Genomic DNA, 112,850 nt, shown 5'->3' with positions numbered 1-112,850 from the left:
CGGCGGGAGCGCCCATGGACACGATCTGGCTCACCGGTGCGCAGTGGCTGGCCGTGCTGCGGATCGGGCTCGGGCTGTGGTGGCTGGAGAGCTGGCGGCACAAGGACAAGAAGGCGTGGTTCGCCGGCTCGGGCATCGCGTGGGCCGCCGACGTGGCCGCCAAGCACCGCTGGAGCGCCGTGCGTTCGGGCTTCCGTACGGTGGTCGCGCCGCGCCCCCGCGCGATGGCGTACGTCGTCGCGTACGCCGAACTCGCCCTGGGTCTGGGCCTGATCGCCGGATTCCTGACCCCGGTCGCCCTGGTCGGCGGGCTGCTCCTGAACGCCCTCTACTTCGTCCTGATGGTCCACGACTGGGCCGAGCAGGGGCAGAACCTGATGATGGCGCTGATCTCGGTGGTCGCGCTCCTCGGCATGTCCTGGCAGACCTGGTCCCTGGACGGCGCGCTGGGGTGGTTCGGGTGAGCGCGCGCCACGACGTGCCGGAGCAGGACGCCTTCACGCGGACGTACTGGGAGGCGGCCGCGCGCGGCCGGCTGCTGGTGCGGCGGTGCGGGGCGTGCGGTCTGGCGCACCACTACCCCCGGGAGTTCTGCCCGCACTGCTGGAGCGAGGACGTGAGCTGGGAGCGGGCCAGCGGCCGCGCCACCCTCTACACCTGGTCCGTGGTCCACCGCAACGACCTCCCGCCCTTCGACGCCCGCGTCCCCTACGTGGCCGCGGTCGTCGACCTCGCCGAGGGCCCGCGGATGATGACCGAGATCGTCGGCCTCGGCGACCCCGGCGTGCTGCGCGCCGGAGCCGAGCTGCGGGCCGACTTCCGAGGCGGCGTCCCGGTGTTCCGGATGAGGCCGGAACAGGGGTGAAACCCGGCGCCCGACGGGATTGAATGGGGCGATGGCCCTCATGAACTCCCGGTCCTTCGCCCACCCCCACCCCGAGCTGCACGGCCACGGCCTGCGCCTGTGCCGCTGGGACCCGGTCTCCGACGCGGACGTCGAGGCCTGGCTGCGCGGCATGTCCGACCCCGAGTTCCGGCGCTGGAACACTCCGCTCAGCCCGATCACCGACCTCGACGCCGCCCGCGCGTCCCTGCGCGCGAAGGCCGACACCGCCGCGACCGGCGCCGCCGCGTCCTTCCGCGTCACCGACGCGGAGACGGGCACGACCCTCGGTCACATCGGCGTCAACGACATCGACCACACCTTCCGCGTCGCCCGCGTCGGCTACTGGATCCTCCCCGAGGCCCGTGGCCGCCGCGTCGCCACCCGCGCCCTGGCCGTCGCCGCCCACTGGGCCTTCACGGACCTCGGCCTGCACCGGCTGGAGCTCGGGCACGCCGTGGGCCACGAGGCCTCCTGCCGCATAGCCGAGCACTGCGGCTTCCGCCAGGAGGGCACCCTGCGCGGCGCGATGTGGGAGGCCGACCGCCAGGACGCCTTCCGCGACGTCCACCTCCACGGCCGCCTGGCGACCGACCCGGAGCCCGACGCCCGGGCCACCGCGCGGAAGACCGACTCGTGAGCCGCCGCGCGGGGGTCGGCCGGGCGGTGCCGTCGTAGCGCTTGGGGCCAATGACCTCAGGGCCAGAGGAGCTGCCGGGCCCACTCCTCGCCACCGCGCACGTAGCGGAGCCGGACATGGCGGCGTCGCTCGTCGCCCTGGAAGAACTCGATCTCGTCGGGCCGCAGGCGGTACAGCGTCCACGTCGGGGACGGGGCGCCGGGATCGCGCCGGGCCTCGGCCCAGGCCGCCTCGGACGCCTCGGCGAGGTCGTCCAGGGACGTCAGCGGCTCGCTCTGGCGGCCGGTCAGCGCGGCTGCCAGCGCGCCGGTCGAGCGGGCGTGCAGGTCGGCCAGGCTCTCGGCCGGGGCGGCGGTGGTGACGGGGCCGCGGACGCGGACCTGGCGGCCCTGGAGGTGCCAGTAGAAGCTCAGGGCGGCGTACGGCCGGGAGGCGAGCTGCCGGCCCTTGCGGCTGGTCGCATGGGTCGCGAACGTCCAGGCCTCGGTGTCCGCGCCGTGCAGCATCACGATCCGCACGTCCGGCCGGCCCTGCTCGTCGGCGGTGGCCAGGGACATGGTGTGCGGCTCCGGCTGCCCGGCCGCCACCGCCTGCGCGAACCAGGTGGTGAACAGGGGGAGCGGGGCGGCGGGCGCGGAGGCGGGGTCGAACGGCGGCAGGGACGTGACCTCGGGGTCCCACACCCGCAGGGACCTCAGAAGCGCGTGCAGATCGGGTTCCATGCCGTCGAGTATCGCGGGCGGGCCAGGTCCTAGACGGCCCCGAGGTCGGACGACACCCAGCGTTCCGGGCGCATGGTGAGGACCACCATCTCGCCGTGGTTCTTCCAGGAGAAGTCGACGTACCCCTCGACCTTCTCGGCCGGCAGATAGCGCGCCGAGATCTCGCGCAGCTTCTCGACGGTGGCCGGGACGGTCTCGACGACCGGCCCCTCGACGGACACGTACCGGATGGTCGGCTCGACCCGGTCGACCATCAGCGTGAAGCGCCCGGCCGCGCCGATCAGCTGGTTCTTACGGGAGTCCAGCCCCGTCAGGATCCACACGTCTCCGCCGGGCTCGTACTGGTACCAGATCGGCACGGTCAGCGGCGCCCGGCCCTCCTCCCCGGTCACCGCCAGCGCGGCGATGTGCGGCTCGGCCAGGAACTGCTCGCGCTCTTCGCGGGTCAGTGCCATAACGGATCTCCTCCAGCGGCGTCGTCGTCGAACGGCCTCTTCGCACCACAACACCACGCCCGGAGCCGATGTTCCGTCAGCGACCCAGCACCATCGTCCCCGAGGAGCAGAACCACCCGCCCGTCCCCGAGGCCACGCCCAGCCGCGGCGGCGCCCCGTCCGCCGCGCGCACCTGCCGTGCGCCCGCCTCCCCGCGCAACTGCCGCACCGCCTCGACCAGCAGGAACAGCCCTCGCATCCCGGGGTGCTGGGCCGACAGCCCGCCCCCGTCGGTGTTCACCGGCAGCGCGCCGCCCACGACTTCGAGCCGCCCCTTGCCGACGAAGTCCCCGCCCTCGCCCTTCGCGCAGAAGCCCAGGTCCTCCAGCGTCACCAGGGTCATGTAGGTGAAGGCGTCGTAGATCTGCGCGAAGTCGATCTCCGAGGGCCGCACCCCGGCCCGCTCGAACGCCAGCCGTCCGCTCACCGCAGCCGGGGACCGGGTGAAGTCGGGCCACTCGGACATCGTCGCGTGCGAGACGTGCTCGCCGGTGCCGAGGATCCACACCGGAGCGGTACGGCAGTCCCGTACGACGTCCTCGGCGGCCAGCAGGACCGCCGCGCCGCCGTCGGAGCGGACGCAGCAGTGCAGCTTGGTGAAGGGGTCAGCGATCACCGGGCCGTCCAGCACGTCGTCGACCGTGATCGGGGTGCGGAACATGGCGTCGGGGTTGAGGGCCGCGTTCGCCCGTGCCTGCACCGCGACCTCGGCCAACTGCTCCAGGGTCGTGCCGTGTTCGATCATGTGGCGCCGGGCCGCCATCGCGTACTTGGCGACCAGGGTGTGGCCGTAGGGCACCTCGAACTGGAGCGGCCCGTCCGCGCCGAAGGAGAGGTTCCCCGTGCGCCGCCCGGCCTTCAGGTCCGCGCGGGCGGTCGAGCCGTACACCAGCAGGACGGCCCGCGAGTGCCCCGCCGCGATCGCGTCCGCCGCGTGCGCCGCCATCACCTCCCAGGTCGCCCCGCCGACCGACGTGGAGTCGACCCAGGTGGGGCGCAGCCCCAGGTACTCGGCCACTTCCACCGGGGCCAGCACGCCGGTGCCGGCCGAGGCGAAACCGTCGACGACCGACCGGTCCAGACCGGCGTCCGCGAGGGCCCGGCGGGCCGCCTGGGCGTGCAGCGTGAAGCGGGTCGCCCCGTCCACACGGCCGCAGTCGGAGAGGGACACGCCCACCACGGCGACTTTCCGGGTAGCTGCCATATTTCTGACGGTACATCAGAACTCGCTCTGGGCGACCGGGCGTCGACCGCCTAATATGACTGACCGTCAGATTCAGGGAGGCCGTCATGGACGCCAGCTTCACCCCCGAGCAGGACGAGATCCGCCGCACCCTCCGTGATCTGCTCCACCGCCGCTGCGCCCCCGAGCAGCTCCGCGCCGCCCTCGACACCCCCGCCGGCCACGACCCCGCGCTCTGGTCGGCCCTCTCGCAGCGGCTCGGCCTGCCCGGACTCGCGCTCCCCGAGGCGTACGGCGGGGTCGGCTGCGCGGTGACCGAACTCGCCCTCGCCGCCGAGGAGACCGGCCGGGCGCTGGCCCCCTCGCCGCTGCTCGCCACCACCGTCCTCGCCGCCCCCCTCGTGCTCGCCCTCGGGACCGACGCCCAGCGCACCGGACTGCTCCCGCGCCTGGCCACCGGCCGGCTCACCGCGACCCTCGCCGTCGCCGCACCGCACCTCACCACCGCCCTCGCGCTGACCCGCGCCAACACGGGCGACTGGGCGGGCGGAGGCCGCGCGGGCGGTGTCCAGGCCCGCCCGGCGGCCGACGGCTGGCGGCTGTACGGGGAGGTCGAGCAGGTGCTGGACGGCCACAGCGCGGGACTGCTCGTCGTCGCCGCGCACACCGGGGGGTTCGCCCGGTCCCGGACGCTGTTGTTCCTCGTGCGGGGGGACGCGCCGGGGGTGACCCGGGTGCGCCAGACCTCCCTGGACGCGACCCGGCCGAGGGCGCGGCTCGAACTGAGGGAGGTGGACGCCGAGTTGCTCGGCGAGGACCGGGCCGCTCCCCTCGGCGCCGGCCCCGCACCCCTGACCGCCCTCGCTGCCCTCGGGGACACCGCCGCCGCCGTCCTCGCCGCCGAGGCCGTCGGCGCGGCCGACCGCGTGCTGGAGCTGACCGTCGAACACGTGGGGCGGCGCGAGCAGTTCGGGCGGCCCATCGGCTCCTTCCAGGCGGTCAAGCACCGGCTGGCCGATGTGTACGTACAGGTGCAGGCGGCTCGCTCGGCGGCCTACTACGCCGCCTGGGCCACCGCCCACGACGAGCGGGCCGGCGGGCTCGCGCTCGCCCAGGCCCTGGAGGCGCTGCGCACCGCGGCGGCGGAAGGCATCCAGCTGCACGGCGGCCTGGGTTTCACCTGGGAGCACGAGGCGCACCTCTTCTTCAAGCGCGCGGCGGGCGACGAGCTGCTGTTCGGACCGGCGCACCGGCTGCGCGCCCGTGCCGCCGAGACGGCCCGGCTGTTCGCGCACGCGGAGGTGAGTGTCTGATGGGCATCGCCCAGATCGTCCAGAAGGTCTCCTCGACGGCGGGCTTCGCGAGGACCGCCCCGTACGTGGTGCCCGCCCTCGACCGCGCCGTCCACCGGCTCACCCGGGGCAAGGTGCTGCTCAGCGCGCTGCTGCTGCCCGGCGTGATCCTGACCTCCACCGGCGCGCGCAGCGGTCTGGCCCGTCGTACGCCGCTCGCCTGCATGCCGGAGGAGGGCGGGCGGAGCTGGCTGCTGGTCGGCTCCAACTTCGGCCGCACCGGTCACCCGGCCTGGACCCACAACCTGCTCGCCCGCCCCGACGCCGAGATCAACTTCAGAGGCCGGGACATCCCCGTGACGGCGGTGCCGCTGGCGGGGGAGGAGCGGGCGGCGGCCTGGCGTGCGCTACTGATGTTCTGGCCCCCGTACGCGACGTACCAGGCCCGGGTGACCCGCGAGATCCGCGTCTTCCGCCTCATACGCCGATGACGACGTCCCACCGACGCCGACGCCGACTCCGCCCCGACTGCCGCTCCGCGCCAGCACCGGCCTGGTCCCGCCGCGACCCGCGGGGGTGATCGTGACGCCTACAGCGTCACCAGCCGCCGCCGACCCTGCACCGGCGTCGCCCGTGCACCGGCGTGCCCTGCACCGGTGTCGGGCCTGCACCGCCGCCGATTCTGCACCCGGTGTCGGGCCCGCACCGCCGCCATGCCCGCGCCGCCTCCGGCTGCGCGCCAGCACCGGCCCGTACGGCTGTGACCTGCGGGGGTGATCGTGACGCTTACAGCGTCACCAGTCGCCGCCGACCCTGCACCGGCGTAGGCCGTGACCGATGTCGGCCGTGCACCGGCGTGCCCCGCACCGGTGTCGGGCCTGCACCGCCGCCGACTCTGCACCCGGTGTCGGGCCCGCACCGCCGCCAGGCCCGCGCCGCCTCCGGCTGCGCGCCAACACCGGCCCGTACGGCTGTGACCTGCGGGGGTGATCGTGAGGCCTACAGCGTCGCCCGGGGCCGTCGATCCTGACCGGTGTCGGCCCCGCACCGCGGCCGGTCCCGCATCGGCGCCTGCCCGGCACCGACACCGGACCCGCACCGACTGCTGTCCCCCGCACCGACACCGCTTCCGCCCCGCGGCTGCCTGCGGTGGTGATCGTGATCTCTGCGGCGTCGCCGGCCGCCGTTAGACCTGCGCCCGCGCCGGCCTCGCTCCGCCGCCGGCCCTGCACCCGACGTCGGCCCGGCCCCGTACCGACGTCGGCCCTGCCGCAACACCGGCACCGCACCAACGCCGGCACTTGCACCGACACCGCACCGAAACACCGGCACCGCACCAACGCCGACACCGGCACCGGCACCGGCACCGCACCGAAACACCGGCACCGCACCAACGCCGACACCGGCACCGGCACCGCACCGAAACACCGGCCCCGCACCGACGCCTGCCCCGTCCCGTGGCGGCCTGCGGTGGGGAGTGGGGGGCTACAGCGTTGCCAGGCGCTGTACCAGCAGGAACGCTCCGATTCCCAGCATCGCCGCTCCCGAGGTCCGGGCCACCGCTCGTGCCGCGGCCGGGCGGGCGCCCAGGACCGCGCGGGACGTGAGTCCGACGGCGAGGTAGACCACCGCGCAGCACGCCATGTGCAGGAACCCCAGGACGGCGGTCTGCGCCGGGACCGGCAGGTGCCCGCCGCCGATGGCGAGGAACTGCGGCAGCACGGAGAGGTACAGCAGCAGCCCCTTGGGGTTCAGCCCGCTGATCATCGCGCCGCGCAGGAAGACCCGCCCGCCGGCCTCCGGGGCGCTCTCCCCGGCCCGCGGTGTCCCGGGGCGGCGCAGCACGCTCCACCCCAGCCACACCAGGTACGCCGCCCCCACCACGGTCAGCGCCGTGAGCAGGACCGGTGATCCGGCCACCAGCACCGCCAGGCCCGCCGCCGCGAGCACGGTGTGCAGGGCGTAGCCGCTGACCAGGCCGGCGACCGCCGGCAACGGCGAGCGGTCACGCAGACCCGCGGAGATCACGTACGCCCAGTCCGCGCCGGGGACGCACACCAGCAGCAGGTCGAGGGCGACGAAGGAGAGAAGGGTCGCGGAGTCCATGTCGGGCAGATTAGGCCGGATGTGCCCGAAGGTGTTCCCGAACTTTCCCCGCGTACGAGGAATCCGGGGGAGAATCTTTCCCATGGACGACATGGACCGGAAGATTCTTGCCGAGCTCCAGCAGGACGGGCGACTGACCGTGACCGAACTGGCCGCGCGGGTGCGGCTGAGCGTCTCGCCGTGTCACCGGCGGCTGCGGGAGCTGGAGCGGTCGGGGGCGATCAGCGGATACCGGGCCGTGGTCGAGCCGGGGGCCGTGGGGCTGACCTTCGAGGCGCTGGTCTTCGTGTCCATGCGGCAGGAGGACCGCGACACGGTCGCCGAGTTCGAGAAGGCGGTCAGCGAGGTGGAGCACGTACTGGACGCGCAGCGGCTGTTCGGGGAGCCGGACTACCTGCTGCGGGTCGCCACCGCGGACCTCGCCGCGTTCCAGCGGCTGTACGACGAGCGGCTCGCGACGCTGCCGGGGGTGCAGCGCCTGACGTCCACGCTGGTGATGAAGCACGTCGTCAAGGACCGTCCGCTCCCGGCGTGACGGATGACAGGCGGCGGCCCACCCGGGTGAACCACCGGCCGTCTGACAGGACTTGGGAACCGAGGGCGAAGGTGAGCTCGGAAAAAGGCGGCGGGAAGGGGTGGCCGCGGCTACTTGGTCGGCTTCTTGCCCGTGATGCCGAGGTGCACCAACAACGCCAGGTTCGGCTTCAGTTCGGCCTGCTTGACGCCCCAGGTCTGGAAGCCCTTCTGATGCGAGGCGACCGCAGCGAGCATCGCGACCAGGGAACCGGCGATGGCCGCCGGGTTCACGTCCTTGTCGACGCGCCCCTTGGACTGGAGTTCGGTGACGGCGTCCACCAGGGAGTTGTTCACCGAGTTCAGGATCTTCATCCGGAGTTTGTAGAACCGCTTGTCCCCCTCGGCGGCGCCGAGGTCGACCACGCGCAGGATGGCGTCGTTCCTGCGCCAGAACTCCAGGAATCCGTCGACCAGTTCCTGGGCGGTCTGCCAGCCGGCCTTGCCGACCCAGGTTCGGCCTTCGAGCAGCTCCGTCAAACCGGCGCCCTCGGCGGCCATTTGCTCGGCGATCTCCAGGACGGCGCCCTCGACGTCCGGGAAGTACTGGTAGAAGGTCGCGGGCGAAGTGCCTGCCTTCCGGGCGACATCGATGACCTTGACGTCCCGGTAGGGAGAGGAGCTGAGCATCTCGCTGAGGCAGTCCAGCAGCTTCTGCCGCGTCGCCTGCCCACGCCGACCGGCCACGCGGCCGTCGACGGTACGCACTTGTCCTGTCATGCCGTCAGCTTACCGAGGGGTGATGGGAGCGCGATTCGGCCGACTGCAAATGGGGTGCACCCGTGATCGGGGTGTGGTGTGGCCGGTGAGCGGGGTGCCGACGACGCCGTTACTTTGGCGGCATGGCCGAAAACAGCACATCTGCGAGCGAACCGGTGTACCCGGAGGGCGTCCCGTGCTGGGTGGACGCACAGCTCGCCGACGTCGCGGCGGGCAAGCGGTTCTACGGTGAACTTTTCGGGTGGTCCTTCCAGCCCTCCCACGGCGGCTCCGTGTGGGCCTACCGCGAGGGCGAGCCGGTGGCCGCGCTCGCGCAGAAGACGGACGGCCGGCTGCCCACCGTCTGGACGGTCTACTTCGCGACGCCGGACGCCGAGGTCCTCACGCGGCGGATCCGGACGTCCGGCGGCCAGGTGGTCACCGCGCCGCTGCCGGTCGGGGACCTGGGCGTGGCCGCGCTGGCCACCGATCCGGAGGGCGCGGTGTTCGGCCTGTGGCAGCCGGTGAACCACCCGGGCTTCGGGCGGCGGCACGCGCCCGGCGCCTTCGTCTGGGCCGAGCTGTACGCCCGCGACACCGCCGCCGCCAACGACTTCTACGGCGGTCTCTTCCACGACGCCCTGTTCGGGCCGGACGCGGTGCCCGACTTCGGCCGTGCCCCGCTCGCCGGGGCCTTCCCGGCCGAGATGCCGCCGCACTTCGTCGTCCACTTCGGGGTGGAGGACTGCGAGGCGGCGCTGGCCGAGGTGCGGCGGCTGGGCGGCCGGGTCCAGGCGGGCCCCTTCGACACCTCGTACGGGACTGTGGGGGTGGTCACGGACGACCAGGGGGCGTCGTTCGCGGTGCTTCAGCGCTGAACCGGCGCCGATCCCCGGCCGTTCGTTCGCCGATCCGCGGCGGTTGCGCCGCCGTGCGGCGGGCTTGCGCCACCGCTTGTCCGGGAATGCACCCCCAGTTGTCCCGGTACGAGGGACACACCCGATATGTCACCGGGTTCGCAACCTGTGGCCGGGACAGGAAGAATCGGGGTGCGTGCCGCCACGGCGGTGCGGTGGTGAGACGCTGCACGGGGTCGCGTACATATGTGGGTGGCGTGGCTCGTACGGGGAGGTGGCAGGCAAGTGGTGGATCAGCTGACGCAGCACGATCCGCGGCGTATCGGGCCGTTCGAGGTGCTGGGACGGCTGGGAGCCGGCGGCATGGGACTGGTCTATCTCGCGCGCTCGGCGTCCGGGCGGCGCGTGGCGATCAAGACCGTGCGGACGGAACTGGCCGAGGACCAGCTCTTCCGCGTCCGCTTCACGCGGGAGGTGGAGGCGGCCCGCGCGGTCTCCGGCTTCTACACGGCGGCCGTGGTCGACGCCGACCCGCGCGCCGCCGTGCCGTGGCTGGCGACCGCGTACGTCCCCGCGCCCTCCCTGGAGGAGATAGTGAACGACTGCGGGCCGCTCCCGGCCCAGGCCGTGCGCTGGCTGGCCGCGGGCATCGCGGAGGCCCTCCAGTCGATCCACGGGGCCGGCCTGGTCCACCGTGACCTCAAGCCGTCGAACGTCCTCGTCGTCGAGGACGGCCCCCGGGTGATCGACTTCGGTATCGCCTCCGGCGTCTCGAACACCCGTCTGACCATGACGAACGTCGCGGTCGGCACCCCCGCCTACATGTCGCCCGAGCAGGCGAAGGACTCGCGCTCGGTCACCGGCGCCAGCGACGTCTTCTCGCTCGGCTCCACGCTGGTCTTCGCCGCGACCGGACACCCGCCCTTCCACGGCGCCAACCCCGTCGAGACCGTCTTCATGCTGCTCCGCGAGGGCCCCGACCTCGACGGCCTGCCCGACGAGCTGCGCCCGCTGATCGAGTCCTGCATGCAGATGGACCCCACGGCCCGCCCCAGCCCCGCCGACCTCCAGGCCCAGCTGGCCCCGCACCTGTTCGGATCGGGCTCCGACGACAGCGGTACGGCGTCGGCGTGGCTGCCGGAGAAGGCCGTCGGGCTGATCGAGTCCCGTCGCGGCGGCCGCCCGGCCGTCAGACCCGCCTCCGGCGCCGGCCGCAGCTCGGGCCGCCCGCACGCGGTCCCGCCGCCGCCCTCGCACGACCCCGTCGTCCCCGCCCCGCCCGTGTCCGCCCCGCCCGTGCCCGCCGCGGTCGGCGCCCCCGAGGGCGGCCCGGTCCTGCTGGCCGGCGCCGCCGTGCCCATCGGCCCCGGCCCGCGCGTCGCCGACGCCCGCGCCGCCGCCGTCAAGGCGCCCCCGCACGACGCGGGCCTGGCCGCCTCCTGGGCCAAGGCGCGCCCCGGCGTCAACGGCGCCGAACCCGCCGTACCGGCGCCCCCGCCCCCGGAGAACCCCGCGGGGTGGCGGCCCTGGCGGTTCCGGATGTCCAACGACGTCTGGGGCACCCCGGCCGTCGCCGACGACCTGGTCTACGTCACCTCCTTCGAGGTGCACGCCCTGGACGTGGCCACCGGGCGGCGCCGCTTCAAGACCAGGGACGTGGCCTGGTCGATGGCGGTCGCGGACGGCCGGATCCACGCCTCCGACGGCCCCACCCTGTTCGCCCTGGACGCCCGCGCGGGCACCGACCTGTGGCGGCTGTCCACGGACGCCTGGGTGTACTCCCTGAAGGCCGAGCGCGGCACCGTCGTCACCGGGACGCGCGGCGGCGGCGTCCAGGCCTGGGAGGCCGTGAACGGCCGCAAGCTCTGGGAGATCACCGGCTGCCAGAGCGACTTCGAGTCGCCGGAGGCCGGCCCCGCGCTGCACGACGGCACCGTCTACGTCTGGCAGGACGCCCGGCTGCGCGCCCTGGACGCCCGCACCGGCGAGGAGCGCTGGTCGTACCCGATCGGCGACGCGGCCTCCTGCGGGGGCGTGCCGGTCCGGGTCGCGCCCGCCCCGGACGGCTACGTGTACCTCACCGCCGGCACCCGTGTCCTCGCGGTCGACATCGCGGCCGGGCACGTGCGCTGGCACTTCGAGGCGCCGGCCGTCTTCCTCTCCCCGCCGGCCTTCGCGCCCGGCCCCGCGGTCACCGGCGGCGGCATCTACCTCAGCGACTACCTCGGCACCGTGTACGCCCTGGACGCCACCGACGGGCGCGACCGCTGGCGCATCGCCACCGAGGCCCGTACGTCCGTGGAGCCGGTCCTGGTCGCCGCCGGCCACGTCCACGTCGGCAGCGGCACCGGCCTCTACACGCTGGACGCGGTCACCGGCACCCCCAAGTGGCGCTTCCAGGCGGGCGGCGACATCGTGGGCTCGCCCTCGGTCGCCGAGGGCCGTATCCACTTCGGCGCCACCGACCACCTCCTGTACACGCTCAAGGCGGACGACGGCCGGCTGCGCTGGAAGCTCGCCACCGGCGGCGAGATCACCGGCTCCCCGGTGGTCAAGGACGGGATCGTGTACGCGTGCAGCAAGGACCGGTGCGTGTACGCCCTCGACGCGGAGAAGGGCACGGGCACGGCCCGCACCACCTGACCGGTCGGCCGAGGGGCACCGCACCCCTCAGCGGAGGCGATGCCCTCCGCGCCGCCGGGCGGCGAACAGCTCGGCCTGCCGCCCGGCCGGCGCGTTGCCCAGCGCGATGAGCGCGGGTGCCTGCGCGAAGGCCGCCGCCAGGGCCGCCTCCCGGCCCGCCCACAGCGCCCGTACGGTCCCCTGCACGGCCTCGGGCGGGTGGCCGGCCAGCACGGTGGCGCAGGCGGTGGCGGCCGCCAGTGCCCCGCCGGGCGGCGTCAGTTCGGACACCAGGCCCACCTCGTAGGCCCGGCGCCCGGAGAGCCGCTCCGCCGTACCCATCAGAGCCGTCCGCGCGGCCTCCCCGTACGGCATCCGCTGGGCCATCAGCATCGCCTCGTAGGCGCTGACCATCCCGTAGGTGGTGTGCGGGTCGAAGAAGGTGGCCGTCTCGTCCGCGACCACGAACTCGGCCTCCCCGAGCAGGTAGAACGCCCCACCGCAGGCCATCCCGCGCACGGCCGCGACGACCGGCTTCCACAGGTCGTTCGCCTTCGGCCCGACCCCGAGCAGCGGATCGTCCTGCATGTACGGCGACCCCGGCTGCGGCACCGAGGCGTCCCGGTCGATGCCGGTGCAGAAGGCGCGATCCCCGGCGCCGGTCAGGACGACGGCCCGCACCGTGTCGTCGTGGCGGAACTCCCGCCAGGTGGAGGAGAGCCGGCTCGCCATGGCGAGGTCGATGGCGTTCAGGCGCGCGGGCCGGTCCAGGGTGACGACGGCGACGCCGGTGTCCTTGTCGACGGTGACCGTCACGCCGCTCATGCGTGCACCCACTGCGGGATCCCGGCGTCGGTGAAGACGACCCGCACCTTGGCGCCGATCCGCACCCGATCCGGCGGCACGGAGTCCAGGGCGGCACCGGCACGGCTGACGAGGTTGCCGACGAGCCGTATCCGAGGCGCCTCCGCCAGCTCGACCACGATCACGTTGTACGGGGCCTGCGCGGCGTAGTCGGGCAGCAGGGGCGGATGCGGGACGACGTAGGACCAGACGCGCCCGAGCCCCGACATCCGGCGCCACTCGGACGCGAAGGACCGGCAGTGCGGGCAGCAGGGGCGGGGCGGGAAGCGGGGCTCGCCGCAGTCGGCGCACGCCTGGACGCGCAGCTCACCCCGGGCGGCGTAGCGCCAGAAGGGCGCGCCCTCGGGGTCGACGACGGGATCCAGCATGTCTCTCAACTCCTCAGCAGAAGGGCGGACGTGGGGACTCCCTCACCGGCGGTCACCAGGCAGGTCGCGGCGCCCGGGACCTGGGCGGTGCTGGTGCCGCGCAACTGGCGCACGCCCTCGGTGAGGAGGTTGAACCCGTGGACGTAGGCCTCGCTGAGACCGCCTCCCGAGGTGTTGAGCGGCAGCCGCCCGCCGATCTCCAGGGCGCCGCCCTCGGTGAACGCCCCGCCCTCACCACGCCCGCAGAAGCCGTAGCCCTCCAGGGACAGCGGCACGAGGGCCGTGAACGCGTCGTAGATCTGCGCGACGTCCACGTCCTGGGGAGTGAGGTCGGCGTGCTTCCACAGGTGCCGGGCGGCACTCCAGGCGGGCCCGGTGAGCGGGTCGTCGTTCCAGTAGTTGACCATGCCGTGGTGCTGGGCGGGCAGGCCCTGCGCGGCGGAGTGGACGTAGACGGGCCGGTGCCGGCAGTCCCGGGCCCGCTCCCGTGAGACGACGACGCAGGCCAGCGCGCCGTCCGTCTCCAGGCAGTTGTCGAAGAGGCAGAGCGGTTCGCTGATCCAGCGGGACGTCATGTACATCTCGCGGGTCAGGGGGCGGTCGTACATGATCGCGGCGGGGTTCTGGTTGGCGCGGTTGCGGCAGGCGAGGGCGACGTTGAAGAGGTGGTCGCGGGTGGCGCCGTACTCGTGCATGTACCGCCGGGTGAGCATCGCGATCTCGTCCGCCGGGCGCAGCAGCCCGAAGGGCCGCGTCCACTGGCCGGGGGTGGGCAGCTGCGCGGTGGTGTTCGTCCAGGGCCGGGGCCCGCTGCCCCGCTTCCGCGACCGCCAGGCCACGCCGACGGTCGCCTGGCCGGTGGCTATCGCGGCGGCGAGATGCGCCACGGTCGCGCACGAACCGCCGCCGCCGTAGCCGACCTTGCCGAAGAAGGTGAGGTCGCCGAACCCGGCCGCCTTCGCGAGCTCGACCTCGTCGGTCTCCTCCATGGTGTACGAGGCCAGCGCGTCCACCTCGCCCGGCGCGATCCCGGCGTCGTCGAGGGCGGCGAGGACGGCCCGGCAGGCGAGGGTCCGTTCGTCCTCCGGGAGGTGCTTGGCGAAGGCGGTCCGGCCGATGCCGACGATCGCGGTCGCGTCCTTGAGACCTGCCATGTTCCGCGCACCTCCCGGTACCCACAGCGCTGCTGACAGTCCGTCAGGTTAGCGCTAATCTGACGGACAGTCAGCTCATGCCCGGGAGGCTGTGGTGCGTGGAGATCGGGAGACGGACGGGGAGTGGGGGAGCGTCGCGGGTCTGGTCCGGTGGGCGGCCGAGCGGTACGCGGACGCCGAGGCCGTGGTCGAGGGCCGCACCCGGATCCCGTACGCCGAACTGGGCGCCCGCGTCGAACGGGCGGCGGCCGCCTGCATGGCCCACGGCCTGCGCCCCGGCGACCGCGTGGCCGTCTGGGCCCCCAACTCCCTCGACTGGATCGTCTCGGCGCTGGGCGCGGTGTCGGCAGGGGCGGTGCTGGTGCCGCTGAACACCCGCTTCAAGGGCGCGGAGGCGCTCGACGTGCTGCGCAGGAGCGGCACACGGCTGCTGTTCGTGACGGGCACGTTCCTCGGGACGTCGTACGTGGCCTCGCTGCGCCGGGCGGCAGGGCCGGGCGAACTGCCGGAGCAGGTGGTAGTCCTGGCGGAGGACGCGCCCTCGGACTTCCGCACCTGGAAGGACTTCCTGGCGAAAGGGGAGGGCATCGGGCCGGCCGAGGTGCGCGAGCGGGCGTCGCGGGTGGCCGGCGCGGACCCTTCCGACATCGTCTTCACCTCCGGTACGACGGGCCGCCCCAAGGGCGTGGTGATCACGCACGCGCAGTCCCTGCGGGCGTACGACATCTGGGGCGACCTGGCCGGTCTGCGCCCGGGCGACCGCTATCTGATCGTCAACCCGTTCTTCCACACCTTCGGCTACAAGGCCGGTGTCCTGGCCTGTCTGATGCGGGGCGCGACGATGATCCCGCAGCCGGTGTTCGACGTCGGTACGGCGCTGGCGAACATCGCCGCGGAGCGCGTCTCCGTCCTCCCCGGCCCCCCGACCCTCCTCCAGTCCCTCCTCGACCACCCCGCCCGGGACGCGCACGACCTCTCCGCGCTCAGGCTGGTCGTCACCGGCGCCGCGGTCGTGCCGCTGCGCCTGGTGGAACGGCTGCGCGGGGAACTCGGCGTCGAGACGGTCCTCACGGCGTACGGCCTGTCCGAGGCCGGCGGCATCGTGACCATGTGCCGCCGGGGCGACGACCCGGCGGTGATCGCCGCGACGTCGGGCAGGGCGATACCCGGCACGGAGGTACGCGTCGACGCCCCCCTCGGCAGCCCCGGCGAGGTACTGGTCCGCGGCTTCAACGTCATGCGGGGCTACCACGAGGACCGGGCGGCCACGGAGGAGGTGATCAGCCCCGACGGCTGGCTGCGCACGGGTGACGTCGGCGTCCTGGACGAGGCGGGCAACCTGCGCATCACGGACCGCGTCAAGGACATGTTCATCGTCGGGGGCTTCAACGCGTACCCGGCGGAGATCGAGCAACTCCTCGGCCTGCACCCGGAGGTGGCCGACGTGGCGGTGATCGGCGTACCGGACGGCCGGCTGGGCGAGGTCGGGAAGGCGTACGTCGTCCGGCGGGCCGGGGCCGTGCTGACGGCGGACGACCTGATCGCCTGGGCCCGGCGGGAGATGGCGAACTACAAGGTGCCGCGCGCGGTGGAGTTCGTGGGCGCGCTGCCGCGCAACGCGAGCGGCAAGGTGGTCAAGGGCAGGCTGCGGGCGGGGGGCACGGCGTAGGGCAGGTCCGCCAGGTCATCCGGGCCGTGCCGTCCGTGTCGTCGGGGAAGGGCTCCTACGCGAACGGGCGGCGTACTCCGACGGCCGTGTCGGTGTACGCCGCCCTGGGGCGGGACGAGGTGCGGGAGGATGACCCGCGCTGCCACGGCGCCTACTTGGGGTCGGCGTCGAACTTGGCGGTCGACCAGAAGTAGCCCAGCACCGCGAGGCCCAGGCACCAGGCCACGGCCAGCCATCCGTCGTGACCGATCTCGGTGCCCAGCAGCAGGCCGCGCAGGGTCTCGATGGCCGGAGTGAAGGGCTGGTACTCGGCTATCGGCCGGAACCAGCCCGGCATCGCGTCCAGCGGGACGAACGTGCTGGACAGGAGCGGCAGCAGGATCAGGGGCATCGCGTTGTTCCCGGCGGCCTCGGCGTTCGGGCTGACCAGCCCCATGCCGACGGCGATCCAGGTGAGCGCCGTGGCGAAGAGCACCAGCAGCCCGAACGCCGCGAGCCACTCCAGGACGGTCGCGTCGGCCGAGCGGAAGCCGATGGCGACGGCGACCGCGCCGACGAGGACCACGCTGGCGACCGACTGGAGCACGCTGCCGACGACATGTCCGACGAGCACCGACGCGCGGTGGATCGCCATGGTGCGGAAGCGGGCGATGATGCCCTCGGTCATGTCGTTGGAGACGGAGACGGCGGTGCCGATCGTGGTGCTGCCGATGGTCATCAGCAGCAGGCCCGGGACCACGAAGGCGATGTATTCGGCGCGGTCCGGACCGCCTCCGCCGATGCCCGCGCTCATGGTGTCGCCGAAGATGTAGACGAAGAGCAGCAGCAGCATGATCGGTGTGAGCAGCAGGTTCAGGGTCATCGAGGGGTAGCGCCGGGCGTGCAGGAGGTTGCGGCGCAGCATGGTGGAGGAGTCGCGCAGGGCGAGGGCGAGGGAGCTCATCGGGCTTCTTCCTTGGGCTGGTCGGTCCGGCTCGGCGCGTTGCCGCCGCCGGTGAGGGCGAAGAAGACGTCGTCGAGGTCGGGGGTGTGCACGGTCAGTTCGTCGGCCTCGACGCCGGCGGCGTCGAGCCGGTCGAGGAGGGAGCGCAGTTCACGCTGGCTGCCGTCGCTGGGGATCTGCAGGGTCAGTGCCTCCTCGTCGCGGGTGGTCTCGCGCAGCGAGGCGGCGGCGGACCGGTAGGCGGCGGGGTCGGTGAAGCGGAGCCGGACGTGTCCGCCGGGGACGATGCGCTTGAGTTCCTCGGCGGTGCCCTCGGCCGCGATCCTCCCGTCGTGCAGGACGGCGATGCGGTCGGCGAGTTCGTCGGCCTCCTGGAGGTACTGGGTGGTGAGGAAGACGGTGACGCCGCCGGTGACCAGTTCGCGGATGATCTGCCACATGGTGTGGCGGGAGCGGGGGTCCAGTCCGGTGGTCGGCTCGTCGAGGAAGATGATCCGCGGGCTGCCGACCAGGGTCATGGCGATGTCCAGGCGGCGCTTCATGCCGCCGGAGTAGGTGGCGGCGGGCTTGCCCGCGGCCTCGGTGAGGTCGAACCGCTCCAGCAGCTCGGCGGCCACCCGGCGGCCCTCGCGGCGGGGCAGGTGGTGCAGGTCCGCCATGAGGAGCATGTTCTCCTCGCCGGTGATCAGACCGTCGACGGCGGAGAACTGGCCCGTGACGCCTATCGCCGCCCGCACCGCCTGCGGATCGGCGGCCAGGTCGTGGCCGCCGACCTGTGCCTGGCCGCCGTCGGCGGCGACGAGGGTCGAGAGGATCTTCACGGCGGTCGTCTTGCCGGCGCCGTTCGGTCCGAGCAGGGAGAAGATCGTGCCGTACGGGACCGCCAGGTCGATGCCGTCGAGGACGGTCCTGTCGCCGTAGGACTTGCGCAATCCACTTGCGGAGATGGCCGGTTCGGTCATGGGAGGGGCTCCTTCTCGGGCTCTACAGGCCTCGGGCTCTACAGGGCTGCGGGCTCTACAGGCTGCGGGCGGTGATGTCGCCGTAGGCGGTGGTCGCGTGGACGGTCAGGCCGGCGGCCGCGCCGTCGGCGTTCTTGAGCGCGTTGCTGATCCGGCCGTGGCTGGTGCCGGCGTCCAGGGAGGCGGAGACGCCCGGGGCGGCTCCGACCGTGATGTCGCCGTGCTCGGTGCGCAGCGTGACGGTGCCGCGCACGGCCTCGGTGACGCCGATGTCGCCCTGCTGGGTGCGGATCTCGCCGGGGCCGTTCAGGCGGCCGACCGTGATGTCACCGGCCTGGAGGGTGAGGCGGGCGCTCGCGGCCTCGTCGAGCTTGACCGCGCCCTGCGCGCCCTCGAAGGCGACCTCGCCGAGCCGTCCGACGCCCCGGAACTCGCCGGCGGCCGCCTTGGCCTCGACGCGGGAGCCGGCGGGCAGTTGCACGGTCACCTCGACGGAGCCGGAGGAGCCGAGGATCCGGTTCTTCGCCTCCGGCGCCTCGATCCGCAGGACGCCGTCGCCGTAGGTGACCTCGGTCTGCTCGGCCGCCTTCACGTCGCGGCTCCTGGCGGCGTCCGCGGGCAGGACCTCGACCCTGGTGTCGGTCCGGTCGGCGGCGATGAACCGGATGTGCCCGGCGGGGATGTCGAGGACGACGGAGACCGGGGCGGGGGTGGCGAACTGCTGCATGGTGCACTCCTTGGTTCGCGGGGCGGGCCTTGTGCGGCCCGCCGTTTCCGATGTCGTGAACGCTACGTTGCATTCACGATGCTGACAACAAGGTTGTTGCACTGAACTCAAGTAATCGCAGGCCAGTTGACCCATTTCATTGCAATGGCGCTGCGCGTAACGCAACGACGCCCGACCCTGCTCGTTGCAATGACATGGAAGTGAAAGCTATGCTGGAGCCTCACGCGCCACGAAGGAGAACGGGATGCCGGGAGGCAGACTCACCCAGCAGGAACGTCAGCAGATCGCGCTGGGACTGGCCGACGGCCTCGCCTACGCGGAGATCGCCAGACGCCTCGACCGCCCCACCTCGACGATCACGCGCGAGGTGATGCGCAACGGCGGCCCCACCGGCTACCGCGCGGACGTCGCCCACCGTGCCACCGAACGCCGCGTCCAGCGCCGCAGGCAGGCCGCGCCCCGGGGTTCGCGGACGCTCCCGCAGGCCCATGGGCGCGACGCCGAAGCCGTGCGTGCGTACGAGGAGCTGCTCGTCTCGGTGTTCACGCAGTCGGGCATGCCCGCGATGATGTCCCGGGTGATGGCCTGCCTCACGATCACCGACGAGGGCAGCCTCACCGCGTCCGAACTCGTCCAGCACCTCCAGGTCAGCCCTGCGTCCGTCTCGAAGGCGGTCGCCTTCCTGGACGGCCAGGGCTTCGTCCGCCGGGAGCGCGACGAGCGCCGCCGCGAGCGCTACGTCGTCGACGACGACGTCTGGTACGAGTCGATGATGGCCAGCGCCCGCGCCATGGCCCAGGTCGTCGAGACCACCCGGCAGGGCGTCGGCGTCCTCGGCCCCGGCACCCCGGCGGCCGTCCGCCTGGAGAACGTCGCCCGCTTCCTGGACTACGTCTCGGAAAGCACCGCCCGCGCCGCCCAACAGGCCCGCGACGTCCTCCATGCGGCGCCGGCGAAATCATCGACGGGCAGTACGGAGCCGGGATCGGAGTCCTGAGCCCGCGCCGGCGGGTCCGCGGCGCAGTTCGTTCCAGTGCTCGCCCAGTCGCCGGCCCCGGACGCAGCGGCTGTCGTCGGTCCTGCAGACGCGGCACCTCGTGCCGTGAATCGCCCAGCGGCGGAAGGCCAGTTGGTCGGGACGCCGGCGCTGACGCGTGACCGGCCCGCTGTGCAGGGCGGCGTGATGACGACGGAGTTCCTCGACCGACCGGGCCGGCCGGCGGACGTACGCGACCCTGTCCTGCGGGCCGAGGCGGGAGATCCTCACCGCCATGAGGCGTCGTGCCTCACGGACGCCCGCGTGCGCCGCGATCCGCACCGGGGCGTCCTCGGGCGCGGCCGGCGCGGCGGCCTCCACCTCCTGGAGGACGAGGACCAGGCCCCGGCGCAGCCGGATCGCGAGAGCTTCCCACTCCTCCGGTCCGGTCATGGCACCTCGCCCCCGGAGCGGGCGCCCGCGGCCGCGACGGCGGCGCCGAGGCCGTCACCGGTACTCACCGGCGTGAGGTTCTCGGGCCTCGCGTCCCACTCCACGCCACCGCCGACGGGGCGCAGTTGGACGTACGGCCCCTCGAAGCCCATCACCTTGCCGATCCGCCGACTGCCGCCGTCCTCGACGATCTCGTGCAGCCTCGGCCGGTACGCCGTCACGTGACCGCACCTCCCTGTGCTGCACCGGGTGTCATGGTGCTTGCCGCCAAGGCGAGGACGGGCGCGGCCCGGAACTGCCGCCGGCGCATCACCCTGCGCCGACGCGCCCCGATGAGGATCGCCGCCCACATCTCCGGTGAAGGGCGGTCCGGCGTGCCCGCCGCGGCTGGTGCGGGCGCCGGCGTGTGGTGAGTGGCTTCTTTGGTGGGTCGCCGCCGGAACCTGCGGCCGCTCAGTCTCGCGAGAATCCGTAGAACACGGGACATCGTCGACGCTCCTCGTCGGTGCGGGCCACGCCCGAGGGCTGTGGGGCGCGGTCGCCAGGCTTTCCTTACGTTCTTCCTCGGCAGAGGGTGGCGCCCGGCAGGAGCAGGAAGTACCCCGGTGAGGGGTAGCCGGGCGGTCGGATCAGATGGCGGCGCACCACTCGGCGAAGTTGGTGAGGGCCTCCGAGCCGGCCCGCTTCAAACGGCGCAGGACGGCGGCGTCTTCACGTACCCAGGGATGTTCCCGAGTGTGCTGCGGGGCGATGTGCCGCGCCTGCTTCAGGGACGCGAATGCGTCGTCCGAGAGGCCTGACCACAGTTGGGCGCGGGCCAGCTCGATGTAGAACCCGGAGCGCCGTTCGGCAGGCATGTCACCCGGCGGCCGCCATACGGCGGCGATGTCCAGCGCCCGGGCGACGTGCGCGCCTCCCAGGCTGACGGCAACGGATACCTCGTGGACGTTCACGGAGTCGGGGCCGAAGGCCGTCCCGCAGTAGATCCCCTCGGACAGTCGGGCGGCCAGCGCCCTCGCCTCACGCAGGTGCGTGACGGCCGATGACCCGTCACCTGCCCTGCCCGCCATCACCGCGGCCCGCATGTGCAGCGCGCCCTTCGCGGCGATTGCCGCTGAAGTGGAGGGGGCCGGTGCGGCATCCAGGGAGCGTTCGAGAGCACGGAGCCCGGCCGAGTGCGCGCGGGCGGCGAAGAAGGTCTCGGCGCGCACGTAGGCCACCGACGCGGCCAGCAGCGGGTCGTCGGCCTCGGCCGCGGCCCAGCGCATGAGTTCCACCAGGCGAGCGGAAAGGTCGTGGGCACCGAACTTGAAGGCGACCGCGTCGGCGGATCGACAGGCTCGCACCAGGAGGGCGGCCGACTCGGATCGCTCAGCAACCGGAACCGCGTGATGCGCGCGGGTCAGTTCGACGAGCAGGTCCGGTAACGCCGCGGCGATGGGCGTGTACTGGGCGGCCAGACGCCAGCGAGATGCTTCGGCGACGGCCGTGCGCAACTCTGCAAGGGGACGGACGGGTCCTTCCTCCGGGAGGTCGTACGTGGCGAGCGCGGCGGAGAGCGAGGGCAGCGCTTCGTGCACGCGGGTGCGGGTGGGGCCACGGTCGCCCAGCAGGAGCGAGGGGTCGACTCCCAGCGCTCGGCCGAGGGCATCGAGAGTGGCATCGCTTGGGACGCGCTCCCCGCGCTCGATCTTGCGGATGGTGCCGAGGGACACGTGGGCCGCGTCGGCGAGTTGCCGCTGCGTGAGCTTGGGGCGGGTCGCACTGCGGTAGTAGGCGATCCGCGCGCCTGCTCCGTCCTTTCCGTGCGCGGGCATGACGGCTCCGTTCGGTGGCGTCCACCGCGGACCGTACCTGTTCTCGCCCGCCGGGTCGGCCCGACGGCCACACCCCACCCGGATCGGTGAGTGCGGCTCGTTCGGTCAGCGTCCTGCGATGTCCACGAGTTCGAGGAGGCTGCTGATCCGCCAGTCCGCCGTGGCCACCACCTCGGGATCGTCGGCCCACAGATGTCCCCAGGGCCCGCGCCGGATGTGCGCGGTGCGCAGTCCGGCCGTCTTCGCCGGGAAGACGTCGTTGGCGGGGTGGTCCCCGACGTAGACGGTCGTGCTCGCGGGCGCCTGTGCGACATCCAGCACTCGCTGGAAGAACTCCGGGTGCGGCTTGGCGGCGCCCCACTCCTGTGAGGTCGCGACAAGGTCGGCCGGCAGGTCCAGGGCGCGTAGCAACTCGCCCGCGCGGGCGGTCTGGTTGCCCGCGACCACGACGCGCACTCCGGCCTCGCGGAGCGCCGCCAGGGCGGGCCGCACGTCGTCGTACAGGTCGCCCTCGTCGAGCCGCTCCCCGCTGCCGGCGGCCTCCCTGGCCCGGTACTCGGCGGCCACGTCGATCCCGGGGCGGAGGAGCCGGAGAGCGTCGGCGTTGTCGCGGCCCTGGGCGACCACGGCGCCCACGAGCGTGGACAGCGTGTGACGCGATACGTCCAGCCAGTCGGCCCACGAGGCCCAGTACCGGTCGTCCCGGATGATCGTCTCGCCCACGTCGAACACGATGGTCTCCATCACCGTGGCAGGGTACGGCGCCGCACACGGCGTCGTGCGGCGACTGCTACCCGCGAGCACCCTCCGGAGAGGGGGCCCCGTCTTCGACGTTCCTTCCGACCGGCGACGAAGCCACCGGCTGTGCCGGGATCGTGGTCCCGGGTGGGTGTGGGCCGTGTCTCGGGTGGTGCGGCGGTGAGGTGTACGTGGGGGAGACCTGGTCCTTGCCGCTGCGCCACCCCGACGGGGTCTCCGCCATGACGGTTGCCAGGATCAGCCAGAAGAGCATCTCGATCCGGTCCAGGTTGGCCGGGTGGTCCATCATGCCGATCAGGAAGAAGCCGGTCAGGGACGCGAGGCCGACCGTTCCGACGGCCGACTTCGCGCGGGCGGCGCGGGCCGCGGAGGACCAGGCGACGACGGTGACGGCGACGAGGGCGAGCAGGCCCAGGGGGCCGGTCTCCACCAGCCAGTTCAGCCACATGTTGTGGGCGTGCACGAAGGTGCGTCCACCGGGGGCCGTCGCCGATATGACGGCACCGGAGCGGCCGAGCCCGACGCCGAGCGGATTGCGCACCGCGATGTCCAGTGCCGCGTGCCAGGCCTGACCGCGCACGCCGAGCGAGTTCCCGGCCCGGGACACGGCCCAGATCGCGGCGGCCGCGCCCCCGAGGGCGAGGAGCCCGACGGCCGCGGTGAGCCGGCGCCGGGTCCGGTCGGCGAGACGGGGCGCGAGCCGGTAGGCGCCGGCCAGGACGAGGAGGCCGGCGGCTCCCGCGACGTATCCGGCGCGGGAGAACGTGGTGAGCAGGGCGCCGCATCCGAGCGTCCCGGCCAGGACGATCACCGTCCGGGCGGTGCGCTCGTCCACCGACACCGCGGCGAGCAGCACGAAGGGCAGCAGCAGGACGAGGAACGCGGCCAGAAGGTTGGGGTTGGCGAAGGTGCCGGTCGCGCGGATCAGCACCCCGGGGCCGCCGGAGTCGCACGCCACGTCGGTGAGGAGACCGGTGCGGCAGAAGCCGGTCGGGATCTCGTTGGTGACCTGCGAGAAGGCCGCGGCCGCGGCGGCGGTCGCACCGGCCAGGGCGAGGAGGCCCACCGCCCGCCAGGACTCGGGCTGGGTACGGCGCAGGCCCACAACCAGGTAGTAGCAGGCGATCGCGGTGAGCAGCCCGCGCAGCGGTGCGGTCGGGTGCCCGCCGCGGAACGTCGTCACCACGGCCGCGCCGAGCAGCAGCGCGACCGGCAGGTCGAGCCGCGTCCGGAAGTCCCGCAGCCGGGTCCGTGGTCTGCCCCGCACCGGTACGGCGACGGCGAGCAGCCCCACGAGCAGGGCGAGCCGGGTCGGGGTGACGACGCCGACGAGCGGGTCGTCGGGGAAGAAGTCGGTGGCCGTGTCCAGGAACACGACGGACAGGGCCGCGAGCGGGATCATCTGCGTCAACGCGTACGCCGGTCCGGGGTCCGCCGGCGTGCTCCGGTCGGTTGCCATGCACGTGAGCCTCGCGGCCCGGTGCGACGCGGGGGTGACCGGGGGGATAACGGTCGCGTGCGGCTGGAGGGACGGCGCCACTCGCGGCGGTGGTGACACCCCGCCTCCCCGGCACGGTGTTCATGTCCCTCACCGCGCACCGGCCCGGTCGCGTGGCCGGGGCGAGCTCCCCGGGCGGGGCGCCAGTGGGTCAGGCGCTCCGCCCGGGGGACGGCCGGGGTCAGCCGAAGGCGCGGACGGCCTGGTAGTACGTCCAGGCGGTGCTGTTGCAGGCGGTCTTGGTGGCGCCGCTGTAGCCGTTGCAGACCCGCTTCAGGTCCTCGTAGAAGGCGCTGTCGAGGCGGTCCTTGTTGGCGCTGAAGGAGCCGGCGGCCTTGTAGTTGCGGTAGCCGAAGTCGTGGCGGGCGCAGGACGTGGAGAAGGGGAAGCCGAAGGGGTTGTCCGGCGAGGTCGAGCAGTAGTCGGTCGACCAGTCGAAGCCGTACGCGGACCAGGCGCCCTGGTTCGCGCGGGCCGCGACCCAGGCGTTGTAGCTGGACGCGCTGGTCTGCGTCCAGCTGGAGAGGACCTGGGGCTTGTCGGCCGGAGCGGCCCCGGCCGAGGTCGCGGTGGCGACGACGGTGGCCAGGGAGAGGGTCGCGGTGGCGAGAGTGGTCGCGAGTCTGCGGTGCATTCCCACACCTCCATGAGGCTGTTGCCCGCCTGTCGGGCTACAGGTTCATGACAAGATGATGGCCATCGCGACAGTTCCTTCACACCGTCCCGGCCCGAATGATCTCTGAACTCTCGGCGCGGTCCGGCGATCGGAACGTGAACCTCCGGGGCTGATGTGACGGCACATCACTCATGCGCCGCACGGGGCTCCCTGGACATGAATCGGCCGCGGCGGCTCCCCTCCGCGCCGCCGCGGCCGTACCCCGTCGGGCTGGCTCAGTTGGCCGGCTCGCTCGTCGCGTGCTGGTCCTGGGTGGTGAGTTCCTCGTCGGTGGCGTGCTGGTCCAGCGGCTTGGCCTCGCCGCCGGTGGCGTGCTGGTCCTGCGTCGTCAGCTCCTCGCCGGTCGCGTGCTGGTCCAGCGGCTCGACGACGGGCTCGCTCTTCTTCTCGCTCATGACGGTCAACTCCCGGTTGTTTCTTCAGGCCAGAGGTCCGACACCCGGTCGGCGACTCCCCCGCGGGTCGCCGACCGGGCGTCAATCGGCCGATCAGACTAACCTCACGGCCCAGGCGTCGCTCCGCCTCCCCCGCCTGCGGAGAGCGACATGAGTGAGCATGCCGGACGGCGATAAACGTTCGCTGAACGCCCATCGAGCCCGTCCCGGCGGCATCCGCGAGCGCGAGGAACGTGCCCGCATCCGCACCGAGCCTTCCGCGACATCCTTCAGGAGCCGGTGATCTCCGCAAGGACTTGGGCGAGTTCGCGGGGGCGGGAGGCCATGGGCCAGTGGCCCGAGTCGATGTCCACGTACGCGAGGTGGGTGGCGCGAGCGAGCTCGGGGCTCTCGCCGGCGGCGATCCACTCCTTGGCCTGGGCCGGGGTGAACTCGGGGCAGACGACCACCACGGGGACGTCGAAGCGGCGCTCGTCGGTCAGGCGTACGACTCCCTTGGCGACCGCCTCCGGAACGGGGATGGTGGCGGACGCGAGGCGGTCGCGGGTCTGCTGGTCCAGGTCGGCGGCGTCCGCGCCCTCGAAGGGCTCCCAGCCGGGGAAGGGCATGGCGCCGTCCTCGATCGCGAAGTAGGCGGCGTAGGCCTGCCCGTCGTCGGCGGGGAAGCCGCCGATCAGGGCGACCTTGGCCACCTTCCCCGGTCGTGCGTCGGCGGCCAGCCAGGCCAGGGTCGACGCCGCGGAATGCCCCACCACCAGCGGCTTTCCGGGCGCCGCGTCCACCGCCGCGAGCACCGCTTCCAGCTGATCGTCAAGCGTCGCGGAGGCGGCGCCGTCGCCCTGGCCCGGGAGGGTGAGCGGCACGGGGCGATGGCCGAGCGCGGTGAGTTCCGGCACGACGTCGTCCCACGCGGATCCGTCCAGCCACAAGCCGGCGATGAGCAGGATGTCCATGGTGGTCCTCCCGAAGAGGAGTCGGATCTGGTTGCCGGCACGTTATCGGGAGCCTCCGACAACGGGCTCCGTTCACCGCCCTACGCCACCGCCGCCGGTGTCAGCAGCTCCCGTACCTCCGCCGCCTCCGGTGCGTCCAGTTCCTCGTAGATGCCGAGCGCCTCCCGCCAGCAGACCTGGGCGCGGCCCGTCTGGCCGAGGCCGCTCAGGGCGCGGCCGAGGACCGTGAGGACCAGACCGCGACGCCACTCGCCGCCGATGCCGCGCAGCACGGTCAGCGCCATCTCCGCGTTGGACGCCGCGTTGGCCGCGCGCCGGGCCGCGAGGTCCACCTCGGCGAGGCGGAAGAGCGTCATGCCCTCCCAGAGGCGCTGACGGCTGTCCCGGAAGGTCTCCAGCGCCTCCCGCAGACTCCCCGCCGCACGTCGCAGGTCCCCGCTGCGGGTGAGCGCCAGCCCCAGCGCGTAGCGGCCGTTGGCGCCGCGCAGCGCGTTGCCCATCCCGTCGTAGATGTCGATGCCCTGCTGGGCAAGGGCGATGGCGCTGTCGACCCGCCCGGTGGCCAGGTGGATCCGCGACAGGTTGCACAGGGCGCTGGCCTCGCCGGGCCGGTTGCCGTTGCCGCGGAAGTTGTCGATCGCGGTGTTGAGGTGCAACTCGCCCTCGGCGTGCCGGTTCTGGTAGATCGCGACGATGCCGCGGGTGTTGGGGGCCCAGCAGCTGGCCACCGGGTCGGCCGCGTCCCGTGCCATGCGCAGGGCCTCGACGGCCGCCGCGTCGGCCTGGTCGAAGCGCCCGGCGACCATGTGGACGTCGGTGAGCGTGGTCAGCGCGCGCCCCGCCGCCCACGCGTCCCGCGCCGCCTGGGCGCGCTCCAGTGCGGCGTTGGCGGCGATCTCGTACTCACGGGCGTTGGCCCCGGACTCGGCCAGGTCCTTGGCCGCCCACAGCAGGTCGACCGCCCGCCGCAGCCGCCCGTCGCCCACGGAGCGGCGCACGCAGGACAGCAGGGCGCCCGCCTCGGCGTAGAGCCAGTCCTGTGCGGCGTGCCGGTCGGCGAAGGACAGCCCCGGGTACTTCGTGACCTCCAGATGGTCCACCAGCCGGTCGCCCGGTCGCTCCATCGCGTAGACCCCGGCGGCGGTGGCCAGGTAGAAGTCCAGCAGCCGCGACATCGCCGCCTGCCGCTCGCCCGGCGGGTGCTCGTCGCGTTCGGCGCACGCGCGCGCGTAGAGCCGCACGAGGTCGTGGAAGCGGTAGCGGCCGGGTGCCGCCGATTCGAGCAGCGACATGTCGACGAGGGACTCCAGCAGGTCCTCGGCGTCCTCGGCCGCCAGGTCCAGCACCGCCGCCGCCCCGGCCAGCGAGATGTCCGGCCCCTCGGCGAGGCCCAGCAGCCGGAACGCCCGTGCCTGGGCGGGCTCCAGCTGCCCGTACCCCAGCTCGAAGGTCGCCTTCACCGCCAGGTCGCCGGCCTGGAGTTCGTCGAGCCGGCGGCGTTCGTCGGCGAGCTTCGCCGCGAGGACCGAGACCGTCCAGGTCCGGCGGGCCGCGAGGCGGGACGCGGCGATACGGATCGCGAGCGGCAGGAAGCCGCACGCGGCGACGACGTCCAGCGCCGCCTCCCGTTCGGCGGCGACCCGCTCCTCGCCCACGATCTTCGTGAACAGCGACAGCGCCTCGTCGGGCGACATCACGTCGAGGTCGACCAGGTGCGCCCCGGCCAGGTCCACCATCCGCACCCGGGACGTGACCAGCGCCGCGCACCCGTCCGTGCCGGGCAGCAGCGGTCGTATCTGGGCGGCGTCGCGGGCGTTGTCCAGGAGCACCAGGACCCGGCGGCCGTCCAGCACCGACCGGTACAGCGCCGCGCGCTCCTCCAGCGAGTCCGGGATCGCCGAGTCGGGCGTGCCGAGGGCGCGCAGGAACGAGCCCAGCACCGTCTCCGGCTCCGCGGCCCGGGAACCGGCGCCTTGCAGGTCGACGTACAACTGCCCGTCGGGGAAGGCCGACCGCGCCCGGTGCGCCACATGGACGGCGAGCGTGGTCTTGCCGACGCCGCCGATACCGGCCACTGCCGACACGGCCATGACGCGGCCGTCCGCCGACGCCAGCACCTCGCTCAGCTCGGCCACGAACGAGGCGCGTCCCGTGAAGTCGGTCACGGTGGCCGGAAGTTGTGCCGGGCGCACCGGGGCGGCGGGCGGCTCCGCCACCGGCGCCGACGGCTCCGCGAGGCCGGGGTCGGCCGTGAGGATCCGCTGCTGGAGCTCGCGCAGCCCCGCACGGGGCTCGACGCCCAGCTCGTCCGCGAGCAGGCGCCGGGTGTCGGCGTACACCGCGAGCGCCTCCGCCTGGCGGCCCGACCGGTACAGCGCCAGCATCAGCAGCTCCCGCGGCCGCTCGCGCAGCGGGTGCGCCGCCGTGAGCGCGGTCAGCTCGGAGACGGCCTCCGCGTGACAGCCCTGCTCCAGGTCCATGTCCAGCCGTGATTCGAGGAGTTGCAGCCGCCACTCCTCCAGCCGGACCCGCTGCGCGTCCGCGTACGGCCCCGGCACCCCGGCCAGCGCCTCGCCGTCCCACTGGGCCAGCGCCCGCGTCAGCGCCTCGCGCGCCCGGCCGAGGTCCCCCGCGCCCCGCGCCTTCTCGGCGTCGGCCGCCAGGTCCTGGGCGACCGCCAGGTCGAGGGCGCCGTCCCCGACCGAGCGGATCGCGTAGCCGCCGGACTCGCTCACCAGCACGTCGGCATCGAGCGCCTTGCGCAGCCGGGAGGCGTACGTCCGTACCGCCGCGAGCGCCTGCGACGGCGGCTCCTCGCCCCACAGCGCGTCGATCAGCTGCGCCGCGGTGGCCGTGCGGCCCTCGCGCAGCAGCAGCGCGGCCAGCAGGGCGCGTTGCTGCGGGGAACCCGTGGCGAGCGGCTCGCCGCCGCGCCAGGCACGCACCGGTCCGAGCACACCGAAGCGCAGCGCGACGGGCTCTCCCGCTCCGCCCGGACGCCTCTGTGCCGGCACCCCGTCCATAGCGTCCCCCTAGACAACATGAGCAATGCTGTCAGTTTGCCTTGCTCCGGCGGATGAGTCAGCAGGCCGAGACCGCAGTCACAGCCGGGCGCACGGGATCCCACACGCCCCACACACCCTCTTCGCACACTTCCGCACTGACCTGAGCACGAAGCGGCGTCCGAGATACACCCCCGGCCGCCCGCCGAGTAGCTGACGGACCGTCAGATCGGCGCTACCGTGCCCCCATGGACACTGGATTCCCGCAGATCATCTCCGTCGACGACCACACCGTCGAACCCCCGGACGTCTGGCAGGACCGCCTCCCGAAGAAGTACGCCGACACCGGCCCCCGCATCGTGCGGGCCCCGCTGCGGGAGATGAGCTTCCTCGGCGGCCGCTTCAAGCCCGTGATGGGCCGGCCCGGCGACGACGGCCCGATCGGCGACTGGTGGGTCTACGAGGACCTGCACAGGCCCCTGACCCGCCTCGACACCGCCGTCGGCTGCAGCAGGGACGAGATCAAGCTGGAGGTCATCACCTACGAGCAGATGCGCCAGGGCTCGTACGACGTCCCCGCCCGCCTCGCCGACATGGACGTCAACCACGTCCAGTCGGCCCTCTGCTTCCCGACCTTCCCGCGCTTCTGCGGCCAGACCTTCACCGAGGCGAAGGACCACGAGCTCGCCCTGCTGTGCGTCCGGGCCTACAACGACTGGATGGTCGAGCAGTGGTGCGGGCCCGACGCGCGCGGCCGGCTGATCCCGCTCACCCTCATCCCGCTGTGGGACCCCCTGCTTGCCGCCGCCGAGGTCCGGCGCAACGCCGCCCGGGGCGTGCGCGCCGTCGCGTTCTCCGAGATACCCCCGCACCTCGGTCTGCCCTCCGTGCACACCGACGACTGGGACCCCTTCCTCGCCGCCTGCGACGAGACCGGCACGGTCGTCGCGATGCACATCGGCTCCAGCAGCCGGATGCCCTCCACCTCTGCGGACGCGCCGCCCGCCGTCGGCTCCACCATCACCTTCGCCAACTGCTGCTTCTCGCTGGCCGACTGGCTGATGAGCGGCAAGTTCGAGCGCTTTCCGGACCTCAAGGTCATGTACGCGGAGGGCCAGATCGGCTGGATCCCGTACATCCTGGAGCGCGCCGACGTGGTCTGGGAGGAGAACCGGGGCTGGGGCGGCGTCGCCGACAAGGTCCACCGGCCGCCGTCCGAGCTGTTCGCCGAGCACGTCTACGGCTGCTTCTTCGACGACGCCTTCGGACTGCGCAACCTCGACTCCATCGGAGTCGGCAACGTCCTCTACGAGACGGACTACCCCCACTCCGACTCGACCTGGCCGAAGTCCCGGGAGGTCGGCGAGGCGCAGATGGGGCATCTGGACGCCGACGTGGTCGAGCGGATCGTGCGCGGCAACGCGATCGAGCTGCTGGGGCTGACGGAGGACGGGCTGTGGCCCGGAGGGACGCGGTGACCGGCGCCGGCACCGGTGGCGGCACCGGTCCGGAGTACGGCATCCAGCTCCCCGTCCAGTCCCAGAGCACGCTCTACGCCGAACCCTGGGAGGCCGGTGCGGGACCCGACGACCTCGTGGCCGTCGCCCGCGCCGCCGACCGGGCCGGGTTCGGCTACATCGCCTGCTGCGACCACGTCGGCGTCCCGCGCCGCCTCGCCCCCGCGATGAGCACCGTCTGGTACGACCCCGTGGCCACCCTCGCCCACCTGGCCGCCGTCACCGCACGCGTGCGGCTCCTGGCGCACGTCGCCGTGGTCGGCCTGCGCCACCCCCTGCTCACCGCCAAGCAGTACGCCACCCTCGACCATCTCAGCGGGGGGCGGCTGATCCTCGGCGTCGGCGCCGGTCACGTGCGCGAGGAGTTCGAGGCCCTCGGGGTGGACTTCCGGCAGCGCGGGGACGTGCTGGACGAGACCGTCGACGCGCTGCGGGCCGCGCTGGGTCCGGAGGAGTTCCCGGTCCACCACGGAAAGCTGTACGACTTCGAGGGCCTCGGGCAACTGCCGAGGCCCGCCCAGCCGCACATCCCCCTGTGGGTCGGCGGATCCTCCCCGGCGGCGGTGCGCCGGGCGGCGCTCAAGGGCGACGGCTGGCTGCCGCAGGGCGACCCCCGCGACCGGCTGCCCGGGCAGATCGCCACGCTGCGGCGGCTGCGCGCGCAGGCCGGCGTCCAGGCCCCGCTCACCGTGGGCGCGATCGCCGAGCCGCTGTACGTCGGCACACCCGCCTGGGACGTCGGCCGGCGCACCCTCAGCGGCCCGCCCGAGTCCCTCGCCGAGTCGCTGCGCGCGTACCCGGCGATGGGCGTGCACCAGATCCAGGTGCGCTTCCGCAGCCGAAGCCGCACGGAACTCGTCGACCAGATCGAGGCGTTCGGGCGGGACGTCGGCCCGCTGCTGACTCAGGAGTGAGACATGGGCAAACTCGACGGACGCGTAGTGATCGTCACCGGTGCGGCGCGGGGGCAGGGGGAGCAGGAGGCGCGGCTGTTCCGGGAGGAGGGTGCCGACGTGGTCGTCACCGACGTCCTCGACGACCAGGGCGAGGCCCTCGCCAAGGAGATCGGCGCGCGCTACGTCCATCTCGACGTGGGGCGCGAGGACCAGTGGTCCGCCGCCGTGGCCGCCGCCAAGGAGGCCTACGGCCGGATCGACGGGCTGGTGAACAACGCCGGCATCCTGCGCTTCAACGCCCTGGTGGACACGCCGCTGGCCGAGTTCATGCAGGTCGTGCAGGTCAACCAGGTCGGCTGCTTCCTCGGCATCCGGACCGTCGCCCCGGAGATGGCGGACGGCGGCACGATCGTGAACACCGCCTCGTACACGGGGATGACCGGCATGGCCGCCGTCGGCACGTACGCGGCGACCAAGCACGCCGTCCTCGGCCTCACCCGCGTCGCCGCACTGGAACTGGCCCCCCGCCGAATCCGTGTGAACGCCGTGTGCCCCGGCGCGGTCGACACGGCGATGTCCAACCCGGCCCGGCTCGACCCGGCCGCGGATCCCGAGGTGACCGGCAGGGCGCTGGACGGGCTGTACCGCAAGCTGGTGCCGCTCGGCCGGGTCGGGCGGCCGGAGGAGGTGGCCCGGCTGGCCCTCTTCCTGAGCTGCGACGACTCCTCCTACATCACCGGCCAGCCGTTCGTGATCGACGGCGGCTGGCTGGCCGGCGTCAGCATCATCTGATGGTTCGTCAGCTATTGACGGTCCACATCGCCGGTGCCAGAGTCGGCCGCACGACGATCTGACGATACGTCAGAAACAGAGGACGGTGAACCTCCGTGGAATTCGGGCTCTTTGTACAGGGATACGTGGGCAAGCGTGCCGAGACCGACCCGCTCGCCGAGCACAAGGCGCTGATGGAGGAGACCGAGTACGTCATCGAGGCGGACCGGTCCGGCTTCAAGTACGCCTGGGCGTCGGAGCACCACTTCCTGGAGGAGTACTCGCACCTCTCCGCCAACGACGTCTTCCTCGGCTACCTCGCGCACGCGACCGAGCGCATCCACCTCGGCTCCGGCATCTTCAACCCGCTAGCCCAGGTCAACCACCCGGTGAAGGTCGCCGAGAAGGTCGCCATGCTCGACCACCTCAGCGGCAACCGCTTCGAGTTCGGCAGCGGCCGGGGCGCAGGCTCGCACGAGATCCTCGGCTTCCTCCCCGGCATCACCGACATGAACCACACGAAGGAGATCTGGGAGGAGACGATCGCCGAGTTCCCCAAGATGTGGCTCCAGGACGAGTACGAGGGCTTCCAGGGCAAGCACTGGTCGCTGCCGCCCCGCAAGGTGCTGCCCAAGCCGTACGGGAAGTCCCACCCCGCGATGTGGTACGCGGCCGGGTCGCCGCCGTCGTACGCCATGGCCGCCCGCAAGGGGCTCGGGGTGCTCGGCTTCAGCGTGCAGAAGGTGGCCGACATGGAGTGGGTGCTGGAGCAGTACAAGACGGCGGTCGTGGACGCCGAGCCGATCGGGGACTTCGTCAACGACAACGTGATGGTGACCACCACCGCGATCTGCGCGCCCACGCACGACGAGGCGATACGCATCGCCGTGAACGGCGGGCTGCACTACCTGCCGTCGCTGGTGTTCCGGTACCACGACACCTTCCCGCGCCCCGAGGGGTTCCCCCTCTGGCCGGAGACGCTGCCCGAGTACACGGCGGAGTTCGTGGAGGTGCTCGTCGAGGAGGAACTGCTGATCTGCGGTGACCCCGACGAGGTGCTGCGCCAGTGCAAGCGGTGGGAGCAGGCGGGCGCCGACCAGCTGAGCTTCGGGTTGCCGGTGGGGGTGCCGAAGGAGGAGACCCTGCAGACGATCCGGCTGATCGGGGAGCACGTGATTCCGAAGATCGACACGGATCCCGTGCATCGGACCTCGCGGTTCCGGGCCGCCGTGTGATCCCCGTCGCCGGGTGCGGATGCGTCGTGGTTGCCCGCGCCCCCAGGCAGGTCGTCCCGGCGCAGGCCAGGAAGGGAACCCCATGCTCGATCACGTGATCAAGGGCGCGTCCGTCGTGGACGGCACCGGCGCGCCAGCGCGCACCGCGGACGTCGGCGTCCGGGACGGCCGGATCGTCACCGTCGGCCGTGTCACCGAAGCGGCCCGCCGCACCGAGGACGCCGCCGGGCTCGTTCTCGCGCCCGGGTTCGTGGACCCCCACACCCACTACGACGCCCAGCTGTTCTGGGACCCGTACGCGACGCCCTCGCTCAACCACGGGGTCACCACCGTCGCCGGCGGGAACTGCGGCTTCACCCTCGCGCCGCTCCACCCCGGCCGGCCCGAGGACGCCGACTACACGCGCCGGATGATGTCCAAGGTCGAGGGGATGTCACTGGTGGCGCTGGAGGAGGGGGCGCCCTGGAACTGGCACGGGTTCGGGGAGTACCTCGACGCCCTGGAGGGGCGGATCGCGGTCAACGCCGGGTTCATGGTGGGGCACTGCGCGCTGCGCCGGTACGTCATGGGGCCGGACGCGGTGGGCGGGCAGCCGACCGAGGAGCAGCTCGCCGCCATGGTGCGGCTGCTGCACGAGGCCATGGACGCCGGTGCCTGGGGGCTGTCCACCACCCAGTCCTCCACCCACTCCGACGGCGACGGGCAGCCGGTCGCCTCACGGCACGCCGGGCCCGCCGAGCTGCTGGCCCTCTCGCGCGCGGTCGGCGAGCGCGAGGGGACGCAGATCGAGGCCATCGTCGCGGGCTGCCTGGACCAGTTCAGCGACGCCGAGATCGACCTGCTCGTGGAGATGAGCGCGGCGGCCGGACGCCCGCTGAACTGGAACGTCCTGACGATCGACGCGTCGGTCCCGCAGCGCGTGCCCCGGCAGTTGCTGGCGAGCGAACGGGCCCGCAAGGCGGGCGGCCGGGTCGTGGCGCTGACGATGCCGATCCTCACCCCGATGAACATGTCGCTGGGCACCTTCTGCGCGCTCAACCTCATCCCGGGCTGGGGCGAGATCCTCGGCCTGCCCGTGCCGGAGCGGATCCGGCGGCTGCGGGACCCCGCCGTACGGGAGGGGATGCTGGAGCGGGCGGCGTCGAAGGAGGCGGGCGTCTTCCGGCGGCTGACCGACTTCGGCCGGTACGTCGTCGGCGACACCTACAGCGCGGAGAACGCCGGGGTGTCGGGCCGGGTCGTGCGCGACATCGCCGCCGAACGCGGCCAGGACCCGTTCGCGTGCCTGGTCGAGATCTGCGCCAACGACGATCTGCGAACGGTCCTGTGGCCCATGCCGACCGACAACGACCCCGCGTCCTGGGCGCTGCGCGCCGAGACCTGGCAGCACGAGGACGTCCTGCTCGGCGGCTCGGACGCGGGCGCGCACCTGGACCGCATGTGCGGCGCCCCGTACACGACGCGCTTCCTCGGCGACTGTCTGCGCGGGCGGAAGCTGGTGGCCCTGGAGCAGGCGGTGAAGATGCTCACCGACGATCCGGCCCGGCTCCTCGGGCTGCGTGACCGGGGCCGGATCCAGGAGGGCTGCCACGCCGACCTCGTCCTGTTCGACCCGGAGCGCGTCGACGCCGGCACGGCCACCCTGGTGCACGACCTGCCCGGCGACAGCCCCCGGCTCGACTCCCGGGCGATCGGCGTGCGGGCGGTCTGGGTCAACGGCGTCGAGGTGATCCGGGACGACGTGGTGAGCGGGGCGGTGCCGGGCCGGGTGCTGCGGTCGGGGCGGGACACCCGCACGGTGAGCACCCGGTGAGCCGGCGGCTGTTCATCGACGGGGCGTGGGTCGAGCCGGCCGGCGGCGCCTACGAGGTGATCGACCCGGCGAACGAGGAGATCGTCGGATGGGCGCCGGAGGCCTCGCCCGAGCAGGTGCGCTCGGCCTGCGCCGCCGCCCGTGAAGCCTTCGGGCCGTGGTCGCGCACCGCACCCGAGGAGCGGGCGGCGATCCTGTCCCGGGCGGCGGACGTCATCGCGGGACACCTGGAGCCGTACACGGAGCTGGCCCGGGCCGAGACCGGGGCGACCACGGTCACGGCGCGGCGCATGCAGGTCGGGGTCGCCGCCGCCCGCTTCCGCCGGTACGCGCGCGTGGAGCCGGCCGAGTGGCCGATCGTCCCGCAGATCAACGAGGCCGGGCCGATGGGGAGGGCGGGCGTGATGGGCGCGCTGGCCGTGCGCCAGCCGGTCGGGGTCGTCACCTGCGTCACCTCGTACAACAACCCGTGGGCGAACACGGCCGGGAAGGTGGCCCCCGCCCTGGCCATGGGCAACACGGTGGTGGTGAAGCCCGCCCCGCAGGACCCGCTCTCCGTGTACCGGATGGCGGAGGCGCTGGAGACGGCCGGTGTGCCGAGGGGCGTGGTCAACGTCGTGTCCGGACGGTCGGCCGGCGTCGGTGAGGCGGCCGTGGAGTCGGCCGACGTCGACATGGTGAGCTTCACCGGCTCCACGGCGGTCGGACAGCGCATCGCCGAGGTGTGCGGGCGGTCCATGAAGCGCCAGTTGATGGAGCTGGGCGGCAAGGGCGCGGCGGTCGTGTTCGACGACGCGGACCTGGCCTCGGCGGTGGCCGGCATCGGCACGACGTTCTCCTTCTACAGCGGTCAGATCTGCACGGCACCGACCCGGGTGCTGGCCCAGCGGGGGGTGTACGACCGCCTGGTCGAGCGGCTGGCGGCCTACGCGGGCCGGCTGAAGGTCGGCGACCCCCGGGAGCGGGACACGGTGGTCGGCCCGCTGATCTCGGCGGCCCACCGGGACCGGGTGGAGTCCTACGTCGAACTCGGCCGCAAGGAGGGCGCGGTGGTCGTCGCCGGAGGGGAACGGCCCGCCCTGGACACCGGCTTCCACGTCGCGCCGACCCTCCTCGCCGACTGCACCAACGACATGCGGGTGGCCCGCGAGGAGATCTTCGGCCCGGTGGTCGTCGTCGTCCCCTTCGAGGACGAGGACGAGGGCGTGGCCCTGGCCAACGACAGCGACTACGGCCTCGTCGACTACGTCTGGTCAGGGGACGTGGCCCGCGCCTTCCGGGTGGCCCGCCGTCTGCGGGCCGGCGGGGTCGGCGTCAACACCGTCGGGCGCAACATGGAGGCGCCGTTCGGCGGCTTCAAGCGCAGCGGCGTGGGCCGCGACGTCGGCTCGTACGCCCTGCACGCCTACAGCGAGGTGCAGGCGATCGTGTGGCCGGGGTGAGAGGCCCCGGGGGTCAGCTGCCCGGCAGGGTCTCGTCCAGCCAGTCGAAGACGACCTCGCAGTGCTGCTGCGGTGCCATCGGGGAGCAGTGCAACTGCGCCCCGGTGGCCGCGGTGAGCTTCACGTAGTCCTTGGGGGAGGTCAGCTTGTCGAACATCTGGCGGGCCTGTCCGGGGTAGAACTGCTCGTCCTCGTAGTCGAGCACCAGCGCGGGCATCTTGATGCGGCCCACGACGTCCGTGATGTCCAGCGCCTCGATGCGTCTGGCGGGGGTGTAGAAGTCGGTGAACGTCCTGCCCTGACGGGCGTCGAGCATCGCCTGCACGGAGAAGGGCTCGAAGCGCTTCCTCAGCGTCGCGGCGTCGGAGGCGGGCAGCTCGGGGACGACCTCCTTGTTCCAGATGTCGTTGGTCTCGGCCTTGCTCGGCCGGAGGATCTCCCGCACCTGCGCGGGGAAGCCCAGCCAGGGCGTCAGGCAGCCGGGCATCGCCACCACGGCCGCGAGCCGGCTCTCGAAGGCCGCCGCCCGGGGCGCCAGGTCGCCCGCCATGCTCAGCCCGGTCAGGGCGATGGCGTCCGCGTCCACATCGGCGCGGGCGGTCAGCCAGTCGACGAGGGGGCCGACGACCTTCTCCCAGGTCGGGGTGAAGACCACCTGGTCCACGAAGAGCAGCTGCCCCTGGCCGGGCCCGTCGTAGACGAGGGCGTTCCAGCCGCGCTCCAGGGCGGCCTGGACGCCGTAGGTCCACATGTCGACGTTCTGCCCGTCGCTGCCGTTGGTGAGGATCACCGTGCGGCGGCGCTGCGCGGACGTGTCCGGCCGGAAGAACCACACGGGCAGCGGCGTCCTGCCGTAGGGGACGTTCGCGGTGACCGGCGCCGGGTCGCACAGTCGGCAGAAGGTGTCCCAGGCCTTGCGTCCGGCCTGGTACATCCGCTCCTCGCTGCCCGGGTCGTCCGAGCCGAGGACGAAGAACAGCGCCTGCCCGTAGTACTGCGCGGCCCGCAGCGCGCGCCACCGGGTGGTCTGGTCGTCGGGCCTGCCGCCCTGGGGCGCCGCCATGAGCTGGTCGCCGAGCTTCTTGAAGGTGGCGACGAAGGACTGCGCGGACAGGCCGGCCCGGTTGATGGTGTTGACGGCGGTGAGCACCTCGCCGACCTCGGCGGATCCGTAGCCCGACCCGCCGAGCGCCAGCAGCCCGTTGAAGTTGAAGGCCGGGTCGTCGAGCAGCGTCATCACGCCGGGGGTGGGGCCGCCCGCGGTGGGGGAGGCGGTGGTGGCGCGGGCCGCGGGCGCGCTCGCACCGGTCGGGGTGCACCCGGTGGCCAGTACGGCCCCGGCTCCGCCGACCAGTCCGGCGAGCGCGGTGCGACGGGTGGGCGAGGGCGCGCAGTCTCCGGAAACGTCCTTCATACGACGTGAAAGTACGACTTTCGGTCGCCGGGTCCCGGCACGCCACGCGCCCGCCTCGCCCGAACGGCCGTCAAGGGCGGGCCCTGCCGTCGGCCAGGTCCACCCGTACGGTCAGCAGGTTCGTGCCGATGGCCCGCACCGCCGAGCTGTTCATGACCGGCAGCTCCCGCAGCCGGGCCCTCGGGTCGTCTTCGGGCAGCAGATGGGCGGTCCCCTCGTGCCACCGCCCGCCGAGCCGCACCCGCACCCGCGGATCGGCCCGGATGTTGCGGACGTACTGGGAGCGGTCGCCGAACTCGGAGACCAGCCAGAAGGAGTCGCCGACGCGACGCCCGCCGACCGGGGTGCGCCGGGGCAGGCCGGAGACACGGCCGGTGGTCTCCAGCAGGGTCTGCAGGGGGACCCGGCGCAGGACGGGGTTGAGGACGCGGCGCTGGAAGGTCGTGGCGGCGCGGAATCTGAGGTCGTCGACGCGGCTCATCGGTGGGGTGACTCCTGTGTCGTGACGGGGCGTTGCTTCAATGGTCCTCGCAACGCGGCGCGACGAGGACGGTGTGCATGCGGGTCGTGACCTGGAACCTGTGGTGGCGGTTCGGGCCCTGGGCGGATCGGCGGAAGGCGATCCTCGGCACGCTGCGCGAGCTGCGTCCCGACGTCGTGGGCCTGCAGGAGGTGTGGGAGGCCGGCGGCGAGAACCTCGCCGGGTGGCTGGCCGGCGAACTGGGCCTGCACTGGGCCTGGGCCCCCTCGCACGCCCCCGAGCGCTGGCAGCGGCGCATCGGCGATCCCACGGTCGGCATAGGCAACGCCGTCCTCAGCCGCTGGCCGGTCACCGAACAGGCCGTCCTCCCCCTCCCGGCCCCGACGGACGTCGACGACGGCCGCCTGGCCCTCTACACCCGCCTGGCCACCCCTTCGTACAGCGTGCCCTTCTTCACCACCCACCTCACCTCGCAGCTGCACGCGTCGGCCACCCGCTGCCGACAGGTCGGCGCGCTCGCCGAGTTCGTCGCCGAGCACCGGGGCGGCACCCCGTACCCGGCGGTCGTCACCGGTGACTTCAACGCCTGGCCCGACTCCGACGAGATCCGCCTCTTCGGCGGCTACCGCACCGCCCCTGCCGTCCCCCGCCAAGTCCTGCTGGACGCCTGGGAGTACGCCGACCCCGCCGCGCCCTCCCACACCTGGGACCCGGCCAACCCCTACGTGGCCGCCGGCCACACGCCCGGCGCCCGGATCGACTACGTCCACGTCGGCCCGCCCGGCCCGGACGGACTAGGCCGCGTCCGGTCCGTCCGGCGCGCGGGCGACGGCCCGGTGGACGGCGTCTGGCCCTCCGACCACCTGGCCGTCGTCGCGGACCTGGCCCTGTAGGGCCCGGCCGGGTCACCTCACGCGCCGCCCAGGAAGATCGGGTTGGTGAACGCCGCCATCGCGCCCGGCAGCGGTCCGAGCGCCGCCTCGTGGCGCAGTTCGGCGCGGACGTAGGCCGCGTAGGCGGGCGTCGTGCGCCACTCCACGACACCGGTGCCGGACACCGGCAGCGGGGCGCTGGTGTGCAGCGCGCCCTGGTCGGTGACGAAGCGGACCACGCACCGCGGGGCGCCGCTCACCTCCAGACGTACCGTCACCGGCGTCTCCCGGTCGACCCTCAGCCGCTCGCCGATGCCCGCGTGCCGGGCCCGCCCGCCGGACGCCGTGAAGGAGAGGGTGACGTGCTGCGACTCGGCGACGTAGGAGCGGCCCGCGCGGATGCCCTCCTGCACGGCCTCACGGGTCAGGTCGTCGGCGAGGACCACGGTCTGCGGGTGGCCGACGACGTCCGGGTCCCGGTGGGCGTCGCTGCTGCCCATCGCCGGGATCCAGTCCCGTCCCGCCTCCCGCCCCTCCGCGCGCGCGGACGCGACCAGCATGCTGTCCCAGTCGGCCAGCGCCATCTCGTCGTCGGGCGTCCAGGGGCCGTTCCACACCTCGATGGCGTCCGCCTCGCCGAAGCCGAACTTCCAGTTGCAGCCGATGCAGTTGGAGTGCGGGTGGGCCGGGACGACCAGACCGCCCGCCCTGCGGACCTGGCGGGCGAACCGGCCGTAGCGGTTGTCGCGGGCCCGGTAGCGCCAGTCGACGAAGGTGCCGGGGTCGGTGCCGAGCGCGACCACGTGGCCGTTGCGGGTGGTGATCTCCTCGCCCAGCATCACCAGCAGGTCCTCGCCCGCGACGTCGGCCCAGTGCGCGTGCGCGGAGTGGGTGTTGTGCTCCGAGCTGTTGACGAAGTCCAGTCCGGCCGCCCGCGCCAGGGCCCCGATCTCGGCGGGTGTGCGCCGGCCGTCGGAGTGCCAGGAGTGCAGATGGCAGTCGCCCCGGTACCAGTCCCGGCCGCGCCCCCTGGCCCGCTCCGGCGGGTAGGTCACGCCGGGCGCCTCGCCGGCCTCGCCGTACGTCAGCGTGATCGTGATCTCGTAGGTCAGCCCCTGCGGCGCCACCGTGTACGGGCCCAGCGCGATGTGCCAGGTGCCGCGCCGTACCGGGCCCGGCAGGTAGCCGGGGGTCGCCTCGTCGGCCCGGAGGAAGAACTCCGTGCGCGCCCCGCCCGACCAGCCCCGGAAGCCCTGGCCGCCGAGGTCGGTGCCGCGCTCGTCGAAGATGCCGATGTCGAGGGCGTTGCCCGGCGTGCCGGCGGGGACCGGCGGGCGGTCGTAGGTGTAGGCGACCTTGAGTTCGCGCACCCCGGAGGGGATCTCCACGGGCACGTACACGAAGTCGGGTGAACCGGGCGGGAGGGTGCCCCGCACGGTCCTCGTCTGCTGCCTGTCGGCGCCCGACGCGAAGCTCACACCCGAGAGCGTAAACGCGGCGGCGGTCCCCGTCACGAACAGCGTGCGTCGTCCGATCCCTGCGTCCTCGTCACACATGCCGACCAGGATGGGCGCCCGGCGTGAACTCCGGAACACCTCGGGGCGACACCTCGGCCCCGGTATGATCCCGACCAGTCGGTATGGACAGATGGACGTTCCCCCGGTAGAGATGGGGCATGCGCATCGCCGTCACGATCTTCCTCACGGACGAGACCATCGCCCCGACCCGGCTCGCCCGGGAGCTGGAGCAGCGGGGCTTCGCCGGGCTGTATCTGCCCGAGCACACCCACATCCCGGTCGAGCGGACCACCCCGTACCCGGCGGGCGGCGACCTGCCGCCCGAGTACGGCCGCACCCTCGACCCCTTCGTCGCCCTCGGCCAGGCCGCCGCGGTCACCGAGCGCCTCGGCCTCGGCACCGGCATCACGCTGGTCGCCCAGCACGACCCGATCGACCTGGCCAAGCAGGTCGCGACCCTCGACCACCTCTCCGGGGGCCGCTTCACGCTGGGCCTCGGCTTCGGCTGGAACGTCGAGGAGGCCGCCGACCACGGCGTCGAGTGGCGGACGCGACGCGAACTGGTCCGGGACCGGATGGCGTTGATGCGCGCCCTGTGGTCGGAGGAACCGACCGGCTACCAGGGCGAGTCCGGCAGCGTCCGGGCCAGCTTCGCCTACCCCAAGCCGGTGCAGAAGCCGCGCGGGCCGGTCGTCGGGCCGCGCACCCTCGTCGGCGGCGCCGCGGGGCCGAAGCTGTTCGCGCACATCAGCGAGTACGCCGACGGCTGGCTGCCCATCGGTGGGCGCGGCCTGTCCGAGTCGCTGCCCGTGCTGCGCGCCGCCTGGTCCGATGCCGGCCGCGACCCGTCCGCGCTCCAGGTCGTCCCGTACGCCGTCCACCCCACCCCGGGCAAGCTCGCGCACTACGCGGAACTCGGCATCGACGAGGTCGTCGGCCAACTGCCGCCGGCCGGGGAGACGGAGGTGCTGCGGGCGTTGGACGCGTACACCCCGTACGTGTAGCCGACCGGGCGGGCAGCCGGCTCAGGGACGCCGGGAACCGCGCGACCGGCCCCGACGCACCCGCACCCGGCGGCGCACCTCGCTCCCCAGGACCAACCCCCGGCCCCCCTGAGCCCGCGGAGCCCGACCGTATGCTCGAAGAATGACGACTTCCGCGACCTCCGGAACCGGACCCACCGAGAACTCCCTGCGTCGCGCCCTCAAACGCGCCCGTGACGGCGTCGCCCTCGACGTCCGTGAGGCGGCCGTACTGCTCCAGGCCCGCGGCGAGGCCCTCGACGACCTCGCCGCGTCCGCCGCCCGGGTGCGGGACGCGGGACTGGAGGCGGCCGGCCGGCCCGGCGTCATCACGTACTCGAAGAGCGTCTTCATCCCCCTCACCCGGCTGTGCCGGGACAAGTGCCACTACTGCACGTTCGTCACCGTGCCGGGCAAGCTGCGCCGCGCCGGGCACGGGATGTTCATGTCGCCCGACGAGGTCCTCGACATCGCCCGCAAGGGCGCGGCCCTCGGCTGCAAGGAAGCCCTCATCACCCTCGGCGACAAGCCCGAGGACCGCTGGCCCGAGGCCCGCGAATGGCTCGACGCGCACGGCTACGACGACACCATCGCCTACGTCCGCGCCGTCTCCATCCGCATCCTGGAGGAGACCGGCCTGCTGCCCCACCTCAACCCGGGCGTCATGAGCTGGACGGACTTCCAGCGGCTGAAGCCCGTGGCGCCGAGCATGGGCATGATGCTGGAGACGACGGCCGAGCGCCTGTGGTCGGAGCCCGGCGGCCCGCACCACGGCTCCCCGGACAAGGAACCGGCCGTCCGGCTGCGGGTGCTGGAGGACGCGGGCAGGTCCTCGGTCCCCTTCACCTCCGGCGTCCTCATCGGCATCGGCGAGACCTACGAGGAGCGCGCCGAGTCCCTCTTCGCGCTGCGCCGCGTCTCCCGGACGTACCACGGCGTCCAGGAACTGATCATCCAGAACTTCCGCGCCAAGCCGGACACCGCGATGCGCGGCATGCCGGACGCCGAACTGGACGAACTGGTCGCGACGGTGGCCGTCGCCCGGCACATCATGGGCCCCTCGGGCTGCCTCCAGGCCCCGCCCAACCTGGTCGACTCCGAGTACGAGCGGCTGATCGGCGCCGGCATCGACGACTGGGGCGGCGTCTCCCCGCTGACCATCGACCACGTGAACCCCGAACGCCCCTGGCCGCAGATCGAGGAGCTGGCCGCGAGGTCCGCCGCAGCCGGCTTCGAGCTGCGCGAACGCCTGTGCGTCTACCCGGAGTTCGTGCGTCGCGGCGAGCCCTGGCTGGACCCCCGGCTGCGTCCGCACGTGGCGGCGCTCGCCGACCCGGAGACGGGCCTCGCGCGGTCCGGGGCGCTGCCCGAGGGGCTGCCCTGGCAGGAGCCGGACGAGGCGTTCGTCTCCTTTGGCCGCACGGACCTGCACACCGCCATCGACACCGAGGGCCGCACCTCGGACCGCCGCGAGGACTTCGACGAGGTCTACGGCGACTGGGGCGCCCTGCGTGAGGCCGCCGCCCCCGGCATGGCCCCGGAGCGCATCGACACCGACGTGCGCGCGGCGCTGCGCACGGCGGCGGACGACCCGACGCGGCTGACGGACGAGGAGGCGCTGGCGCTGCTGCACGCGGACGGTCCGGCGCTGGACGCCCTGACCCGCGTCGCGGACGACGTGCGCAAGTCGGTGAACGGCGACGACGTGACGTACATCGTCACCCGCAACATCAACTTCACCAACGTCTGTTACACGGGCTGCCGCTTCTGCGCCTTCGCGCAGCGCCGCACCGACGCCGACGCGTACACGCTCTCCCTGGACCAGGTCGCGGACCGCGCCCAGCAGGCCTGGGACGTCGGCGCGGTGGAGGTCTGCATGCAGGGCGGCATCCACCCCGACCTGCCCGGCACCGCGTACTTCGACATCGCCAGGGCGGTCAAGGAACGCGTCCCCGGCATGCACGTGCACGCCTTCTCGCCGATGGAGGTCGTCAACGGCGCGGCCCGCACCGACCTTTCGATCCGGGAGTGGCTGAGCGCGGCCAAGGAGGCGGGCCTGGACTCCATCCCGGGCACGGCGGCGGAGATCCTGGACGACGAGGTCCGCTGGGTCCTCACCAAGGGCAAGCTGCCCACGGCGACCTGGATCGAGGTCGTCACGACGGCGCACGAACTGGGCATCCGCTCCTCGTCCACGATGATGTACGGCCATGTCGACCAGCCCCGCCACTGGCTGGGCCACCTGCGCACGCTGGCCGGCATCCAGCAGCGGACCGGCGGTTTCACCGAGTTCGTGACGCTGCCGTTCATCCACACCAACGCGCCCGTCTACCTGGCGGGCATCGCCCGCCCCGGCCCGTCCGTGCGGGACAACCGCGCGGTGACGGCGATGGCCCGGCTGCTCCTGCACCCGCACATCCCGAACATCCAGACAAGCTGGGTCAAACTGGGCGCGGACGGTGCGGCGGAGATGCTCCGCTCCGGCGCCAACGACCTGGGCGGCACCCTCATGGAGGAGACGATCTCCCGTATGGCGGGCTCGTCCTACGGCTCCTACAAGTCGGTGCGCGACCTGGTGGCGGTGGCCGAGGCGGCGGGCCGCCCGGCCCGCCCGCGCACCACGCTGTACGGCGAGGTCCCCGAGGAGCGGCAGCAGGCGGCGGCGGCCTCCGACGGCCACCTGCCCGAGCTGCTGCCGGTGCTGGACTGAGGGCGGGGCGTTCAGGGGCGCACAGTACGATGATCCGACCCTCGGTGTGTCGGGGGTCGGAGACTGAGGAGATGCGTGCCCGTGCCTGCCCGACGGCTTCCCTCCTGGGCCTGGGTGTCCGGCCTGACCGTGGGGGCGATCGCGGCGGTCGCCGTGCTGGCCGTGCAGGCCGGGCAGGGGCAGCGCCCCGCCGCCGCGGCCACCCGGCCCAGTCCCTCGGCGTCCGTCAGCGTCAAGCCCAAGCCGAGCAAGCCGGCCCCGCCGGCCGTGCCCGACGGCTCCGGGACGGGACGGCGGATCGTCTACGCGCTGGGGGAGCGGCGGGTGTGGCTGGTCGACGCCAGTGACAGCACCCGCCGGACGTTCACGGTGTGGCCCGGCACGGTCGACCCCGACCCGGGCGCGTACACGGTCGGGACCCGGACCGACGCCACCACCGGCTCCGACGGCGTGGAGATCGAGCACATCGTCTACTTCGCCGCCAAGTCCGGCGTCAACATCGCCTTCTCCGCCGCGGTGGACGGCTCCTCGCCCCCGCCGGCCGCGTCCGGCACCCAGACCGGCGGTATCCGCATGAAGTCGGCGGACAGCTCGGCGCTGTGGACGTTCGGGACGGCGGGGACGAAGGTCACGGTCGTCAAGTAGTCGGTTCCGCCTGGCCGGTGGGCAGGTGGTTCACCAGCAGGACGACACCGCTGACCAGGAAGATCCGGGTCGCCGCGTCCAGCCCGTTCCAGTTCTCCGACTGCCACATCGCGAACCACTCGCCGCCGATCGCGAGGAAGCCGGCGCCGAACAGCGCCATCACCATGAGCAGCCCGTACGTCGACACCCGCCGGGCCAGCGGGTGCGGGCCGCGGGCCCAGAGCCACGTGCCGGCGACGAGGACGAGCGCGGCGACCGTCTCCCACGCGATGATCGCGACGTACGCCGCGTCCTGGAGCGCGGTGTCCGTGACGGCCCGCCACATCAGGTCCTCGTCCTTGAACGTGGTGTCCATGGCGAGAACATGACGGACGAAGTCCTGGTTGGTCCCGAAGTCCGTGATGTTCCCGAAGGCGACGAGGGCGAGGTAGAGGGCCACGGATCCGGTGAGGACGGCGGCGGCTATGGGGATCGTGCGACTGCTGGTGCGCGTGGTGGTTGTGGACATGCCTCTTCTCTTACCAGTGCCACGCGGCGCCCAAGCACTCTGCGTCAAAATGGTGGCACTGCTCTGGAGGGACGGACCGAGGGGGCCTACGGGTGGCGCAGACGCGACTGTCGATGCAGGAGCTGATCAAGCTGCGCAGACGCGTCGGATTCGTGGGGCGGGGCATGGAACGGGCCGCGTTCGGGGCGAACTTCGACGCACCTCCCGAGGACGAGCGGCATCGCTTCCGGTTCCACGTGCACGGCAACGCGGGGGTCGGGAAGACATTCCTGGTCAGGGAGCTGGAGCACATCGCCCGCGAGAGGGGCGCCCTGACCGCCTACGTCGATGAGGGCGTCGGCAGCGTGCCGGAGATGATGGCCGCTGTGTGCAGGCAGTTCGCGGCACAGGGACACCGGTTCAAGGAACTGGATCGATTGCTCGCCGCACACAGGGACCGGCGGCACGAGGCGGAGGCCGCGGTGGCGGCGCTCCAGTCGGAGCCGGAGGGGCCGTCGGCCGGCAGCTTGGCCGCTGCTCGGGCCGGTCTTGTCGGGCTGGGCATGGTGCCTGTGGTGGGCCCCTTCGCCGGTGCTCTCGACGCGGACCGGCTCGCGCAGGGAGCCGACCGGGTACGAGCCGGCGTCAGCGCACGCTTCCGCAGCCAGGAGGATGTGCAGCTGGTCCTCGATCCGGAACGGGTCCTCACGCCCGTCCTGCTCGGTCAACTGGCCGAGGTGGCGGCCGCCGTGCCCTGGATCGTCCTCTTCCTGGACACGTACGAGCTCACCGGGCCGTTCCTCGACGGCTGGCTGCACGAGGTCATGACCACGGACCGGCACGGCGCCCTGCCTGCCACGGTCGTCGTGGTCACCGCCGGGCAACTCCCCCTGGACAGCGCCCGCTGGGGTGGCTTCGCCGACTTCGTCACCGACGTGCCCCTCGGGCCGTTCACGGAGACGGAGGCGCGCGGGCTGCTGGCGGAGAAGGGGGTGGTCGCCGAGCCGGTGGTCGAGGAGGTCCTGCGGCTCACCGGTGGGCTGCCCGTGCTCGTCTCGACCCTGGCGGAGCAGCGCCCGGACGACCCTGCGGACATCGGTGACCCCAGTGCCACGGCGGTCGAACGCTTCCTGAAGTGGGAGCACGACCCGGCGCGCAGGGCGGTGGCCCTGGCCTGCGCACTGCCCCGGCGCCTCGACATGGACGTGTTCCGGGCGCTCGTGGACCGCCCCGTGGAGGAGGCGGAGGCCCTCTTCGGATGGTTGCGCGGCCTGGCGTTCGTCGACGACCGGGGCGACCGGCTGCGCTATCACGACCTGGTACGCGAGCCGATGCTGAGGTTGCAGCGACGCCGCTCACCACGCGGCTGGACCGAGCGGCACGAGAAGCTCGCGGAGGTGTACGGCGGCTGGCGTGAGGAGGCAGGGCGGGGCCTGGGCGACCTCGCGGTGTGGAAGCACGAGGAGTGGCGCGCACTGCGGCAGGAGGAGACGTATCACCTGCTGTGCGCCCGGCCGTCGGCGGCGCTCGGTGATGCGTTGCGGGAAGTGGTGGAGGCCTGTCGCACGCACGTGGTGGTCGGCCGTCACTGGGCGCGCATGCTGGACGACGCCGGTTGGGCCACGGGGGCCTCGGACCTCCGTGACTGGGGCGGGCGTCTGCGCGGGGCGCTCGCCGACGAGGCGGACGGCGCGGTGAAGGCCATGGACCTCCTGCTGTCCCGCCCCGGACTCGACACCAAGGGCCGGGCCACGGCGCATGCGCTGCGCGGCACCAGACTGCGCAACGACGGGGAGTACGGGCGGGCCCTGCTCGAGTACGACCAGGCGATCGGACTCGATCCGGAGCTCTCCAGGGCGTATTACGGCCGGGGCTTCACCCACCAGTTGCGCGGCGACCTGCAAGCGTCCCTGGCGGACCTCGACCGTGCGAACGAACTGGCTCCGCAGGACGGTTGGATCCTCGCGGCCCGTGGGGAGACGCGCCGTATGGCGGGCCGGTACGAGGAGGCCGTCGCCGACCTGGACCGAGCCGTGGCCCTCGATCCGACCGATCTCTATTCCCTGGCGTGCCGGGCCGAGAGCCGACAGGCGCTCGGACAGTACGACGAGGCCATGGCCGACCTGGCGCTGGCGCTCGCAGTGGACGAGGACTACGTGTGGGGCCTCGTGTACCGGGCCACTCTTCTGGCAGCCCAGGAGGAGTGGGAGGACGTCTTCGCCGATCTGGATCGGGCGGCCCGCATCGTGCCCGATTCCCCCTGGGTCGCGTGGGAACGGGGCGAGGCCTACCGGCTCGCAGGCCGGTTCGAGGACGCCGTCGCCGAACTCGGCCGGGCCCTGTCCCTCAATCCCGATGATGACGAGGCCCTGGCGAGCCGCGGAGTGGCCCTCCACAGACTGGACAGGACGGAGGAGGCGCTGGCCGACCTCGATCGGGCCCTTGAGCTGGACTCCGACTATGTGTGGGCTCTGGTGATGCGAGCCTGGGTGCGCCGCGAACAGGGAGACCACAAGGGCGCCTTCGAGGACCTTCGCCGAGCTGTCGCCCTGCAGCCGGACAGCGCCTGGGTCGGCGTCGAACTGGCGGAGGCGTATCGCATCGTCGGCCGGCACGAGGAGGCACTGGCAGTCCTGAGGGATGTGCTGGAACGCGACCCGGACAGCCCCGCTGCGCTGGCGGGTCTGGGTGCGACACACCGGGCGGTGAAGGCGTATACCGAGGCCCTGCGGTGTCTGGATCGTGCCCTGGAGCTGAAACCGGACTACGGATGGGCCCATGCCGGTCGGGCGCGGGTCTGCCTGGCGGTCGGGCGGAGTGAGCAGGCGCTGGCCGACCTGGACCGGTGCGTGGCCCTGGGCTGGGACGCGGACTGGGCGCGCTCCGAGGCCGTCGAGCTGCTGATGCGGTGCGACCGATGGGACGAGGCGCTGGTCAGACTGGCCGAAGCGGGCCGGACGGCGGCGTCCCGAAGCCCTCTCGACGAGTTGTGGTGCGAGGCCTACCGGCGCGCGGGGCAGTGGGCGGCGGCGCGGTGGCACGCCGAGCGAATGCGTTCGGAGGACCCGGTCGGCGGAACCATCTGTCTGGCCCTGACAGTCGGTCGCTCCGAGGGGCTTCGAGCCTCGGCGCCTCTCTGGCGGGAGCTGGCGCGACTGCTGGAGAACGAAGACACCGGGTGGGGTGCCTTGGGACTGTGCCTGGCGGGGTGGCCGCTCGGCGACTGGAGCCGGGCCGACCGGGGGCTGGCCGAGCTGATGGCTTCGGCTCCTGACTGGAACCTGCTGGCGGCATTGGCCGACCTCCTCACCGAACTGCTGAGCAGCCCGGATGCCGACCGGGCCCGCCTGTCCCCACGCCTGGCAGCGGTGGCGGCGGCGCGCGACGCGGTGCGGACGCGGTACGCGCCGCGACCCGCGAGCAGCTGAATGCCGCCACGGCGGATCGTCACGGCGTACACGAACCGTTCGGCGCGGCTCATAGCCGACCAATCGCGACCACTCTTGTCAGAGCTCACATACCGATCCGCCCCCTGAACCGATCGTTCCCCGTCGAATACAGTGCTGAGCTGTCGTACGTACGGACGGTGCCCTGGGGAGGTCTGGTGGATGCGACAGCGGGCGCCGTGTGGGGTCGCACCGAGCAGCAGGACTTCCGCAGCCGGGTGCGCGGAACGCTGCTCGGCGTCGCCGTGGGGGACGCGCTCGGCGCGCCCGTCGACGGGCTGGACATCGACGGGATCCGGGCGGCGCACGGCCCGGAGGGTGTCGTGGACCTCGCCCCGTCGCACGGCAGACGCGGCGCCGTCACCCACCTCACCCAGCTCACCCTCTTCTCCGTGGACGGGCTGATCCGCGCCCAGGTCCGCCGCGACACCGGCGCCTGGCACCCGCCGACCGACCTGCACCGGGCGTATCTGCGCTGGGCCGCCACCCAGCGCGACTGGGGCCCGGACGAGCGCCGCAAGGACGACGGATGGCTGGCCCGCGAGGAGTGGCTGTACGCCCGCCGGGACCCCGCCCGCCACCTGCTGCTCGGACTCGGCGACCAGATCATGGGCACGCTGGAGGCCCCCAAGAACCCCGGCGAGACCGGCCCCGAGGCCGCCGCACGCTCCGCGCCCTTCGGGCTGCTCGTCGGCTGGGAGCCCCAACTCGTGGTGCAGCTCGCGGTGGAGTGCGCCGCCCAGACGCACGGCCACCCCACCGCCTACCTCGCGGCGGGCGCGTACGCCGCGATGGTGCACACCCTGGCGCGCGGCGAGAGCCTGGACGGCGCGGTGCAACGGGCGCTGGCGCTGCTCGCCGCCCGGCCCGGCCACCAGCCGGTCTCCACCGCCCTCCAGATGGCCCTCGGCGCCGTACGGCAGGGCATTCCGACACCGGAACGGGTCGCCGACCTGGCCGGAGACGGCACCGCGGACCGGCTCGTCTCCGCCGCCGTCTACTGCGCCCTGGTCGGCGAGGACGTACGGCACGGACTGCGCCTGGCCGCCAACCACGACGGCCCCTCCGCCACCACCGCCTCCCTCACCGGCGGCCTCCTCGGCGCCCTGCACGGCGAGACCGCCCTGCCCCCGGCCTGGCTCGCGGAGCTGGAGGGCCGCGCCACGATCCTCGAACTCGCCGACGACTTCGCGATGGAGATGACCCAGGGCCCCGCCCTGCACACCCCGGCCACCGCGTCCTCGGCCTGGCTGTCCCGCTATCCGCGGGGCTGACCCGCTATCCGCGGGGCTGACCTGCGGGGGCGGGTTCCCTCCCGGCCGTCCCCTCCTGCAAGATGACCTTCGTTCATCTCATATGCCTCTTGTGCGATCACCAACGGGAGAAACCTCACGTGTCCGAGCAGCCGCAGCAGCCCCCGCAGCCGCCCCAGCCCCCTTCGTCCGGGTACGGCTACCCCGGCGCGGGGCCGTACGCGGGCGGCGGCCCCGGCCCGTACGGCTACCCCCCGCAGTACCAGCAGCAGCCCGGCTACGCCGGCCCGGTCCCGCCCGGTACCTACACCGGTGACCCCAACGCGCCCTACGGCTACGACATCTACGGGCGCCCGTACTCCGACAAGTCGAAGATCGTCGCGGGCGTGCTGCAGTTCGTCCTGGGCAGCTTCGGTGTCGGACGCTTCTACACGGGTCACGTGGGCATGGCGCTGGGCCAGCTCTTCACCTGCGGCGGGCTCGGCATATGGGCGCTGATCGACGCGATCCTCCTGCTGACCGGTGACCACACCGATGCCAAGGGACGCGTCCTGCGTGGCTGAGACGGTCCGGCCGCCCCGCCGCGGCACCGCGCTCCGTCTGCTGTCGGGACATCCCGCGACGGCTCCGCTCGCCGTGCTCGCCGCCGGGGTGGCCGGCTCCGTCCACGTCTACGGCACCGACCCGCATCTGCCGGGCCAACTCCTGCCGCCGTGCCCGTTCCACTTCGTCACGGGCCTGCTCTGCCCCGCCTGCGGCGGCACCCGCATGGTGTACGACCTGATGCACGGCCGCTTCGACGCCGCCTGGCTGGACAACCGGGCGCTGCTGCTCGCCTCGCCCTTCGCCCTCGCGCTGCTGGCGCGCTGGATGGGGGAAGGGCTGCGCGGGCGTCACTGGAGGCCCCGTGTCGGCAGGCGGACGCAGGCGCTGATCCTCACCGCCGCCGTGGTCTGGACGGTGGCCCGCAACCTCGCGTGACGTCCCATCCGTTGGTCTTGATCACGGAAAAGGCACAATCACTTCACGCCACTCCCGTCGGCCTCGGTCATCTCCCTATGCTCCTGGTCATCGGGGGGACGGCCGGGCGTGACGGGGTCATGCGCGGGCGGATTCAGGACACGGCCGCGGTATGCGGACCTGCTCGGTGACGGCTGCCTCCTGCTGTCGGAACTCCCCGTTCCGGCCCTTCGCGTACTTCTCAGGAGCAACAGCACATGACCGTCCCCACCGCCGACGCCCCCTACGGTGTCGACCCGCTCGGCCGCCCGTACTCGGACAAGTCCAAGATCGTCGCGGGCATCCTCCAGATCTTCCTCGGCACCCTCGGCATCGGCCGCTTCTACGTGGGCTCCGTCGGCGTGGGTGTGGCGCAGCTGCTCACCTGCGGTGGCCTGGGCCTCTGGGCGCTGATCGACGGCATCCTGTTCCTCACGAGCAACGACCGCACCGACAAGCAGGGCCGCGTGCTGCGCGGCTGACGTCGACCGGTCAACAGGCAAGGGCCGCGCTCCCGACGGGAGCGCGGCCCTTGCCTGTTGACCGCTTCCCTAATCCACCCGGGCCCCGACACCGTCCGCCGGACCGCCCTGTGCCGGTACCGGCGCCGCCGCGCTGTCGTCGTCCGTGTTGATCTTCTCGATGACCGCGAGTCGCTCCGCCGTGTCCTCCGGCTTCAGGAAGCCGATGAGGATGTACAGGACCAGCGACACCGCCAGCGGGATCGACACCTGGTACTGGAGCGGCACCCCGCCCTCGACGTTCCAGTCGATCGGGTAGTTGACCAGCCAGAAGGCCAGCAGTCCCGCCGCCCAGCTGGTGAGCGCCGCCGTCGGGCCCGAGCGGCGGAACGGACGCAGCAGGCCGAGCATCATCGGGATGGCGATCGGGCCCATCAGTCCGGCCACCCACTTGATGACCACCGTGATGATGTCCTTGAACGTCGGCGAGTTCACCTGCGTCGCCACCGCCATGGACAGGGCGAGGAAGACGACGGTCGTCAGCCGCGCGCTGATCAGCCCGGACCGCTCCGACCAGGTGCGCGCCTTCGCCGAGATCACCGGTGCGACGTCCCGGGTGAAGACCGCGGCGATCGCGTTGGCGTCCGAGGAGCACATGGCCATGGTGTGGGAGAAGAAGCCGACGATGACCAGGCCCAACAGGCCGTGCGGCAGCAGCTGTTCGGTCATCAGGGCGTAGGAGTCGGAGCCGTCCGGCTTCTGCGCGTCGACCAGCAGCGGCGACATCCACATGGGGAAGAACAGCACCAGCGGCCAGACCAGCCACAGCACCGCCGACAGCCGCGCCGACCGCTCGGCCTCCTTGGCGTTCGGGGTGGCCATGTAGCGCTGGGCCTGGTTCAGCATGCCGCCGTTGTACTCGAACAGCTTGATGAACAGGAACGCCAGCAGGAACACCGTGCCGTACGGCCCCACCAGCGGCTTCTCGTGGCCGGCCAGCTCCGGTCGGTCCCAGACGCCGAAGAAGCCGCCGTAGTCGCCGAGTTTCACCACGACGGCGACGAACATCGCGACACCGGCGAGGAGCTGGATCACGAACTGTCCCAGCTCGGTCAGCGCGTCGGCCCACAGGCCGCCGATCGTGCAGTAGATGCCGGTGACGACACCGGTGATCAGGATGCCCTGGTTCAGGGAGACGCCGGTGAAGACCGACAACAGGGTCGCGATCGCGGCCCACTTGGCGCCCACGTCCACGATCTTCAGCAGGATCCCGGACCAGGCCAGCGCCTGCTGGGTCTTCAGGTCGTAGCGGGTCTTGAGGTACTCCAGCGGGGAGGCCACATGGAGCCTGGAGCGCAGCCGGTTGATCCGGGGCGCGAACAGCTTCGACCCGATGGCGATGCCGATCGCGATGGGGAAGGACCACGTCACGAACGACGTGACCCCGTAGGTGTAGGCGATCCCGGCGTACCCGGTGAACATCACCGCGCTGTATCCCGACATGTGGTGCGAGATACCGGACAGCCACCACGGCATCTTGCCGCCGGCGGTGAAGAAGTCGCTGACGTTGTCGACGCGTTTGTGCGACCACACGCCGATCGCGACCATCACGCCGAAGTAGCCGATGAGCACGGCCCAGTCGAGACTGTTCATGTGTCAACCTTCCGGGATCCGCCTGGTGAACGGCCCGCTCATCGTGGGTGCGTCGACGCGGGCACGACAAGGAAGTGGAAGGTCAAGAGCAAGCAAAAAAGTTCTGTACGATGACCTGTGTTCATCTACTTGAACACCCTCGGTGGGCTCAGCGCATCAGCTCCCCTGCGTTGACCAGCAACGACTGCCCGGTGACGGCCCGCGCCCGGTCCGACGCCAGAAACGCCACCGCGTCCGCCACGTCCCCGTCCGTGGCCAGCTCCGGTAAGGCCATCCGGTCCGTCAGGCGCGCCAGCACCTCCTCCTCGGAGACCCCTTCGGTGTGCGCCGTGAACCGCACGTACGCCTGCACCGGCGGGCCCCACATCCAGCCCGGGAGCACGGTGTTGACCCGGATCCGGTGCGGGCCCAGCTCCCGGGCCAGCGAGTACATCGCGCTGGTCAGCGCCCCCTTGGACGCCGCGTACGCCGCCTGCCGCACCTGCGACGGGGCGGCCACCGCCGACTGCGTCCCGATGAACACCACCGACCCGCCGCCCCGTTCCCTCATGCCCGCCAGGCACGCCCGCGTCATCCGCAGCGAGCCCAGCAGGTTCACGTCCAGCACCGAGAGCCAGGTGGCGAAGTCGGCGTCCTCCAGTCCGCCGAAGTAGCTGTCCCAGGCGGCTACATGGACCACCGCGTCGATCCCCCCGAACCGTTCCCGCGCGAGCCCGGCCAGCGCCGAGCACTGCCCCTCGTCGGTGATGTCCGTCGCGCGGTACGCGGTACGCGCCCCGTCCGGATCGATCGCCGCGGCGCTCTTGGCGAGGTTCTCCTCGGTCCGCGCGCCCAGCACCGCGTTCCCGCCGTCGCGCACGACGGCGGCCGCGACCTGGTGTCCGAGCCCGGCCCCGACGCCCGACACGACGACGGTCCTTCCGTCGAGCAGTGACACGGGGCCTCCCTGGGTCTGGCATGTCATCTGACGGACCGTCAGAGTAGGGGCAAGCGCAGGAGGAGGGAAGGTTCGATGTCCGAAGAGACCCGTGACGACCTCTACGCCGGCCTGGCCGCCGTCGGCCCCTACGGCGTCCGCCCCGGCCACGCCCTGATCACCATGGTCGAACCGCACCCCGGCCACGAGTACGCCTACAACCGCTGGTACGAGGACGACCACTACTACGCCGGTGCGATGGCCATGCCCTGGATGTACGCCGGACGCCGCTGGGTCGCCACCCGCGACCTGCAACTCCTGCGCCGGCCGGAGAAGTCGGCGATCGCCCAGCCCGTCACCGCCGGCTGCTACCTCTCCACGTACTGGATCACCGAAGGGCGCCACGCCGACCACATGCAGTGGACCGTCGCGATCAACAAACGCCTCAACCGCGACGCCCGCGTCCACCACGCGCGCACCCACGTCTTCACCGCGTTCCAGGACCACGAGGCGACCGTCTACCGCGACGGCGCCGCCGGCCCCCGCGACTTCCACGCCCTCGACCACCCCTACGAGGGGCTCGTCCTCCAGGTCGTCGACGCCGAGTCGCCGCAGCGGCGCGCCGCACTGCTGGAGTGGCTGCGCGACCGCCACCTGCCCGGGCGCCTCAGGAACTCCCCGGCCGCCCTGGTGACCGTCTTCCGCCCGGTCCCGTTGCCCGGCGAGCGCATGACCTACGTCAAGCAGGTCGAGGGCGTCGACACCCGGCTGACCCTGCTGTGGTTCCTGGAGACGGACCCGAGGGACTGCTGGGCCGAGCACTTCGAGGACCTCGACGTACCCGAGGAGCGGGGCCGCACGGAGCTGGTCGCCCCCTTCATCCCCACGGTGCCGGGAACGGACCGCTACGTCGACATGCTCCGCTGATCACCTGAGCTCCTCCGGACACGGCGTCCCCCGCGGCCACTCGTAGGGCGACGCCAGCCGGTACGTCCCCGCGCGCGGCGCCACCAGCACCGTCCACTTGTCGCCCTCGGCGTCCTCCTCGGTCTCCATCAGGCAGCCGTCCACGTTGCGGTACGTCTTCGGCGTGCCCTCGGGCCGGTCCTTGGAGGCCTCCGTCTCCTGGGGCGCCTGGATTCCCTCGCCCTCGGCGTCGACCAGCTTCAGCCACGGCGAGTACGGCACCCGTATCAGCACCCGGCCCGGCCGGCTCACCCCGAGCGTCATCTCCCCCTGCTCGGCCCGCTCGACGGTCGCCGGGGGATCGGCGAGCGGGGCCGGGTCGGTCACCCGGAACAGCTGCCAGCTCGCGTCCCCCCAGATCTGCGTCAGATACGGCAGCCCACGCTGCACCAGCTGCCGCTCCCGCTCGCCGCCGTCCCCGTCCGGCTCGTCCTTGGGCAGCACGACGTAGTGCACGGCCCAGCGCTTGAGCCACTCGTGGTAGTTGGCCGAGTTGAGGGTGTCGTCGTAGAAGAGCGGGTTGCGCTCCATGTCCGCCTGGCGGTTCCAGCCCCGGGCGAGGTTGACGTACGGGGCGAGCGCGGAGGCCTCGCGGTGGGAGCGGGCCGGGACCACCTCGACGCGGCCCTTCCCGGCGCCCACCTCCTGCAACTCGTTGACCAGCGGGGCCAGCTCACGCGCCCAGGACGCACGCGGCGTCGTGTTGACGACGTCGTCCACCGACTTGTACCCGATCCAGGCGACGAACCCGGTGAAGGCGACGACGATCGCGTACCACTTGCGCGAACGCGGCACCGCGAACGGCAGTGCCGCCAGCAGCGCCACCCCCGCGAACAGCATCGACAGCCGGGTGATGTTCGAGCCGATCTGCGAGCTGATCAGCCACACCAGCAGCACCGACAGGCCGTACACGGCGGAGGTGATGCGGACCGTCGTCCAGTCGCGCGGGACCAGCAGGACGACCAGGGCCGCGTAGACCACGGGCAGCAGGGCCGACCCGAACGACATCGGCTGCGTGCCGGAGAACGGGAACGCCCACGCCGACACCCCCACCACCGCGGCGGGCGCCAGCCCCAGCGCCCACGCGCCGGGCCGCCGCTTCTGGAGGAACAGCGCGACCGCGACCAGCCCGACGAACAGCCCGGCCACCGGCGAGGACATGGTGGCGAGCGCGGCCAGCGGCGCCGCGCACAGGGCCTTCGCCCACCGCTTGTACCGCCAGCGGTAGGGCCAGCAGAACACCACCGCCACCGCGCCCAGCGCGAACAGCGTGCCGAGCCCGAACGTCACCCGCCCCGACGCCGCGTTGCACAGCAGCCCGAACACCCCCGCGAGCCCGGCCCACAGCGGCTCCCGCACCACCCGGCTGCGCTTGAGGACCAGGGTCAGCAGCCCCGCCGACAGCGTCCCCGCGACCATCATCGTCGTCCGCACCCCGAGCAGCGACATCAGATAGGGCGAGACCATGCTGTAGGAGACCGGATGCATCCCGCCGTACCAGGCGAGGTTGTACGCGGAGTCCGGGTGCCGGCCCACGAACTCGGCCCAGGCGTCCTGCGCCGCGAGGTCCCCACCGCTGTTCGCGAACGTGAAGAACCAGGTGACGTGGAGCACTCCCGCGACGACGGTGGTGACGAGGACGGGATGCCGCTTCAGCCGCTTCAGCCGCTCACGGACGGTCACGCCGTGCGGCGGGTCCGGCTCGTCCGGCGCCTTCGGCGCGGGCGTCGATCCGCCGGGCGGCCCGGCGGGCACGCGTATTCGCGAACCGGCTCCCGCCTCCTGACCGGTGTCGTCGGTGCGTGTCGGCTCCGCAGTGGCCACCTGTGGCGCTCCCCGTGTCCCGTCGTCCGTTCTCCCCCGCATACCCCGTTTACCGGCCGTTCCCGGCCCTGTGACGAGGCGTTCCCGTGCCCGTCCCGTACGCGGGTACCCTGTCCCGTTTCGTGACGCTAGCACGCACCCCGCCGACGGGTGCCCGGGGAGGGCTTCGTCGACGGGGTGCGAGGGCGGGGCGGGCCGCCCGGGTCAGGCGATGCGGGTCAGCTTGTCCGGGAAGGCCGGTTCGGCGAGATCCGACCGGAGGGCCACCGGCACCTCGACCGCGCCGCCGCTGCCGTCACCCACGGTGAGCGTGCCCACCTTGGTCCCGGCCTTCGCGGTGTGCGGTACGTCGTCCGCGGTGAACGACAGCTCCACCTCGTGGCCGGCCCAGCCGACCGCGGTGACGTCCTGCGTGGCGACGACCGGCGTCCGCCCGCCGAGCCCGTCGTCGACGTACCCGACGACGTCGCCCTTCTTGAGGATCTTCGCCGGGGTCAGCGCCTCGCGCGCGGCTTGCAGCGCCGTCTTGCTGACCTCGTTGACGGTCTCGATGATCGGGGCCTTGTGCTGCCCGAGGATGGCGCCGACCACGGTCACCGTCTCACCGCCGACCTCCTTGCGGGCGGCGAAGAGGAGGTTGCCGCCGGCGGCGCTGGTGGTGCCGGTCTTGATGCCGATCCCGCCGTCGTAGGGGACCAGTTTGTTGTAGTTGTACCACTTCTGGCCGGACGGATCGATCCACTCTCCCATCGAGGTGATCTCCACCAGGCCCGGGTTCTGGACCAGTTCGTTGCCCAGCTTCACCTGGTCCTCGGCGGTGGAGACGGTGCTCTCCTTCAGGCCCGAGGCGTCGGTGTACGTGGTGTTCTTCATGCCCAGTTCCTTGGCGGCGTCGTTCATCTTCTTGATGAACGCGGCCTCGGTGCCGGAGTCCCAGCGCGCGAGCAGGCGGGCGATGTTGTTGGCCGAGGGGATCATGATGGCGGAGAGCGCCTGGCGCAGGGTGAGCTCGTCGCCCTTCTTGACGGTGTTCAGCGTGGACTCGCCGTCCAGGTTGTAGCCGCCCTCCTTCTCGGCGAGCGCGTCGACCGGGATCTTCGGGCCCTCCTCGCCGGACTTCAGCGGGTGCTTCTTCAGCACGACGTACGCCGTCATGGCCTTGGCGACCGAGCCGATGGCGACCGGCTCCTGCTTGCCGAAGTCGCCCATCGTGCCGATGCCGTTGACGTCCATCCAGCCCTGCCCCTCGCCCGGCCACGGCAGGCTGACGCCCTGGCCCTCGAAGCTGTACGACTCCTTCGCCGTGAGCTCCAGCGTCGGCGTGGGCAGCGGGCGGAAGGCCTGCACGATCGCAAACGCGATCACCAGCAACAGGGCCAGCGGCGTCCAGATCTTGACCCGCCGCACCGCCGTCCGCAGCGGAGTCTCCGGCGGCGGCGGGGTGTTGGTCAGCTCGGCCAGCAGATCCAGTGGCGGCTTCGGCGGCAACGGCTGCTGCGTCGTCCGCTCCGGACCGACCTGCGGCACGACGGCGGTCCGGTCGGCGGGGCCCTTGGACGTGTCCGCGGGGACCCGGGGCAGCGCGGTCGTCGCGTCGGCGGCCGGGGCGGCCGGCGGGGGCTTGCGCGTCGACGGGTCGTCCAGCGGCTTGAGCGCGACGAACTTGCTGGTCCGCTCCGCCTCCGACTCCGGGGCCGGAGCGGGCTTCCTGGCGTCCCCGAGCTTCAGCATGGTCGTCGGCTGGTCGACGGCGGGCTTCACGGCCCGGAAGACGGCGGTGGGCTGGTCCACGGGGGGCGCGTCGGCCTTGGGGGCGGCGGGGGAGGACTTGGCGGCGGGCTCTACATCGGGCTGGGCGTCGGGGGCGCGCTCGCCGTCGTCCTCCGGGTCGTCCAGGTCGTCCGGAGCGTCCTCGGTGTCGGCCGGCACGGCGTCGCGCGGCGCGTCTTCCGCGTCGGGCTCGGTGTCGGCCGTGTCGGCCGCCGTGTCGCCCTCGGAGTCGTCGTCGGCCTCGACGGCGTCCTCGGGCTCCTCGGCGGCGGCAGCGGCCCTGTCGTCGCCCTCCGCGTCGTCCGGAGCGTCCTCGGTCTCCTCGGCGTCGTCCGAGGCGTCGCGGTGACCCTCCTCGGTGTCGGCATCGGCATCGGCGGACTCCGTGGCGTCGGCGGGGGCGTCGGTGTCGTCCCCGTCGGCCTCCTCGGCGTCGGCGGGGGCGTCGGTGTCGTCCCCGTCGGCCTGCTCGGCGTCGGCGTCGGTGTCGTCGTTGTCCACCTCGCCCCGGGCCGCGGGCTCTTCGGTGGAGGCCTGCTCGCCCGGGCCGGACGTCACCCAGGCCGCCACGGCCGCCCTGAGGCGCTCGTCGCCCGAGTCGCCCGAGTCGCCCGAGTCACCCGACTCCGTGCCGCTCTCGGCAGCCTCGCGCTCCGCGCCGCCGACGGGCTCCTCGGAAGCCGTCTCCTCGGCGGCCCCCTCCGGCCGCTCCCTGACGGAGAGCACCCGCGTGGCGGTGTCCGGGCGCGTGTCCTCGGACTCCCGCGCCACGGCGAGCCGAGGGTCACGTGCGGTGGCGCCGCTCCTGGCCTCGGGAACCGGACTCGCGCTCCCCGGCGTCGGTTCTGCCGACGACTCGCGCTGCTTCGAACTGTCGGGGGACTCGCCCGCCACCGATGCCTCCTCCATGCGCCGCACGCCCGCGTGCGCGTACCGAACCGTGAACCGCCGTCCGGACGACCGCCCCCACAGCACTGCCCGAAGCGCTGTCCGAACCATGTACCAGTGTCCTGTGTGCGGACCCGGCCACCACCGAAGACGAGAACGACATACCTACTGGTTCCCTCTCAAACAGGTCACGCGCCCTCGACAGACCAATGTGAGAGGGGTCACCCTGTCATTCATCCACGCGGGGAGGCATGGATGGGCAGGAGCCGCAGAACACTTCCGGAGGAGCTTCTGCTGCTGGCACTGGACCCGGCCACGGGTACCACTGCACAGCCGCAGTCGCTCGACCTCGGTCTGGCCGGAGCACAGCTAGTGGAGCTGGCGCTGGCCGGACGGATAGCCCCAGACGGGGATCGTATCGCCGTGGTGGTGCCACGGCCGACAGGAGATCCGACACTGGATTGCGCGTTGGAGTTGCTGCGCAGACGCGGCGCCCCCGTACGGGCGGTCCACTGGATCGGCGGGCCACGACTGGGGCTCCGCCAGACCTACCTCTCGCATCTGGAGCGGTGCGGCATGGTGCATGCCGTGGCCGGACAGATGTGCGGGGTGTTGCCGACGACTCGTTACCAGGCGACGGACAACGCCATCAGCCGGGAGATCAGGGCCCGGCTGGACTCAGCGATCCGCACCGGCGTGCCGCCGGACCCGCGGACCGCGGCGCTCGCCGCACTGGCTCACGCGGTCGGCCTCGGCAAGCACCTGTATCCGGGCAACGAGGGACGCTCGTCCCGCTCCCGGCTGCGGGACCTGATCAGGCACGACCCGATGGGCGGCCTCGTGGCGCACGCCGTGATGGACGTCCAGAACGGTGTGGCGGCACAGCCGCGCCGCAGCCCGGCCCCGGCCGGCCGTCAGGCCGCCCCCGGAGCCAGGCCCGCGGAGGCGGCCCGGGGTGTCCCGGCGCAGCCGCACCACGGCACGATGGCACGCGCCGTGGCCCACTGAGCCGCAGTACCACGGCAGCGCGCCGCCACGCCGCACCACCGGGGCACCGCCACGCACCACCGGGCACCGCCGCGCACCAACAGGCAACGCACGCACAGGCATCACCACGCACCGCCGGGCATCACCGCGCAGCGCTCGTCATGACCACGCAGCACCTGTCATGACTCGCGCCGCCGGCGCCGCAGTCGAGTCCCCGAGAACCGCTCCGGGAGCCGCAGCGGTCCGCGCGGGGCGCCAGGAGCCGTCGTCGGGACGACGCACGGCCCCGGCCGCCCCGCGCGTCCGCGTGCCCACGCGGTGCCGCGTCCTCGTGCCCGCGCCCGGGAGGACTTCGCGTACCCCTCGAACGAACCGGCGTCCTGCCGCGTTCCCGCCGCGTATCCGCTGTTTCCCGGCGGTTTCCCAGCGGTAGGCAAGACCTTGGTGGCAGTCTGCTCAGCAGCAGATACGCATAGTTGCAAGTTCGAGGCACGCAGCCGGAGGTGCACGTCCCGTGGCGTCCAATGTCAATCCCACCGTCAGGCGACGCCGGCTGGGCCAGGAGCTCCGCAGGCTCCGTGAGCTCAAGGGCATGACGGCCGAGGAGGTCGCCGAGCGGCTGCTGGTGTCCCAGTCCAAGATCAGCCGGCTGGAGAACGGCCGGCGCAGCATCAGCCAGCGCGACGTCCGTGACCTGTGCGGTGTCTACGAGGTGGAGGACCACCGCATCGTCGACTCGCTGATGCAGATGGCCAAGGACTCGCGCCAGCAGGGCTGGTGGCACTCCTTCGGCGACATCCCCTACAGCGTCTACATCGGCCTGGAGACCGACGCGGCGAGCCTTCGGGTGTACGACCCGCAGGTCGTGCCCGGCCTGCTGCAGACCCGCCAGTACGCCGAGGCGCTGATCCAGGGCGCCCTGCCGGAGGCGACGCCGACCGACATCGACAAGCGCGTGCAGGTGCGGCTGCGCCGGCAGGAACGTATTGCCGCCGCGGAGAACCCGTTGCGGCTGTGGGCGGTGCTCGACGAGGCGGCCGTACGCCGCGAGGTGGGCAACAAGCAGGTGATGATCGACCAGTTGGAGCATCTGCTGGAGATGTCCCAGCTGCCGCACGTCACCGTGCAGATGATCCCGTTCCAGATGGGCGCGCACCCCGGCGTGAGCGGGCAGTACGCGATCCTGGAGTTCCCGGACGCCGCGGACTCCAGCGTGGTCTACATCGAGGGGGTCACCAGTGACCTCTACCTGGAGAAGCCGCTCGACGTGCAGAAGTACAGCGTGATGTACGAGCACTTGCGGGCGCAGGCCCTCAATGTCGACCAAACCCGGGAATTCCTCTCGGATGTGGCCAAGAGCTACGCCCGCTGAGACCTCCGGGACCGGCGGCGCGGAAAGATACACCGTCGCCCGGCTCATGCGGAAGACCCCACTGGAATATGCCAGCCGGTCGAGTGAATAGTCGCTCCGCGCGGCGATGTTGGCGAGTAGCGTCGATCACGCCATCGAGCAAGAACGTTGGCGCAATCACAGCAACTCAGCAACTGCTTACCGGAGCGAAAATGGCAATCAAGCAGGGCGCGACGGACACGTGGGTCAAGTCCTCGTACTCCCAGGGCAACGGCGCGTGCGTCGAGATCAAGTCCCCTGTCCTGTCCGCAATCTCCGTCCGGGACTCCAAGGTGACCGAGGGCCCCGTCCTCGCGTTCCCCGCGACCGCGTGGAGCGTCTTCGTGGCCTCGGTCAAGTCGTAAGGGGAGGGCCTCCCTGACGCCTCCCGACGACAACTACACAGCAGGACCACAAGAGCCCTCTCGACCAGTTCGCCGTCCTAGCCGAGAGGGCTCGGTCCTGCCCCGGCGCCGCCCCTACGACTCCTGCCGCGCCTGAGCGACGGGGAACGCCACGTCACACACCGGGTCCTCGGCCCCGGCCGAGGCCCAGTCCGCGAAGTACACCTCCCGGCAGGGTCCGTCGTACGCCAGCCCCTTCGCCCCCATCCACTCCTCCACCGCCTCGAACGCGGCCAGGATCTGCGGATGCGCCACCTGCGCCTTGGTGATCCGGGTGTAGGCCAGCCGCCGCGCAGGCTCCACCCGCACCCGCGCCTGACGGGCCCGGCCCGCCGTCTCGGCCCACGCCCGTGCCGCCGCCTCGTCGGCGACCGGCACACACGCCTCCACCGGCCCGTCGCTCTCCATCGACACCTCGGAGTGATAGACGACGAACGGCGCCGCGACGACGCCGCCGCACTCCCGGGCCGCCTCCTCCAACCGCCCGAGCGACGCCCCGATCCAGGCCGGCAGCTCATGCGCCAGCGTGTGCCGGGACTCGGTGATCACCACCTGCGGCGGCACGTCGACCGTCTCGACCGTGAACTTTCCATACATCTCGGTACTCCTCCCGGACAACCGTCCACGGAGGTACGCGGCGAGCGTCCGCTGCCCCGCCACCCGCGCCTCGACGTCCGCCCAGTACGTGGCGAGCCGGTCGGCGGCCTCGGTGCCGTCCGCCTCGACCACCTCGGCGATCCGGGACAGCGGCATGTCCAGCCGGCGCAGCAGCGCCACCAGCCGGGCGCGTTCCACCTGACCGGCGCGGTAGTGGCGGTAGCCGCTGGCCTCGTCGACGTACGCCGGGACCAGCAGCCCCAGGCGGTCGTACAGCCGCAGGGCCTTGGCCGACAGCCGGGCCCGCGCCGCGAACGCGCCGATGGTGAGCAGTTCCTCGTCCTGGGAGTCGGTCACCACGTCATCCTCCGTCACCGGGCGCCTGCCGCCCGGTGACAGGAGGCTGATGTCTGCCCCAGGGGCAGGGTCAACCGGCCAGCTGCGCCTCGACGGCCGCCACCACCTCGGCCGCCTCCGGCTCGGTCTTCGGCGAGAACCGGGCGACGACCGTGCCGTCCCGCCCGATCAGGAACTTCTCGAAGTTCCAGCGGATGTCGCCGCTGTGGCCCTCACCGTCGGCGAAGCCGGTCAGCCGCTGGTAGAGCGGGTGCCGGTCCTCGCCGTTCACCTCGACCTTCTCGGTCATCGGGAAGGTCACGCCGTACGTCGCCGAGCAGAACTCGGCGATCTCCTCGGAGCTGCCGGGCTCCTGCCCCATGAACTGGTTGCACGGCACGCCCAGCACGGTGAACCCACGGTCCGCGTACCGCTCGTGCAGCCGCTCCAGCCCGGCGTACTGCGGGGTCAGCCCGCACTTGGAGGCCACGTTCACGATGAGCACGGCCTGCCCGGCGTACTGCTTGAGGTCGGCCGCCCCGCCCTGGAGCGCGTCGATGTCGACGTCGAGAACTGATACGTGCGCGTCATTGGTCGTCATGGGGCGGATGCTACGTCCTGCCCCGCGGAGGCGAGGAGTACGTCCCCCGCCGCCGTGCGCGAGTACAGCACCGAGCGCCCCGCCCGCCGCCGCTCCACCAGCCCCGCGTCGCGCAGCACCCGCAGATGCCGGCCCGCCGACCCGAGCCCCTGCCCGGTCACCGCCACGACCTGCGTCGTGCTCATCGGCGTCGCCAGCAGCACGAGCACCTCGGCGCGCGCCCGCCCGAGCAGCGCGCCGAGACCGGCGGACACGGGCGGCCGCCCGCCCTCCCCGGCGAGCGCGCCCGCGCACGGGTAGACGACGGCGTACCGCTCCCGTCGCGGCTCCTCCCACGACACCCAGCCGGTCTGCGGTGTGACGGGCACGAAGAGCAGCTCCGCGCCGTCGATCTCCCGGGGCGGATACTCCTGCGCGTTGACCTGCAGCCTGCTCCGGCCGAGCCACCGCGTCCGCCCCGGCCGCAGCGCGTCCAGCACGGACGCCCAGCCACCCCGGCTGACCTGTGCGGTCCGCGCCACCACATCGGCCTCCAGCACCCGCCGCCGGCGCTCCCAGGACGGCCGTACGCCCTCGTCCCAGACGTACTCCACGAGCCGCGCGGCCCGCTCGGCGAGGTCGTCCCGCTCCAGTTCGGCGGGCAGCGGGCGGCCCAGGGACATCCGCAGATGCCCCCGCACCGCTTCCGGCGGCGCCGCCCGCACCCGTGCGATCGCCGCCGCGACGTCCTCCCCTTCCCGCGGCGTGGGCGTCAGGAAGTCGGCTATCCAGTCCCGGCCCAGCCCGGCGTCGACCAGCAGCGCGGTGACGGGATCGGCCGCGAGCCGGGCCCGGTACCCCGGCAGGTGGGCGCGCAGCCAGGCCTGCTCGCCGGGATGGGCGCCGACGCCGGCGTGCAGCAGCTTGAGGCTCGCGAAGGCCTCGGCGTAGGGGGAGAGGACGAAACGGCTGCGGACGAGCGTGTCGGCACTCACCTGCCACCACCCCATGAACCCGGCCCCTTCCTCTCGCGCGCGCTTGGGCGTTCCTTGCGTGTGGGCGTTCGTTGCGCTTGGGCGTTCCTTTCGCGTGTGCGCGAAACAGTAACCACCCCGGGGCGGACGCCCCCAGACTCCGCCCATGCGCAGCTACCGCCACCTCTTTCGCACCCCGGAGTTCACCCCGCTCTTCCTCGCCTTCGCCGCCCAGGTCGCGGGCCAGACGATCGGCGGGCTGGCCCTCGGCACCCTGGTGTACCAGGCGACGCGCTCGCCGTTGCTGGCGGCGGTGAGCATGTTCGGTCCGTCGCTGGCGCAGGTGGTGGGCGCGACGCTCCTGCTCTCCTGGGCGGACGGACTGCCGCCGAGGCGCGCCCTGACCGCCGTCCCGCTGGCCTTCGCGGCCGGTACGGCACTCCTCGCGCTCCCCGGCCTGCCGATCTGGTCGGTCCTCGTCGTCGTCCTGGCGCAGGGGCTCGTCGCCTCGCTGGGCGGGGGAGTGCGGTGGGGCCTGCTGACCGAGATCCTGTCCAAGGACGGCTACCTGCTCGGCCGTTCGGTGTTCAACATGATGAGCGGCGTCACCCAGATCACCGGCTACGCGACCGGCGGCGCCCTCCTCGTGCTCCTCGGCTCGGCACGGGTGACGCTGCTCGTCTCGGCGCTGCTGTTCCTGTCGGCGGCGGTGATGGCCCGCGCCGGCCTCACCCCCCGCCCCCCGCGCACGTCCGCGCGCCCCTCGGTCGCGGCGACCCGGCGCACCAACGCCCTCCTGTGGTCCTCTCCCTCCCGCCGACGCCTCTACCTCGCGCTGTGGGTCCCCAACGGCCTGATCGTGGGCTGCGAGTCCCTGTACGTGTCGTACGCGCCCCGGGCCGCCGGGCCCCTGTTCGCCTGCGCGGCACTGGGCATGCTGGTCGGCGACGTCCTGATCGGCCGCGTCGTGCCCCCGGCCCACCGGCAGGCCCTCGGCATCCCCCTCCTGCTGCTCCTGGCCACCCCGTACGCCTTCTTCTTCCTCGGCCCGGGGCCGGTCCTGTCCGGGGCGCTGGTGGCGGTGGCGTCGGTGGGCTTCGGCGCGAGCCTCGTACAACAGGAACGGCTGGTGGCCGAAACCCCGGACGCCCTCGTCGGCCACGCCCTCGGCCTCCACTCCGCAGGAATGCTCACCCTCCAGGGAGCGAGCGCGGCAACGGCGGGTGCGGTGGCCCAGGTGACGTCACCGGGGGTGGGGATGTCGGTGATGGCGGGGGGTTCGGTGGTGGTCACGGGGTGGGTGGCGTGCGGGGTGTGGGGGGAGCGGAGGAGGCCGCCGGTGAAGGCGGAGGCCTGACGTCCGAACCCGGACCGCGGTTCTTCCGTCTTGCCACGTCGGACAGGCCGCCCTACGTGAGGGACCAGATGACCCCGACCTTAAGGTGGCCAGCGAAACCATCCTTACGTACATCTGAATTTTAGAAAATCGGCCCAAAAAATTGAGAAACATACCAACGCGGGCGTCCTCGCGAAGAGGCGACGGAAGCCCGTTCTCCCTCGGGCGTCGGCCCCGGGCAAGACTCTGGGCCGTGGCGGGTGTCGTGGCCCTCGGATTCCTTGTCGCGCTTGAGGTCGCCGCACGTCGCTACGGCCTGCCCGGGCCGATCACCAACCAGGTACGAGAGGTGGTATTCCCTCCCAAATCAGGCTTTCTGCTGTATGCGGGCATGGCCTTGATGATGGTGGTGCTCACCTGGCGGCAGCGATTCCTCGCGGCCGGTGCCGCGATCGGTGTCGACCTCGCCTTCGCGGTGGTCCGGTGGGCGGTCGGCGCCGAGACCGCGGGTGGCCACCCCTTCGGCAACGGCGCGTTGTGGGTGATCCTGGGCTGCGCCGTCATCGCGCTCACTCGCCGCACCGGCCACGAACGCGTCCTGCTGCTGAAGGGCGTGGGGCTCGCCCTGCTGCTGGTGGCCGGCCGCAAGACCGGCGACATCTGGCTGCTCATCACCTCCAAGAGCCGCCCCGAGGTGCTCGACCAGTACCTGGCGACCGCCGATCACGCGCTCGGCAACCCGTCGTGGCTGGCAGGCCGCGCCCTCACGGCCACCGGTTCGATCGGCTTCAACTTCCTCGACGTCGTCTACGGCCAGCTCGCGGTGGCCGCCGTCGTCGTCGCGCTGTACCAACTGCGCAACGTGGCGGTCGACCGGCGCTTCCCGCGCCACCATCTGGTCCGCACCTTCCTGGTGATCGGCCTCTTCGGGCCCGCCATCTACATGATCTTCCCGGTCGTCGGCCCGATCTTCGCCTACGGCACCGGCGCCGAGCACTGGGCATCGGTCAGCCTGTGGGCGGACACACCGTCCAGCGCGCAGTGGGCAGTTGCCGACCTGTGGCCCGGGACGCCGCCGCCGGTCGCCACCCCGCAGCACATGCCGTTCGACGAGATCACCCCACGGAACTGCATGCCCAGCCTGCACACCGCGTGGGCCACCGCGATCTTCATCCACTCCCGCAAGGGGCCACGGTTCCTCCGTTTCGCAGGAACGTTTTGGCTCCTCGCCACACTGGCCGCCACCCTGGGGTTCGGCTACCACTACGGCGTGGACCTCATCGCCGGTGTGGTGTTCACCCTGACCATCGAGGCCGCCCTGCGTGCGTACGACCGCGGCTGGGACCCCCCGGGGATCCTCATGGTCGCCTACGGCACGACCGTCTTCGCCGCGCTCCTGACCTCGTACCGCTTCCTCCCGTACGAGATGGCCACGCACCGGTGGGCGGCAGGGCCGCTCCTCCTGCTGGCGATGATCTCGGTGATCTACGCGTACGCCAGGACCGTCGCACCGCGGAAACCGAGCACGCCACCGGAGCGCCGACCGGAACCGGAACCGCAGCCCGAACTGGCGCTGTAGCCGGCCGGGGCGGCGGTGGTCTGGCCGGCCGGGGGGGGTGGGGTCGGGCGGGGTGGGTGGGAGACGGCAGCCGTGTCCCCGCCTCGCCCCACCCCCGCCGGCCTCACCATCCGCAGTCGATGTCGGCCCCTCCGCCTTGCAGAACCGGATCGGTGCTAGTACCGCTGATCCGCAGACGTCCCCCGTCCGGCCCCCAGTGCAACTCGTACGAGCCCGCGCGCACGGGTCGGTACCCGTCGTCGACCGTCCACGAGCCCGACTCGCCCAGGGCCAGGCCGGTGCGCCCGACCGCGTATGCCTCGCCGTTGCCGATCACCAGGAAGGACGTCTCCCGCACCACGGCCGTACAACCATCCGGCCCCGCGGGCCGCAGCACGTGGTACTCCGCCCCCGACAGCACGTCGTCCGCCGCTCCCCACGCGACACCGAGCACGGCCACGACGAGGAGCAGACGGCGCCCCACCCGCTCCCAGGTGCCCCGCTCCCGCGGGATCCGCGAAGCGGTCGCCCGGCGCCGCACCCAAGCGGGGGCGCAGGCCAGCACGAGCAGCCCCGCCCCCACCCCCCAGCCGGGGACCACCCGCCCCTGCACGACGAGCAGAACCCCGCCCCAACTCGCCACGGCGGCGGCCCCCGACCCCACGAGGCCGCCCGCCACCCGGACGGCGGGCGGCACCCTCACGCTGCGCTGTACCTCTGCATCGGCCACGGCGAGTACGACTCTCCGGGGCGGCCGGCAGTTCCCGAGAGGGAGGGCGCCGGCGAGAGAACGGGGGATTGGCTGTGCCTCAGTCGCCCGAGTAACCCCAGAAGTAGATCTCGTGCGGATCGCCCGCCTCGTCGTGCAGCACGGTGCAGCGGCCGATCCACCGGGACTGAGGAAAGACCCCGAAGTCCTTGACGTGCGCACGGGTCAGTTTGTCGGTCCCCAGCAACTCGCGCGCCTCCTCGGCCGTCACAGGTTCCACGGTGTTGTGGTCCGGGGTTTCGTCGGGCCCCACGACGCGGAAGATGTCCAGGATCGAGTGGGTACCGGTCTCCTGGACCAACTCGTCCTCCCACAACTCGTCCAGCGACTGCGGCCGCGGCTCCCCATCCCCATCCGGTTGCGGTTCGTCGTCGTGGACCCAGTAGTAGTCCCCCGTCGCGAACACCTCGCCCCGCAACTGCTGAAGCGCCGCATCCAGGTCCTCCTGGTACGGCACGTAGTAGTCCCACGCCGAAGCTCCCATCAGGCCCCTCCCCTTCCATGCCACTGAGAAGGCGGAAGTTAGCAATTGGGTCTGACATCCAGGCGCTGAGCGCGGCGGACGGCAGGGGGCATTGTCAGTGACCGCCGTTAAAGTCTCCGGCGCGTGGTCGACTTCCGAGGAACCCAGCTCTGTAGAGCAGCTGCATCCCCGGTTCTGTCCGGGGGCGGCCCGAATTCACTTCGGGACCCAACCGACGACCGGGCTTCGCCGATGGCCAAGAGCGAGACCTGCCAGCGTCGACCACGCATCAATCACGACACCAAGTGTTGCTTGCGTCAGCAAGCCGTGCCACCAGGACGCGGGAAACCACGCTGCGCACGTGTGGCCGTGCGCGTACCGTCGGTCTGAACCATGGGGGGAAGTCTGTGTTGTACGCGCACGAGGTGATCCTGAATGAACTCGCACAAGGGCTCAGACCTGTGGACGAGGGCATTGAGTGGTTCGAAGGTCTCTCAGAGGGTGACCAACGCAAAGTCCTGCACACATTGGTGCTGTTCTGCGGGCAGGCCCGCGCTCGCGAAGAGGATGTGCCGGAGAGCATCTCGCGTTCCGGGATCCGCCCCACTCACACGCCGGCGGTGATGCTCACGAAGTGGCGTTTCGGAATGGAGGCACTTCCGGCCTACGAACTCATCAAGTCCTTCCGACTGCTCGTCGCCCTCTTCAGCATCGCCGACACCCGCAGGCGGACGCTGCACTGCGCCGGCACATGTGGCCACGCGTGGCACCACCTGCGGGACACACCACGTAGCGCAACCTGAGATGTCTCCTTGCCTAAGTCCCGCCGGAGTACGTTGTGCCCCTCGCCGGAGCATGATGGTGTCGAACTCCACTTCGCTGCTTTGCTGCTCACAGATCCACACGGGATTCCGTCTCGTGACTCCCCTGCCTCAACCTGACGTAGGCCGGTCTGAATGGCAGGCCACGAAGGGTCGGCTCCATGACCTTGAAGAGCGCTTCGGCGTCCGCCCCGTAGGCATACAGCACGGCTTCGCCTCCGCCGAACTCGTTCCCATCGACTTCACCGACTCCTGCCTCCTCGACTGCGGCGGCCATGGCGCGCTCAGCGTCGAAGACTGCTTCGCGCTCCGCACTTGAGCCGTACTGGTCATCGCTCAGCCGATAGTGGGCGATGACGGCTTGCTCCGGTGTCTCCGGTTCGGGCAGATCGAACAGCGTATCCATGGGCCCACGATCGCACCGGCCTCCGACAACGCGCCCGCAGCAGCCCTCGCGGGCTCAAACGACCCTGATCGGGGCTGAGTGAGACGGAACCTGAGACGGCCCCCCGATGGTCCTAGAGGTGGCCTCGCCACCAGGGAACGTCCAGGCTGTCAGCCGGGATGACCTTGGCTCTTGCCAGGATCTTCCTGTCGAGGGCCCGCACGAGCGCCCGCAACTCGCGCGCGCTCTTTCTGGGCAGCGCGTGAAACACGGTTTCGAGGTGCTCACGGAAGCCGGCGCCGTAACACCCGCACTCGGGTATGCCGCAGTCGGCACCTGTGAGGGGGTCTACAAGCTGTCTGAGGGGACCATGGGCATAAGCCTGCCAGTGCCAGAACGCTTCTTCTGTGGCCGCGGGCCAGAAGCGGGTCCGCTCGAGCCGACGCAGCTCGGCTGTGCAAGCTCCTGAAAGGCGATTAATGGACGGGTACCGTCGCCGAGTCAGGTGACGGACAGGGAGGTCGCCCCGCAAGGCTGATGGGCGCCTACGCGGCATGGCCCCTTCGGTTGTAGGTCATGGGGGCAAGCTACAGAACCGCGTGTCAGCGGGCCACCGAGTATCCGGTGGCCGAAGCCTGCCGATGAGCATCGACGCAGGCTGTCTGCTGGCGTGGCCCCTGCTGCCAGGCCTGACTCTCTGGGAACTCGCGTTGGTCGGCGCCGTTCCCGCTGCCCGGGACGCGGCCCTCGGCAAGACCGCCATGTCCAGTCCCCGGGTGGCCTGAACGACGGCACGGTGTTGCCGTTGTGAGTCAGGAGGGGGGCTGGAGGACTGCGTCGATGACGTAGATGGTGGCGTTCGCGGCCTTGATGTTGCCGCAGACGATGTTCGCCTTGTCGTTGACCTTGAAGTCGGTGCCCGAGCCCGACGTGGTCAGTTTGCTGCCTTCCACCGTCGTGAAGGAGCCATCGGAGAGTTGCTCCGGGGTGATCTGCTTGTCCACTACGTGGTAGGTCAGCACCTTCTTCAACTGCCCCTGGTCGCTGAGCAGTGAGGAGAGCTGCGACGCGGTCACGTTCTGGAACGCCTGCTGATTGGGGGCGAAGACGGTGATGTCGGGCTTCCCGTCGAGCGAATCGGTCAGCCCGGCCCTGACCACGGCTGAGACCAGTTGGCTGAGCTGCGGATAGGCAGCCGCAGCCTCTACGACCTTGTCCTTGGCCGTATTGGCCTTCTGGGAGAGCGCCGAACAGCCGGAACCGAATGTGCCGGACGGGCTGGGAGACGCATCCTGTGCGTGGCTCTGCGACGTCAGACCTCCGAGAGCGAGCGGGACGGCGATCACAACTGCCGCGGTGGCTTTTGCTGTACGCGTGCGGGTGAATCTCATCGCAAACCTTCCTCCCGCGGAGGGGTGAACCCCGCCGAGGTCTGGACTGCGGCTGTCTTCCTTTCCGCCGGGCGGGGTGGGGGCGGCTGCATCGCCCGGTCGGCGTTGGGGCCCTCATCACCCTGCCACTCAGCGAGCGTATCCAGCACGTGCCCGGGACCGCATCTCGAAGCCGAACGCGCCCGGCGTTGCGGAGAGGCGCGGCCCAGAGTCCGTGCCGGTTGATGTTGGTTGGGCGATATTCGGTAGACCAACTCCCGTCCGCTCACGCAAACGGCCCCGGACGAGGAGTCCGAGGCCGATTAGGAGCCTTCCTTGGGGAAGAAACCCCAGGTCAGAGCGCCAATGCGTCGTGCCCCCGGCAGGATTCGAACCTGCGACACCCGCTTTAGGAGAGCGGTGCTCTATCCCCTGAGCTACGAAGGCGGGGCGCCCTGATGTGGGTCAGGGTGCTCGGTCCACAGGGTACCGGATCGGGGTGGGGCGGGGGTGCGGCACGGGTGGCGTGGTGCACGCCGGGGGGGTGGGCCCTAGGTCGGGGGGACTCGGGTGAACTGTTCTGATACGTGCAGGTCCGCCTCGATGGCGTCCGCGGTCTCGCGGAGTGCCGGGGCCAGGTGGTCGGCGCACTCCTGGAGGGTGTGCCGGGAGGTGTGCATCGCCGTGTTGAGGGCGGCCACCGCCCGGCCGGCGCGGTCGCGCACCGGCACCGCGAGGGAGCGCAGGCCCTCCTCCAGTTCCTCGTCGACCAGCGCCCAGCCCTGTTCATGCACCTCGTCCAGGATGCGGGCCAGGGCCTCGGGGTCGGTGAGCGTGCGGGGGGTGAGGGGGCGCAACGGGCCGAGGGTGCGGTCGGCGGGCGGGAGGTCCGCAAGCAGGACGCGGCCCATGGAGGTGGCGTAGGCGGGCAGCCGGGTGCCGACGGTGATGTTCACGCTCATCACCCGGGCCGTGGCGACGCGCGCCGTGTACTGGATCTCGTCCCCGGCCGCCGTCAGCACGGCCAGTGACGTGGACTCGTGGATGCGTTCGGCGAGGCTCGCCAGGTGCGGGGCCGCGATGTGGGGCAGCGAGGTGCGGGACAGGAGCGGGTAGCCGAGGTCGAGGACCCGGGGGGTGAGGGTGAAGGCGCCGGGGCGGGACTGGGCGACCAGGCCGAGGTGCTCGTAGGTGATCAGGGCCCGGCGTGCGGTGGCGCGGGCCAGGCCGGTCGCCTTCGCGACCTCCGTCAGGGTGAGTTCCGCCCGGCCCGCGCCGAACGCGGTGAGGACGGTCAGGCCGCGGGCCAGCGACTCCACGAACTCCCGGCCCAGTTCCTGCTTCGAGGCGCCCGTCCAGGTCGCGAGGCCCGAGGGAGCCGGGGTGGGTTCCGGGCGGGGGGCGGTGCGCAGTTCGTCCTCCATCGCCGCCACCGCCGCGCGCAGCCGGGGCAGCAGCGTGTCGCGCAGGCCGGCGGCGGTGTGCCGGCTGGTGTGGCTGACCACGCTCGCCGCGCACGCGATCCGCCCGGTACGGGGGTCGCGTACCGGAACCGCCACCGCGACCAGACCGGGTTCGATCAACTGGTCGTCCAGTGTCCACCCGTCCGCCCGGGACTTGGTCGAGCGGTGCGTGAACTCGTCTGCGGGCAAGGGGTGTTCGGCGGGGGGTACGGCGGGGAAGCCGAGGTTGGCCGGGTCCGCGGCCCGGCGGGACCGCCAGCGTTTCCAGTCCTCGCCCGTCCACTCCGTGGCGAACAGCGGTCCGGGCGCGGTGCGTTCGGCGGGCAGCAGGTCGCCGATGCGGAAGCTCAGGGACATCGCGCGGCGCCGGGTGGCCTGGTGGATGAAGCGGATGCCGTCGCCGTCGGCGACCGCGAGGGAGACCGACTCGTCCAGTGCGTCGGCGAGGGCGTCCGCGTGGGCGTCCAGCAGGGCGGGCAGGCGCAGGGCGGCCAGGTAGGCGTTGCCGAGTTCCATCAGGCGTGGGGCGAGGACAGCGTCGCGGCCGTCCAGGCGGACGTAGCCCATGTGCGCGAGGGTCGAGGTGATGCGGTCGACCGTGGAACGGGCGAGGCCGGTGGCGCGCTCCAGGGCGCTGAGGCTCAGGGTGCCGCCCGCCTCCGTGAGCTGCCGCAGTACGGCGATCCCGCGGATCAGCGGGGTGACCGCCTCGTCCGGCACGGCCGCGGCGGCGGCCTCCTTCAGGGTGGGGTTGGCGGGCATCTTCTCTCCGGTACGGCGATCGCGGCAGGCCTACGGTAACGGCGGATCCCCGCCGAGGGTCCGGCAGCCGCCGTGCGCGCCCTTCCCCGTTGCCTCACGCGCACCCCAAGTTCCGCTCCGCCATCGCCCTGAGCGCCGCCCGCACTGTCCGTTTCCCCTCCGCCCGCCCGCCCGCCCCGCGGGGGTCTCCTCTGTCCCGGCCCCCGTAAGACAACCGCCCCTCCGTTCCCTCCCCACCGCCTACCGCCGCGTCACCCGCACCGAATGGTTCCCCTTCACATCCGCCCCCGCGACCACGATCCGCATGCCCCGTTCCCGGTCCTCGAAGGCCTCCCCGGGGGTGAACGTGGCGTCCGACAGTTCCGCGTGGACGTTCGGGCTGCGGGTGCAGCCGCCGCTGTCGCGGCGGGAGTCGTAGACCCGTATCGGGCCGCGGCCCGTGTCCACCTCCGCGTCGACCTTGTAGATCAGCAGACCCGGCCGGCACACCGCCTCGTCGTTGCCGTCGCGGGTGCGCAGTTCGACGGCGTACCCGGAGCGCCGGTCGATGGGTATGAAGATCAGCTTGACCCCGCCCGGTCGGGCCAGCGGGGTGAGGGTGTGCTCGGTGGTGCCGGGGGAGGACGCGCAGTGCACCTGGGACACGTCCAGCCAGCCCAGCTTCCACTTGTGCCAGCCGAGGAGGTCGTTGTTGGCGCCCCAGTCCTCGCTCATGATGTCCCAGTGTCCGACCGTCCCCCCGCCTTCCTGGGTGTAGAGGTCGGGCAGGCCGAAGACGTGGCCGTTCTCGTGCGGGAGGACGCGGTAGCCGGTGTCCGTGTAGGTGCCGGAGCCGTCGTCCTGGCGGGAGTAGACGAACGAGGCGTTGGCGACGGGCACCCCGTCCGCCGTGGGCGCCTCGTCGTTGCCCGCGAAGGTCACCGACAGGACCGTGTCCAGGGCCGAGGGGCCCGCGTTCGGGGTGACCAGCACGTTCAGCAGGTCGTACTCGCTGAAGTCGACCTTGGGGTCGGCGGCGGCCACTATGTCCCGCACCAGCTGCCGGTAGCCGGGGTCGAAGGGGGCGCCGCGTTCTATGCCGTACGCCTGGAAGGACTTCGGCATCCGCAGCCAGTCGGCTATCGGGGTCTGCGGGCGGTAGTCCAGGCGGCCGTAGGAACTGGCGCGGAACCAGTCCTGGGTCTGCGGGAAGAACTCGTCGAAGCGGTCCAGTGCCTTGCCCTTGCCGGGCGCGTCGGAGAAGTCGACCATCACCGTGAGGGCGCGGACGGTGCCGGTGGAGCGGGAGTAGCCGTCGGGGGTGGGTATGCCCTCCGACATCTGCACCTCGGGCTTGCCGCTGATCATGCAGGGTCCGTGGGTGGAGGACCGGGCCAGGGCGGTGGTGGGCCGGGCTCCCGCCGTCGCCGAACCCACCGTATGGTGGCCCGTGCCGGCCGAGGTGCTCACTGCGAGGGTCACTGCGGTCACGGCGCCGAGCGCGGCCGCTCGGCGCGGGCGTATCCGACGGCGGGACGGCTGCATGCTTGGACCTTTCGCTCCAGGCAGCCACCCGTCTCCGGCTGCACCCTTGCGATTCACCCTGTGCCGGGTGCGGCGCGGGCGCGCGCTGGAGCGGACCGATCGTGGGTTTGCGGTGAGTGAGCGCAGGTCAGCGTGGATGTGGCCGAGAAGCCGGGATGCTGTGACGCGGGTCACAGCACTTCATTCGGCGGGTAGGAAATAACCGGGGACCGAATCCCCGTTTAACCCTGCGTACGAGCGAAACGGGGGATCACTCCCCGGATCGCGCCACCCACTCACGCAGGAGTACGCCGTGCAGACCGCCACCCCCGAACGCCGCAAGGCGACCCGGCCGCGCGCCGACGCCGTGCGCAACCGGGAGCGGATCGTCACCGCCGCCCGCGAGATGTTCGTCGAGCACGGGCCGGACGTGCCCCTCGACGAGATCGCCCGCCGGGCAGGCGTCGGCAACGCCACGGTGTACCGCAACTTCCCGGACCGCGACGCCCTGGTCCGGGAGGTCGTCTGCTCGGTCATGGACCGTACGGCCCAGGCCGCCCAGCAGGCACTCGACGAGAACGGCGACGCCTTCGCCGCGCTGGAGCGCTTCGTGCACGCGTCCGCCGACGAGCGGATCAGCGCGCTGTGCCCGATGATCTCCAGCACCTTCGACGAGCACCACCCCGACCTGCTGGCCGCGCGCGGCCGGGTCGAGCAGCTCGTCGACGAGGTCATGGCCCGCGCCAAGGCGGCCGGGCAGCTCCGCACCGATGTGGGGGTCGGCGATCTGATGATCGTCGTCGCCCAGCTCAGCCGGCCGCCGGCCGGTGCCGCGTGCTTCAGCCTCGACCGCTTCATACACCGGCACCTGCAGATGTTCCTGGACGGCCTGCGGGCACCGGCCCGCTCGGGCAGCCTGCCGGGCACGGCCGTGACCCTGGAGGACCTGCGCCAGGCCTGACAGTCGATTCCTTCCGTTCACCTCCGTTCTGTTCCGTAGCTCCGAAGGGCCGTAGCTCCGAAGGGCCGTAGCTCCGAAGGGCCGTAGCTCCGAAGGGCCGTAGCTCCGTAGGGCCGTAGGTCCGTGGCTTTCCGGTTGCCCGACTCCTCCGCTCTCCTGCCATACGACTCCTTGTCGTCCTGTCGTCGATTTTTCGTCCTGAAGTCTCTTTTTCCGTCCCGAAGTTCCGAAGTCCCGAAGTGGGTACACCCATGTCTGAAACAGCCGTCAAGGCTCCCGGCGTCCCCGACGCCAACCGCTGGAAAGCGCTGGTCTTCATCGCGCTCGCCCAGCTGATGGTCGTCCTCGACGCCACCATCGTGAACATCGCCCTGCCCTCCGCCCAGCAGGACCTCGGCATCTCCGACGGCAACCGGCAGTGGGTCGTCACGGCCTACGCGCTCGCCTTCGGCGGTCTGCTGCTGTTCGGCGGCCGGATAGCCGACCTGTGGGGCCGCAAGCGCACCTTCGTCCTCGGCCTGGCCGGCTTCGCGCTCGCCTCCGCGCTCGGCGGTGCCGCGACCAACGAGGCGATGATGTTCGGCTCCCGCGCCCTCCAGGGCGTCTTCGGCGCGCTGCTCGCGCCCGCCGCGCTCTCGCTGCTCGCGGTCATGTTCACCGACGCCAAGGAGCGCGCCAAGGCGTTCGGCATCTACGGCGCCATCGCCGGTGGTGGCGGCGCCGTCGGTCTGATCCTCGGTGGCTTCCTCACCGAGTACCTGGACTGGCGCTGGACGTTCTTCGTCAACATCCCGTTCGCGGTGGTCGCCGCGGCCAGTGCCTGGTTCGTCATCCGTGAGCCCGAGGGCGGCCGCAACCGCTCCCCGCTCGACATCCCGGGCGTCATCCTGTCCACCCTCGGCCTGGTCGCGCTGGTCTACGGCTTCACCCGCGCCGAGTCCGAGGGCTGGAGCGACTCCGTGACCATCACGATGTTCGTCGCGTCGGTCGTGCTGCTGGCCACGTTCGTGTTCGTCGAGGCACGAGTCAAGGCCCCGCTGCTGCCGCTGCGCGTGCTCACCGAGCGCAACCGCGGTGGCGTCTACCTCTCGCTCGGCCTCGCGATCATCGCGATGTTCGGCCTGTTCCTCTTCCTGACCTACTACCTCCAGGTCGTGAAGGGCTACTCGCCGGTCCGGACGGGCTTCGCCTTCCTGCCGATGATCGCGGGCATGATCACCGGCTCCACCCAGATCGGCACCCGTCTGATGACGCGGGTCGCCCCGCGCCTGCTGATGGGCCCGGGCTTCCTGGTCGCCGCGGTCGGCATGCTGCTGCTGACCCAGCTGGAGATCGACTCGTCCTACACCGCTCTGCTGCTGCCGGCGATGCTGCTGCTCGGCCTCGGCATGGGTACGGCGTTCATGCCGGCGATGTCCCTGGCCACCCAGGGCGTCGAGCCCCGGGACGCCGGTGTCGCCTCCGCGATGGTCAACACCTCGCAGCAGGTGGGTGGCGCGATCGGCACGGCGCTGCTGAACACCATCGCCGCCTCGGCGACCACCTCGTACATCGCCGACCACATCGGCTCGGCGACCTCCCGCTCGCAGCAGCAGCTCGTCCAGCTGCAGGGGCAGGTCCAGGGCTACACCAGTGCCATCTGGTTCGCCGTCGGCATCCTGGTCGTCGCCGCGACGATCGCCGTGACCCTGATCAACGCCGGCCGCCCCGACATGGGCGCGGTCGTGGGCGCCGGCAAGGACGCCGAGGACGAGGTGCCGATTCCGGTGGTCGCGCACTGACCGCCTGACGGGGCTTTCGGGAGGGTGCACCACCGCCACAGGTGCACCTCTCCCGGCGCACCGCTACAGGTGCACCACTTCCGGTGCGCCGCTGAAGGTGCGCCACACTCGGCGCACCGCTGAAGGTGCGCCACACTCGGCGCACCGCTGAGAGTGCGCCACACCCGGCGCACCACACCCGGTGCACCACTCCCGGCGCACCGCTACTGGCCCCTCACTTCCGGCGCACCGCTTCGGGCGACAGCAGGAGCTCAGCGGAGCCAGGGCAGATCCGCCCCGGCCTCGCTGGGCTGAAGTCCCTCGGCGACGATCCGCATGATCTCGCCGAGGGACTTCTGCTGTTCCGGGGTGAGCCGCTCGAACACCGCCTGCCGCACGGCGGCCACATGGCCGGGTGCCGAGCGCCTCAGGACCTGGAAGCCCTCCTCGGTGAGCACGGCGAACTGGCCCCGCTTGTCGGAGGGGCAGTCCTCGCGGCGTACCCAGCCGCTCTTCTCCAGCCGGGCGACGGCGTGCGAGAGGCGGGAGCGGGTGATCTTCGCGTGCATCGCCAGCTCGGTCATCCGCAGCCGGTGGCGCGGGGACTCGGCGAGCTTGACGAGCAGTCCGTAGTAGACGTGCGGCATGCCGGCGTCGCGCTGGAGCTGGCGGTCGAGATGGTCCTCCAGGAGCGTGGCGGCCTCGATGTAGGAACGCCACACGCACTGCTCCTCGTCGGTGAGCCAGTGCGGCTCGTCGCCGGGCGCGGACGCGGGTGCGGATGCGGATGCCGTCTTCATGGGACCCACTCTACGAGACTCCTCCTTGAAACTTAAACAAACGCGGCGTAGGATCCGCGGTGGAGATTGAGAGTTCAAGCAACCGGGTCCAGCCGGAGGGAGCCGTCGTCATGTCCGCCGCCGCTCAGGAGCGCATGCCCGCCCTGTACCTCAGTCACGGCGCCCCGCCGCTGGCGGACGACCCGGTCTGGCCCGGGGAACTGGCCGCCTGGTCCGCCGGACTGCCCCGCCCGCGCGCGGTCCTCGTCGTCTCCGCCCACTGGGAGGAGGCCCCGCTGGCCCTGGGCGCCACCCGGACCGTCCCCCTGGTCTACGACTTCTGGGGCTTCCCCGAGCACTACTACCGGGTCCGCTACGAGGCTCCGGGCGCCCCCGAGCTCGCCGAGTCCGTGCGCAAACTGCTGCGCGCGCCCGGCATGCCCGTGCAGGACGTGCCGGACCGCGGCCTCGACCACGGCGCGTACGTCCCGCTGGTCGAGATGTACCCCGGGGCCGACCTCCCCGTCCTCCAGGTCTCCATGCCGACCCTCGACCCGGTGCGGCTGATGGAGATCGGCCGGCGGCTTGCCCCGCTGCGGGACGAGGGCGTGCTCATCGTGGGCTCGGGCTTCTTCACCCACAACCTCGCAGCGCTGCGGCACCCCGGCGGGGGAGTGCCGGGGTGGTCGGCCGAGTTCGACGACTGGGGCCGGGAGGCGCTGGCGGCCGGTGACGTGGACGCGTTGCTCGACTTCACCCGCACCTCGCCGGCCGGGCGGCTCGCCCATCCCCGCACGGAGCACTTCGCCCCGCTCTTCGTGACCATGGGCGCTGCGGACGCGGCGGGGCAGCTCGGGGAACAGAAGTCCGTGATCGACGGTTTCTGGATGGGACTGGCGAAACGGTCGGTGCAGTTCGGCTGAGCTTCGGGGTTTGCCCGGCCGGGATCGAGGTACCTCACTGACCGGACAGGACCAGGCAGGACCGGGTTACAGGGGCTTCTCGTACCAGGCCACGTCCCAGTAGCGGCCGAACTTGCGGCCGACCTCGCGGTACGTGCCGACATGCCGGAAGCCGAAGCGCTCGTGCAGTCGCGTGGACGCCTCGTTCGGCTGCGCGATGCCCGCGTAGGCGCGGTGCAGGTCCTCGCCCGACAGGGCCTCGAAGAGCGCCTTGTACAGGAGCGTGCCGACGCCGCGGCCGGCGGTGTGCGGGGCGACGTAGACCGTGACCTCCACGGAGGTGGCGTACGCGGGCTTGGCGCGATAGGGGCTGGACGTGGCGTACCCGAGGATTCCCCCGGAGTCCGCGTCCGTGGCAACCATCAGGCGGTGCGGCCCGTCTACCGGATGGGAGAGCAGCCAGGGGCGGCGCTCCTCCGGAGTGAAGATCACCGTGTCGAATGTGATGGGCGTCTCACGTACATAGTGGTTGTAGAGGTCGGTGAGGGCCGCGAGATCTCCCTCGACTCCTGGTCTGACCTGCACCTCTGTACGTTCCGACGACATCGGGCCTCCTCATGTGGCCGGACAGGGTACTGCATGATCAGAAAAATCGAGGGGTGGGTTGGGAATTCTGTCCGGATTCCAGTCGTTGTTTCCATCGGATGCAGGGCACCCGACGACTGACCGGAGAGGGTGTCGAGCGTCCGAAGGACCACCCGCTGACCTCACCATCGCAAGGGAGCACGCATGGCAACCCGTGCCGTCGCCCGTCGTACGTCCGCCTCCGGCGAGACCGTCGACGCGGCACGCAGTGTTCGCGCCCATGGCGGCGAGATCGCGGACCGCGATCTGGTCGGCATGTATCTGGACGAGATAGCGCGCACACCACTGCTCGACGCCGCCAAGGAGGTCGAGCTGTCCCAGACCATCGAGGCGGGTGTGTTCGCACGGCAGGTCCTCGACGGATACGAGGAGTCGAAGGCGGACGCCACCCGCGAGGAGCTCGAGGCCCTGGTCGCCGCGGGCGAGCGGGCCAAGGACGTCTTCATCCGCTCCAACCTCCGTCTGGTCGTCGCGGTCGCCCGCCGCTATCCGCGCAGCGGTCTGCCCCTGCTGGACCTGATCCAGGAGGGCAACGCGGGCCTGGTGCGCGCCGTCGAGAAGTTCGACTACCGCAAGGGCTTCAAGTTCTCGACGTACGCCACCTGGTGGATCCGTCAGGCGATCACCCGCTCCATAGCCGACCAGTCGCGCACCATCCGGCTCCCCGTCCACCTGGTGGAGGAGCTCGGCCGGATCCGGCGCATCCAGCGCGAGTTCAACCGCGACCACGGCCGGGACCCGGAGCCCGCCGAGATCGCCGGCGAGCTCGGCTCGACGCCGGAGCGCATCACCGACGTCCTCGACTGGGCGCGCGACCCCGTCTCGCTGAACATGTCGGTGGACGACGAGGGCGAGACCCAGTTCGGCGACCTGCTGGAGGACACCTCGGCGGTCAGCCCCGAGCAGTCCGTGATGACCCTGCTGCGCAGCGAGGAACTGGACGACCTGATCGGCCGCCTCGACCAGCGCACGGCGTCCATCATCAAGATGCGGTACGGCATCGAGGACGGCCGGGAGCGGACCCTGACCGAGGTCGGCAAGGAGCACGGACTGACGCGTGAGCGCATCCGCCAGATCGAGAAGCACGCGCTGCTGGAGCTGAAGAAGCTGGCACGTCAGACCGGCTTCGACGCGGCGGCGTGAGGCCCGCGCGAGGTGCCGCACGGAGATCGTCGCGGGGGCGTACGCCGGGGGGCGAAGGCCCGCGCGAACATGGCTGTGTAACGCCGCTTCAAAAGGCCCGTCCCGGGAACAAGACTTCAGGGCACGGGAGTTCGGGCCCGAGGGAGAAACCCCCGGGCACCGGCGGCCCGCACGGTCCGACGCGGGGCACCACCCGTGACCAGCAGCAGAGGCACGCCACACCACATGCCACGTCCCGACGCACTCCCCCCGGCGCCGGGACCTCCCTGAGCCGGGCTTCGGCGCCTTCCCCCGGGCGTCGGGGCCCGGCTCTTTCCCGTCGGGCAGGGCTTCAAGGCCCGTGGAGGGTCCTGGGCGGGCCCGTCGCGCGCGCCCGGGCGGCGGGGCACCCCGTACCTGAACCACGGGGTGGCCCGCCGGAATGGCAGATTGTGCCACATGGGCATAACCTGCCGACGTGAGCAGCACCACCCCGGCACCGCACCCCCGGCCCTCGTCGCCGTCCTCCTCCCTGACCGAACGGCGCAGGGCGGAGACCCGGATGGAGATCGCCCGCGCGGCGGCGGGCCTTTTCGCACGACACGGGCTGCGGGCCACCCGCGCCGAGGACATCGCGCAGGCCGCGGGCATCGCGCCGCGCACCTTCTACCGCTACTTCGCCTCCAAGGAGGAGGCCGTCGCCCCGCTCTACGCGGCCGGCTCGCAGCGCTGGGTGGAGGCGGTGCGCCGCGCCCCCGCCGGTGCTTCCCTCCCGCAGGCCCTGGAACACGCCGTACGGCACACGCTGACGCCCGGCGCGGGAGTGTCGGCGGCGTCGTGGGAGTGGGTGCGCACGCTGGTCCGGATGGCCGAGGCGAGCCCGGCGCTGGGGAGGGTGTGGGCGGAGGTGTGCCGGGCCTCCGAGGACACGCTGGCGACGGCGCTGGCGGAACGGGCGAGCGGAGTCACCGAGAGTGACGACAACGTTGCCGCGAGCGCCGGCGCGTCACCGGAGCTGCGCTTCACCGCGGCGGTCGCCGGCGCGGCCGTGAGGGTGGCGGTGGAGTCCTGGTCGGCCGGAACGGCCCCGGCTACGGGCCCGGAAGGCCCGGCGGAACTGGCCGTGCGCAATCTGCGGGCCCTGCGGGATTTCCCCTGGACGACCTGAGCGGCACCCGCCAGGACAGCGCACGCCCCGCCGCCCCGGCCACGTCGCGAGCCGTCGCCGAACGGCCCCGGTGCGGATCTCAGGCCGGGGCCTGGCCCGCTGCCCGAGTCAGGCGGGCGCCGAGTTCGCGGACGTGGTCCACGAGTGCGGCGGGCTCACGGACCGTGAACTCGTGCCCCGCCATCGCCAGCCGCGCCGCCACCCACGCCAGCGGATCGGCCGTGCTGCCGCGCAGTTCGCAGCGGGAGTCGTCGAGCGGTGCGGGCGTGCCCAGCCACCCCCGCAGCACGCCCGCGACGACATCGGCGGGCGCGTCGAACGTGACGGCGATCTCGTAGGTCTCCTGGCGGCGGCGGATCGACTGGCGCAGGTACTCCGCCGCGCTTCCCGTCGGCATCTCCCGTGGCGTGAACCGCGCGCCGGTCGCGAAGGGCTCGCTCAGCCGGTCGACGCGGAACGTGCGCCAGTCCTCGCGCCCGAGGTCGTAGGCCACGAGGTACCAGCGCCGGCCGGTGGACACCAGCCGGTACGGCTCCGCCAGGCGCCGCGACTCACTTCCGTCCCCGGCGCGGTAGGCGAACCGCAGCCGTTCCCGGCCCGCCACCGCCGACGCCAGCACGATCAGCGTCTCCGGCGCGATCGACGGCCCGTCGCCGCTGGTCAGGGCCGTGGTCGCGGTCTGCAGGGTCGCCACCCGGTGCCGTAGCCGGCTCGGCAGCACCTGTTCCAGCTTGGCCAGCGCCCGTACGGACGCCTCGTCCACGCCCTCCAGTGCGTGCCCCGCGCCGGCCCGCAGGCCCACCGCGATCGCCACCGCCTCCTCGTCGTCGAGGACGAGGGGCGGCATGGCCTTGCCCGCGACCAGCCGGTAGCCGCCGTCCGCGCCCTTGGAGGCCTGCACGGGATAGCCGAGCTCCCGCAGCCGGTCGACGTCCCGCCGCACCGTGCGCCGTGAGACGCCGAGCCGGTCCGCGAGCTCGCCGCCGGGCCATTCGCGGGGCGTCTGCAGAAGGGAGAGCAACTGAAGGAGCCGAGCCGGAGTGTCCGTCGTCATGCCCCGAGGATGCCGCAGAAGTAGGACATAATCTGACCTAATGCGGACCTAGCTTGACGGCATGACCTCCACCGAGACCTCTCTGCCCGGGCCCCGGACCGCCGTGCCGCCCCTGTCCGACCGCCGCCGCTGGTTCGCCCTCGCCATCGTGATGACCGCCGCCTTCATGGACCTGGTCGACGTCACGATCGTGAACATCGCGATCCCGTCGATCCAGCGCGACGAGGGCGCCTCCTTCAGCCAGATCCAGTGGATCACCGCGGGCTACGCGCTCGCCTTCGCCGCGGGCCTGATCACCGGCGGACGCCTCGGCGACATCCACGGCCGCAAGCGCGTCTTCCTCCTCGGCATCGGCGGCTTCACCGTCGCCTCCGCGCTGTGCGGGCTCGCCGCGAACCCGGAGATGCTGGTCGCCTCCCGCATCCTGCAGGGCGCGATGGCGGCGCTGATGGTGCCGCAGGTCCTCGCGATCGTGCACGCCACCTTCCCGGCGCACGAACGCGGCAAGGTCTTCGGTCTGTTCGGCGCCGTCGTCGGGCTCGGCGCGGTCTCCGGACCGCTGCTCGGCGCCCTGCTGACCGAGGGCGACCTCTTCGGCCTCGCATGGCGTCCGATCTTCCTGATCAACCTCCCGGTCGGTGTCGCCGGCCTGATCCTGGGCCGCCGCTTCATCACCGAGTCCCGGGCGCCGCACGCGCTCAAGCTGGACGTGGTCGGAGTCGTCCTGGTGACGCTGGGCCTGCTGATGCTGCTCTACCCGCTGACCCGCGGCCGCGAGCTGGGCTGGCCGTTGTGGGGGTACGTCTCGATGGGCGGCGCGCTGGTCGTGTTCGGGGCGCTGGTGGCGTACGAGCGGCGCAAGGCCGCGCGGGACGGGTCGCCGCTGATCGAACTGTCGCTGTTCAAGGTCAAGAGCTTCGCCGCGGGTATCGCCGTGCAGACCGTCTTCGGCATCGGTCTCGGGGTCTTCTTCCTGGTCTGGACGCTGTACATGCAGATAGGGCTCGGCTGGAGCGCGCTGCGGGCCGGGCTGACCGGGGTGCCGTTCTCGCTCGCGGTCTCGGTCGCGGCCGGGGTGTCGGTGCAGAAGCTGGTGCCGCGCTTCGGGCGGGGCGTGCTCCAGGCAGGCGCGCTGGTGATGGCGGCCGGGCTCGGCCTGTACATCTGGGAGTCCGAGCGGTACGGCCTCGGCATCGCCTCCTGGCAGATGGCCCTGCCGCTGGTCGTCATGGGTGCGGGCATGGGCCTGATCGTCGCCCCCCTGACCGACGCGATCCTCTCCGAGGTGCCGCGTGAGCACGCCGGTTCGGCGTCCGGCCTGATCAGCACGGTGCAGCAGATGGGTAACGCGCTCGGCCTGGGCCTCGTGTCCGTGGTCTTCTTCGGCGTGGTCGACGACCGGCTGGCGCAGGCAGGCCGGCCGGGTCCGGCGTTCGTGGACGGCTTCCAGAACGCGGTGGGCTGGGTCGTCGGCGTGATGGTGGTGATCTTCCTGCTGATGTTCGCCTTGCCGAGGCGGCCCGCACAGCACGTGGAGGGTGCTGGGGACGAGCCGGTCGCGGTGGTGGCCAAGGAGGCGGAGCTGGTGCACTGACCCGACGGCGTGCACAGGGCCCGGCACCTCGGTGCCGGGCCCTCGTGGAGCGGGTGGAAGGCCCGCAAGCGCGTGGAGGCCCGCAAGCGCGTGGAGGCCCGCAAGTGCGTGGAGGTCCGCCAGTCCGCCAGCCCGTCCGGCCGTCAGTCCGCGAGTCCGTTCATGTCCGGTTGAAGTCCGTACCTGTTTACTTCGCCGATGTTCGGACGTAGTCTCGGCCTGAAACCACACGTTCGGGCATAGGTCGGAGGCGAACGGGCATGTACGCACCGGAGCGGCAGCAGGAGATCCTCCGGCTCGCCCGCGACGGCGGCCGGGTGGACGTCGTGTCGCTCGCCGAGGAGTTCCAGGTCACGGCGGAGACGATCCGCCGCGATCTGAAGGCCCTCGACCGCGCCGGCCTCGTCCGCCGCGTGCACGGCGGCGCCATCCCCGTCGGCCGACTCGACTTCGAGCCGGACCTCGCGGAGCGCGAGTCCACGGCCGCCGACGAGAAGGACCGCATCGCCAGGGCGGCCCTCGCCGAACTGCCCGCCGAGGGCACGGTGATCCTCGACGCCGGCACGACGGTGGCCCGCCTCGCCGCCGCCATCCCGCTGGAGACCTCGCTCACCGTCGTCACGCACAGCCTGCCGATCGCGGCCCGTCTCGCCGACCACCCCGGCATCCAGCTCCACCTCGTCGGCGGACGCGTCCGGCACCGCACCCGTGCCGCCGTGGACGCCTGGGCGCTGCGGGCCTACGGCGAGATCCGGGCCGACGTCTCCTTCGTCGCGGCCAACGGCTTCTCCGCCGAACACGGCCTGACCACGCCCGACCTCGCCGAGGCCGCCGTCAAGCGCGCCGCCCTCGCCGCCGCCCGCCGTGTGGTGCTGCTCGCCGACTCCTCCAAGCACGGCCAGGAGCACTTCGCGCGCTTCGGCGACCTCGCGGACGTGGACCTGCTGATCACGGACGCCGAGCTGAGCCCCGAGGACGCCACCGCCATCGAGGGCGACGGCACGGAGGTGGTGCGCGCATGATCCTCACCGTCACCCCCAACCCGTCCCTCGACCGCACCTACGAGGTCCCGGCGCTGGAGCGCGGCGAGGTCATCCGCGCGTCCGGCGAGCGCATGGACCCCGGCGGCAAGGGCGTCAACGTCTCGCGCGCCGTCGCGGCCGCCGGCCGGCGCACGGTGGCGGTACTGCCGCTGGGCGGCGCGCCGGGCGCGGTGGTCGCCGAGCTGCTCGACGCGCAGGGCATCGAGGTCGCACCGGTCCCGGTCGCGGGCGCCACCCGCTCGAACATCGCCCTCGCGGAGGCGGACGGCGTCCTCACCAAGATCAACGCGCCTGGCCCCGAACTGTCCGGGCCGGAGCGGGAACTGCTCTTCGCGACGGTGCGCGCCCAGGCCCGGGACGCCGACTGGATCGCCTGCTGCGGCAGCCTGCCACGCGGGCTCGCGCCCTCCTGGTACGCCGAACTGGTCGCCCGTGCGCACGCCGGGGGCGCCCGGATCGCGCTGGACACGTCGGGGCCCGCCCTGCTGGAGGCGCTGCGGGAGCGGCCCGACGTCGTGAAGCCGAACGCCGAGGAGCTCGCGCAGGCCGTCGGCCGGCCGCTGGCGACGGTGGGCGACGCGGTGAAGGCGGCCGAGGAGCTGCGCGAACGGGGCGCGCGCGCCGTGCTGGCGAGCCTCGGCGCCGACGGTCAGCTCCTGGTGGACGACGCCGGCGTCTGGTTCGGCAGCGCCCGCGTCGACGTCGTGCGCTCCAACGTGGGCGCCGGTGACGCCTCGCTCGCCGGCTTCCTGATCGCCGGCGGCAGCGGCCCGGAGGGCCTCGCCTCCGCCGTCGCGCACGGCGCGGCCGCCGTACAGCTGCCCGGCAGCGTGATGCCGACGCCGGGCGACCTGGACCCGGCCGCGGTCACTGTCACCTCGGACGTACCGGTCGACCGCGAGCTGAGGGAGCCGGTGTCATGAACGCACGTACGCCGCCCCGCCCGACGCCCACGGCACCACCCGCCGCACCACCCGGCGCGCGCCGGGCCTCCCCGCCTTCCGCCGCTGCCACCGCCCCCGCGCGGCTCGCGGCGATCTCCGCACCCGCGCTGCGCACCCTCCCCGGCCCCATCCCCCTCGCCACCCCCCTTTCCCCCACCCGTCCCCTCCCCCTCCCGGTCCCCACCCCCGCCCACCGCATCTCCCGGGCGATACGCGTGCGAAGGAGCCCGCGATGAGCGACATGATCACCGCGGACCTGGTCGATCTCGACCTGTCCGCCGACACCAAGGAAGCGGCGGCACGTGCCCTCGCCGAGCGCATGGTGGCCCTGGGCCGGGTGACCGACCTGGACGGGTTCCTCGCCGACGTGGCCGCCCGCGAGGCGCAGATGCCGACCGGCCTCGACGGCGGCATCGGCATCCCGCACTGCCGCAGCGAGCACGTCACCGAGCCGACGCTCGCCTTCGGACGCAGCGCGGCCGGGATCGACTTCGGTGCCGCGGACGGCCCCGCCGACCTGGTCTTCCTGATCGCCGCGCCCGCCGGTGCCGACGACGCCCACCTCACGATCCTGTCCTCGCTCGCCCGCCAGTTGATGAACGCCGAGTTCACGGACGCGCTGCGGGCGGCCGGCGACCCGGCGGCCGCGGCGGCGCTGATCCGCGGCGACGAGACACCGGCGGCCGCGACGCCCGGCACGGATGCCGAGGCCGGCTCCGAGGACGCCGTGGCAGCGACCCCCACCGACATCGGCCCCGGCACGGACGAAGGCTCCGGTGGTCCGGCCGTGCGGCCTCCGTTCCGTATCGTCGCCGTCACCTCCTGCCCCACCGGTATCGCCCACACCTACATGGCCGCCGAGTCGCTGGAGAACGCCGGCCACGCGGCGGGAGTCGAGGTCGTCGTCGAGACGCAGGGCTCGGCCGGCTTCACCCGGCTGGACCCGGCGGTCATCGCCGCCGCGGACGGCGTGATCTTCGCGCACGACCTGCCGGTACGCGAGAAGGACCGCTTCGCCGGAAAGCCCACCGTCGACGTCGGGGTGAAGGCGGGCATCAACCGCGCCGCCGAGCTGATCACCGAGGTGCGCGGCAAGGCGGAGCGCGGCGAGGTCACCGCGGCCGCCAGGCCCGGCGGCACCCCCGTCGAGCGCGCCGGTGAGCCCGGCGAGGGCTACGGCACCAAGCTCCGCAAGTGGCTGATGTCCGGCGTGAGTTACATGGTCCCGTTCGTCGCCGCGGGCGGTCTGCTCATCGCCCTCGGGTTCGCCATCGGCGGCTACCGGATCAACGAGGCCCAGTCCGTCACCGAGCACTTCGACTGGAGCCAGATGGACAGTTGGGGCGCCCTGCTGTTCCAGATCGGTGGCGCGGCCTTCGGCTTCCTCGTCCCGGTCCTCGCCGGCTACATCGCCTACGGCATGGCCGACCGCCCCGGACTCGTGCCCGGCTTCGTCGGCGGAGCCATCTCCGTGACGATCGGCGCGGGCTTCCTCGGCGGCCTGGTCGCCGGACTCATCGCCGGTGGCGTGGTCCTCGCCATCCAGCGCGTCAGCATCCCGGCACCGCTGCGCGGCATCATGCCCGTGGTGGTGATCCCGCTGCTCTCCTCGGCGGTCGTCGGGTTCCTGATGTTCGTGGTCATCGGCAAGCCCATCGCGGAGGCCCAGAAGGCCCTCACCGACTGGCTGAACGGCCTGTCCGGGGCCAACGCCGTCCTCCTCGGCGTGCTGCTCGGCCTGATGATGTGCTTCGACCTCGGCGGCCCGGTGAACAAGGTCGCCTACACCTTCGCGACGGCCGGCATCTCCGTCGCGGCCCCCAGCGACTCCGCGATGAAGATCATGGCCGCGGTGATGGCGGCGGGCATGGTCCCGCCGCTGGGCCTGGCCCTGGCCACCACCGTCCGCCGGAAGCTGTTCACCGACGCCGAACGCGAGAACGGAAAGGCCGCCTGGGTGCTCGGCGCCTCCTTCATCTCGGAGGGCGCGATCCCGTTCGCGGCCGCCGACCCGCTGCGCGTCATCCCCTCCGCCATGGCGGGCGGCGCGGTCACCGGCGCCCTGGCGATGTCGTTCGGCTCGACCCTGCGCGCCCCGCACGGCGGCATCTGGGTCACCTTCCTGATCGGCAAGCCGCTGCTGTACCTGCTGGCGATCGCCGCCGGTACGGCGGTCACGGCGGGCCTGGTCATCCTGCTGAAGGGCCTGCGCAAGCCGTCTCCCGGCACCCGGGACGCCGAGCCGGTGGCGATACCGGCCGAGGCCAAGCAGCCGGTGGCGGCGGCCTGACCCGGGGACTTGCCCGGGGGACGTAAGGGGGCGGGCCGCCCTTCAGGACAGCTGGGCGGCCCTGCGCTCCATGGCCTCCCGGGCCGCGTCCTCCGTCGTGTACACCTCGCACATGTGCCGGCCGTCGGGCGTCGCCGTGTGCTCGACCTCCCACAGCGAGACCTCCTGCCCGTCGCACAGCAGGAACGCGTGCTCGTACAGCGAGAAGCCGAGACCGGCGCGTCCCGCGCGGCAGGGCCGCCCGAAGGCCTGCGTGATCTGGTGGGCGCACGCCGTGGCGAGCAGCTCGGCCGCCTCGCCGCCCGGCCGGTCCGGGTTCTCCGCGCGGCGCAGCAGCCGGCGGGCGTGATCCGCAGAGTCGTCCGGCACGTACGCGTGCCGCGGTGTGGGGATCGACGACAGGTCCACCGGCACCGGCAGCTCGAAGTCCGGCGCCTCCGTGGGCAGCGGGAGCCGGGCGCCCGCGGCGTGCAGCTCCTCCGCGTCGACGTACACCTCATGCTGCGGGGCGCCGCCCGGCGCGGTGTTGTGGACGAGCTCCCACAGGGTGAGCGCCGAGCCGTCGGCGAGCAGCCAGGTGTGCCGGTACGTCTCCTGGTGCAGTCCGGCGCTGTGGTGCGCGGAGTGCAGCGAACTGTCGTGCGCCAGCGCGCTGTCCAGCCGCCCGATCGTCTCGTCGGGCAGCTCGAACGAGTTCAGAGCGCGTCCGAGCAGTCGCGCGAGGTGCTCCTCCGGAGACTCGGGCGAGTCGGGTGGTTCGTACGCTGCCGTCTCGTACGGAACGCTCAAGGTTTCTCCCGGCGTTGCTGCATGTCACCTTGTGGGTGCATACCGTAGCCCCTCGGTCGGACATCATGTCCGGGAACCGAGAAAACGTACGCCGGAAAAACGGCCGGGTCGCGCGAGAAGTTCCCACGCGACCCGACATCCCGTCAAAATCCGCTGGTGAAACGGCCGTCGTACGGCTCCGGCCCCTCCGGCGCCCCGCTGCGTTCCCGGCGTCCCGCCGTCGTCAGCCGGTGCTCCCCGCGGTCCACTCGCTCCACGGCATGTTCCAGCCGTTGAGGCCGTTGTCCGGCGCCACCGTGGAGTCGGCGGAGTTCTTCACGATCACGACGTCTCCGAGGGCGGAGTTGTCGTAGAACCACTTGGCCGGGGTGTCGCCCTGCCCACCCTGCACGTCCTGGAGCCCGACGCAGCCGTGGCTGGAGCCGTAGCGGCCGAAGGGCGGGTCGGACGGCTTGTACCAGTAGTTGCCGTGGATGAACGTGCCGGACGTGGTCAGCCGCATCGCGTGCGGCACGTCCGGGATGTCGTAGGCGTCGGCGAGGTCGACCGTACGGCTGTCCATCCGCGTCTCCGCGAGCTTCTCGGAGATCACCATCTGCCCGTTGTAGGTGGTGAACTCGGGGCTGCCTGCCGAGATCGGGATCGTCCGCAGCGTCCGGCCGTCGCGCACCACCGTCATCGTCTGCGTCGCCGCGTCCACCGTCGAGACCTGGGAGCGGCCGATCGTGAAGGTGACCGTCTTCTTCTGCACCCCGTGGATGCCGTTGGCGCCCTCCACCCCGTCCAGGTCGATCTTCATCGTCACCTTGGAGCCGGCCTTCCAGTACTCCTGCGGCCGGAAGTCGAGCCGCTGCTCCCCGAACCAGTGACCGACCACCTTCTGCCCACTGCTCGACGTGACCGTGATGTGGGACTGCACGGCCTTCTTGTCGCTGATCGCCTTGTCGAAGCGGAACGACACCGGCATGCCGACGCCGACCGTCGTGCCGTCGTCCGGGGTGTACGTCCCGATGAAGCTGGCCTCCGGTGTCACCGTCGTGAACGTGGAGTCGGCGGCGACCGACCTGCCGTCCGCGCCCTCGGCGGTGGCGGCTATCTCGTACTTCGTGCCCCGCTCCAGCTGCTCCTTCGGCTTCCAGCTGCCCCCGTCCGCGGAGAGGGTCCCCGGCACGGCCTGGTCGCTGTCGGCCACGGTCATCCGCACCTCGGTCAGCTTGCCCCCGCTGACCTTCACGCCGGTCGCGTTGATGGACGCGCCGGTCGAACCGTCCTTCGCCGAGATGACGATCCGTGCCGCCGGGTTCTTCGCCCCGCCGTCCTCCTTGCCGTCGTCGCCGGCCCTGGCGCTGCCCGTGCAGGCGGTGAGGGCGAGCGCGCCGACCACCAGGGAGGCGCTGGCCACCAACGTGCGCCGCATTGCTATGTCCGGCGTTGTCACGAGCTGCTCCAGGTTCGTGTGAAGTGGGTGATCCGCTCCGATGCGTGGAGAAAGAGGGGACCGGGGGCCTGTCGGGTTCCCTCCACCCTGAAGAAGCGTCATCCGGTGACAGAACCGGGACAATCCCAGCGCACCCAGCCGCGCGGACCGCTCAACTGCTCCCGTACAGCTGCGAGTAGGAGGGCCAGCTCCCGCCCCGTGTCTGCACCGGCCCGGCCGCCCGCACCGCCCGCACGATCGCGCGGGTCACCATGTCCGCGCCCGCCGCCAGGATCTCGTTCAGCGCCAGCGGCTGTCCGGCCTCCAGCCGCCGCGCCCCGGTCGCCAGCGCGAAGACGGTGTCGCCGTCGTGCAGCAGGTGCACCGGCCGCACCGCGCGCGCGATCCCGTCGTGCGCCGTCCCCGCCAGCTTCTGCGCCTGTGCCTTCGACAGGTCCGCGTCCGTGGCGACGACCGCGAGGGTGGTGTTGAGTGGGGGCGGCGCGTTGTGCGCGGCACTCTCGGCGAGCCGTGCGCGGGCCGCCTCGTGCACCCGCTCCGGCGGATACGTCACCCGCCCCTGGAACAACTCCCCGTACAGCACCCCCGTCTCCGGATCCGTCACCGAACCGGCCGCGTTGGCCACCACCAGCGCGGCCACCGTGATCCCCGAGTCGAGGACGACGCTCGCGCTGCCGATCCCGCCCTTCATCACCCCGGCCACGGCACCCGTACCCGCGCCCACGGAGCCCTCCGGCACCGGCGCGCCGATCCCGCTCGCCGCGGCCGCCTCGACGGCCGCCCGTCCCAGGGCGGCGTCCGGCCTGGCCCGGAAGTCACCGCCCCGCCCCAGGTCGAACACGCACGCCGCGGGCACCACCGGAACGACGTGCGACGGTTGCGGACCGACGCGCACTCCGCGCCCCCGCTCCTCCAGCCAGGCCATCACCCCGGACGCCGAGTCGAGCCCGTAGGCGCTGCCGCCGGTCAGGACGACCGCCTCGGCCCTCTGCACCACGTTGCGCGGGTCGAGCGCGTCGGTCTCCTTGGTGCCGGGGCCACCGCCGCGCACGTCCACCGCGGCGGTGGCCCCGCCCTCGGGGGCGAGGACGACGGTGGTGCCGGTGAGCCAGCCGTCGCCGGTGCGCGTCGCATGGCCCACCCGCAGGCCGGTCACGTCCGTCAGAGCATCAACTGTCATGGGGACCAGTCTCCTGCCCCCGGCGGGCCTCTCCCCGGCGCCCGCTGGCGGGCCTCTCCCGGCGCTCGTCGGGGGGCCTCTCCCGGCGCCCGTCGCCGGACAGGTCAGGCGGCCGGCGTGCCCGTCCGCGCCTCGCGCGTCCGGGCGGCCCGGTGGGCCGACAGGATCTCCCCGACCGCCACGGACAGCGCCGCCACGACCCCGGCGGCCAGGACCGCCCAGTCGCCCAGGAAGGAGCAGAAGATCACCAGCAACGCGGTCGTCGGCAGCACGAGTTGCTGGGCGATGCCCACCTTGAAGTGGCCCGCGTGCAGTGCCCAGACCGTGAGCAGGAACAGCGCGGTCGGCAGCGTCACCGCGGCCGATGCGGACAGCGTGGAGATGTGCGCCTTGCCGACCGCCTGCTCGACCGCCACCTCCAGGCCCGCGCCGATCGCGGCCGCCGAGGCGAAGATCAGGTAGTGGCCGTAGCCCCAGACGAAGGACTGCCGGTTGGACCGCAGCCGCCCGTGGACCGGCGCCACGAAGTAGATCCACCAGGCGGAGAAGACGATCAGCAGTCCGCCCGCCGCGATCGGCAGCAGTTCGCCCAGCCTGCCGCTCTCGTCCGAGCCCGTCTTCACGGCGATCGTGGCCGCTGCGATCGACTCGCCGAGCACGATGATCGTGAACAGCCCGTACCGCTCGGCGATGTGGTGCGGATGCCATGTGGTCGGCTGGGAGCGCTCGGCGTAGAGCGGCACGCACAGCTCGATGATCACCATCACCAGATACAGCCGGGGCAGGTAGGCGTTCGGCAGGAGTGCGAGGCCCAGCCAGCCGATCTGGCAGAGCAGCACACCACCGGCGTACCGCAGCGCCGTGGTGCGCTCCGCGCCCCGAGCGGATCTCGCGGCCCGCAGCCACTGCGCGGACATGGCCACCCGCATCACGACGTAGCCGAGCCAGACCAGGGAGAAGTCGTGGTTGTCGAAGGCCCGCGGGATCCCGGCGGCGAGCAGCAGGACGCCCGCGATCTGCACCAGGGTGACCGCGCGGTACAGCGCGTCGTCGTTGTCGTAGGCCGAGGCGAACCAGGTGAAGTTCATCCAGGCCCACCAGATGGCGAAGAACACCATCGCGTAGTTCATGATGCCCTCGCCGGCGTGCCCCTCGGCGACGGAGTGCACCAACTCCATTCCGGCCTGCGCCACCGCCACGACGAAACACAGGTCGAAGAAGAGCTCCAGGGGGGTGGCGACGCGATGCGCCTCGTCGCGACCGCGGGCGATCAGCCGGCGCAGCGGCCTCCGAGGGGCCGGCGCGCCGGACGAGGCGGGCGACGGAGTCGGACTGGACGTCATGAGTCCAAGGACAGCAGATACCGGCCCGAAAATCTCCGCGAAGCCGGGCGAACCGGGCGCCCCGGTGTCGGACGTCCACCGCCCCGTACCCTGGAGGCATGAGTGCCTCCCCCGCCCCCGAGCCCCGTGCGCCCAAGGCCGCGCTGATCTTCGACGATCCACTGGACGAGCAGTCCTCGGACGACACGGATCGCGGGTGGGGCGACCGGCCGCGCGGCGGGGGCGGCGACGCGGCCGAGGACCTCAGGCGGTTCCTGGACGAGAAGCCGCCCCACCACCTCTGAGCCGCCCGCGGGACCCCGGCGGCGCGGCCGACCACCCCCGCCACCGCTCGGTGCACCCCCGTCATCGCTCGGTGTGCCCCAGCTACCGCTCGGTGTGCCCCCGCTAGCGCTCGGTGTGCCCCGGCCCGCGCTGCGCGGCCTGCGCCACCAGCGTGTCGCGGATCTCCTTGAGCACCTCCAGCTCGGACACCTCGATGATCTCGTGCGTGCCCTCCCGCGCCTTCCTGCGCGCCTCCTGCCGGGCCAGGTACTTCGCCATCGGCAGCACCATCAGGAAGTAGACCACCGCCGCCGTGATCACGAAGCTCAGCGCCGCCCCGAGGACGGTGCCCCAGAGGATCATGACCCCGCCGGTGACGGGTCCGTCCGCCGCCACCTTGCACGGTCCCTTGAGACAGGAGCTGTAGCTGTCGAGGTTCTTGGTGCCGATCGCTCCGACCAGCGGGTTGATGACACCCTTCACCACCGCGTTGACGATGTTGGTGAAGGCGGCGCCGATGACCACCGCGACCGCCAGGTCGACGACGTTGCCGCGCATCAGGAAGGCCTTGAAGCCCTGCCAGACGCCCGGATCCTTCTGCTCGCTCACCTCGTGGTCTCTCCTCATCACATGGACAGCTTGTGGAACAAACAGTTCCGCAACCTACGGCAGGGCCGGGCGGCCCTGTCCAGTCCGGGCGCCGCGAGGAGGGACTCGACAGCGATTCGCGCACCGCGCGCAAGACGTCGTTCAGCACAGCGTCACCGCCAGCCGGGAGGTGGTGCTCGCGCCCGCCAGCCGCGTCGCGACGGCGCGCGGCACGGACAGGACGATCAGCGCCCCGGCGACGGCGTCGCCGTCCAGCGGATCGGGCACCTCGGTCACCAGCGCGCCGCGCGCGACCACCTCGGCCGCGCCGCCCGGCGCCGCCTCCTCCGCGGCGACCACGTCGATGCGGTCGCCGGGGTGGAGCAGTGCCGCCGTCGCCGCGTCGGCGATCCGCACCGGCGCGGACACCCGCTCGGCGGCCCGGCGTTCCGGCGCCCGGTCCGCCGCCGGGTGTCCGCGGGCCCGGTCGTCCTGCCCCGCGCCGCCCGGGGCCCGGGGGCCGGCGGCCACGAGGGCGGCGGCGACGAGCGCGAGCCCGAAAGCCAGGGCCCGTCGCCGCTGCCGTACGAACCGGCGCAGCCGATACCGGCCGCCGCGCACGCGAACGGGCGCGAAGAGCGGCACCTCGCAGGTCGGGGGAGCGTCCGTGCCGAGCGGGCGAGGAGGCAGCGGACCGGGGGAGGACGCGGAGGGCTGTGCGGGGGCCGGTTCGGAGGACGGGGCAAAGGACACGGGGACCACCACCTGTGACGACGGATCGGTTGCCGCCACGATGACGCTCCGGGCCGCCGCCCGCTCCGGCCCGTGCACGACCGACGCGTTGTGGAAAACTCCCTCACCCGAACGGGAAGTTCCGCGGCGAGCCCCGCCCGCCCCGCCCGCCCCGCCCACCCCGACCGCGCCGCCCGGCCCGAGCCGCCCCGGCCGTGACCGCCCCGGACGGGACGCCGCCGACCCCGCTCACCGCTACGGCAGCGCGAACCCCGGATCCATCCCACCCAGCGCGTTCACGCACAGACAGTCCCGCTCCTCGTTCGCGGGCAGCGCCGCCACGGCGTCGAAGAGCACCCCGCGCAGCCGGTCCACGTTCGCCGCGAACACCCGCAGCACCTCGTCGTGCGAGACGCCCTCCCCGGTCTCGGCGCCCGCGTCGAGGTCGGTGACCAGGTTCATCGAGGTGTAGCAGAGCTCCAGCTCACGGGCGAGCGCCGCCTCGGGATGACCCGTCATGCCCACCACCGACCAGCCCTGCGCCTGGTGCCACAGCGATTCGGCGCGGGTGGAGAACCGGGGCCCCTCGATCACGACGAGCGCACCGCCGTCCACCGGCTCCCAGTCCCGTCCGCGCGCGGCTTTCAGGGCGGCCGAGCGCCCGGCGGGGCAGTAGGGGTCGGCCAAGGACACGTGCACCACGTTCGGCACGGTGCCGTCGGGCAGCGGCAGCCCGTCGAAGTACGTCGACGTCCGGGACTTGGTGCGATCGACGAGCTGGTCGGGGACGAGCAGCGTGCCGGGCCCGTACTCGGGACGCAGCCCGCCCACCGCGCAGGGACCGAGTACCTGGCGCACGCCGACCGACCGCAGGGCCCACAGGTTGGCCCGGTAGTTGATCCGGTGGGGCGGAAGATGGTGGCTTCGGCCGTGCCGGGGCAGGAACGCGACCCGACGGCCGGCGATCTCGCCGAGGAAGAGGGAGTCGCTGGGGGCTCCGTACGGCGTGTCCACCTGGAGCTCGGTCACGTCGTCGAGGAACGAGTAGAAGCCTGAGCCGCCGATTACACCGATCTCTGCGTTCGCCATGACCAGCACAGTAGCCCCCGTGGGCGCGGCGGCAGGAGGTGGTGCCGGAAAGACCGGGGACCCCACCGGCCGTACGGCGGTGGGGTCCCGTGAGTGTGTGCGCGCCTCAGGCGGCGGTGGTGCTGGACGAGCTTCCGGTGCTCGACGCCTTCGAGTCCGAGGACGAGGACGAGGAAGACGACCCGGACGACGAGGACGCCGTGGAGGAGGACGTCGAGGACGACCCCGTCGACGCCGGCGCGCTGCTCGACGAGGAGCCGCGGCTGTCGTTGCGGTAGAAGCCGGAGCCCTTGAAGACGATGCCGACCGCGGAGAACACCTTCTTCAGGCGTCCCTGGCAGTTGGGGCACTCGGTCAGGGCGTCGTCGGTGAACTTCTGCACCGCCTCGAGGCCCTCGCCGCACTCGGTGCACTGGTACTGGTAGGTCGGCACTGTCTTCCTCCTGGCACTCTCACTCGATGAGTGCTAACGACGGTCCATAGTGACGTATTCCTCGGGATCAGTCCACTGTCACCGGCGCGCGGTGACCGACGCCACGTGCGACGGTGCGGCTCCGGGGCCGGGCGTCCAGCCGCGACCGGAGCGCGATCAAGGTCACCAGCGCGAGCGCCGTGCCGCCGAGCGGGACCAGGAATCCGGCGCCGCCCCAGAAGCGGTCCTCCAGTTGTCCGGCGACCGTGACGGCAGCCGCCTGACCGAGCGCCACCGCGCCCGTCAGCCAGGTGAAGGCCTCGGTGCGGGCCCCCGCCGGGACCAGGCTCTCGACCAGGGTGTAGCCGGTGATCAGGGCGGGCGCGATGCACATGCCGACGAGCAGGCCGAGCGCGGCGAGCAGCGGCACGGACTGTGCCGCCCACAGGCCGGCGGCGGCCAGCGCGAGCGCGCCGTAGCCGACGACCAGGCGGCGCTGCGGGGCCGCCCTCCAGGCGATGGCGCCGCACACGATGCCGGCGAGCATGTTGCCCGCCGCGAAGGTCCCGTACAGCACGCCGTTCAGGCCGGGCCGGCCGATCGACTCGCTGAACGCGGCCAGCGACACCTGCATGCCTCCGAAGACGGAGCCGATGCCGAGGAACGCCACGGCCAGCACCCGCACCCCGGGGACGCGCAGCGCCGAGCCGTGCTCCACGCGCGCGTGCCCCTTGCCGCCGACCGTCGGCTGGGTGCTCTTCTGCGCGGCGAACAGCAGGCCGCCCACCAGGGTCAGCGCGGCCTCCGTCACCAGCCCGGCCGCCGGGTCGACGGCGGTGCACAGGGCGGTGGCCAGCAGCGGGCCCACCACGAAGGTCAGCTCGTCCGTGACGGACTCGAAGGCCGCGGCGGTGGTCATCAGGGGGGAGCCCTGGAGCTTCACGCCCCAGCGGGCGCGCACCATGGGGCCGATCTGCGGGACCGAGGCGCCGGTGGGGACGGCCGCCGCGAACAGCGCCCACAGGGGGGCGTCCGCGAGGGCGAGCGCCGTCAGGGTGAGGCCGGCCAGGGCGTGCACGAGCACGCCCGGGAGCAGCACCGCGCGCTGTCCGAAACGGTCGGCCAGGCGCCCGGTCCAGGGCGCGAACAGGGCCATGGAGACGCCGGTGACGGCCGCGGCGGCGCCTGCCGCGCCGTACGAGCCGGTGGTGTGCTGCACCAGCAGCACGATGGAGATCGTCAGCATCGCGAACGGCTGGCGCGCCGCGAAGCCGGGGAGCAGGAACGTCCAGGCGCCGCGCGTGCGCAGCAGTTGCCCGTAGCCCGGGCGGGAGGACTTCGACGAGGTGACCGTGGACGCCACGGCCCTTGCCTTTCTGCCGCCTGGTAGCGCGACCCACTTGTGGGGGGCCGGGGCGCCGAGAGCTGTCCTCTTGCGCTGACTGCGGTAGATACCGGCGCGCACTGCGTCGAAGAGCGTTTCCGGCCGCCATACGGTCGCGCCAGCTCTGCGTCAGGCAGAGTTGGTTCGATCTGGGTGACACCTGCATCGTACAGGGGTGGACGGCTGGTGCGCCTGTGAAAGCGAGCACCATCCGCCCCGCCGACCTGCGATTAGCTCGCCCCGTTCGTTCCCAGCCAGCCGGCCAGCTTGCCCCCGCGCCCGACCGCGCGCAGCCGCCGCTCGGCCGCGTCCCGGACCGGGTCCGTGGCCACCACCAGCAGTTCGTCGCCCCGGCGCAGCACGGTGGTCGGCAGCGGCACGAACGACGTGCCCTCCCGGACGACGAGGGTGACCGCGGCCCCGGCCGGGAGCCGCAGCTCGTTGATCTCGACGCCGTGCATCTTCGATCCGCGCGGGATGCTGACGGAGAGCAGGTGCCCGCGCAGCTGTTCCAGGGGAGCGGACTCGATGCCCAGGTCGGCGGCGGCCTCCGAGCCCTCGCGCAGATGCAGGGCGCGCGCCAGCCAGGGCAGTGTCGGCCCCTGGATCAGGGTGTAGACCACGACCAGCACGAAGACGATGTTGAAGATGCGACGGCTGCCGTCGACGCCGGCCACCATGGGGATGGTGGCCAGGATGATGGGCACGGCGCCGCGCAGTCCGGCCCAGGACATGAGCGCCTGTTCCGGCCATGGCACCCGGAACGGCACGAGGCACAGCACGACGCTCAAGGGGCGCGCCACCATGGTGAGCACCAGCCCGATGACGAGGGCGGGCAGGATGTCGTCGCCGAGCTCGTGCGGGGTGACCAGCAGGCCGAGCAGGACGAACATGCCGATCTGGGCGATCCAGCCGAGGCCTTCGGCGAACCCGCGCGTGGCGGGCCAGTGCGGCAGGCGCGCGTTGCCCATCACCATCGAGGCGAGGTAGACGGCGAGGAAGCCGCTGCCGTGCGCCAGGGCGCCGGCCGCGTAGGCGGCGACGGCGATCGCCATCACGGCGATCGGGTACAGGCCGGAGGCGGGCAGGGCCACGTGCCGCAGCCCCCAGGAGCCCAGCCAGCCCACCGCGAGGCCGATGGCGGCGCCGATGGCGAGTTCCAGCAGTATCTTGCCGACCAGCACGTACCAGTGCTCGAACGGTCCGGCCGTGGAGAACGAGACGACCAGGATGACCACGGGGGCGTCGTTGAAGCCGGACTCGGCCTCCAGCGTGCCGGTCACGCGCGGGGGCAGCGGGATCTTGCGCAGTACCGAGAAGACCGCCGCCGCGTCGGTGGAGGAGACCACCGCCCCGATGATGAGCGCCTGCCGCCAGTCCAGTCCGACCAGGTAGTGCGCCGCCGTCGCGGTGACCCCGACGCTCGCCGCGACGCCGACCAGCGCCAGTGCGGTGGCGGCGGGCAGGGCGGGCCTGATCTCCTTCCACTTCGTGCTGAGACCGCCCTCGGACAGGATCACGACCAGGGCCGCGTACCCGATGACCTGGGTCAGGGCGGCGTTGTTGAAGTGGATGTCGCCGATCCCGTCCTGGCCCATGAGCACGCCGATGCCCAGGTACACGAGCAGGCTGGGGAGCCCGCTGCGCGAGGAGATCCGGACCGCGGCCACGGCGACGAGCAGGACGAGCGAGCAGACGAGCAGGAGTTCGTTGAGGTCGTGGATGTTCAGCGGCCGGTTCCTTCCCCTCACGCAGGTACTTCGTTACCTTACCTAACTCTTGACGATTTCTTGACGCTCGCCCGGGCAAGATCGAACGTCAGTCCGCGCTGGTTCCCCACTCCGCGTCAAGGGCCGCCGGGCCCTGCGCCTATGGTTGCTCCAGCACTCCAGTACCGCCTGCCGCTCGCGTTAGGACAGCAAGGACAGCGATGCCCCCCAACACCACCGCCTCAACGGGTCAGCAGCCCGGCAAGTCCGGCAGGAAGAAGGGGCGAAAAGCCCGACTGTTCGTGCTCGTCCTGGTGCTGGCCGTCATCGGCGGCGTCGCCTACGGCGCGTACTGGTCCATCAGCACGGTGCGTGCCTCCTTCCCGCAGACCAAGGGCTCGATCACACTGCAGGGCCTGACCGCACCCGTCGACGTGAAGCGCGACGGCAACGGCATCCCGCAGATCTATGCCTCCTCCGACGACGACCTGTTCATGGCCCAGGGCTATGTCCAGGCCCAGGACCGTTTCTACGAGATGGACGTCCGCCGGCACATGACATCCGGCCGCCTGTCGGAGATGTTCGGCAAGAGCCAGGTCGACAACGACGAGTTCCTGCGCACGCTGGGCTGGCAGCGGACCGCGCAGAAGGAGTACGACACCAAGCTGTCCGACGCCACCAAGAAGTACCTCCAGGCGTACGCCGCCGGGGTCAACGCCTACCTGGAGGGCAAGGACGCCGAGGACATCTCCCTGGAGTACGCCGCGCTCGGCTTCAGCAACGACTACAAGCCCGGGAAGTGGACCCCGGTCGACTCGGTGGCGTGGCTGAAGGCGATGGCCTGGGACCTGCGCGGCAACATGCAGGACGAGATCGACCGCTCCCTGATGACCAGCCGCCTTGGCCCGAAGCAGGTCGAGGACCTGTATCCGCGCTACCCGTACGACCGGAACCGGGTCGTCGTCCAGCAGGGCCGCTACGACGAGGTCTCCGGGACGTTCGACGGCGGCGCGGACGGCACCGCCGAGGAGGGCACGGGCGACGGCGGCGCGGACGGCACGTCGGAAGTCCCCGCGGGCGGCACCGGGACGTCCGCGGACGCCTCGGGGCTGCAGAGCCAGCTCGCGGGCCTCTACGACGAACTGGAGGACCTGCCCGAGGCCGTCGGTGTCAACGGCAACGGCATCGGCTCCAACTCGTGGGTCGTCGGCGGCGAGCACACCATCACCGGCAAGCCGCTGCTCGCCAACGACCCGCACCTGTCGGCGTCGCTGCCGTCCGTCTGGTACCAGATGGGCCTGCACTGCCGCACGGTCTCCGACAAGTGCCGGTACGACGTCTCCGGCTACACCTTCGCGGGCATGCCGGGCGTGATAATCGGTCACAACCAGGACATCTCCTGGGGCATGACCAACTCCGGTGCCGACGTCACCGACCTCTACCTGGAGAAGCTCACCGGGGACGGCTACCTCTACGACGGCAAGGTGAAGCCGTTCACCACGTACGAGGAGACCATCAAGGTCGCCGGCGGCACCCCCAAGAAGATCGTGGTCCGCGAGACCAACAGCGGCCCCCTGCTGTCCGACCGCGACGACGAGCTCGTGAAGGTCGGCCGCAAGGCCACCGTCGACACCGCGGCCCCCGACCGCGGCGACGGCTACGGCATCTCGCTGCGCTGGACCGCGCTGGAGCCGGGCAGGACCATGGACGCCCTGTTCGCGATGAACAAGGCCGCCGACTGGGACGACTTCCGCGCCGCCTCTGCCCTGTTCGAGGTGCCCTCGCAGAACCTCGTCTACGCCGACACCGAGAACCACATCGGCTACACCCTGCCGGGGAAGATCCCCACGCGCGCCAAGGGCCACGACGGCTGGGTCCCGGCGCCCGGCTGGGACTCGCGGTACCGCTGGACCGGGTACGTCGAGCAGGACGAACTGCCCCACGAGTACGACCCGGACCGCGGCTACATCGTCACGGCCAACCAGGCGGTCGTCGGCGAGGACTACCCGTACACGCTGACCACGGACTGGGGCTACGGCACCCGCAGCCAGCGGATCACCGACCTGGTCGAGTCCAAGCTCAAGGGCGGCGGCAAGGTCTCCACCGAGGACATGCGGCAGATGCAGATGGACAGCAGCAGCGAGATCGCCAAGCTGCTCGTCCCGCAACTGCTGAAGATCGACGTCGGGAACAAGGACGTACGCGACGCCCAGAAGCTCCTGGAGGGCTGGGACTACACCCAGGACGCGGACTCGGCGGCCGCCGCCTACTTCAACTCGGTCTGGCGCAACGTCCTCAAGCTCGCGTTCGGCAACAAGCTGCCCAAGGAACTGCGCGTCCAGGGCCAGTGCCTGTGGGTCGAACCGGTCGACACCACCGGCCCGGTGGACGACGACCGGCGGGTGCGCGAGTGCGGACAGCGCGACGCCGACCAGGCCCAGCCGGACGGCGGCGACCGCTGGTTCGAGGTGGTGCGCACCCTCATGGCCGACGAGGACAGCGAGTGGTGGACGACCCCCAAGTCGGGCACCCGCCCCGGCGCCGACGACCGTGACGGCCTGTTCAAGCGCGCCATGATCGACGCCCGCTGGGAGCTGACCGCCAAGCTCGGCAAGGACATCGACAGCTGGAGCTGGGGCCGGCTGCACCGGCTGTTCCTGAAGAACCAGACCATGGGCACCAGCGGCCCCGGCTTCCTGCAGTACGCCCTCAACCGCGGCCCCTGGGAGCTCGGCGGCGGCGAGGCGACGGTCAACGCGACCGGCTGGAACGCCGCGGGCGGCTACGGCGTCGTCTGGGTGCCGTCGATGCGGATGGTGGTCAACCTCGACGACTTCGACAAGTCGAAGTGGATCAACCTCAGCGGCGCCTCCGGGCACGCCTACAACGCCCACTACACCGACCAGACGGGCAAGTGGGCCAAGGGCGAGCTGCTGGACTGGTCGTTCACGAAGCAGGCGGTCGACTCGCACACGGACGACACCCTCGTCCTCAAGCCCTGACCTCCTGACGGCGACGCCAAAAGGGCCCTCCACGCGCGCGTGGAGGGCCCTTTTGGCGTCCGGGCGCCTCAGCTTCCGGGGCGCGAGAAGCGGCGCACCCCCGAGGGCGTCACCACCGCGTGCACGGGCCGGTCGTGCGGCTCGGCGGGGACGCGCGCGAGGACCTCCGCGTCGTACAGCAGCACCACCAGCGCCGGACGGCCGCCCGCGCGCTCCAGCCGCGCCAGGACGCGGTCGTAGGAGCCGCCGCCGCGCCCCAGCCGCATCCCGCGCGCGTCCACCGCCAGTCCCGGCAGCAGCACCGCGTCGGCACCCGTCACCGCGTCCGGGCCGAGGCGCTCGCCGGCGGGCTCCAGGAGCGCCATCCTGCTCCCGTGGCGCACGCGCGTCAGGGCGTCCTCCCCGGCGTAGGCGCCCCAGTCGAGGTCGTTGTCGGGCAGCAGCACCGGAAGCAGGACGCGCACGCCCCGCGCGCGCAGCGCGTCCAGGAGCGCGAGGGTGCCGGGTTCGGCGCCCACGGAGACGTACGCCGCCACCGTGCGCGCGTGCGCCAGCTCCTCCAGTTCGAGCGCGTTCCGCGCCAGCGCGGCCGCCGCATCCTGCACGTCACCTGCGGTCAACCTGTTCCTCACCGCGAGGAGCTCTGCGCGCAATGTGCGCTTGTCAGGCTCGCTCGTGTGTCCGAGGTGACTCATGGGTGACTCCCGTTCCGTAAACAAAGTGCTCATATGAGTGCGTACTGACCGGAGCGGCGGATTCCCCGCAAAGTCACCGGATATGGTGGCGAGCATGACTCAGGCGCAACCACGGATCAGCAAGGCTGTCATTCCCGCAGCAGGCCTCGGCACCCGGTTCCTGCCGGCCACCAAGGCCACTCCCAAGGAGATGCTGCCGGTGGTCGACAAGCCGGCGATCCAGTATGTGGTCGAGGAGGCCGTGGCGGCCGGTCTCGACGACGTCCTCATGATCACCGGCCGCAACAAGCGCCCTCTCGAGGACCACTTCGACCGCAACTACGAGCTCGAGTCGGCCCTGGGGAAGAAGGGTGACGCCGCGCGGCTGGCCAAGGTCCAGGAGTCGAGCGACCTCGCGACCATGCACTACGTCCGCCAGGGCGACCCCAAGGGTCTCGGCCACGCCGTCCTGTGCGCGGCCCCGCACGTCGGCGACGCGCCCTTCGCGGTGCTCCTCGGCGACGACCTCATCGACCCGCGCGACCCCCTCCTGCAGCGCATGATCGAGGTCCAGGAGCAGCACGGCGGCAGCGTGATCGCGCTCATGGAGGTGGCGCCCGAGCAGATCCACCTCTACGGCTGCGCGGCCGTCGAGGCCACCGTCGACGCCGACGTGGTGAAGGTGAGCGACCTGGTCGAGAAGCCGGACGCCGCCGACGCCCCCTCGAACTACGCGATCATCGGCCGCTACGTCCTCGACCCGCGTATCTTCGGCGTCCTGCGCGAGACCGAGCCCGGCCGCGGCGGTGAGATCCAGATCACGGACGCCCTCCAGCAGCTCGCCGCCGACGAGAAGGTGGGCGGCCCGGTGCACGGCGTCGTCTTCAAGGGCCGCCGCTATGACACCGGTGACCGCGGCGACTACCTGCGTGCCATTGTCCGACTCGCGTGCGAACGTGAGGACCTGGGCCCGGACTTCCGGACCTGGCTTCGCAGTTACGTCACCGAGGAGATGTAGCCCCTTGAGCACCGCCGCGCCCCGTGCCACCGGCCAGGACCACCTGTGGTCGGTGGACGAACACCTGGAGGACATCCTCGAGACCGTCCGCCCCCTCGAACCCATCGAGCTGCAACTGCTCGACGCCCAGGGCTGCGTCCTGGTCGAGGACGTCACGGTGCCGGTCTCCCTGCCCCCGTTCGACAACAGCTCCATGGACGGGTACGCGGTACGGGTCGCGGATGTCGCGGGCGCGAGCGAGGAGTTCCCGGCGGTCCTGGAGGTCGTCGGGGACGTCGCCGCGGGCCAGGCGGACCTGTCGAGCGTGGGGCCGGGCCAGGCCGCCCGCATCATGACCGGCGCCCCGCTGCCGCCCGGCGCGGAGACGGTGGTGCCCGTGGAGTGGACCGACGGGGGCCTCGGTGAGGGCCCCGTCAGCGGCATGCGGGCGCGCAGCCTCGGACCCGAGGACGCCTCCGGGCAGGTGCGCGTGCACCGGCCGGCCGCAGCACGCGCGCATGTGCGCGCGAAGGGCAGCGACGTGAAGGCCGGCGACCGTGCCCTGGACGCGGGCACCGTCCTCGGCCCGCCGCAGATCGCGCTGCTGGCCGCGATCGGCCGCGGCACCGTGCGCGTGCGCCCCCGCCCGCGCGTGGTCGTCCTGTCCACCGGCAGTGAGCTGGTCCCGCCCGGCGAGGGCCTGGGCGACGGCCAGATCTACGACTCCAACAGCTTCGCCCTCACCGCGGCCGCCCGCGACGCCGGCGCCATCGCCTACCGGGTGGGCGCCGTCGCCGACGACGTCGAGACGCTGCGCACCACGATCGAGGACCAGCTCGTCCGCGCCGACCTGATGGTCACCACCGGCGGCGTGAGCGTCGGGGCCTACGACGTCGTCAAGGAGGCCCTGTCGCACGTCGGCGACGAGGACGAACCCGGCAGCGGCATCGAGTTCCGCAAGCTCGCGATGCAGCCCGGCAAGCCCCAGGGCTTCGGCTCCATCGGCCCCGACCACACCCCGCTGCTCGCCCTCCCGGGCAACCCGGTGTCGTCGTACGTCTCCTTCGAACTGTTCGTCCGCCCCGCGATCCGGACCCTCATGGGGCTGCCCGAGGTGCACCGCCCGCGGGCCCGGGCGACCCTGACGGCCGACAAGGCCCTCACCTCGCCGAAGGGGCGCCGGCAGTTCCTGCGCGGCAGCTACGCCGACGGCCGGGTGACGCCGGTCGGCGGCGCCGGCTCCCACCTGGTCGCCGCCCTGGCGCACGCCGACGCCCTGATCGTCGTCCCCGAGGACACGGAGTCCGTGGCGCCGGGCGCCGAGGTCGAGGTGGTCCTGCTCGGCTGACCGCCCCGGGTTGGCGGTACCGTGTCGCGCACAACAGGTCCGTGCGCCGCACCGCGACGGGCCCGGACCGGGAGCGCCACACCATGACCGTGCCTTCCCGGGGGGAGACCCCCGGACCGCCTGCGCAGGACCATCTGACGCACCTCGACGACGCGGGCGCCGCCCGCATGGTAGACGTCTCGGACAAGGACGTCACCGCGCGCACCGCGCGCGCGAGCGGGCGGGTCCTCGTCTCGCCCCGTGTGATCGAGTTGCTGCGCGGTGAAGGGGTCCCCAAGGGCGACGCGCTCGCCACCGCGCGGATCGCGGGGATCATGGGCGCCAAACGGACGCCGGACCTGATCCCGCTGTGCCACCCGTTGTCGGTGTCGGGTGTGACACTGGATCTGTCGGTCGCGGACGACGCCGTGGAGATCCACGCGACGGTGCGCACCACGGACCGCACGGGTGTCGAGATGGAGGCGCTCACCGCGGTCTCCGTCGCCGCGCTGACCGTGATCGACATGGTGAAGGCGGTCGACAAGGGAGCGGTCATCACGGACGTGCGGGTGGAGGAGAAGACGGGCGGCAAGTCGGGCGACTGGAGCAGGGCATGACGGACGACTCGGCGCTCGGCGGCGCCCTCCTGGCGCCGTACGCCGCTCTGGTGGTGACGGCGTCCAACCGGGCGGCCGCCGGGGTCTACGAGGACAAGGGCGGCCCGTTGATCGCCGCCGCCCTCAAGGGTCTCGGGTTCGCCGTCGACGGCCCGCAGGTCGTCCCGGACGGGGATCCGGTGCAGGCCGCGCTGCGGGCGGGCGTCGAAGCCGGCTACGACGTGATCGTCACCACCGGCGGCACCGGCGTCTCGCCCACCGACCGCACCCCGGAGGCCACCCGCGCCGTGCTCGACCGGGAGGTGCCGGGCATCGCGGAGGCGATCCGGGCCCACGGACGGGACAAGGTGCCCACCGCCGCGCTCTCCCGGGGTCTGGCCGGGGTCGCGGGCGGGACCCTCGTCGTCAACCTGCCCGGCTCGTCCGGCGGGGTGCGCGACGGACTCGCCGTGCTGGAACCCCTGCTGGTCCACGCCGTCGACCAGATCCGCGGCGGTGACCACCCCAGACCCTCCGATGGGGGTGCGAGCTGAACAGCCCGTCCTGGCCCGTCGTACTGGTGGATGGCGAGGTCGTCCTCCGGCCGATAAAGCTGCGCGACCAGCGGGCCTGGCGCGAGGTCAACCGGCGCAACCGCGACTGGCTGCGTCCCTGGGAGGCGACCATCCCGCCGCCCACGCCCGCCGGCCCGATCACCCACCGGCCGACGTACCGCCAGATGGTCCGCCATCTGCGGTCCGAGGCGAACGCGGGGCGGATGCTGCCGTTCGTCATCGAGTACCAGGGGCGCCTCGTCGGGCAGTTGACGGTCGCCGGGATCACCTGGGGCTCCATGTGCTCGGGGCACGTCGGCTACTGGGTGGACGAGTCGGTGGCCGGCCGTGGCGTGATGCCGACGGCCGTGGCGCTCGCCGTCGACCACTGTTTCCGGACCGTCGGCCTCCACCGCATCGAGGTGTGCATTCGCCCGGAGAACGGGCCCAGCCGCCGGGTGGTGGAGAAACTCGGATTCCGCGAGGAGGGGCTGCGGCCCCGTTATCTCCACATCGACGGTGCCTGGCGGGATCATCTGGTCTTCGCGCTCACCGCCGAGGAAGTCCCTGAGGGGCTGCTGGCGCGCTGGCGACGCGCCCGCGCGCGGAACGCCCCGGGGAACGCGCGGGACCTGCCCCGGAACTCGCAGAACGCGCCCGGGAATCCAGCCTGACCCTGAAATTGAATAAGTGTTCGAAAATGATCGGTTGGTGACCGGTCCGGAGGCATTGAATTCGCGGGTGCGCCAGCCTGGTGATCGCATCGGTCACAAAAAAAGCTCGAAATATCAGCCAGATCGTGCGACACACCGGCTCAATTGGCAGATGGCCTCACACAAACCCCTCTACCGTGTGAGGCGTGAGCAGCAGCGGCCTCATCTACGCAGTCATTGTCGGGGCCTGGGCCGCCTACTTGGTGCCGATGTGGCTCCGTAGGCAGGACGAGCTGAACGAGGCCCGTCCGACGGAACGCTTCAGCACAGCCATCCGGTTGCTGTCCGGACGGGCGGGCATGGAGCGCCGATACGCCAAGGACCTGCGGGCGCGCTCCACCGACGAGGGGGAGCCCGGCTTCGACGACCCGGACGCGGTCACCGACTCGGTGGACGTCCGGGCCTTCGCCATGCCCCCGACCCGCCCGCAGGCGGGCACGGTCGTCGAGGCGGCGAAAGCCGTGCCGGCGTCCGAGTCCCGCGAGTCCGGTACCGCCCCGGCCCGCGCGGACGTCCCCGCGCCCGCGCCCCCACGCAAGCCGATCCCGCCGGCCCGTCGCGCACCCGGTGCGGAGGCGGCCGCGGCACGCGCCCGGCGCACGAAGGTGCTGGCGCGCCGCAGGCGCACCACCATCATGCTCTTCCTCGCCTTCACGCTCGGCGCGGTCGTCGCGGCGGTCGGCGGCCTGACGTTCCTGTGGGCGCCCGGGGTGCCCGCCGTGCTGCTCAGCGGGTACATCGTGTACCTGCGGGCGCAGGAACGCCGTCGGTTCGCGTACCAGATGGACCGGCGCCAGGCGGAGGCCGCGGCGCAGCGGCTCCGTGAGCGGACGCGGCAGCCGCGCCGGCACGCGGTGGCCGAGACGGAGGCCGACGAGCCCGAGGAGGGGCACGAACCGGAGACCGACGCCGGGCTCTCGGCGCTGGCCGCGGACCGGCGGGCGCTGGTGGAGCAGACCGACCACGCCGAGTGGGTCGACCAGCAGCGGGAGCGGCAGCGCCGGCCCGGGCACGGTGAGAGCTGGGACCCCGTGCCGGTGCCGTTGCCGACGTACGTGACGGCGCCGGTCGCGCCACGCGCCACCTCGGAGGTGGATCTCGGGGCCCTGGACGCCTGGAGCTCGGCGCGGTCGGGCCCGGCGGCGCAGGGGCAGGAGACCCCCGTGGGCTCGCCGGAGCGCGCCGCCGGGACGACACCTGCCGCCTCCGCCGCCTCCGCCGCCTCCCCGGCCGATGCCGGGGAGCGGGGGCGGTCGGGGGCGACGGACGGCGCGGCGGACGGCGCGAGCGACAAGGCGGACGGTGAGGGGCGCGGGGACGCGCGGCGCCGGGCGGCCTCGGCGCGGCGGGCACGCGAGCGTGGCCGTACGCCGCTGTTCGACCAGTACGAGGAGGGGGAGCGGCCGCGGGCGGCCAACGAGTAGCCCGCACCGCTCCGGCCCCGGGTCCAGCGGGAACGGATTTCCAAGCACCCCGATCGGGGTGCTAAAGTTTCACTCGTTGCAAGGGCCTGTGGCGCAGTCTGGTAGCGCACCTCGTTCGCATCGAGGGGGTCTGGGGTTCAAATCCCCACAGGTCCACGCAGCATAGAGCCCCGTCGGGAATCCCGACGGGGCTCTAGCGCGTTCCCGGCGTCCGCGAGGGCCCGGTGACGGGCCCTCAAGTGGCGCGCGTCACAGGGGCTTCGCGAAGCAGCGGCTCGACTCGTGGAAGCGGTAGTAGCCGAACTTGGTGCACGGCTCGTAGCCGCTGGAGCTGTACAGGGCGATGGCCTCGGGCTGTTCGGTGCCGGTCTCCAGGACCATCCGGACGCGGCCGGCGGCGCGGGCGTCCTCCTCCAGCGCGGCGAGCATCCGCCGGGCGAGGCCGCGGCCGCGCAGCTCCCTGATCACGTACATCCGCTTCAGTTCCGCGTCGCCGTTCTCGTTGCCCTCGTCGTTCTTGTCCTGGCTGCGCCAGCCGCCGGTGGCGACGGGGCGGTCGGACTCGTCGTAGGCGATCAGGTACACGCCGTTCGGCGGCCGGAAGTCCGACGGGTCGAGAACGGTGGCGTCGCCGCCGTCGCCGTAGCGCTCGTGGTACTCGGCCTGGACCTCGTCGTTGAGCTTCACGGCGTCGGGATGGTCGAAGGGGACGAGGCGTATATTCATGCTGAGGATCGTACACCTATGCAGAGTAGGAATCTGGACTTCGTCCAGTGTGCCGGTAGGGTGCGGCCCGTGCTCACTGTGACCTCTGTGAATGTGAACGGGCTGCGGGCCGCGGCGAAGAAGGGCTTCGTGGAATGGCTCGCGGCGACCCAGGCGGATGTGCTGTGCCTGCAGGAGGTGCGCGCCGAACCGCAGCAGCTGCCCGAGCACGTGAGGGCGCCGGAGGGCTGGCACGTGACGCACGCGCCCGCGGCGGCCAAGGGGCGCGCGGGGGTCTCCCTGTACACCCGGCGTGAGCCGGACGCGGTGCGCGTCGGGTTCGGGTCGAGCGAGTTCGACGCCGGCGGGCGGTACGTCGAGGCCGACCTGCCCGGTGTGACGGTCGCCTCCCTCTACCTCCCCTCGGGCGAGGTGGGCACCGAGCGCCAGGACGAGAAGGCGCGCTTCATGGGCGAGTTCCTCGCCCATCTCAAGGGCCTGAGGGAACGGGCCGCGGCCGACGGGCGCGAGGTGGTCGTCTGCGGCGACTGGAACATCGCCCACCAGCGGGCGGACCTGAAGAACTGGCGCGGCAACACCAGGAACTCCGGCTTCCTGCCGGAGGAACGCGACTGGCTCACCTCGGTGTTCGACCCCGGGGCCGGCGGCTACGTCGACGTCGTACGCGCCCTGCATCCGGACGTCGAGGGGCCGTACACCTGGTGGTCGTACCGGGGGCGGGCGTTCGACAACGATTCGGGATGGCGCATCGACCTCCACGTGGCCACGCCCGGGCTCGCCCGCCGGGCGCTCAAGGCGTACGTGGAGCGCGCGGCCACCCACGGCGAGCGCTGGTCGGACCACGCGCCGGTGACAGTGGTCTACGACCGGTAGAGGCCGTCCGCCCTAGCGTGTGCCGCGCATGCGGCGGTCCAGGGCCAGGGAGAGTTCCGCCTCCACCACGCTGCGGGCCAGGGGGCGCAGGCGGGGCAGGTCCTCCTCCGGGGCGTGCCGCAGGACCAGGGTGGCGAAGAGTTCGGCCAGGGCGTCGGCGTGGGCGCGTACCTCCTTGCCCGCCCGGAGGACCTCCGCCAGCGGGATGCCCTCGCGGACCAGGGCCGAGGAGACGTCGAGCAGGCGGCGGCTGATGTGGACCAGTTCGTCGCCGTCGGTGCCCAGGTAGCCGAGGTCCATCGCGGCGGCCAGGTTCTCGGGGGTGACCTCGCCCTCGAAGCGTGCGGCGAGTTCCTCGGGGGTGAGGCGGACCGGTTCCTCCTCGGTGGGGGCGCCGATGCCGACGCCGAAGAGGTCGGCGACGTCGCGGCCCTGGTCGAAGGCCTCGGCGAGTTCCGCGATGCCGTTCAGGGTGTGGCCGCGTTCCAGCAGCGCGCCGATGGTGCGCAGCCGGGCCAGGTGGTGGTCGTCGTACCAGGCGATGCGGCCCTCGCGGCGGGGCGGCTGGATCAGCTTGCGTTCGCGGTAGAAGCGCAGGGTGCGCACCGTGATGCCGGCCAGCCGGGCCAGCTCCTCCATGCGGTACTCACGCTTCTCGGTCACCACCGCACCTTACGGTGTACCGCCGGTAACTTTCCTCGTACCGCCCCCTACCCATCAGTACGCCGCTCCTCTACTCTCCCGATTGTGCCAGTGAACACTGGCATGGTTCGCAGGGTCACGGAACGGCA

104 protein-coding genes and 2 tRNA genes are annotated in these 112,850 nt (G+C 72.3%); 52 read left to right on the top strand and 54 right to left on the bottom strand.

Annotation, left to right across the window (positions count from 1 at the left end; translation table 11 throughout):
- Positions 1–14: 14 nt before the first annotated feature.
- The 3 genes from ACIP2X_RS36230 to ACIP2X_RS36220 are packed head-to-tail and all read left to right on the top strand — an operon-like array spanning position 15 to position 1,523.
- Positions 15–464 (top strand): DoxX family protein, encoded by a 450-nt coding sequence (locus ACIP2X_RS36230; RefSeq protein WP_401682043.1) that lies wholly within the window; start codon positions 15–17, stop codon positions 462–464.
- Entirely contained in the window at positions 461–865 is a 405-nt protein-coding gene (locus tag ACIP2X_RS36225; RefSeq protein WP_401682041.1) for a Zn-ribbon domain-containing OB-fold protein, read from the top strand. Before ACIP2X_RS36230 ends, ACIP2X_RS36225 begins: the two co-directional genes overlap by 4 nt.
- A gap of 31 nt (positions 866–896) precedes the next feature.
- On the top strand, positions 897–1,523 hold the full coding sequence (locus ACIP2X_RS36220) for a GNAT family N-acetyltransferase (RefSeq protein WP_401682038.1): 627 nt from the start codon (positions 897–899) through the stop codon (positions 1,521–1,523).
- A 56-nt stretch (positions 1,524–1,579) separates the two neighbouring features.
- On the opposite strand, the gene ACIP2X_RS36215 is transcribed toward ACIP2X_RS36220, so the two are convergent.
- From ACIP2X_RS36215 to ACIP2X_RS36205, 3 genes are all read right to left on the bottom strand, one after another.
- Positions 1,580–2,245, bottom strand: a complete 666-nt coding sequence (locus ACIP2X_RS36215) for a pyridoxal 5'-phosphate synthase (protein WP_401682035.1) — start codon at positions 2,243–2,245, stop codon at positions 1,580–1,582.
- A gap of 29 nt (positions 2,246–2,274) precedes the next feature.
- The gene (locus ACIP2X_RS36210) at positions 2,275–2,700 is read right to left on the bottom strand and encodes a pyridoxamine 5'-phosphate oxidase family protein (protein ID WP_401682032.1); all 426 of its coding nucleotides are present in this window, start codon (positions 2,698–2,700) and stop codon (positions 2,275–2,277) included.
- Between the two features lie 76 nt (positions 2,701–2,776).
- Positions 2,777–3,943, bottom strand: a complete 1,167-nt coding sequence (locus ACIP2X_RS36205) for a thiolase C-terminal domain-containing protein (protein ID WP_401682029.1) — start codon at positions 3,941–3,943, stop codon at positions 2,777–2,779.
- An 86-nt stretch (positions 3,944–4,029) separates the two neighbouring features.
- On the opposite strand from ACIP2X_RS36205, the gene ACIP2X_RS36200 reads away from it, so the two are divergent.
- Together ACIP2X_RS36200 and ACIP2X_RS36195 are read left to right on the top strand one after the other, a co-directional pair.
- Entirely contained in the window at positions 4,030–5,235 is a 1,206-nt protein-coding gene (locus ACIP2X_RS36200; protein WP_401682027.1) for an acyl-CoA dehydrogenase family protein, read from the top strand.
- Positions 5,235–5,705: a nitroreductase family deazaflavin-dependent oxidoreductase gene (locus ACIP2X_RS36195; RefSeq protein WP_401682024.1), complete on the top strand. Its 471-nt coding sequence runs from the start codon at positions 5,235–5,237 to the stop codon at positions 5,703–5,705. The genes ACIP2X_RS36200 and ACIP2X_RS36195 overlap by 1 nt, the downstream gene beginning before the upstream one ends.
- A 994-nt stretch (positions 5,706–6,699) precedes the next feature.
- Here ACIP2X_RS36195 and ACIP2X_RS36190 read toward each other — a convergent pair.
- Entirely contained in the window at positions 6,700–7,320 is a 621-nt protein-coding gene (locus ACIP2X_RS36190) for a LysE family translocator (protein WP_401682021.1), read from the bottom strand.
- A gap of 82 nt (positions 7,321–7,402) precedes the next feature.
- Between ACIP2X_RS36190 and ACIP2X_RS36185 the strand changes: the two genes are divergently transcribed.
- A complete protein-coding gene (locus ACIP2X_RS36185; protein WP_393108785.1) occupies positions 7,403–7,855 on the top strand; it encodes an Lrp/AsnC family transcriptional regulator in 453 nt (150 codons plus the stop codon).
- A gap of 110 nt (positions 7,856–7,965) precedes the next feature.
- Here ACIP2X_RS36185 and ACIP2X_RS36180 read toward each other — a convergent pair whose 3' ends face one another.
- Positions 7,966–8,601 (bottom strand): TetR family transcriptional regulator, encoded by a 636-nt coding sequence (locus tag ACIP2X_RS36180; protein WP_401682114.1) that lies wholly within the window; start codon positions 8,599–8,601, stop codon positions 7,966–7,968.
- Between the two features lie 134 nt (positions 8,602–8,735).
- Between ACIP2X_RS36180 and ACIP2X_RS36175 the strand changes: the two genes are divergently transcribed.
- Positions 8,736–9,470 carry a VOC family protein gene (locus ACIP2X_RS36175; RefSeq protein ID WP_401682017.1) on the top strand — a complete coding sequence of 245 codons (735 nt, stop codon included), beginning with the start codon at positions 8,736–8,738 and terminating at the stop codon, positions 9,468–9,470.
- Between the two features lie 264 nt (positions 9,471–9,734).
- Complete coding sequence (locus ACIP2X_RS36170) at positions 9,735–12,092, top strand: PQQ-binding-like beta-propeller repeat protein (protein WP_401682015.1); 2,358 nt, start codon at positions 9,735–9,737, stop codon at positions 12,090–12,092.
- Between the two features lie 27 nt (positions 12,093–12,119).
- On the opposite strand, the gene ACIP2X_RS36165 is transcribed toward ACIP2X_RS36170, so the two are convergent.
- From ACIP2X_RS36165 to ACIP2X_RS36155, 3 genes are read right to left on the bottom strand one after another with little or no spacing between them, the layout of a single operon-like run.
- Positions 12,120–12,896: an enoyl-CoA hydratase/isomerase family protein gene (locus ACIP2X_RS36165; RefSeq protein WP_401682012.1), complete on the bottom strand. Its 777-nt coding sequence runs from the start codon at positions 12,894–12,896 to the stop codon at positions 12,120–12,122.
- Positions 12,893–13,303 (bottom strand): Zn-ribbon domain-containing OB-fold protein, encoded by a 411-nt coding sequence (locus ACIP2X_RS36160; RefSeq protein WP_401682009.1) that lies wholly within the window; start codon positions 13,301–13,303, stop codon positions 12,893–12,895. Before ACIP2X_RS36160 ends, ACIP2X_RS36165 begins: the two co-directional genes overlap by 4 nt.
- 5 nt (positions 13,304–13,308) lie before the next feature.
- Positions 13,309–14,457: a lipid-transfer protein gene (locus tag ACIP2X_RS36155; RefSeq protein WP_401682006.1), complete on the bottom strand. Its 1,149-nt coding sequence runs from the start codon at positions 14,455–14,457 to the stop codon at positions 13,309–13,311.
- A 94-nt stretch (positions 14,458–14,551) separates the two neighbouring features.
- Here ACIP2X_RS36155 and ACIP2X_RS36150 point away from each other — a divergent pair, with 94 nt between their 5' ends.
- Complete coding sequence (locus ACIP2X_RS36150; protein ID WP_401682003.1) at positions 14,552–16,126, top strand: FadD3 family acyl-CoA ligase; 1,575 nt, start codon at positions 14,552–14,554, stop codon at positions 16,124–16,126.
- Positions 16,127–16,277: 151 nt separating this feature from the next.
- On the opposite strand, the gene ACIP2X_RS36145 is transcribed toward ACIP2X_RS36150, so the two are convergent.
- The 3 genes from ACIP2X_RS36145 to ACIP2X_RS36135 are packed head-to-tail and all read right to left on the bottom strand — an operon-like array spanning position 16,278 to position 18,758.
- Entirely contained in the window at positions 16,278–17,069 is a 792-nt protein-coding gene (locus ACIP2X_RS36145) for an ABC transporter permease (protein WP_401682000.1), read from the bottom strand.
- Entirely contained in the window at positions 17,066–18,031 is a 966-nt protein-coding gene (locus tag ACIP2X_RS36140) for an ATP-binding cassette domain-containing protein (RefSeq protein ID WP_401681997.1), read from the bottom strand. The genes ACIP2X_RS36145 and ACIP2X_RS36140 overlap by 4 nt, the downstream gene beginning before the upstream one ends.
- 55 nt (positions 18,032–18,086) lie before the next feature.
- A complete protein-coding gene (locus ACIP2X_RS36135; RefSeq protein ID WP_401681995.1) occupies positions 18,087–18,758 on the bottom strand; it encodes a DUF4097 family beta strand repeat-containing protein in 672 nt (223 codons plus the stop codon).
- Positions 18,759–19,002: 244 nt separating this feature from the next.
- On the opposite strand from ACIP2X_RS36135, the gene ACIP2X_RS36130 reads away from it, so the two are divergent.
- Complete coding sequence (locus ACIP2X_RS36130) at positions 19,003–19,755, top strand: helix-turn-helix domain-containing protein (protein ID WP_401681992.1); 753 nt, start codon at positions 19,003–19,005, stop codon at positions 19,753–19,755.
- Here the strand turns inward: ACIP2X_RS36130 and ACIP2X_RS36125 are convergent.
- The 9 genes from ACIP2X_RS36125 to ACIP2X_RS36085 all read right to left on the bottom strand — a co-directional run bounded on the left by ACIP2X_RS36125 (position 19,717) and on the right by ACIP2X_RS36085 (position 29,308).
- The gene (locus ACIP2X_RS36125) at positions 19,717–20,187 is read right to left on the bottom strand and encodes a DUF6415 family natural product biosynthesis protein (RefSeq protein WP_401681989.1); all 471 of its coding nucleotides are present in this window, start codon (positions 20,185–20,187) and stop codon (positions 19,717–19,719) included. The genes ACIP2X_RS36130 and ACIP2X_RS36125 overlap by 39 nt on opposite strands.
- Entirely contained in the window at positions 20,184–20,408 is a 225-nt protein-coding gene (locus ACIP2X_RS36120; protein ID WP_401681986.1) for a hypothetical protein, read from the bottom strand. Before ACIP2X_RS36120 ends, ACIP2X_RS36125 begins: the two co-directional genes overlap by 4 nt.
- A gap of 408 nt (positions 20,409–20,816) precedes the next feature.
- A complete protein-coding gene (locus ACIP2X_RS36115) occupies positions 20,817–22,004 on the bottom strand; it encodes a helix-turn-helix domain-containing protein (protein WP_401681983.1) in 1,188 nt (395 codons plus the stop codon).
- Between the two features lie 105 nt (positions 22,005–22,109).
- Positions 22,110–22,748 carry an HAD family hydrolase gene (locus tag ACIP2X_RS36110; RefSeq protein WP_401682111.1) on the bottom strand — a complete coding sequence of 213 codons (639 nt, stop codon included), beginning with the start codon at positions 22,746–22,748 and terminating at the stop codon, positions 22,110–22,112.
- Positions 22,749–22,794: 46 nt separating this feature from the next.
- Positions 22,795–24,222: an O-antigen ligase family protein gene (locus ACIP2X_RS36105; RefSeq protein WP_401681980.1), complete on the bottom strand. Its 1,428-nt coding sequence runs from the start codon at positions 24,220–24,222 to the stop codon at positions 22,795–22,797.
- Positions 24,223–24,442: 220 nt separating this feature from the next.
- The gene (locus ACIP2X_RS36100) at positions 24,443–24,895 is read right to left on the bottom strand and encodes a phospholipase (protein WP_401681978.1); all 453 of its coding nucleotides are present in this window, start codon (positions 24,893–24,895) and stop codon (positions 24,443–24,445) included.
- A 257-nt stretch (positions 24,896–25,152) separates the two neighbouring features.
- Positions 25,153–25,332: a hypothetical protein gene (locus ACIP2X_RS36095; RefSeq protein ID WP_401681975.1), complete on the bottom strand. Its 180-nt coding sequence runs from the start codon at positions 25,330–25,332 to the stop codon at positions 25,153–25,155.
- A 269-nt stretch (positions 25,333–25,601) separates the two neighbouring features.
- On the bottom strand, positions 25,602–26,285 hold the full coding sequence (locus ACIP2X_RS36090) for an alpha/beta fold hydrolase (RefSeq protein ID WP_401681972.1): 684 nt from the start codon (positions 26,283–26,285) through the stop codon (positions 25,602–25,604).
- 80 nt (positions 26,286–26,365) lie between these two features.
- Positions 26,366–29,308, bottom strand: coding sequence for a BTAD domain-containing putative transcriptional regulator (locus tag ACIP2X_RS36085; protein WP_401681970.1), 2,943 nt, complete (start codon positions 29,306–29,308; stop codon positions 26,366–26,368).
- A gap of 227 nt (positions 29,309–29,535) precedes the next feature.
- On the opposite strand from ACIP2X_RS36085, the gene ACIP2X_RS36080 reads away from it, so the two are divergent.
- The 6 genes from ACIP2X_RS36080 (at position 29,536) to ACIP2X_RS36055 (ending at position 36,961) form a co-directional block, all read left to right on the top strand.
- Positions 29,536–30,765 (top strand): amidohydrolase family protein, encoded by a 1,230-nt coding sequence (locus ACIP2X_RS36080; protein WP_401681967.1) that lies wholly within the window; start codon positions 29,536–29,538, stop codon positions 30,763–30,765.
- Positions 30,744–31,718, top strand: coding sequence for a TIGR03619 family F420-dependent LLM class oxidoreductase (locus ACIP2X_RS36075; protein ID WP_401681964.1), 975 nt, complete (start codon positions 30,744–30,746; stop codon positions 31,716–31,718). Before ACIP2X_RS36080 ends, ACIP2X_RS36075 begins: the two co-directional genes overlap by 22 nt.
- A 3-nt stretch (positions 31,719–31,721) precedes the next feature.
- Positions 31,722–32,492 (top strand): SDR family NAD(P)-dependent oxidoreductase, encoded by a 771-nt coding sequence (locus tag ACIP2X_RS36070; RefSeq protein ID WP_401681961.1) that lies wholly within the window; start codon positions 31,722–31,724, stop codon positions 32,490–32,492.
- A 95-nt stretch (positions 32,493–32,587) separates the two neighbouring features.
- Positions 32,588–33,706 (top strand): LLM class flavin-dependent oxidoreductase, encoded by a 1,119-nt coding sequence (locus ACIP2X_RS36065; RefSeq protein WP_401681958.1) that lies wholly within the window; start codon positions 32,588–32,590, stop codon positions 33,704–33,706.
- A gap of 82 nt (positions 33,707–33,788) precedes the next feature.
- The gene (locus ACIP2X_RS36060) at positions 33,789–35,519 is read left to right on the top strand and encodes an amidohydrolase family protein (protein ID WP_401681955.1); all 1,731 of its coding nucleotides are present in this window, start codon (positions 33,789–33,791) and stop codon (positions 35,517–35,519) included.
- Positions 35,516–36,961: an aldehyde dehydrogenase family protein gene (locus ACIP2X_RS36055; protein ID WP_401681952.1), complete on the top strand. Its 1,446-nt coding sequence runs from the start codon at positions 35,516–35,518 to the stop codon at positions 36,959–36,961. The genes ACIP2X_RS36060 and ACIP2X_RS36055 overlap by 4 nt, the downstream gene beginning before the upstream one ends.
- 13 nt (positions 36,962–36,974) lie before the next feature.
- Here ACIP2X_RS36055 and ACIP2X_RS36050 read toward each other — a convergent pair whose 3' ends face one another.
- Both ACIP2X_RS36050 and ACIP2X_RS36045 read right to left on the bottom strand, forming a co-directional pair.
- Positions 36,975–38,375 carry an alpha/beta hydrolase family protein gene (locus tag ACIP2X_RS36050; protein WP_401681950.1) on the bottom strand — a complete coding sequence of 467 codons (1,401 nt, stop codon included), beginning with the start codon at positions 38,373–38,375 and terminating at the stop codon, positions 36,975–36,977.
- A 70-nt stretch (positions 38,376–38,445) separates the two neighbouring features.
- Positions 38,446–38,856 carry a nitroreductase/quinone reductase family protein gene (locus ACIP2X_RS36045; protein ID WP_401681947.1) on the bottom strand — a complete coding sequence of 137 codons (411 nt, stop codon included), beginning with the start codon at positions 38,854–38,856 and terminating at the stop codon, positions 38,446–38,448.
- 77 nt (positions 38,857–38,933) lie between these two features.
- Between ACIP2X_RS36045 and ACIP2X_RS36040 the strand changes: the two genes are divergently transcribed.
- Entirely contained in the window at positions 38,934–39,749 is an 816-nt protein-coding gene (locus ACIP2X_RS36040) for an endonuclease/exonuclease/phosphatase family protein (RefSeq protein ID WP_401681944.1), read from the top strand.
- Between the two features lie 17 nt (positions 39,750–39,766).
- On the opposite strand, the gene ACIP2X_RS36035 is transcribed toward ACIP2X_RS36040, so the two are convergent.
- Positions 39,767–41,284, bottom strand: a complete 1,518-nt coding sequence (locus tag ACIP2X_RS36035; RefSeq protein WP_401681941.1) for a CehA/McbA family metallohydrolase — start codon at positions 41,282–41,284, stop codon at positions 39,767–39,769.
- 119 nt (positions 41,285–41,403) lie between these two features.
- Here ACIP2X_RS36035 and ACIP2X_RS36030 point away from each other — a divergent pair, with 119 nt between their 5' ends.
- From ACIP2X_RS36030 to ACIP2X_RS36020, 3 genes are all read left to right on the top strand, one after another.
- On the top strand, positions 41,404–42,249 hold the full coding sequence (locus ACIP2X_RS36030; protein WP_401681938.1) for an LLM class F420-dependent oxidoreductase: 846 nt from the start codon (positions 41,404–41,406) through the stop codon (positions 42,247–42,249).
- A 142-nt stretch (positions 42,250–42,391) separates the two neighbouring features.
- Positions 42,392–44,977 (top strand): bifunctional FO biosynthesis protein CofGH, encoded by a 2,586-nt coding sequence (locus tag ACIP2X_RS36025; protein WP_401681935.1) that lies wholly within the window; start codon positions 42,392–42,394, stop codon positions 44,975–44,977.
- A gap of 75 nt (positions 44,978–45,052) precedes the next feature.
- Positions 45,053–45,622: a hypothetical protein gene (locus ACIP2X_RS36020; RefSeq protein WP_401681932.1), complete on the top strand. Its 570-nt coding sequence runs from the start codon at positions 45,053–45,055 to the stop codon at positions 45,620–45,622.
- Here ACIP2X_RS36020 and ACIP2X_RS36015 read toward each other — a convergent pair.
- On the bottom strand, positions 45,615–46,130 hold the full coding sequence (locus ACIP2X_RS36015) for a DUF2165 domain-containing protein (RefSeq protein ID WP_401681929.1): 516 nt from the start codon (positions 46,128–46,130) through the stop codon (positions 45,615–45,617). The genes ACIP2X_RS36020 and ACIP2X_RS36015 overlap by 8 nt on opposite strands.
- A 92-nt stretch (positions 46,131–46,222) precedes the next feature.
- Between ACIP2X_RS36015 and ACIP2X_RS36010 the strand changes: the two genes are divergently transcribed.
- From ACIP2X_RS36010 to ACIP2X_RS35990, 5 genes are all read left to right on the top strand, one after another.
- Positions 46,223–49,537 (top strand): tetratricopeptide repeat protein, encoded by a 3,315-nt coding sequence (locus ACIP2X_RS36010; protein WP_401681926.1) that lies wholly within the window; start codon positions 46,223–46,225, stop codon positions 49,535–49,537.
- Between the two features lie 176 nt (positions 49,538–49,713).
- The gene (locus ACIP2X_RS36005) at positions 49,714–50,829 is read left to right on the top strand and encodes an ADP-ribosylglycohydrolase family protein (protein WP_401681923.1); all 1,116 of its coding nucleotides are present in this window, start codon (positions 49,714–49,716) and stop codon (positions 50,827–50,829) included.
- Between the two features lie 119 nt (positions 50,830–50,948).
- On the top strand, positions 50,949–51,371 hold the full coding sequence (locus ACIP2X_RS36000; RefSeq protein WP_401681920.1) for a TM2 domain-containing protein: 423 nt from the start codon (positions 50,949–50,951) through the stop codon (positions 51,369–51,371).
- Positions 51,364–51,789, top strand: coding sequence for a DUF2752 domain-containing protein (locus ACIP2X_RS35995; RefSeq protein WP_401681917.1), 426 nt, complete (start codon positions 51,364–51,366; stop codon positions 51,787–51,789). The genes ACIP2X_RS36000 and ACIP2X_RS35995 overlap by 8 nt, the downstream gene beginning before the upstream one ends.
- Before the next feature lie 236 nt (positions 51,790–52,025).
- Positions 52,026–52,289: a TM2 domain-containing protein gene (locus tag ACIP2X_RS35990; protein WP_401681914.1), complete on the top strand. Its 264-nt coding sequence runs from the start codon at positions 52,026–52,028 to the stop codon at positions 52,287–52,289.
- Positions 52,290–52,358: 69 nt separating this feature from the next.
- Here ACIP2X_RS35990 and ACIP2X_RS35985 read toward each other — a convergent pair whose 3' ends face one another.
- Both ACIP2X_RS35985 and ACIP2X_RS35980 read right to left on the bottom strand, forming a co-directional pair.
- Positions 52,359–53,921 (bottom strand): sodium:solute symporter family protein, encoded by a 1,563-nt coding sequence (locus ACIP2X_RS35985; protein WP_401681912.1) that lies wholly within the window; start codon positions 53,919–53,921, stop codon positions 52,359–52,361.
- A 148-nt stretch (positions 53,922–54,069) separates the two neighbouring features.
- Positions 54,070–54,858 carry an SDR family oxidoreductase gene (locus ACIP2X_RS35980; RefSeq protein ID WP_401681909.1) on the bottom strand — a complete coding sequence of 263 codons (789 nt, stop codon included), beginning with the start codon at positions 54,856–54,858 and terminating at the stop codon, positions 54,070–54,072.
- A 75-nt stretch (positions 54,859–54,933) separates the two neighbouring features.
- On the opposite strand from ACIP2X_RS35980, the gene ACIP2X_RS35975 reads away from it, so the two are divergent.
- Positions 54,934–55,764, top strand: a complete 831-nt coding sequence (locus tag ACIP2X_RS35975) for a hypothetical protein (RefSeq protein ID WP_401681906.1) — start codon at positions 54,934–54,936, stop codon at positions 55,762–55,764.
- On the opposite strand, the gene ACIP2X_RS35970 is transcribed toward ACIP2X_RS35975, so the two are convergent.
- Both ACIP2X_RS35970 and ACIP2X_RS35965 read right to left on the bottom strand, forming a co-directional pair.
- The gene (locus ACIP2X_RS35970; protein ID WP_401681904.1) at positions 55,765–57,627 is read right to left on the bottom strand and encodes an MFS transporter; all 1,863 of its coding nucleotides are present in this window, start codon (positions 57,625–57,627) and stop codon (positions 55,765–55,767) included.
- Between the two features lie 204 nt (positions 57,628–57,831).
- Positions 57,832–60,291: a D-alanyl-D-alanine carboxypeptidase gene (locus ACIP2X_RS35965; protein WP_401681901.1), complete on the bottom strand. Its 2,460-nt coding sequence runs from the start codon at positions 60,289–60,291 to the stop codon at positions 57,832–57,834.
- Between the two features lie 249 nt (positions 60,292–60,540).
- Here ACIP2X_RS35965 and ACIP2X_RS35960 point away from each other — a divergent pair, with 249 nt between their 5' ends.
- The 3 genes from ACIP2X_RS35960 to ACIP2X_RS35950 all read left to right on the top strand — a co-directional run bounded on the left by ACIP2X_RS35960 (position 60,541) and on the right by ACIP2X_RS35950 (position 63,027).
- A complete protein-coding gene (locus ACIP2X_RS35960; protein ID WP_401681898.1) occupies positions 60,541–61,293 on the top strand; it encodes a GPP34 family phosphoprotein in 753 nt (250 codons plus the stop codon).
- Between the two features lie 493 nt (positions 61,294–61,786).
- Complete coding sequence (locus tag ACIP2X_RS35955) at positions 61,787–62,644, top strand: helix-turn-helix domain-containing protein (protein ID WP_401681895.1); 858 nt, start codon at positions 61,787–61,789, stop codon at positions 62,642–62,644.
- Between the two features lie 191 nt (positions 62,645–62,835).
- Complete coding sequence (locus ACIP2X_RS35950; RefSeq protein ID WP_401681892.1) at positions 62,836–63,027, top strand: DUF397 domain-containing protein; 192 nt, start codon at positions 62,836–62,838, stop codon at positions 63,025–63,027.
- A gap of 114 nt (positions 63,028–63,141) precedes the next feature.
- Here the strand turns inward: ACIP2X_RS35950 and ACIP2X_RS35945 are convergent, their stop codons facing one another.
- Genes ACIP2X_RS35945 through ACIP2X_RS35935 form a run of 3 tightly spaced genes read right to left on the bottom strand, consistent with a single transcriptional unit; the run spans position 63,142 to position 65,589 of the window.
- A complete protein-coding gene (locus ACIP2X_RS35945) occupies positions 63,142–64,038 on the bottom strand; it encodes a MerR family transcriptional regulator (protein WP_401681890.1) in 897 nt (298 codons plus the stop codon).
- A 52-nt stretch (positions 64,039–64,090) separates the two neighbouring features.
- Positions 64,091–64,600 (bottom strand): glutathione peroxidase, encoded by a 510-nt coding sequence (locus ACIP2X_RS35940; protein ID WP_401681887.1) that lies wholly within the window; start codon positions 64,598–64,600, stop codon positions 64,091–64,093.
- Complete coding sequence (locus tag ACIP2X_RS35935; RefSeq protein WP_401681884.1) at positions 64,597–65,589, bottom strand: ArsR/SmtB family transcription factor; 993 nt, start codon at positions 65,587–65,589, stop codon at positions 64,597–64,599. The genes ACIP2X_RS35940 and ACIP2X_RS35935 overlap by 4 nt, the downstream gene beginning before the upstream one ends.
- Positions 65,590–65,719: 130 nt before the next feature.
- Between ACIP2X_RS35935 and ACIP2X_RS35930 the strand changes: the two genes are divergently transcribed.
- Positions 65,720–66,910, top strand: coding sequence for an MFS transporter (locus ACIP2X_RS35930; protein WP_401681881.1), 1,191 nt, complete (start codon positions 65,720–65,722; stop codon positions 66,908–66,910).
- A gap of 232 nt (positions 66,911–67,142) precedes the next feature.
- Positions 67,143–68,468: a phosphatase PAP2 family protein gene (locus ACIP2X_RS35925; protein WP_401681878.1), complete on the top strand. Its 1,326-nt coding sequence runs from the start codon at positions 67,143–67,145 to the stop codon at positions 68,466–68,468.
- A 103-nt stretch (positions 68,469–68,571) separates the two neighbouring features.
- Here ACIP2X_RS35925 and ACIP2X_RS35920 read toward each other — a convergent pair whose 3' ends face one another.
- Together ACIP2X_RS35920 and ACIP2X_RS35915 are read right to left on the bottom strand one after the other, a co-directional pair.
- Complete coding sequence (locus tag ACIP2X_RS35920; RefSeq protein ID WP_401681875.1) at positions 68,572–69,177, bottom strand: hypothetical protein; 606 nt, start codon at positions 69,175–69,177, stop codon at positions 68,572–68,574.
- Between the two features lie 79 nt (positions 69,178–69,256).
- Complete coding sequence (locus ACIP2X_RS35915; RefSeq protein ID WP_401681872.1) at positions 69,257–69,700, bottom strand: hypothetical protein; 444 nt, start codon at positions 69,698–69,700, stop codon at positions 69,257–69,259.
- Positions 69,701–70,104: 404 nt separating this feature from the next.
- Here ACIP2X_RS35915 and ACIP2X_RS35910 point away from each other — a divergent pair, with 404 nt between their 5' ends.
- Positions 70,105–70,482 (top strand): DUF5958 family protein, encoded by a 378-nt coding sequence (locus tag ACIP2X_RS35910; RefSeq protein ID WP_401681869.1) that lies wholly within the window; start codon positions 70,105–70,107, stop codon positions 70,480–70,482.
- A gap of 88 nt (positions 70,483–70,570) precedes the next feature.
- Here the strand turns inward: ACIP2X_RS35910 and ACIP2X_RS35905 are convergent, their stop codons facing one another.
- Positions 70,571–70,906 (bottom strand): hypothetical protein, encoded by a 336-nt coding sequence (locus ACIP2X_RS35905; RefSeq protein WP_401681867.1) that lies wholly within the window; start codon positions 70,904–70,906, stop codon positions 70,571–70,573.
- A gap of 620 nt (positions 70,907–71,526) precedes the next feature.
- Here ACIP2X_RS35905 and ACIP2X_RS35900 point away from each other — a divergent pair.
- The gene (locus ACIP2X_RS35900; protein ID WP_401681864.1) at positions 71,527–71,670 is read left to right on the top strand and encodes a hypothetical protein; all 144 of its coding nucleotides are present in this window, start codon (positions 71,527–71,529) and stop codon (positions 71,668–71,670) included.
- Between the two features lie 27 nt (positions 71,671–71,697).
- On the opposite strand, the gene ACIP2X_RS35895 is transcribed toward ACIP2X_RS35900, so the two are convergent.
- The 4 genes from ACIP2X_RS35895 to ACIP2X_RS35880 all read right to left on the bottom strand — a co-directional run bounded on the left by ACIP2X_RS35895 (position 71,698) and on the right by ACIP2X_RS35880 (position 76,004).
- On the bottom strand, positions 71,698–72,276 hold the full coding sequence (locus ACIP2X_RS35895) for a fasciclin domain-containing protein (protein ID WP_401681861.1): 579 nt from the start codon (positions 72,274–72,276) through the stop codon (positions 71,698–71,700).
- A 353-nt stretch (positions 72,277–72,629) separates the two neighbouring features.
- Positions 72,630–72,702: transfer RNA gene (locus tag ACIP2X_RS35890), tRNA-Arg, on the bottom strand.
- Positions 72,703–72,806: 104 nt separating this feature from the next.
- Entirely contained in the window at positions 72,807–74,480 is a 1,674-nt protein-coding gene (locus ACIP2X_RS35885; protein WP_401681858.1) for an IclR family transcriptional regulator C-terminal domain-containing protein, read from the bottom strand.
- Between the two features lie 240 nt (positions 74,481–74,720).
- Positions 74,721–76,004 carry a M6 family metalloprotease domain-containing protein gene (locus ACIP2X_RS35880; protein WP_401681855.1) on the bottom strand — a complete coding sequence of 428 codons (1,284 nt, stop codon included), beginning with the start codon at positions 76,002–76,004 and terminating at the stop codon, positions 74,721–74,723.
- Positions 76,005–76,296: 292 nt separating this feature from the next.
- Here ACIP2X_RS35880 and ACIP2X_RS35875 point away from each other — a divergent pair, with 292 nt between their 5' ends.
- A complete protein-coding gene (locus ACIP2X_RS35875; protein WP_401681852.1) occupies positions 76,297–76,944 on the top strand; it encodes a TetR/AcrR family transcriptional regulator in 648 nt (215 codons plus the stop codon).
- 251 nt (positions 76,945–77,195) lie between these two features.
- Positions 77,196–78,725 (top strand): MFS transporter, encoded by a 1,530-nt coding sequence (locus ACIP2X_RS35870; RefSeq protein WP_401681849.1) that lies wholly within the window; start codon positions 77,196–77,198, stop codon positions 78,723–78,725.
- Positions 78,726–78,976: 251 nt separating this feature from the next.
- Here ACIP2X_RS35870 and ACIP2X_RS35865 read toward each other — a convergent pair whose 3' ends face one another.
- Positions 78,977–79,504, bottom strand: coding sequence for a MarR family winged helix-turn-helix transcriptional regulator (locus ACIP2X_RS35865; RefSeq protein WP_401681846.1), 528 nt, complete (start codon positions 79,502–79,504; stop codon positions 78,977–78,979).
- A 110-nt stretch (positions 79,505–79,614) separates the two neighbouring features.
- Here ACIP2X_RS35865 and ACIP2X_RS35860 point away from each other — a divergent pair, with 110 nt between their 5' ends.
- Positions 79,615–80,406, top strand: a complete 792-nt coding sequence (locus ACIP2X_RS35860) for a dioxygenase (RefSeq protein WP_401681844.1) — start codon at positions 79,615–79,617, stop codon at positions 80,404–80,406.
- Between the two features lie 66 nt (positions 80,407–80,472).
- On the opposite strand, the gene ACIP2X_RS35855 is transcribed toward ACIP2X_RS35860, so the two are convergent.
- Positions 80,473–80,991 (bottom strand): GNAT family N-acetyltransferase, encoded by a 519-nt coding sequence (locus tag ACIP2X_RS35855; RefSeq protein ID WP_401681843.1) that lies wholly within the window; start codon positions 80,989–80,991, stop codon positions 80,473–80,475.
- 183 nt (positions 80,992–81,174) lie between these two features.
- Between ACIP2X_RS35855 and ACIP2X_RS35850 the strand changes: the two genes are divergently transcribed.
- Both ACIP2X_RS35850 and ACIP2X_RS35845 read left to right on the top strand, forming a co-directional pair.
- Positions 81,175–82,173, top strand: a complete 999-nt coding sequence (locus ACIP2X_RS35850) for an RNA polymerase sigma factor RpoD/SigA (protein WP_401681840.1) — start codon at positions 81,175–81,177, stop codon at positions 82,171–82,173.
- Between the two features lie 457 nt (positions 82,174–82,630).
- A complete protein-coding gene (locus ACIP2X_RS35845; protein WP_401681837.1) occupies positions 82,631–83,320 on the top strand; it encodes a TetR/AcrR family transcriptional regulator in 690 nt (229 codons plus the stop codon).
- A 79-nt stretch (positions 83,321–83,399) separates the two neighbouring features.
- On the opposite strand, the gene ACIP2X_RS35840 is transcribed toward ACIP2X_RS35845, so the two are convergent.
- A complete protein-coding gene (locus ACIP2X_RS35840) occupies positions 83,400–84,374 on the bottom strand; it encodes a helix-turn-helix transcriptional regulator (protein ID WP_401681835.1) in 975 nt (324 codons plus the stop codon).
- Positions 84,375–84,435: 61 nt separating this feature from the next.
- Here ACIP2X_RS35840 and ACIP2X_RS35835 point away from each other — a divergent pair, with 61 nt between their 5' ends.
- The 4 genes from ACIP2X_RS35835 to ACIP2X_RS35820 all read left to right on the top strand — a co-directional run bounded on the left by ACIP2X_RS35835 (position 84,436) and on the right by ACIP2X_RS35820 (position 90,245).
- On the top strand, positions 84,436–85,968 hold the full coding sequence (locus tag ACIP2X_RS35835; RefSeq protein ID WP_401681832.1) for an MFS transporter: 1,533 nt from the start codon (positions 84,436–84,438) through the stop codon (positions 85,966–85,968).
- Positions 85,969–86,228: 260 nt separating this feature from the next.
- Complete coding sequence (locus ACIP2X_RS35830; protein ID WP_401681830.1) at positions 86,229–86,990, top strand: DeoR/GlpR family DNA-binding transcription regulator; 762 nt, start codon at positions 86,229–86,231, stop codon at positions 86,988–86,990.
- Entirely contained in the window at positions 86,987–87,934 is a 948-nt protein-coding gene (gene pfkB, locus ACIP2X_RS35825; RefSeq protein ID WP_401681828.1) for a 1-phosphofructokinase, read from the top strand. Before ACIP2X_RS35830 ends, pfkB begins: the two co-directional genes overlap by 4 nt.
- A gap of 253 nt (positions 87,935–88,187) precedes the next feature.
- The gene (locus ACIP2X_RS35820; RefSeq protein WP_401681826.1) at positions 88,188–90,245 is read left to right on the top strand and encodes a fructose-specific PTS transporter subunit EIIC; all 2,058 of its coding nucleotides are present in this window, start codon (positions 88,188–88,190) and stop codon (positions 90,243–90,245) included.
- A 42-nt stretch (positions 90,246–90,287) separates the two neighbouring features.
- Here the strand turns inward: ACIP2X_RS35820 and ACIP2X_RS35815 are convergent, their stop codons facing one another.
- From ACIP2X_RS35815 to ACIP2X_RS35800, 4 genes are all read right to left on the bottom strand, one after another.
- On the bottom strand, positions 90,288–91,034 hold the full coding sequence (locus ACIP2X_RS35815; protein ID WP_401681824.1) for a DUF6227 family protein: 747 nt from the start codon (positions 91,032–91,034) through the stop codon (positions 90,288–90,290).
- 223 nt (positions 91,035–91,257) lie between these two features.
- Positions 91,258–92,472 carry an Ig-like domain-containing protein gene (locus ACIP2X_RS35810; RefSeq protein ID WP_401681821.1) on the bottom strand — a complete coding sequence of 405 codons (1,215 nt, stop codon included), beginning with the start codon at positions 92,470–92,472 and terminating at the stop codon, positions 91,258–91,260.
- A 151-nt stretch (positions 92,473–92,623) separates the two neighbouring features.
- Positions 92,624–93,652, bottom strand: a complete 1,029-nt coding sequence (locus ACIP2X_RS35805; protein ID WP_401681818.1) for a P1 family peptidase — start codon at positions 93,650–93,652, stop codon at positions 92,624–92,626.
- 104 nt (positions 93,653–93,756) lie between these two features.
- On the bottom strand, positions 93,757–94,995 hold the full coding sequence (locus ACIP2X_RS35800; RefSeq protein ID WP_401681815.1) for a low temperature requirement protein A: 1,239 nt from the start codon (positions 94,993–94,995) through the stop codon (positions 93,757–93,759).
- 98 nt (positions 94,996–95,093) lie between these two features.
- Between ACIP2X_RS35800 and ACIP2X_RS35795 the strand changes: the two genes are divergently transcribed.
- Positions 95,094–95,279: a hypothetical protein gene (locus ACIP2X_RS35795; RefSeq protein ID WP_401681813.1), complete on the top strand. Its 186-nt coding sequence runs from the start codon at positions 95,094–95,096 to the stop codon at positions 95,277–95,279.
- A 103-nt stretch (positions 95,280–95,382) separates the two neighbouring features.
- Here ACIP2X_RS35795 and mscL read toward each other — a convergent pair whose 3' ends face one another.
- From mscL to ACIP2X_RS35765, 6 genes are all read right to left on the bottom strand, one after another.
- Complete coding sequence (mscL, locus tag ACIP2X_RS35790; protein ID WP_401681811.1) at positions 95,383–95,868, bottom strand: large conductance mechanosensitive channel protein MscL; 486 nt, start codon at positions 95,866–95,868, stop codon at positions 95,383–95,385.
- Positions 95,869–96,009: 141 nt separating this feature from the next.
- Complete coding sequence (locus ACIP2X_RS35785) at positions 96,010–96,600, bottom strand: hypothetical protein (protein ID WP_401681809.1); 591 nt, start codon at positions 96,598–96,600, stop codon at positions 96,010–96,012.
- Positions 96,601–96,834: 234 nt separating this feature from the next.
- The gene (locus ACIP2X_RS35780) at positions 96,835–97,668 is read right to left on the bottom strand and encodes an S-methyl-5'-thioadenosine phosphorylase (RefSeq protein ID WP_401681806.1); all 834 of its coding nucleotides are present in this window, start codon (positions 97,666–97,668) and stop codon (positions 96,835–96,837) included.
- A 106-nt stretch (positions 97,669–97,774) separates the two neighbouring features.
- Positions 97,775–98,101, bottom strand: a complete 327-nt coding sequence (locus ACIP2X_RS35775) for an FmdB family zinc ribbon protein (RefSeq protein WP_401681804.1) — start codon at positions 98,099–98,101, stop codon at positions 97,775–97,777.
- Between the two features lie 67 nt (positions 98,102–98,168).
- Positions 98,169–99,443, bottom strand: coding sequence for an MFS transporter (locus tag ACIP2X_RS35770; protein ID WP_401681801.1), 1,275 nt, complete (start codon positions 99,441–99,443; stop codon positions 98,169–98,171).
- Between the two features lie 251 nt (positions 99,444–99,694).
- The gene (locus tag ACIP2X_RS35765; protein ID WP_401681798.1) at positions 99,695–101,215 is read right to left on the bottom strand and encodes a potassium/proton antiporter; all 1,521 of its coding nucleotides are present in this window, start codon (positions 101,213–101,215) and stop codon (positions 99,695–99,697) included.
- Between the two features lie 179 nt (positions 101,216–101,394).
- Between ACIP2X_RS35765 and ACIP2X_RS35760 the strand changes: the two genes are divergently transcribed.
- Complete coding sequence (locus ACIP2X_RS35760) at positions 101,395–104,175, top strand: penicillin acylase family protein (RefSeq protein WP_401681795.1); 2,781 nt, start codon at positions 101,395–101,397, stop codon at positions 104,173–104,175.
- A 68-nt stretch (positions 104,176–104,243) separates the two neighbouring features.
- On the opposite strand, the gene ACIP2X_RS35755 is transcribed toward ACIP2X_RS35760, so the two are convergent.
- Positions 104,244–104,870 carry a 5-formyltetrahydrofolate cyclo-ligase gene (locus tag ACIP2X_RS35755; RefSeq protein ID WP_401681793.1) on the bottom strand — a complete coding sequence of 209 codons (627 nt, stop codon included), beginning with the start codon at positions 104,868–104,870 and terminating at the stop codon, positions 104,244–104,246.
- 94 nt (positions 104,871–104,964) lie between these two features.
- Between ACIP2X_RS35755 and galU the strand changes: the two genes are divergently transcribed.
- The 7 genes from galU (at position 104,965) to ACIP2X_RS35720 (ending at position 110,616) form a co-directional block, all read left to right on the top strand.
- Positions 104,965–105,867, top strand: coding sequence for a UTP--glucose-1-phosphate uridylyltransferase GalU (gene galU, locus ACIP2X_RS35750; RefSeq protein WP_401681790.1), 903 nt, complete (start codon positions 104,965–104,967; stop codon positions 105,865–105,867).
- A gap of 4 nt (positions 105,868–105,871) precedes the next feature.
- Positions 105,872–107,194: a gephyrin-like molybdotransferase Glp gene (glp, locus tag ACIP2X_RS35745; protein ID WP_401681787.1), complete on the top strand. Its 1,323-nt coding sequence runs from the start codon at positions 105,872–105,874 to the stop codon at positions 107,192–107,194.
- Positions 107,195–107,277: 83 nt separating this feature from the next.
- The gene (gene moaC / locus ACIP2X_RS35740; RefSeq protein WP_401681784.1) at positions 107,278–107,790 is read left to right on the top strand and encodes a cyclic pyranopterin monophosphate synthase MoaC; all 513 of its coding nucleotides are present in this window, start codon (positions 107,278–107,280) and stop codon (positions 107,788–107,790) included.
- Complete coding sequence (locus ACIP2X_RS35735) at positions 107,787–108,323, top strand: molybdenum cofactor biosynthesis protein B (protein WP_401681781.1); 537 nt, start codon at positions 107,787–107,789, stop codon at positions 108,321–108,323. The genes moaC and ACIP2X_RS35735 overlap by 4 nt, the downstream gene beginning before the upstream one ends.
- Positions 108,320–108,997 (top strand): GNAT family N-acetyltransferase, encoded by a 678-nt coding sequence (locus ACIP2X_RS35730; RefSeq protein WP_401682109.1) that lies wholly within the window; start codon positions 108,320–108,322, stop codon positions 108,995–108,997. The genes ACIP2X_RS35735 and ACIP2X_RS35730 overlap by 4 nt, the downstream gene beginning before the upstream one ends.
- Before the next feature lie 185 nt (positions 108,998–109,182).
- A complete protein-coding gene (gene glpR / locus ACIP2X_RS35725) occupies positions 109,183–110,460 on the top strand; it encodes a gephyrin-like molybdotransferase receptor GlpR (RefSeq protein ID WP_401681779.1) in 1,278 nt (425 codons plus the stop codon).
- Between the two features lie 82 nt (positions 110,461–110,542).
- Positions 110,543–110,616, top strand: a tRNA-Ala gene (locus ACIP2X_RS35720).
- Between the two features lie 93 nt (positions 110,617–110,709).
- Here ACIP2X_RS35720 and ACIP2X_RS35715 read toward each other — a convergent pair.
- Entirely contained in the window at positions 110,710–111,186 is a 477-nt protein-coding gene (locus ACIP2X_RS35715; RefSeq protein ID WP_401681776.1) for a GNAT family N-acetyltransferase, read from the bottom strand.
- Positions 111,187–111,255: 69 nt separating this feature from the next.
- Between ACIP2X_RS35715 and ACIP2X_RS35710 the strand changes: the two genes are divergently transcribed.
- A complete protein-coding gene (locus ACIP2X_RS35710; protein ID WP_401681773.1) occupies positions 111,256–112,059 on the top strand; it encodes an exodeoxyribonuclease III in 804 nt (267 codons plus the stop codon).
- A 12-nt stretch (positions 112,060–112,071) separates the two neighbouring features.
- On the opposite strand, the gene ACIP2X_RS35705 is transcribed toward ACIP2X_RS35710, so the two are convergent.
- Positions 112,072–112,722: a MerR family transcriptional regulator gene (locus ACIP2X_RS35705; RefSeq protein WP_401681770.1), complete on the bottom strand. Its 651-nt coding sequence runs from the start codon at positions 112,720–112,722 to the stop codon at positions 112,072–112,074.
- Positions 112,723–112,850 lie beyond the last annotated feature (128 nt).

Source organism: Streptomyces sp. NPDC089424, assembly GCF_044749345.1.
In the GTDB taxonomy this organism is placed as follows: domain Bacteria; phylum Actinomycetota; class Actinomycetes; order Streptomycetales; family Streptomycetaceae; genus Streptomyces.
This window is presented reverse-complemented; position numbering and strand designations above follow the sequence as displayed.

Coding starts and splice junctions, on each gene's coding strand:
- ACIP2X_RS36230 (WP_401682043.1), top strand. CDS start 15: ATGGACACGATCTGGCTCACCGGTGCGCAGTGGCTGGCCGTGCTGCGG.
- ACIP2X_RS36220 (WP_401682038.1), top strand. CDS start 897: ATGGCCCTCATGAACTCCCGGTCCTTCGCCCACCCCCACCCCGAGCTG.
- ACIP2X_RS36215 (WP_401682035.1), bottom strand. CDS start 2,245: ATGGAACCCGATCTGCACGCGCTTCTGAGGTCCCTGCGGGTGTGGGAC.
- ACIP2X_RS36210 (WP_401682032.1), bottom strand. CDS start 2,700: ATGGCACTGACCCGCGAAGAGCGCGAGCAGTTCCTGGCCGAGCCGCAC.
- ACIP2X_RS36205 (WP_401682029.1), bottom strand. CDS start 3,943: ATGGCAGCTACCCGGAAAGTCGCCGTGGTGGGCGTGTCCCTCTCCGAC.
- ACIP2X_RS36200 (WP_401682027.1), top strand. CDS start 4,030: ATGGACGCCAGCTTCACCCCCGAGCAGGACGAGATCCGCCGCACCCTC.
- ACIP2X_RS36195 (WP_401682024.1), top strand. CDS start 5,235: ATGGGCATCGCCCAGATCGTCCAGAAGGTCTCCTCGACGGCGGGCTTC.
- ACIP2X_RS36190 (WP_401682021.1), bottom strand. CDS start 7,320: ATGGACTCCGCGACCCTTCTCTCCTTCGTCGCCCTCGACCTGCTGCTG.
- ACIP2X_RS36185 (WP_393108785.1), top strand. CDS start 7,403: ATGGACGACATGGACCGGAAGATTCTTGCCGAGCTCCAGCAGGACGGG.
- ACIP2X_RS36175 (WP_401682017.1), top strand. CDS start 8,736: ATGGCCGAAAACAGCACATCTGCGAGCGAACCGGTGTACCCGGAGGGC.
- ACIP2X_RS36165 (WP_401682012.1), bottom strand. CDS start 12,896: ATGAGCGGCGTGACGGTCACCGTCGACAAGGACACCGGCGTCGCCGTC.
- ACIP2X_RS36160 (WP_401682009.1), bottom strand. CDS start 13,303: ATGCTGGATCCCGTCGTCGACCCCGAGGGCGCGCCCTTCTGGCGCTAC.
- ACIP2X_RS36155 (WP_401682006.1), bottom strand. CDS start 14,457: ATGGCAGGTCTCAAGGACGCGACCGCGATCGTCGGCATCGGCCGGACC.
- ACIP2X_RS36145 (WP_401682000.1), bottom strand. CDS start 17,069: ATGAGCTCCCTCGCCCTCGCCCTGCGCGACTCCTCCACCATGCTGCGC.
- ACIP2X_RS36140 (WP_401681997.1), bottom strand. CDS start 18,031: ATGACCGAACCGGCCATCTCCGCAAGTGGATTGCGCAAGTCCTACGGC.
- ACIP2X_RS36135 (WP_401681995.1), bottom strand. CDS start 18,758: ATGCAGCAGTTCGCCACCCCCGCCCCGGTCTCCGTCGTCCTCGACATC.
- ACIP2X_RS36130 (WP_401681992.1), top strand. CDS start 19,003: ATGCCGGGAGGCAGACTCACCCAGCAGGAACGTCAGCAGATCGCGCTG.
- ACIP2X_RS36125 (WP_401681989.1), bottom strand. CDS start 20,187: ATGACCGGACCGGAGGAGTGGGAAGCTCTCGCGATCCGGCTGCGCCGG.
- ACIP2X_RS36115 (WP_401681983.1), bottom strand. CDS start 22,004: ATGCCCGCGCACGGAAAGGACGGAGCAGGCGCGCGGATCGCCTACTAC.
- ACIP2X_RS36110 (WP_401682111.1), bottom strand. CDS start 22,748: ATGGAGACCATCGTGTTCGACGTGGGCGAGACGATCATCCGGGACGAC.
- ACIP2X_RS36105 (WP_401681980.1), bottom strand. CDS start 24,222: ATGGCAACCGACCGGAGCACGCCGGCGGACCCCGGACCGGCGTACGCG.
- ACIP2X_RS36100 (WP_401681978.1), bottom strand. CDS start 24,895: ATGCACCGCAGACTCGCGACCACTCTCGCCACCGCGACCCTCTCCCTG.
- ACIP2X_RS36095 (WP_401681975.1), bottom strand. CDS start 25,332: ATGAGCGAGAAGAAGAGCGAGCCCGTCGTCGAGCCGCTGGACCAGCAC.
- ACIP2X_RS36090 (WP_401681972.1), bottom strand. CDS start 26,285: ATGGACATCCTGCTCATCGCCGGCTTGTGGCTGGACGGATCCGCGTGG.
- ACIP2X_RS36085 (WP_401681970.1), bottom strand. CDS start 29,308: ATGGACGGGGTGCCGGCACAGAGGCGTCCGGGCGGAGCGGGAGAGCCC.
- ACIP2X_RS36080 (WP_401681967.1), top strand. CDS start 29,536: ATGGACACTGGATTCCCGCAGATCATCTCCGTCGACGACCACACCGTC.
- ACIP2X_RS36070 (WP_401681961.1), top strand. CDS start 31,722: ATGGGCAAACTCGACGGACGCGTAGTGATCGTCACCGGTGCGGCGCGG.
- ACIP2X_RS36060 (WP_401681955.1), top strand. CDS start 33,789: ATGCTCGATCACGTGATCAAGGGCGCGTCCGTCGTGGACGGCACCGGC.
- ACIP2X_RS36050 (WP_401681950.1), bottom strand. CDS start 38,375: ATGAAGGACGTTTCCGGAGACTGCGCGCCCTCGCCCACCCGTCGCACC.
- ACIP2X_RS36045 (WP_401681947.1), bottom strand. CDS start 38,856: ATGAGCCGCGTCGACGACCTCAGATTCCGCGCCGCCACGACCTTCCAG.
- ACIP2X_RS36040 (WP_401681944.1), top strand. CDS start 38,934: ATGCGGGTCGTGACCTGGAACCTGTGGTGGCGGTTCGGGCCCTGGGCG.
- ACIP2X_RS36035 (WP_401681941.1), bottom strand. CDS start 41,284: ATGTGTGACGAGGACGCAGGGATCGGACGACGCACGCTGTTCGTGACG.
- ACIP2X_RS36030 (WP_401681938.1), top strand. CDS start 41,404: ATGCGCATCGCCGTCACGATCTTCCTCACGGACGAGACCATCGCCCCG.
- ACIP2X_RS36025 (WP_401681935.1), top strand. CDS start 42,392: ATGACGACTTCCGCGACCTCCGGAACCGGACCCACCGAGAACTCCCTG.
- ACIP2X_RS36015 (WP_401681929.1), bottom strand. CDS start 46,130: ATGTCCACAACCACCACGCGCACCAGCAGTCGCACGATCCCCATAGCC.
- ACIP2X_RS35990 (WP_401681914.1), top strand. CDS start 52,026: ATGACCGTCCCCACCGCCGACGCCCCCTACGGTGTCGACCCGCTCGGC.
- ACIP2X_RS35985 (WP_401681912.1), bottom strand. CDS start 53,921: ATGAACAGTCTCGACTGGGCCGTGCTCATCGGCTACTTCGGCGTGATG.
- ACIP2X_RS35975 (WP_401681906.1), top strand. CDS start 54,934: ATGTCCGAAGAGACCCGTGACGACCTCTACGCCGGCCTGGCCGCCGTC.
- ACIP2X_RS35960 (WP_401681898.1), top strand. CDS start 60,541: ATGGGCAGGAGCCGCAGAACACTTCCGGAGGAGCTTCTGCTGCTGGCA.
- ACIP2X_RS35950 (WP_401681892.1), top strand. CDS start 62,836: ATGGCAATCAAGCAGGGCGCGACGGACACGTGGGTCAAGTCCTCGTAC.
- ACIP2X_RS35940 (WP_401681887.1), bottom strand. CDS start 64,600: ATGACGACCAATGACGCGCACGTATCAGTTCTCGACGTCGACATCGAC.
- ACIP2X_RS35935 (WP_401681884.1), bottom strand. CDS start 65,589: ATGGGGTGGTGGCAGGTGAGTGCCGACACGCTCGTCCGCAGCCGTTTC.
- ACIP2X_RS35930 (WP_401681881.1), top strand. CDS start 65,720: ATGCGCAGCTACCGCCACCTCTTTCGCACCCCGGAGTTCACCCCGCTC.
- ACIP2X_RS35915 (WP_401681872.1), bottom strand. CDS start 69,700: ATGGGAGCTTCGGCGTGGGACTACTACGTGCCGTACCAGGAGGACCTG.
- ACIP2X_RS35905 (WP_401681867.1), bottom strand. CDS start 70,906: ATGGATACGCTGTTCGATCTGCCCGAACCGGAGACACCGGAGCAAGCC.
- ACIP2X_RS35900 (WP_401681864.1), top strand. CDS start 71,527: ATGAGCATCGACGCAGGCTGTCTGCTGGCGTGGCCCCTGCTGCCAGGC.
- ACIP2X_RS35895 (WP_401681861.1), bottom strand. CDS start 72,276: ATGAGATTCACCCGCACGCGTACAGCAAAAGCCACCGCGGCAGTTGTG.
- ACIP2X_RS35885 (WP_401681858.1), bottom strand. CDS start 74,480: ATGCCCGCCAACCCCACCCTGAAGGAGGCCGCCGCCGCGGCCGTGCCG.
- ACIP2X_RS35880 (WP_401681855.1), bottom strand. CDS start 76,004: ATGCAGCCGTCCCGCCGTCGGATACGCCCGCGCCGAGCGGCCGCGCTC.
- ACIP2X_RS35870 (WP_401681849.1), top strand. CDS start 77,196: ATGTCTGAAACAGCCGTCAAGGCTCCCGGCGTCCCCGACGCCAACCGC.
- ACIP2X_RS35865 (WP_401681846.1), bottom strand. CDS start 79,504: ATGAAGACGGCATCCGCATCCGCACCCGCGTCCGCGCCCGGCGACGAG.
- ACIP2X_RS35860 (WP_401681844.1), top strand. CDS start 79,615: ATGTCCGCCGCCGCTCAGGAGCGCATGCCCGCCCTGTACCTCAGTCAC.
- ACIP2X_RS35855 (WP_401681843.1), bottom strand. CDS start 80,991: ATGTCGTCGGAACGTACAGAGGTGCAGGTCAGACCAGGAGTCGAGGGA.
- ACIP2X_RS35850 (WP_401681840.1), top strand. CDS start 81,175: ATGGCAACCCGTGCCGTCGCCCGTCGTACGTCCGCCTCCGGCGAGACC.
- ACIP2X_RS35840 (WP_401681835.1), bottom strand. CDS start 84,374: ATGACGACGGACACTCCGGCTCGGCTCCTTCAGTTGCTCTCCCTTCTG.
- ACIP2X_RS35835 (WP_401681832.1), top strand. CDS start 84,436: ATGACCTCCACCGAGACCTCTCTGCCCGGGCCCCGGACCGCCGTGCCG.
- ACIP2X_RS35830 (WP_401681830.1), top strand. CDS start 86,229: ATGTACGCACCGGAGCGGCAGCAGGAGATCCTCCGGCTCGCCCGCGAC.
- pfkB (WP_401681828.1), top strand. CDS start 86,987: ATGATCCTCACCGTCACCCCCAACCCGTCCCTCGACCGCACCTACGAG.
- ACIP2X_RS35820 (WP_401681826.1), top strand. CDS start 88,188: ATGAGCGACATGATCACCGCGGACCTGGTCGATCTCGACCTGTCCGCC.
- ACIP2X_RS35805 (WP_401681818.1), bottom strand. CDS start 93,652: ATGACAGTTGATGCTCTGACGGACGTGACCGGCCTGCGGGTGGGCCAT.
- ACIP2X_RS35800 (WP_401681815.1), bottom strand. CDS start 94,995: ATGACGTCCAGTCCGACTCCGTCGCCCGCCTCGTCCGGCGCGCCGGCC.
- ACIP2X_RS35795 (WP_401681813.1), top strand. CDS start 95,094: ATGAGTGCCTCCCCCGCCCCCGAGCCCCGTGCGCCCAAGGCCGCGCTG.
- ACIP2X_RS35780 (WP_401681806.1), bottom strand. CDS start 97,668: ATGGCGAACGCAGAGATCGGTGTAATCGGCGGCTCAGGCTTCTACTCG.
- ACIP2X_RS35760 (WP_401681795.1), top strand. CDS start 101,395: ATGCCCCCCAACACCACCGCCTCAACGGGTCAGCAGCCCGGCAAGTCC.
- ACIP2X_RS35755 (WP_401681793.1), bottom strand. CDS start 104,870: ATGAGTCACCTCGGACACACGAGCGAGCCTGACAAGCGCACATTGCGC.
- galU (WP_401681790.1), top strand. CDS start 104,965: ATGACTCAGGCGCAACCACGGATCAGCAAGGCTGTCATTCCCGCAGCA.
- moaC (WP_401681784.1), top strand. CDS start 107,278: ATGACCGTGCCTTCCCGGGGGGAGACCCCCGGACCGCCTGCGCAGGAC.
- ACIP2X_RS35735 (WP_401681781.1), top strand. CDS start 107,787: ATGACGGACGACTCGGCGCTCGGCGGCGCCCTCCTGGCGCCGTACGCC.
- ACIP2X_RS35715 (WP_401681776.1), bottom strand. CDS start 111,186: ATGAATATACGCCTCGTCCCCTTCGACCATCCCGACGCCGTGAAGCTC.